The organism is Methylovulum sp. (assembly GCF_028687615.1).
Classification (GTDB): Bacteria; Pseudomonadota; Gammaproteobacteria; order Methylococcales; family Methylomonadaceae; genus Methylovulum.
This window is the reverse complement of record NZ_JAQTZU010000013.1, coordinates 1-106,057: the sequence shown is the minus strand read 5'-3', so window position 1 is coordinate 106,057 and position 106,057 is coordinate 1. Positions and strand designations below refer to the sequence as shown.

Sequence of the window (106,057 nt, the reverse complement as noted above, 5' to 3'; positions counted from 1 at the left end):
TTCACCGCGCCTTGGTTGACCATGCGGATGGCTTCGGATGTGCTTGCCGTCAAGCCCGCATCCCGCAACACATTGGCGATGCCATAAGCATTTCCGGCAATTCTTAATTCGATTTCTTCTATATCATCCGGTACCGCACCACGCTGGAACCTTGCCTCAAAGTTTTCCAACGCTTTGACGGCGGCGGCTTCATCATGGAAGCGGGCGATGATTTCCTGCGCCAACAAGACCTTATAATTGCGCGGATTGGCCCCGTCCTTGCCTTCTTGCGCCCATTGGTTGATTTCCGCCATCGGCCGGAAACTCAGCAACTCAAAATAACGCCACATCAATTCATCGGAAATGGACATGATTTTGCCGAACATCTCGTCCGCCGCATCGGCAATGCCGATATAATTGTTCAACGACTTGGACATTTTCTGCACACCGTCCAAGCCTTCCAAAATCGGCATGGTGAGGATGGTTTGCGGTTTTTGACCGTAAACCTCCTGCAAATGCCGCCCCATCAATAAATTGAATTTTTGGTCTGTCCCGCCCAATTCGACGTCGGCCTTCATAGCGACCGAATCGTAACCTTGGATCAAGGGGTACAAAAACTCATGGATGGCAATCGGCTGACCGCCTTTGAAGCGCTTGCTGAAATCATCACGCTCCAACATCCGCGCCACGGTGTGCTTGGCTGCCAGTTGGATCAATTCGGCGGGTGACATGACGTTCATCCACGTTGAATTGAACATCACTTGGGTTTTATCAGGATCAAGGATTTTAAAAATCTGTTCCTGATAGGTCTGGGCATTCGCCAACACGGCTTCGCGGGTCAAGGGCTTACGGGTGACGTTTTTACCCGTCGGATCGCCAATCATGCCCGTGAAATCGCCAATCAAGAACAAGACTTCATGGCCTAAGTCTTGAAATTGCTTGAGCTTGTTGATCAGCACCGTATGCCCTAAATGCAAATCCGGCGCCGTCGGGTCAAAGCCCGCTTTAATCCGTAACGGCCTGCCCTCTTCCAGTTTCTTGACCAGCTCCGCTTCCACCAGAACTTCGTCCGCGCCTCTTAAAATTGTCGCCAATACATCCGCTTGCAAAATATTTCTCCAAACTTGTCTTAAAAAATGTCGGCATTATAAAGTTATAAAAGCCTATCCAGCTAGAAACCTTATCAATATTGAAACTCGAAGCATACTGATTTAAAGCATTTGTCCACGAAAACCACGAAAACCACGAAAGGCACGAAAAAACAGCGAATCAGGCAATGCCGAAAATGTTTGTACCGCCAGATCATCAAGCCACGCGGCTAATCCGAAAGTTAAGCATCACTTTTTCGTGCCTTTCGTGGACATTAGCCTTTTTGCAACATTCACACGAACCATTTTGAATGACATAAGATTCCGTAAGAAATAAAGTCATGACAGTTGCTCCTTGTGACCGCCAAGGCCAAGCCTTGAAAGTCCACTAGTCAAACTAATGGCTTGCCTGTCAATGAGTTGACCGTCGAAGCGGCAAGTGCCCTGAAATTTTCCGTCCCCGTATCAGGGTGATACAATCGCCGACACTTTTTAACCCTAGATGGAAATTATCCGGGAGTGGATATGCCAGATTCAGATTCAATATTATTGAAAACTTTGCTATTAACGACCCTTATCATCTTGGCAAACGGGTGTGCGGACCAAAACATCCAGGCACTAAGGCTTGACCCGCAAACCCCGTTTTTTTCCGCCCCGATCATTAGCCCCGTCCCCAATACCGCCATAGGACAACGGTTGGCCGCCTTTCCTGACGGAACCGTATCGGTAGCTTGGTGGCGGAATTTACCCGGCGGAACCGGCAATCTACAGGTTTCAAACTGGAAAGGCGATAAATGGACAGAGCCGAATCCGGTCACCGACATGGCTAACATAGCCGATGCCCAAATCGCCCCAGTCAATGGCGATAACTTGGCGGCACTGTTTATGGTTTCCAAGCCTTATAAAACAGGCGGTGAAGTACAGGACATTTACATGTCAAAAGCCGATAGTCCCGATAATCGCTGGAGCACACCGCTTAAGGCCAATCAGGAAAAAGAAACATCGGGTAAAACCCTTCCGTCCCTTGCAGCGTTTGCGGATGGTTCGCTGCTCACGGCCTGGATAGACGTGCCGGTTATCCAGCCAATCCCGTCTGACCATCCCAAAGCAGTCACCGACACTGAAACCACTTCAACTTTATATGTTGCCAAAATTTCGCCGGATACCACCCAAATAAAGGGGATGCAAGCCGCTAGGGAATTTTGCGGATGTTGCCCGCCTGCTTTGGCGGCGGATGGATTGGACGGCCTTTTGGTATACCGTGGACTTCAGCCCGTCAACATCCGGGACCCCACAATTATGCGTATCGGTCAAGATAAGCCTGGTTTACCCCAAATTATCCATAACGACCACTGGGTATTTGACGGTTGCCCATCTAGCGGCCCCGTTATAGCTGTGCTGCAAAATTCCGTAGCTGTCGCCTGGACAACATTGCTAAACAATAAGCTGATCGTCCGCGCCGCATTTTCTGAAGACAACAGCCGTCACTTTGCCGCCCCGATTGACGTTGAGTTGGAGAATGCGACAGGCGTTAGTGGTATCGCAATGGAAAGCGCACAGTCGGCTTTATTGGTTTGGACCAGCTCCAGCACGGCGGGTGAAATGATCAAGCTGGCGAGAATTTTCGACGATGGCCGGATCGAACACCGGACGACCGTGCACACACTGCCCAATGGAAGCTATAAATGGCCCGGGCCGCGTATGGTAAAAACCAACGGTTCTGTTATCGTTGGCTGGCATGACGAACAGGGTAAAAAACTGGGTTTAGTTAAAGTTAAGGTGACGGAATGAAAATTGTGCGGCATTTATCTTACCTCTCCAGATTTTTAGCATCAGTAACACTACTGTTGATTTGCGTAATGCACCTAGCCCTAGCCTCGCCCCCCGACACCGACGTTCCCGCACCGGACTTCGAGCTGACCGACCTAGGCGGCAAAACCGTGGGTTTGAAACAGTACAAAGGCAAAGTCGTCGTGCTGAATTTTTGGGGCACCTGGTGTGCGCCTTGCCTTAAGGAAACCCCAGATTTAGTGGCAGTGCAAAAACAATTCGTAGGCCAAGGTCTAGTCGTGATCGGGGTGGCTATGGATCAGTCCAATCAAGCTGGCGTACAAGCTTTTGCCAAAAAATATCAAGTAAATTACCCCATTGTCATCACGGACAACCGTCTCAATCATAACTATGGCGTGATAGTTGCGCCCACGACTTTCATCATCGATAAAAATGGAAACATTGTTTATCGCCATCTCGGCGCACTTACCCGTCAAGAGTTGGCGCAGCAGATAACGCGCTTGTTATAATTTTTCCAGATTACGCACACTTTTCACCCAATTAACCACCCTTCAAATAACCGTCAACCCACATGGGCATGACGCGCAACGTGATTGCAAAAAGTCGGTATAGCAATAAACCATCGTATGATTTTTAACCTAATCGTATATTGAAGCACGACCTCCTTAAAAAACTACGTCATATCAAACACCTGTTGTGTGATATGACGCACTTTCTTCTGGAAGCCGCGCCACACGGGGGGTTCAAGGCTGCATAAAATTTCAAAAATACGCCATATCACCTGCTTTTTTTAAAACACGGCATTAATGACTGTCAGAATAAAAGCTAAGCGGGTTTCACCATAAAGAGCCAAAAATTATTTTTTACCATAGCTATCATTAACATAGCACCTATTTCCGGCAGAAATAGCATGGTTTTAAAAATCCCCAATAGTTCCCCCCTCCCTCAAATTTATTGGCACGAAAAACGCTATGTGCTTTGCGTCAGTCAACGCGTGTAAATGCCCGCCCTAGTGTCTGCGTCTTTCGTCGTTTGCAAACGAGTTGCCGTAACGCGCCAAACTCATTCGTAGTTTCTAACTTGCCAATGAGTTGCGTCCTACGGGCATTTAGACGAGGCCTTTTGCCCGTACCTTACTTAAAGAAGCTATATTTTTAGGGGTAAAGCCTATGCAGCCAGTTCAAGAAGTCAAGAAATTTTCCATCAACGTCCCATCACTTTATTGCGTACTGCTGGTTGCAGGCCTGCTGTCCATTGCACAAAGCACCATGGCAGGTGACGAACCCGCAAAAAATACGCGGCAAAACAGCAAGCTAAAAACCATTCAGCCCAGCATTCAAGTTGACCTGCCGAAAAATAAAGGCGGCCCGATCCGCTTGCGGGCAAAACAAGCCACATTAAGCCGGATTTTAACAACACTCAGCGCCAAAACCGGGGTGAAAATCCATTATCCCGCTTTGCCGCCGAATCCCATAACTGTCACTTGTGCGGAAACAAACGTTAAAACGGTCATCGAATGCCTGTTAGGGCAACCAGTCAATATGATGACAAAAATGCCGGAAAAACTCGCCAAAGCAGACCAGACGGCACATCTTGAGCCACAGCCCGTAGAACTATGGATATTATCCGTCCCAACGCCGATGTCCCATGCCGATTCAGCAAAAGCCGGGACCATCGCGGAGCAACCGTCAAAACCCGCACAGCAGCAATCCAAACACCAAGCTATTGCCGAACGGGACCGCGACCAGTTTGAAGAAACACTGAAACAAACTGCCGCAAAAAACCCGGAGGAACGGGCCACCGCCCTCTACAACTTGGGTTTAGCTGACAATAAGGACGACCCCGATGTCAAAGACGCATTACGGCAGGCCTTAACGGACGAAAATGCCGCTGTCCGCGAACAGGCCGCCGCCAGCATCACCCAATCCGGCGACCCTGAGCTGATCGCCGAACTCAATCAACAGCCCCAGACCGACGATAATGCGGGGCGCACAACCGACGAAAACACCTTATCCCAAGACCTTGCTTTGTTGCAAAAAGCCACTAAAGGCGGCGAAAAAATAGCGTTGGATTTTATCAAGGATAGGTTGCCCGATAGCGAAGTTGAACAATGACCGGGCATAACCCAGGGCCAATAGGATGAGGGGAGAAACCGGCAAAAATTCCATGACGGCCTGCCTGTGCAAACCCAGGCAGGCCGTCAGGAGTACCGGACAAGCGGCAAGGATTCCGCTTCGTCAACGTTTCCGGCAAGAAGCGTTGACAAAACTGGCAGGTGAAACAACGCCCTTAAACAAAGCGTTTCACCCGCTACCACGCTCATTCACTGTAGAAAAGACACAGTGACAGGCATTTATCGTTATTTTTATAAAACTAAAGCGGGCTTAACAAACCCGAGGAGATTGTAACATGCGTACTCTTTTCAAAAAAACGGCTTTAGCCACCTCACTACTGCTGGTTTCAGCAGGTTTTGCCAGTGTCGCTTCGGCGCATTGCTTTAATTCCAGTGGCAGCCAGCCATTGCTATTGGGCAGTGCCACCAATACCCACGATTTATATCGTTTGCAATGCTTTGACGATGGCAACGGCAATGCCGAACGCGTGGAAGCGGCGGTGCAAAAACAAAGTGCTAATGTCACTGGCTTGGGTGTACGGGTGCAAATCGCACGGGAAGGCTATGCGCCTTCGGCGATCAAGTCCGATACGGCTTATGCCTCAGGCGACAGCATCGACACCGCATCTTGCACGGCAGCCGCCGGATCGACCCCTACTTCGGCCTTCGCAGTATTGCGCCCACAATTGCAAACAGGCGCGCCTAACGCCGCCGCCGATGCAGGCAATGCCAATGGCGAATACAACATCCTGGTGGACAAAAGCGATCTGCATCCGGTATCACAACGCTACGGCATTATCTTCCACTGCTTGAACGCTGCTGGCGACGAGACCGGAACGGCTCAAGTATCGGTCAATGGACGCGCGCCGGAATTGTTAGGTAACGACACATTTGGGCCTTTAGACGATGGCGATATCGATCTGTCTATTGACCAATAGTTAAGTTCGCCAGTTTACGCGCCATAAAAAGCAGTGGTCTCAACAGTGCCGCTTCCAGCAATTCGTCTGCCCTGGATAGTTAGGGCAGATGTTTGTCTGCACGAAACTATCGTCCACACGCGGAAATACAGGGAAACTGAAAACAAGCTTTCTTCGTATATCAACGGCGCGTTGATTGGCTCACAATTTTTTTGTAAATCCACCGTTACGCTAACGGCAATTGGAGAAAATTAAATGAATATTATTAAATCAACCAGTCTGGCGGCTTTAGTGACCGCTTTATTATCAACAACAGCCTATGCCCATAATAACTTTGCAGGCACGCTTGGTGTATCCACTACGGCGAGGGATGTCATCCTTTTTAAATGTTCGGGTCAAGTTGGGATAACCGTAGGGTCTGTTTCTGCCCAAGACGGGCCTACTGTCAATGCTGCGGCTAAGATAAAGGTGCAAATAGCGAAAGCGACTAGCTCGTCCACATGCCCAGCTTTTGCATCTCCAGCCGCTCCCGCCGATCTGACTGCCGCTGGTTGGACGGCGGGACAGCTAACCGGAAATGACAGTGGCGCATGGAGTACCAGGACAAATATCAGCGTCAGTCAAGTCTCACCGAATAATTATTACTGCATTGCAGTAACAAAGGATGTGGCGAATAACGCTGTAGAGGACTATTCGCTGAATCAACATTGCGAAGTGTACTCAGGGGATCCGACTCACCAAGCATCAACTTTTAGTCCTGCGCCTCTAGGTTATTTACAAGATCAATAACATCTTCGTTTAGTACGCCCGCCCTGGTTTAAGTCAGGGCGGGTTTTGGGGTTGATTCTAAGTTTTGTAGGGTATGCACCGCATACCCTACAAAACTTAGAAAAAAGGTACGCGATGCATACCCTACGCAACTCGTAAAAAACAGACTATAAATATGCGAGAAAGGTATGAAAAAAATCACAAAAGAAATAACAGGCCATCAGATTAACGGCAATCAAGATAACCCCCGGTCAAGCTTATCGTTGCCGCTGCAAGTCCTTACCGCCGCCGCACTGCTGCTGCCCGGCTTGTTGATGTCAACCGCTAAAGCCGCCGAAGAAGATAGTGTCGATTTCCAATACAGCCATTACCAGGAAGGCAAGCGGGATATTTATGGCCTTGTGCCAAACATTGTTCCCGGAGTTTCCGTCAATTTCCTGGACACTAAACTGCCGCAAAACCTCAACCCCATCGAGGTGGACAGCGTCCACGGCAGCGGCCGCTTTACCCTGACCGACCGCATCAAGTTTGCTTTCAACTACACCCAGGACACTTGGTCGGGCGCCACGCCTTTAGGTACCGCTCCAGTCGTAGCAGTTGTCAATCTTGCAAGGGGCGTTAGAGATAACCTTGGTAATCTCACTACCGTCACTGGAGCATCACCCTTTGCTCAGGCAAGTAACGGGGCTGAATATTTTATTGATAGAAACCTTAATTTTTTGAACCGTTCCATTGACCTAACAACGGGCAACCAAACCTTTGGCCCTATAGACAACCGGTTGACCCATGTGATGTCCTACGCCTCCCCGGAAACCCGCAAACAAGGCGACTTCAAGCTGAGTTATCAATGGGACGAAGCAGCCTTGGACATCGGCGGCGGCATTTCCATAGAGAACGACTACGAATCTCGCTTTGGCAGCGTGGGCGGACGTTTTGACTTCAACCGAAAATTGACCACGCTCAATTGGGGAACCAGCTACACCAACAGCGACACCTTTGCCACGCTCGACCCCGATGGCTTGCCTTTCTTTGATATTTCGAAATATGACACTTCTTTGGTTTCTGGCACTATTATCACCAAGAAAAAACCCGAAGTTGCCGCCGGGTATGTCGACAGCACTTATACCGTCGATGGCACCCTGACTAATGCCATTTTGCACGGCAACCGGCAAGATTGGGGCACGCAATTGGGGCTCTCCCAGGTGCTGGACAAAAACTCGCTGCTGTCGCTGGATTTGGCCTACACCCGCAGCACCGGCTACCTGTCCAATCCCTATAAACTGGTTTATTTTCACAACGTAAGCTTCCATACCGGTGAGGATGTAGGGGTAGTCACCGGTTCAAAAGCCTTGTTGGAAGTCCGCCCCGACGAGCGCAATTTGTTCAACTGGCATCTGGGTTACAACCGCTACATTGAACCTTTTGATGCCGCCCTGCATGTCAACTACCACTTTGCCCACGACAACTGGGGCATCCAAGCGCACACCTTCGAGGGGGATTGGGTGCAACCCTTGGGCGCGGGTTGGGCGGTCACGCCACATATCCGTTATTACTCCCAATCCGCCGCCGATTTTTATACCAACACCGGTATATTTCTCATTAGTGAGAATGGGGAAATAACCCGTGAAATTCCCAAGTTTTACTCCAGCGACCAACGCCTGTCCGGTTTCGGCACCTTGAGCGGCGGTGTCACGGTTGAAAAGAAATTCGCCAAAGGCGTCAGCCTGGAAACCGGCTTTGAATATTACACCCACCAAGGCAACCTAAAAATCGGTGGCGGTGGCGAACAGGCGTTTGCTGATTACGATTACTGGGTGGCGAATGCCGCACTCAAAGTCAACTTGGGGGCGTTGAGTTTTGGTGGCGGCAGCCATGACGGGCATGGCGGACATCATCACCATCATGCCAACTCGCCCGCCGGAGTCATGTTCGACCACACCTTGCCGAAAGCGGGCGATTTCATGGCGGGTTACCGCTTTATGCGAAATGACCAGGCGGGCAAAATGTTGCAGGGCAGCCATCCGGTCAGCTTGGGAGCGGTCAACGCCAACGGCTGCGGTGACAGGGAATGCGCGGTCACGCCCAACTTCATGGCGATGAACATGCACATGCTGGACTTGATGGTTGCGCCGACTGATAGCCTGACCTTGATGCTGATGCCACAATGGATGGACATGGAAATGACCATGACCCCCAATGATAACGTTCAGCTTAGCGGCGGCGGACATGGTGGACATGGTGCGACACACGCCCACCAAACCGGCGGCATCGGCGATTTTGGCGCTTACGCCTTGTTCAAAGCCTTCGACCATCCTAACCATCATTTGACCTTAAGCCTGGGCGGCACCGCGCCCACTGGCGATGTCGGCATCACCTTACGGAAAACCGCAATAAACCCCGTTGACGACCAACTCATCCATTACGGGATGCAGCTAGGCAGCGGCACTTGGGATTTCAAACCCGCCCTGACCTACGCGGGCGGGTTGGACAACTTCCTCTGGGGCGCACAAGCCACCGCCACGCTGCGGCTGGAAGACCAAAACAAATCCGGCTACCGGCTCGGCGACATTTTCCAGAGTAGCGTCTGGGGCGGCTATAACTGGACGAACTGGCTGGCAACCACCGTGCGTGGCGTGTACACCTGGCAAGACCGGATTTACGGCGTCATTCACCCCAGCCAGACACAAGTGAGCGATCCTAACACTGGTGAACTGGTCCCCTTCGTCCCCCAACACATCGGCCCGTTCGACTTCCCCGCCAACTACGGCGGCCAGTATGTCGATCTGGGTTTGGGCGTCAACGTCACCGTCCCCAGCGGCGCCTTCCAAGGCAACGCCCTCAAGTTCGAGTGGCTGCAACCGGTGCACACCGACTACAACGGCTACCAGCTAGACCGCGACTACGCGCTTAACTTTACTTGGAGCTATGGGTTTTGACGGCATTTGTAGGTCAGGTTTTAGGCTTGAAAAGCCGCTGACAGATTGGGCAGTACATTAATGACAACAGGAGAAAAACGAATGAACATGATCCCATTCACAAAATACTTGGGCCTGGCCTTAGTGAGCTTTTATTTGGCCGCCTGCGCCCCCGTGCAACCGTGGGAGCGCGGCAACCTCGCCAAACCACAAATGGCCTTAGACCCGTATCCCTTGCAAAGTGCGTTACGGGCGCATAACTACGGCAGCCGCGAGGCGGTAGCGGGCGGCAATACCGCGCAGGGCGGTGGTTGTGGCTGTTATTAAACCATTGGAACGAAGCGCACTTGTGCCCCTGTGGGTAGTTTTCGCAGACGATGCGCTTCGTTTAGCACACCCTATGGTTCTGTGAAAGCATTAGTGATACGGAGCATTGTAGCTTGGGCCGCCTAATTCACCTACTGTTGGTAGCGATAGCGTAACCCAAGCTACAATTTCTAATATAATGATTTTTAAAATTTATTTCTTAACTTAATGGCAGTGACCCTACAACTGGAAGACCCCGCTAAACCGCGATGATGCACTTAACTTTACTTAGGAATGAGCCTAAATCAACTTCGTCACTTAAGACCTTTCAGGTTTTAAAAACCTGAAAGGTCTTAATGAATTGTTAAATGCTAAAACAGTAACAAAATGGAGTACGAATGAGACTAAAACCCTTGCCTGTGTTTATTGTGCTTGCCGTATTGACCGGATGCGCGACAACAACCCAAAATACCGAAGCCACGACCGAAACACCCGCCCCGTTAAGCCCTACAGCGCAACAAGCCAGCTACAACCTGGGCCTGATGCACATTAACACCTTATCTGACGGGCAATACCCACTGGATCAATCCGCTTACGGACAAGGCTTACGCGATGCTTTGGCGGGTAAATCTGCGCCAGAACCGACCCAAGCCGAATGGCAAGCCTTGGCGGGGTTAAGTTATGCAGAACTGAAAGCCGCCAATCTCGCCGCCGGACACGTTTTTTTAGCACAGAACAAGGCCAATAAAGGCGTAGTATTGCTGCCCGGCGGTGTTCAATACCTCGTGCTAAAAGAAGGCAAAGGCGAAAAACCCAGGCTTAAGGATACCGTCGGCATTATGTACACCATCAGCGGAATAGACGGCAAGCTTAAGGCCGACACCATGACCAAAGGAAAAGCAAAGATGTACGAAATAAAACTGGAAAAAATCCTCAGCAAAGGCTGGCAGGAAGCACTGCTGCTGATGCCGCAGGAGAGCAAATGGCGGCTGTTTATCCCTGGTGAGTTGGCCTTCGGGGAGAAAGGCTTAAGTGAAAAAGGCGTATTGCCGAATGAAACCCTGGTGATAGATACCTATCTATTGGAAATAAAATAAAGAAGACGCTGATTACGGTCAGTTAAGTAAGTAGTGGTGCAAAAGTCTTTTAACATTACAATCTGTAAAATCTGGAATCTACATCTTCCTCATAAAGCGAAGAAAGCATCGTCATTCCGGCAGGGATTGCCGGAATGACGGCTTCTTCTTAAAAATGTTAAAAGACTTATGCACACCTACTTAGGTGTTTATAACTTTTTAACATTGATAATTAACGCAAGCCGGAACGGGTTTGTTCCAACAGTAGGCGCATTACGACTGCATGGATGCCACCACAAGGGTGGTCTATGGACAGAGGTAGAGCAATGCCCCTCAAGGGGGTCTATGGACAGAGCAGCGTAGCGGTGTGCCGAAGCGACCCGTTCTGTAACGTTTTCAGTACCTATAGCGATTTTGAAACTTTAAGATGACCAAAACTTTAAGTTTCGTGCCTTTCGTGTCTTTCGTGGACATTAGCTTTTTGCAACATCCGCACGAAACTTATCCACCAACCCCGTCACCCGCGCCACTTTCTGGGCGACGGTTTGTGCCAACACATCGTCATCGACAACCAATTTCACCACCTGCTTCGCGCGTGTAATCGCCGTGTACAGTAATTCTTTGGTCAACACCGGATTCATCGCGTCCGGCAACACAATCAGCACTTCTTCAAATTCAGAACCTTGGCTTTTATGGATGGTCATCGCAAACACGGTTTCACAATGCGGGACACGGGCGGGCAGGTATTTTTTGACGCTGCCATCGGCACGTTGGAAAAACACCATCAACTTGCCCTGCTGTTCCCTATCGGGCAAACACAAACCCATGTCGCCATTATAAAGATGCAGTGCCGCATTGTTTTGCGTCACCATGATAGGGCGACCGACATACCATAAACCGGAAACGTGGATTAAACCTTGCGCCAATAATTTTTGCTCCACGCCATGATTCAGTTCGGCGACGCTGTTTTTGCCCTGACGATTGGCGCACAACACTTGGAAACGGCTGAATTCGGCAAACAGCCCGGTAAAATCCGCGCCGTTTTGCAGTAAACGTAAATACCCGCTATGCCGACGCGCCGCATAGTCGATGACATCATCATCTAAAAGGCCACAAGCCTGATCGCCTTGGCGTAACACCTGCCATACCGCGTCAATATCCTGCTGGTTGACCGCATCCGCCAGCACTTTAATCGCGCCGCCAAAACGGTGCGTGGTTTTCAGCTCCAAGGCTTGATTTGGCAACGCGGCGACCAAATCCGCCAACACCGCGCCCGATTCGACCGAGGCCAACTGGTCTTTATCGCCCAGCAAAATCAAACGGGCATTCGGTTTCAGCGCGTCAACCAACTTGCCCATCAAGGCCAAATCGACCATTGACGCTTCATCAACCACCACCACATCATAAATCAAGGGTTGCGCGGCATGATGACGGAAATACGGCGACGGCGGCTTCGCGCCCAGCAAGCGGTGCAAGGTCGTCACGGTGTCGGGGATGATTTTTTTGATGGCTTCCGCACACGGTAAATCCGCCTTGCGCTGCCCGATGGATTCTTGCAAACGCATTGCCGCCTTGCCTGTCGGTGCCGCCAGGGCGATCAATAAGGGCTGTGTGACCAACTCCTGCAACACCGCGAGGATTTTCACCACCGTCGTCGTTTTACCCGTACCTGGCCCGCCCGTGATGATACTAAACGGCTGAGTGACGGCGACTTGCGCCGCTTCGCGTTGCCAATCCCTGTCAGCCGAAAGGTTTGGAAAATACTGATTGAGCAAACCGTCAAGATCAGCCAGATTCGGCAGTGGCGCACCGCGCATCATCAGCTGTAGTTGCCCTGCCAGCCGCTGTTCATATTGCCAGTACCGCTGTAAATACAAGCGGTTTTGCTCAACCACCAAAGGCAAATTCCCTTGCAGATCCACAAGCCCCGAAGCCAATAGCAACTCGTGTTCTTCCGATTCAATGGCAATACAGTTATGGCCTTGGTTTTGCTCGAAAGACAAACGCATCAGCACTTGTTCAAATCCTTGCTTAGCTTGGCCTTCCAAACGGCTACGCTGGCTAAGGAAGCGGGCAAACGCGGTGTCTAAGCGGGTGAAACGCGATTCTTCCATTATGATTGCCCTCCAAACAACGCCGCCAAGGCCTCAACCCGTGGCAAATCCGGCTTATCGTCATAAACCCCGCTCATCGCCACCTCCGGCTGCATCCCGCGCACGAACAAATAACGCACGCCGCCAACATGTTGGTCAAAATCATAATTTGGCAAACGGGTTTGCAAATAACGGTGCAAAACGACGGTGTACAGCCAGTATTGCAAGCCGTAATTATGTTCACGCATGGCTTCGGTCAGGGTTGCGGGTTGGTAATCCGGCAGGGCGTTGGTTTTGTAATCCATGACATAAAAACGGCCTTGGTAGGCGCAGATCAAGTCGATGAATCCGGTCAAAAAACCGCACATTTGCTTGCTGCTTAACGGCTGGTAAGCGGGTGAGCCATCCAGGATACGGTTGATATGGCTGGCATCCATGTCTTGCATCGCCAAATAAAACGGCATTTCTTTTAAGGTTTGCGCTTCCGGCAGGTTCATCAGGCAGAATGCGGGATCATCGCTAGACAAAGGTGTGCTGACCACGGCTTGCAACAAGTCTTCCAATAAATCCGGTGCGGGCAGCTTTAGGCCATAACGCAGACAGGCTTTGTCGCGCTGTTCGCTGATGTCCACCCGTTTTGCCAAATCGGCGTAGCGGTTGTTTTCCAGCAAATCGTGGACGACGTTGCCGGTATGCGCCCCGCGTGGCAGTTCGGTGGCGGATCTTTCGGCTGGCCCAGCGGCGGGTTCGCGGGCTTTGTCTTGTGGCAATTCCGGCGTGTCGGTGTGGCTAAGTGCGGACAACGCCGTGTAGCTGCTCATTTGCCAACGTGTGTATAAGGAGCGTTTTAAGCTGCGTGCTTGCAGTGAAACGTTGGTTTTCATGTTGGGGTTTAGTGGAGTGATACCTTGCATGTCCGCCAAATCCAATAAGCGATAGGCAAAGCTATCGGGTGCGGTGTTTGCCAAACCGCTCAACACGGCTTGTTGCCGGGCAAAATCGGCGGCGGCAAAATCCAATAGCCACGCCATCGCCGATTCGTTAGGTTCGGCTTCGCTGCGTACATCCGCCCACGCCAGATAGCAACGGTATTTGGCACGGGTGACGGCGACATAAAACACCCGCAAATCTTCGGCAAGCTCTTCGTACAGGGCTTGCTCGCGGTGTTGCTCGAAAACTTCCGAACCCAAATCAACGCGCACACACCCATCGAGATGGCAGGTGAGTAGATTTTTCTCACTGTACAAGCGGTCACTGCGTTGCCAGAGATACGGGCAAAACACCACCGGATATTCCAAACCCTTAGCACGGTGCATGGTGACGATTTTCACCGCGTCTTCGTCACTTTCCAACCGTAACTGTTCGTTTTCATCACCGCCCGCCTTGGCAATCGCCGCGCGTAGCCAGTCCAGGGTTTTGCCGATGCCTAGATGCTCGTCCAACACGGCTTGTTGCAGCAATTCCAGCAAATGGTGCAAATTGGTCAATTGCCGTTCCGCCATCAGGGTTTTGGCGATATGTAGACGGATTTGCCCGCGCTCCAACACATTCATCAGCATCGCCATCAAACCCAAGGTTTGCCAGTCTTGGTAATATCCTGCGAAACGCGACAGCCATTGGTCTAGCTCGGCTTCATTATCGCTGAGCCGATACAAGGCTTGTCCGTCCAACCCCAACCAATCCAAGGCCAGGGCTTGTTTGAGCAAGGCCGTATCGCCAGGATTGGCGACGGCTTCGAGCAAAATATACAAATCGGCGGCTTCTTGGCTGGCGAACACCGATTCGGTGCTGTTGATGACCGATGGCACACCGACGCTGCGCAACACAGTTTGGTAATCGCGGGCTTGATGGTTGGTGCGGACGAGGATGGCAATGTCTTTGGCAACTAGCGGTGTATTGCCGGGTTGGAAGCAGATGTTTGCCGTGAGCAAATCCACCACTTCCTGCACCACAAAATACTGGATGGCTTGTGCGGCCTTGCCCGCCGTCCAATAGCCTGATTTGCTATCACTTTTGGGTGTGTGCCAGAGCATCATCGGCGCGATGGCGGCATCGTCCCGTTGCAAAGCCGTGCAATCGTCCGCCTTGCCCGCACCGACCGCGCGAAAATGCACGTCTTCCAGCAGAAACGCCTGTTCGCGTTGGAACAAGGTGTTGACGGCGGCGACCAAGCGCGGATGCGACCGCCAGTTTTTGCCCAAGGTGTACGGATATTCGGCTTGTTTTTGCGCCGCGAGATAGGAATAAATGTCCGCGCCACGGAATTTGTAGATGGCCTGTTTCGGGTCGCCAATCAGGTATAAAAACGGGCGGTTTTCCGCTCCATCTTGCGGGGGCGCGGCAAATATCGACGAGAAAATCAGCCATTGGCTGTCATCGGTGTCTTGAAATTCATCAATCAATGCAGCTTGGTATTTTTCCCGCAACGCAGCAATCAACAACGCGCCTTGTTCAGTTTGCAGGGCTTCGGCGAGGCGGTTAATCAAATCATCAAAAGACATCACGTTCATTTGCAACAGGCGTTTGTCCAATTCCACGCGCAGGATTTCCAGCAACAAACGCCGGAACAGGATAGGGATTTGCGCGTAGGCGGCGGCTAGGTCGTCGAAGATTTGGGTGTCGATGGCGAGGATTGCCAGATAATCTTGCTTACGCTCCGCGCTTTTTTGCGTTTTAGTGTCACGGAATTTGTTGCCGTGCAAAGCATCCAGCAAGCCTTGTCCGGTGAGCAGGGCAAAGGCTTGCGCGTCGGGAATGTCGAAACTATGGCCTTGCAGCCAGGCCGATAAGGTTTCGTAGTGATTAATAAAATTGTCGCTGTAACTGGCTTTAAATTTCTCCTCGGCAAAGCTTTGTCGGACGCGGCTGGCGGTTGCGTCCAAGCGGGTTTGCGCTTGCACCGCCAACTGTTTGAACGCCGCCAACACCGCATCCAAATCACTGTTATCAGGATAAATCTGGATAGACGAATTGGCACTCAATCCTGCACCGGGAAAACCGCTAAGACTAGCGAGCAAGGCATCCGGTGTTTTGAATTGCGCGGTCAGCACCGCCACGTCCCACAAAGGCCGCGCCATCTGTTGCCGCCAAAAATCATCGGCGCAGGCTTGTTTGATGCTTGCCAATTCGCCCGTCAGTTCCGCGTCAAACAACTGCCCGCTTTCCAATGCGTAATCGTGCAAGACATTTTGGCAAAAACCGTGGATGGTGAAAATCCCCGCTTGATCTATGTCCAGCAAGGCCAGTGTCAGACGTTGTTTGATGGTGTCCGGCGATTCCGGCAAACCCGCCAGCCAGTCGAGAATCGCCGGATCAACCGACGTGTCGCCGGACACTGCGCGCCTGGCTTCCGCCAAACGGCTGCGGATACGGTCTTTCAGCTCTTCGGTCGCCGCTTTGGTGAAGGTAACTACCAGCATATCTTTGATATTGATGGCATTTTCCACGACAAAGCGCAACACCAGCATGGCGATGGCGTAAGTCTTGCCCGTACCCGCACTGGCTTCGATCAGGTTTACGCCTGGCCGCAACGGGGTTTGGCTTGCATCAAAATATTCTATATCCATAATCTCTTAGAAATAACGCTTTCCATCTGACAATGTTATGTTTGCACAGTATGGATGATACATGTTCGCTTGAAAGTGTTAATACGAGGGCGGTATCACGATGAAGGATCATTTTGATCATAAGCCTTAATGCCAATTTGCGCCCAACCGTAATGCAAAGAACCATTTATTAACCATAACTTATTATTAACCATAAGTTACACCTGTTTACATAACAATCCCAACAAACGCCAAACCGATTTACGGGGGCACCTAAATAAATATTACAAATCAATTTTGTATTTATCTTCACAACCTCGCCAAGCCAGCCTATTTTCATAAATTGATAACAAAATCGACATAAAACCGACTTAATCGGCAGGTAGAGTGGTGGGCGGACTCAAGTCCACCATAAACACTTTTATTAACCATTTATTGGGGGAATATCATGCGTTATCTGAAAACGTTGTTAGCAGCGGCGGCAGTAGTTGTTGCTTTGTCACCATTAGCAGCATCTGCTGATGAAAACGTCCAATTGGGACCAAGGCCGTTCTTCTTGGTTGAAGACATGCAACCCAGCGATCTGAAAACCGCTTTGCAACAATGCTCTAGTGGCCCATTTTATAAATCAGAATTCTCAATCGGTCATCGCGGCGCGGCTTTACAATTTCCTGAAGAAACTAAACAGTCTTTAGAAGCGGCTGTAAAAATGGGCGCAGGTATTGTTGAATGTGACGTGGCCTTCACTAAAGACAAAGAATTGGTTTGCCGTCATTCACAATGTGATTTGCACACCACCACCAATATTTTGGATACACCATTAGCTGCAAAATGTACTGTCCCACCTGATTTCACCAGCGCGACACCCTTTGCTAAAGTACAATGTTGCACTAGCGACATCACTGTTGCTGAGTTCAAATCATTGAAAGGCAAAATGGATGGCGGCAACCCTAACGCAAAAACAGTTGCCGAATATCTTGATTCAACTCCTAATTTTCGTACTGATCTCTATTCAGGCAATGGCACTGTTTTAACTCATAAAGAATTTATTGAGTTGGCAAAAAAATTCGGCGTAAAAATGACGCCAGAATTGAAATTCCCAAGCGTCCCAATGCCGTTCAATGGTTTTACCCAAGAACAATACGCTTCCAAAATGATAAGAGAATATAAATTGGCTGGTGTAAAATCCAGCGATGTATTCCCACAATCGTTTAATCATGATGATATTCTTTATTGGCTTGCCAGATACCCTAATTTTGGCCAACAAGCGGTGGCGTTGGAAGACTTGAACACACCCGCCGACGTCATTGCCGCAACAGCGCGTATCCCCAAATTAGTCGCACAAGGCGTAAAAATCGTCGCGCCACCGACTTGGGCTTTGGTGACTTTGGATGCCAACAAAAAAATTATCCCTTCTGATTATGCCATGGCCCTTAAAGCGTCTGGCATGAAAATCATCACCTGGACTCTGGAACGCTCCGGCCTGTTGAAAAACGGTGGCGGCTATTATTACCAATCCATCACTGACGCTATCAAAACGGATGGCGATACGATGGTATTCTTGGATGTATTGGCTAAAGACGTTGGCGTTATCGGCGTCTTCTCTGACTGGGCGGCCACAGTCACTTACTATGCTAACTGCATGGGCTTGAAATAATCCCTCCCCGCTAAGCAGGCGGTTACGGGTGCAATGCCTGTAACCGTTTGTTCCATCCCCCACATTCCCTGTCTAACCGACTCAAAAATCCCGCAAACGGATATTTTCCCGACTAAGCATCGGGCAGGAACTTCGGCAACAAAATAATCCTATCCAAAGAATAAGGCGATCAAACCCTTTCCGAAGTTACTTGCGAGAAAATTTGTTCCTGTCCCTGGACTGCCAATAGCCCATCGCTATGTCATAAGCTTGTTGTTGGTCATCGGTAATCTCCAACAAATTTAAAGCAATTGCCGTTGTGCCAATCACCGATGCCATCGCAAATTCATCAATATAATCGCCTCGCCAGAGCTGGGAGAGCCGTTCAGGATTCAATTCGTCGGGTTTAATATGGCGGCGGGTAAATAAAGCAGGCCAATTTTCGTCGGACAATTTGCCATGATGGACGCTCTGCACTAAACATTCCATATCAGGATTACGTTCCGTTTCGCCGCCTTCGCCTTTCAAAACCGCCATGTGCGGTTGTTCCAACAACAAAGCGGCGTGTTGGTGCACAGCACGATAACTGGGATGGAAAATGCCCTGGATGCTGTACGGCGCCTTGAACGGGTTTAGCATCCTGACCAGTGTATGTACGGGCGAACGCAGGCCCAGTATGGGGCGCAGTTCGATAATTTCATTGAGCTTGGGGCAAAAGTGTTCCAGCGATAGATAACTAAAATGCTGTTGCTCCAGTTGTTGCCGAGCCTCTTCTACCGAATGGGCACAAGCCAAACCCAAATAGCCCAGCATATTTTCCGTGTACAGCCGACCTGCCGAATGCCCGCTGGCCCCGTGCATGAACACGGTGATGCCGTTTTCCGCCAACAATAAGGCCGACAACAAAAACCACGGTAAATGCCGACGCTTGCCAGCATACGATGACCAATCCAGATCAACCAAACCCTCATCATCAATTTGGAACGATTCCATAAACGATTCCATAGCGGCTTGGACAAATCCCGCCAATTCTTCCGCCGTTTCTTCCTTGACCCGCATCAACATCAAAAACGCCCCCAACTGCACTGGCAGCACTTCATCCGCCAAAATCATCTTCATGGCGCGATAAGCTTCTTCCTGTGTCAACGGGCGCGAGCCTTTTTTGCCTTTGCCGAGGATGCGGACGATTTCTGCGAAAGGATGTTCAGAATATGGGGTTTCTTCGTGATGGGTGAATGTCATAACGTTAGCAGGAAGTAATGGTCAAAGAGTAAAACCGCAAACAAGACGGTGATATAAACGATGGAAAAGCCAAAGGTTTTCATCGCGGTTTTATTGTCTTTAATCCGCATCATCAAAACCGCCAGATAAATGAAGAAAAGACCTAAAGGCACAGCCACGCCCAGATAAATCAACCCGCTCATACCCGTCAAATAAGGCAATAAAGTGGCGATCAGCAATAAGACGGTGTACAGCAAAATCTGCAAACGGGTGAATTCCACACCGTGCGTGACCGGCAACATCGGAATGTTGACCTTGGCGTATTCCTCGCGGCGGGCAATTGCCAAGGCCCAAAAATGCGGCGGCGTCCAGACGAAAATAATCAGCACCAATAGCAAAGCATAAGGATGGATGCTGTTAGTCATCGCGCACCAGCCCAGCAACGGCGGGGTCGCGCCAAACGCGCCGCCGATGACGATGTTTTGCGGCGTGGCGCGTTTCAGGTACAGCGTATAGACAATCGCATAGCCAAACAGCGATAAAAAGGTCAGGATCGCGGTCAGGACATTGACCAACAACACCAGGATAAGCATCGAGGCAACCCCCAACACCACGGCAAAGGCCATGACATTGGCCGCAGTCAAATTGCCTTTGGGTAAAGGGCGGTTTTCGGTACGGGTCATAAGCGCATCGGCCTTGCGGTCAATGAAATGGTTGATCGCTGCGGCTGACGAAGCGGCAAGCGCGATGCCTAGCGTGGCGTAAAAAACAGTCGCCAACGGTGGCATTCCCGGCACAGCAAGCAACATGCCGACCACGGCGGTGAACAGCATTTCCAAAACCACGTTGGGTTTGCACAGCGTGAGGTAATTTTTCCAGGAAATATCAGGGATTTGGCTAGACATGATTTAAGCGGTAACTGGATGATGATTTTTTTATAGAATACAGGGAAGCGGGGGTTATGGAAAGTGGCTGGTGTGCTTGGAGATAAGGCTTACTGCTTGGTTTAAGCGTTTTGTAGGACGGGTTGGCTACAGCGTGATCAACTACCTGGCTTGCCTATACAATAGATCAGATAGATTCAAATCATAATGCCATATTTTCTTTTCACCCAAAATGCTAAAAGGAAGTTTATATGAGCCAATTACTTGAAGAGGTTTACCGCTTATTGAAAACTGATCGCGGTGCAAAAAATTTGCCGGAAACTGATAAAAAACCCATCAGCACCGCCACCATTCCCAGTGCTGAAGAATCTGCGGCTATTCATCTTGGTAGAAGGAGGATCAAGAAAAGCTATAAGGTAATCTTGCTAAAAACAAAAGCACTGACCATTGTGGAAAATTCCGCTGTTGATGCAGTCTGTTGTTTTAAGTTCTGCTTAGTTTGTCCGACAAGTTGCTGTAATTGTTGGTTATCCGGTTGTTCGGTGGCAATCTCGATGACCGCCAGCAAATTTTTGATTAAACCCAATTTGCTGCGCCTGGTTTCATTTAAGGCTTCTCTGTCCAGCTCTAGTATTGTGATGGTCGTTTTACCGTAAATATGGTCTGCAATCGGATACGGGATTTCATCCCGAAAACCAATGTAATCTTGTGGATTTAACACCGATGGATTTATCAGCAAAGGTTCTTCTGCCGCCACATCGTCATGATGGCTACGCGCACGGCTGGCGGGATTTTTTAGCGGGAACAGGTTTTTCTTATATTGCTGATTGCACAAGGTGCAGCAAAACAACAGGTTGCCCCAAGTGTAGGTCAGCCAGTAATAGCCAGGTTTCGTGAGCTTGTCTGATTCTTTCTGTTGATGTCCGCCTTTGGGTCGGTAATGTTCAACATCGCCATAACTGATATGGGTGATTTTTGCCTCACAAAAACAGCATTTCCCATGTTGCATGGTGCGTAAAGCCGTTTTTACGGAGTTATGCCCATAAATGCTACTTTTAAACTCAAAATTAGGATTGCCCTGCTCGAATTGGGCGCACAAAGCCAATTGTTCGGCTTGGCCTGTGGTTTTTAAAACATCAGGTTCATCGGTGCGTTGGATAAAAATCATGCCGATGTTTTCAGTAATTCTGCGGCACGGCGGATGATGTCCATCGCGGCAATATCTTCGGGGGTTTCGGCGGTCGGTAAATCGCCTATTTCCGCTTCCAATACCTTTAATTGCGCTTGGTCTTCGTCGGTCAATTCCGGTTTGCTTAAAATCTGCCGACGTTGTGCCAGTTTGTTTTCATAAAACGGCGACCGCGCACTGCCCAAGTCGAATAAATCGCTGGTCAATAATTGGTCAATACGCCAGCCTTGCACGTCTTTTTCTTGTTGGTGGATCGTTACGCTATCGCCTTCGCGCTTTAACACCACGATATTAGCCTGTTCAGCCGCTTGCACGATGAGCGGGCTATGCGCGGTGACGATGAATTGGGTGTTGATGAAACGCTCGCTCAAATATGACATGATGGTGCGTTGCCATTTTGGGTGTAAGTGGAGGTCGATTTCGTCAATCAGCACTACGGCAGGTTCGGCGATAGGGTTGGGGCTGTTGGGGTAGGTATCAAATAGCCGGGCAGCCAAGTCAACCATCCAAGTTGTCATCGTTTGATAGCCTAGACTAAGTTGATAGAACAGTAACCAGCCATCAGCAGTTTTAAATTGAACTCTCGGTAGAGGTAAATTTGCAGTTGGTTCAGAAACTTGAATGTCTTCAACGTTAGGAAGCAACTTAATCAAAACATCCTTAATGATTTGGAAACGTTCTTTGTAGGTATCTTGAATTTCAGATGGTTTATTAGCAATATAATCTGTACTTAATAGCCACTCTTCTGCTTTAATTAATTCATCTTCACTTCTAGTCAACGTATCAGGTGTTGTCGGTTTGAATGAAAAGTTATATTTTTCCGGTTTTCTATTTGCCCAATATGAATAAAGATGAATCTGTATGTTGTTAGAAGTATACATTTGAGCGGCAACTGGAATCTTGGAGTTCATAAATTCAGCTACCTTTCTTCTCGTAGTGCTGGGACTGTAATCGCGCCATCTGTATGAATTCACTTTGAATTCCTTAGATTGGTCATCTAGTGTGCCGCCAGAAGCATAGGTATATTCAATAAAATACTGTTCAGCATTTTTTCGTGGTAGCGTCTGTGTTTCACTGCCATCAATCAGTGCAGTATGTTTTTTTAAAACCTCCAGCAGCGTGGTTTTGCCAACCCCGTTATCTCCAAGAATCACTGTCCACTGTGCTGGTCGACCATTGCCGTCCGACAAATCTAAGGTTTGTTTTTCACTAAAGCAGCGGACGTTTTCTAAAGTTAGTGATAAAAAATAGACTCCCTCACAAATTTTTTTTTCGGTAGGCATAATCATTCCGTATATCCTGTTTTAATAGGCTTGCTGAGGGTAGAGTTTAGTTGAGCATTTTTCCCTTTAGAACATTGAATTCTTCATCGGTAATGACTCCGACGTTCTTTAATTCGGCAAGTTTCTTCAGTTCATCTGGCAGACTTACTGTGTTCGTTTCGGTTCTGCGAAAGGCTTCTTCTCTCTCGGCCCGCTTTATTAAAATTTCCATGCGAGCCTGCCATTTGCGGGCGGTTTCCAAACAATACTTGTAAAATTCATTATTTTTGTCTGTTTCCCCTTCTAAAAAACGAATATCAAGAAGAGGGTTCATTTGGTCATTTACAACTATCCTAAGTGTAAGGTCATTGATCTTGTTTTGTTGTCTTTTTTTGCCAGAAAGTCCACCAATTACTGTTCCAACTCCACCTAACAACAGGCCTCCAACTATTGCGCCGCCTATCTGGCTTGATCTTTCTGTTTTTACAATAAGTTCACCATCTTCGAACAGCTCTGAGCTAAGAATTTCTTGGTAGCTAATTACGCGCTTAACAAACGAACTACCTTCTCTTTTGGCTTCGCAAAACTTACCTCTTGACTCGTCAATTGCTATAGCCCAGTCTCCTCCAGCAAACATAAATTGGTCGGTGACATTGAAATCAGGTATTTTTCTTATAAAATCTTTAGTTTCTCGAATCTTAGCGTTTAGGGTGTTCAAATATTCTTTTTGTCTTTTCTCTGAAAAAATGAAATAACTTAATCCTTTAATTAAAAAGGCCGCTACCCAGATAATTAAAGTAATCTCTATCCATAATCCGAATATATCTCCTCGTTCCCACATTTCCATTACATCTCCTCGTTGATTTAACAATGCCGAAGATAAGGCAAATTTTTAAGTTATCCAAATTAGAGCATAGACTCTAATGATGCAAATGCGCCGCCAACCACCTTGCCGCCACTTCCTCCGCAATGCCTTTCCGTTTCGCATAATCGCTCAACTGATCTTTATCGATCTTCCCGACATTAAAATACTGCGCTTCAGGATGCGAGAAATACCAGCCACTGACTGCCGAGGCCGGATACATGGCGTAGCTTTCGGTCAGTTCTATCGTGGTGTGTTCGGTGGCGTTGAGCAAGGCGAACAGCTTGGCTTTTTCGGTATGGTCAGGGCAAGCCGGATAGCCGGGGGCGGGGCGGATGCCTTGGTAGGCTTCGTTGATTAACTGGTCGTTAGCGTGATTTTCTTCTTCCGCGTAGCCCCAGTAGTCTTTTCTGACCCGCAAATGCAGGTATTCGGCGAAGGCTTCGGCTAACCGGTCTGCCAAGGCTTTGAGCATGATGGCGCTGTAATCGTCATGGTCTGCTTCAAACTGTGCCAGCTTGGTTTCGATGCCCATGCCCGTGGTGACGGCGAAACCGCCGATATAATCCGCCACGCCGCTGGTTTTGGGCGCGATGAAGTCAGACAAGCAGTAATTCGGGCGGCCTGGGGCCTTGACGTTTTGCTGGCGTAGGTGGTGCAGGGTTGCCCGTTCTTCGGTGCGGGTTTCGTCGGTGTACAACACAACATCGTCTTCGTCGCTGTGCGCGGGGAAGAAGCCGATGACCGCCCGTGCGCCTAGCCAGTTTTCAGCGATGATTTGCTTGAGCATGGTCTTCGCGTCGGCGAACAGTTTGCGGGCTTCGTTGCCGATGGTTTCATCATCCAAAATTTTCGGGTAGCTGCCCGCCATTTCCCAAGTTTGGAAAAACGGCGACCAGTCGATGAATTCCGCCAGCATCGCCAGCGACACGTCATCAATGACTTTCACACCTAAAAATTTAGGCTTTACTGGCTGATGATAGCCCCTGAATTTATTGGCGCGGGCCGCCTCAATAGTGTGTTGCTTGGTTTTTGATTCTTTGCCTTTGTGGCGTTCGCGCACTTGCGCGTATTCGGTGCGTAAACTACCGACAAACTCAGCTTTTAAATCGGTGCTTAACAAGTTGCTGGCGACACCGACCGCACGCGAGGCATCGGTGACGTAGACCGTTGTGCCCGTGTAATTCGGCTCGATTTTCACCGCCGTGTGGGCACGCGAGGTGGTCGCGCCGCCGATCATCAACGGTATCGTGAAGCCTTGCCGCTGCATTTCTTTGGCGACATGCACCATTTCATCGAGCGACGGCGTAATCAGGCCGCTGAGTCCGATAATATCGACGTTTTCCAGCCTTGCCGTTTGCAGGATTTTTTCGGTAGGCACCATCACGCCCAAGTCAATGACATCGTAGTTGTTGCATTGCAAGACCACGCCGACGATGTTTTTGCCGATGTCATGCACGTCGCCTTTCACGGTCGCCATCAGGATTTTGCCGTTGGTTTGGCGGTCTCCCGCGACTTTGTCGGCTTCCATGTACGGCATCAAATAAGCCACGGCTTTTTTCATGACGCGGGCGGATTTGACCACTTGCGGCAGGAACATTTTGCCCGCGCCGAACAAATCGCCGACCACGTTCATGCCGTCCATCAACGGGCCTTCGATGACGTGCAGCGGGCGTTCGGCTTCCAGACGCGCGGCTTCGGTGTCTTCGTCGATGAAGTCGGTGATGCCTTTCACCAGCGCGTGTTCCAGGCGTTTGCTGACAGGCCAAGTGCGCCATTCTTGCTCTTCCGGTTTGGCTTCGCTGGTGCTGCCGTCGCCACGGTATTTTTCCGCCAGTTCCAGCAATTTTTCCGTGCCGCTGCCGTCATGTCTGTTGAGAATTACGTCTTCAACGGCATCGCGCAAATCTAGCGGGATGTCTTCGTAAATCGCCACAGACCCGGCGTTGACGATGCCCATAGTCATACCCGCCTGAATCGCGTGATACAAAAACACCGCGTGGATGGCTTCACGCACCGGATTATTGCCACGGAACGAAAACGACACGTTGGACACGCCGCCGGAAATCAACGCGTGGGGCAGGGTTTGTTTGATGATGCGGGTGGCTTCGATGAAGTCCACGCCATAATTGTTGTGTTCTTCAATGCCGGTGGCGACGGCGAAAATGTTGGGGTCGAAAATAATGTCTTCGGGCGGGAAGCCGATTTGTTCGACGAGAATTTTATAAGCGCGGGTACAAATTTCGACTTTGCGGGCTTGGGTGTCCGCCTGACCGACTTCATCAAAGGCCATGACGATGACCGCCGCGCCATAGCGTTTGACCAGTTTGGCATGTTTGATAAAGGCGGCTTCGCCTTCTTTCATCGAAATGGAGTTGACGATGCCTTTGCCTTGGATGCACTTCAAACCTGCTTCGAGGATGTCCCATTTCGAGGAGTCGAGCATGATCGGCACTTTGGCGATGTCAGGTTCGGACGCGATCAGCATCAAGAAGCGCACCATCGCTTCTTTAGATTCGAGCATCCCTTCGTCCATGTTGATGTCGATGATTTGCGCGCCGTTTTCGACTTGTTGGCGGGCAACATCTAAAGCCGCTTCAAAATCACCTTCGATAATCAGACGCTTGAAGGCGGCGGAACCGGTGACATTGGTGCGTTCGCCGACATTCACAAACAGGCTGTCTGCGGCTATCGTCATGGGTTCAAGACCGGATAAACGGCATTGTTTGGGCAAATCGGGAACTACGCGGGGCGGGTATTTTTTGACGGCTTCGACTATGGCTTTGATATGTGCGGGAGATGTGCCGCAACAGCCGCCGATGATGTTCAAATAGCCACTCACCGCCCAGTCTTCGATTTCAGCAGCCATTGCTTCTGGCGATTCGTCGTATTCGCCGAACTCGTTGGGCAAACCGGCGTTGGGGTGCGCGGAAACGTGGGTGTCGGCGATGGTCGATAATTCTTCAATGTGCTGGCGCAGTTCTTTTGCGCCCAACGCGCAGTTGAAGCCAAAGGAAATCGGTTGGATATGTTTAAGCGAATGCCAGAACGCGGCGACGGTTTGGCCTGACAGGGTGCGGCCTGATGCGTCCGTAATCGTGCCGGAAATCATCACGGGCAGTTTGTAGCCCAAGGCGTCGAAAACGTTTTCTACGGCAAAGGCGGCGGCTTTGGCATTGAGCGTGTCGAAAATGGTTTCTATCAGAATGATGTCCGCACCGCCGTCAATGAGTCCTTGCGTGGCTTCGGTGTAAGTCTCGACCAGTTCGTCAAAAGAAATGTTGCGAAATCCGGGATCGTTGACATCGGGTGACATCGACGCGGTACGGCTAGTCGGGCCTAACACGCCGGCGACAAAGCGCGGTTTGTCGGGCGTTTTTTGTGTGCACTCATCCGCAGCTTGTTTTGCCAGCTTCGCGCCTTCTTTGTTCAATTCGTAAACTAAGGCTTCCATGCCATAATCGCCCATACCAATGCTGTTGGAATTAAATGTATTGGTTTCGACTATATCTGTCCCCGCTTCAAAATACGCGCAGTGTATGGCTTTGATAATGTCCGGCTGGGTCAGCGTCAACAAGTCATTGTTGCCTTTTAAATCAATCTCCCACTGGGCAAAACGGGTGCCACGATAATCTTTTTCTTCCAGCTTGTAGCCTTGGATCATCGTCCCCATCGCGCCATCAAGAAACAGGATTTTTTGCGATAATTGCTGTTTAAATAATTCTATTTTGCTCATACTGGGTAAGTTAAAGTTAGATTGGCAGACTAAATATAATCATTGCGTAAACGGAAGGCTAACACTATTATTTTCGGCTCAATTACCGGAGATTTCGATGACCCAACCAAGCATGATCCAAGTCATTAAAAGCGTTTTAGCCGCCTTTATTGGTGTACAAAGTGAAGAAAACAGGCAAAAGGATTTTACACAAGGCTCCCTGAAAAACTACCTTATTGGAGGCGTGGTTTTTACGGTGCTATTTGTTGCGATAATAATCTTTGTAGTTTCGGCAGTGTTAGCTTAGGAAATTTTAGGCAACCACTAAGCAAAACCAGAACCCCTTCCGTGATCACAGGGAGGGTTATAAATCCAATAGGCATGGCCTATTGCCATCTCTTTGCGCCATGAAAGAAAAGAGAAACGGAATCTTGATCTGTGATTCCTTAAGGCGATTTGCTTGATAATTACCATAAAAAAGCCCAAGCACAGCTTGGGCTTTTGCTGGGATTACCGCTTGTTAAGCAACGGATTATTTTTTGACACCTTGCTTCATTGATTCAGCCACACTTTTGACTGCGCCCGACACCATTTCATTAATCCCACTAAATAAATTAGGTATTGAAAAGCTTTCTTTAGTGACAAATTGCAGGCGTATAAACGCCAAAATCAAAAAGCCGACCAAAGGCGGCATCAATTCTAAAAAGTAAGACAGAAAAGCTCCGCCAGCACTTTGAAAGCCTTCTTGATTTTTTCTATCACCGACACTGACCAAATCCCGCTCATAGCCTTCTGAACTGACATCTTTGCCATTGAACAAATCGGCGAGATAAATGTTGACATCATAAAGCATGACTTGTGAAGCCAAAAACACCGCCGCACAAATGCCTATCCACATGAATAAATTATCGGTTTTTGCTTTTATTCCCGATTGATAAATCCATACCAGCGCAAAAATCATTGCTATAGCACCAATCATAGTTATACCCTTCCTGTTAAAGTTTTATATTTTTGTTAAAAAATAGAATAAAAACGGACATTTTAAAATCATCTCAGAACCTTCTTTTTTGACCACTTTGCATGATTCGTATTTTTCTTGTCCGAGTTTTGTCTGTTTTTTAATTTCACCATTTTCAACCGCGTACTTAATGGCTATTTTCATTTCTTTAGTCCGTCCAACAGAATCAGTCGCAGTGGTGTGCAAGATACCATCGGCTTTGAAATCCCATTCAACTTTTATCGCTTTTTTCTCACTGTCTAATTTCGATGATTCAGCGTATAAATTCCATTTGCCCAATATCTCCGAATTATCCTTTAATGCCACATCGGCATGAACTGAAAACGCACACATCCATATAATGGCGATAAATGGAAGCATTTTAATATTTTTTATCATTTTTCTTGTCCTCATAATATAAACTCCGCGAAACAAGAAGTTTAAACTATACCACACTTGCTATCGAGCTTTAAATTTACAATCGGTTCGAATGCGCCTTTAAATGTTGAAAATGCTTTTAATATAACCACTTATTAAGAAAGGTTATGCAAAAAAACGATGCCTTTACAAAGTCCAAAAATCCATATAACCCTATAGGTTTTATAGCCTAATTTTGATTTATCAAACAACAATTAGCTCTTGACTTTAATTGCACCTAAAGTATTATGTTGCTTCCGTTTGCTAACAAATTAGCAATTTCTAAAACATAAAAAAATTACAGGTAGGACATCCCATGGGGTTCATTTTAGATCTCACGTCAATGTTAAAAGAGCCGGCTGGCATGGTAGGCGCGGTTGTAGTTATCGCTGCTGTTTATTTTTTAATCAAATGGGTATTCGCTCCACACCCTGACGACGAACAATAAGCCGTCTAGTCCAGTCAAATGAGGCCGCTAACAGTATTTCTGTTAGCGGCCTTAGTTTTTTAGGGGCTATAGGGATTTATTGCACATCTCAACGTAAATTAATTTACAATTAATACATTTTCCAGAATGTTTTAATGTATCAGCTAATATTCTATAAAATCTCCTCCTTACTTTCCAAACAAGTCCCTGCCACCGGTATCGGTGCGTTTCGTCTGGCTTATGGCTTGGTCACCCTACAGGAAATTGTGTTCCTGTATTATTTCAACCACCTGATTTTCGACCCCGTCCCGTTCATTGATGTCGAATTTCCGACCATCACCCTGTTTTTATGCCTATGGGGCATAGCGGCCAGTTTTATCGTCCTCGGCTACCGCTATCAATCCGCACTGACCTGCAATTATATTTTCTGGCTGGTTTTCATCAATTTCACGCCCATGCAGCGCGATTTTGATGGCGGTTTTGATTTATTCATGATCGGCACAAACTTTTTCCTGTTGTTTATGCCAGGAGACCAGGCCTTTTCCCTGGACAAGCTCAGGTATAAGCTTAGCACCCCATTTATCCATTACAGCCGTTATCCGCAAGCCACCGTATCGGTGTTGGCTTACTACCTACCGGTTTTGATTTGCTTGGGATTTTTGTATTTTGATTCGGCGATACATAAAATGTTTGCCGAACATTGGCGCAATGGGCTAGGTTCTTGGCTACCATCGACCCAGCCTTATTACGTATCGGCACTGGATATGTCTTGGCTATTGAATAGGGAAATGGTGGAAAAGGCCATAGGCTACACAATCTTGGTTTTCCAATTCACCTTCATGTTCTTTTTTGCCCATCGCCGATTACGCGTCATCTATTTGTTGATTGGCATGAGTTTGCATTTGGGCATTACCTTGTCGCTGAATATTTATCCGTTTGGCATGGGAATGCTGATTTTTTATACCCTGCTCGTCCCGTTCGGTTTTTGGCGGGCGATGGGTGACCGCTTGGTGGCAAAACATCCGGCATTGACCGTGTTTTATGACAAACAATGTCCGTTATGCAACCGCACCGTGCTAATCTTGAACCATTTCGATGTTTTTAAGTGCATCGACTTTAAAAACGCCCAGGATTACGCCGCACAGTATCCGGCAATGGCGGCAACCAGCCCGCAGACCTTACTGACCGATTTATACGCGCTGGACAACGGACAGCGGGTTTATTCGGGTGTCGACACTTATATCCAAATTTTCCTGAAAATGCGCTGGTTGGCGATTGTTGGCATTATTTTACGGCTGCCAGGCATTTACGTACTGGCAAAAAATAAATACCGCGCCATTGCCGATGCGCGTAGCCGCGTCGAGTGCAACACCGATTGCTTGGTGGCGGCCCCATTGTCCAATGACACTTGGTATCAACGCTATTTTGTCGAAATGGCGGCACAAAAACCTAAATCATTGATACGGAAACTGGAAAAAATCCTCATCGTCATCGTGCTATTGCAACTGAACAGCACCATCCATTATGGGATTGTTTACCGTCTTGATATTGACACCAAGCAAAGTCTGGTCACGGACGCGCTGGCAAAAAGCAGCAACGCACTATTGGAGCTGTCACAGACTTTTTTGGGCATAGCCCCACACGCACTGTATCTGCACGACCATTTCGCCGGTTACGACCACATTCTGGCAATCACCTACACCGATGCACAAGGCAAAGAACAGTGGCTCCCCTTCGTTAATGAACAAGGCCGCTTACTCGCCCCGAACTGGGGACGGGTGCATTCGATGTGGGCGAACATCGCCGTGACCCCCAACATCAACAATGTACGCTTACAAAAATTCATCATGAAAGTGACCGCGTTTTGGGGGCATGAAATTGGCTTGAATTTGAACAACACGACCTTCCATATCCAGCTCAAAAAAATTGACGCACCTAGCTATTGGGTTTACGACCAACTGCACCGCAATTTCGCGGCACCGTGGGTGACTATCGGAACGGTGAAATGGACGAACAACGTGATTACCTACGATTTACCGAATAATATCAATTCGCTATAAGCGTATAAAAACGCCGGATGACTTTAAATATTGCATCAATGCACTAGCCATGATATAAATTGCCCGTGCTTTCATTCATTGACGCACAATAAATAAAATAAGTTAAACCCCTTTGGAGGATAATATTATGAAAAAAATTCTTGCACTTTTGGCTATGGCATTGATGGTAGTTGGCTTATCTGGCTGTATGGATGATCCAGATGGTTCAAAACAAAAAGTTTCTAGTTCAATCGAACTGTAATTAATTGTTTTAAAAAACCCAGCTTTACGGCTGGGTTTTTTTTCGCCTAAAAAATGCGGCTTTCGGTTATTCAAACCAAACGCGCCCACATATCATAATCATCCGCCTCTTCCAACTCGACCTGTACAAACTCGCCGACCTTTAAGTGCGTCGCGCCATCAATAAACACCTGCCCGTCAATTTCTGGCGCATCGGCACGACTTCTGGCGACCGCCCCTTCTTCGACCACTTCATCAACCAACACCGTTTCTATCCTGCCGACGCGCTGTTGCAGACGTTCTGCGCTAATGTCCGCCTGATGCGCCATAAACCGCGCCAGACGCTCTTGTTTAAGCTCTTCAGGCACTGTACCCGGCAATTCGTTCGCCGTAGCGCCTTTTATCGGCGAATAGGCAAAACAACCGACACGATCCAATTGCGCTTCACTTAAAAAATCCAACAATTCCTCAAATTCCGCTTCGGTTTCGCCGGGAAAACCGACAATAAACGTGCTACGCAAAGTAATGTCAGGACACACATCCCGCCATGCCTTGATGCGCTCCAGATTATTCTGGCTTGCCGCCGGACGTTTCATCAGTTTCAAAATACGGCTGTTGGCGTGTTGGAACGGAATATCCAGATACGGCAATATCTTGCCGGCCGCCATCAACGGGATCACCTCATCGACATGCGGATAAGGGTAGACATAGTGCATCCGCACCCAGATACCCAAATCACCCAAGGCTTCCGCCAGATCATAAAAGCGCGTCTGCACCTGACGGCCACGCCAATCGCGTGGTTGGTATTTCATATCCAAACCGTATGCACTGGTGTCTTGCGACACCACCAACAATTCCTTAACGCCCGCTTGCGCCAAACGTTCGGCTTCCAGCAACACCTCATCGACCGGACGGCTGACCAAGTCGCCACGCATGGACGGGATGATGCAGAATGTGCAACGGTGGTTGCAGCCTTCGGAAATTTTTAAGTAGGCGTAATGGTCGGGTGTCAGTTTAATACCTTGTGGCGGCAGCAAGCTGGTGAACGGATCATGGCGCGGTGGCAAATGTTCGTGTACGGAAGCGACCACTTCATCAATTGCGTGTGCGCCAGTCACCTTTAAAACCTGCGGATGACGGGCGCGGATTTCGTCCTCGCGCACGCCCAAGCAACCGGTGACGATGACCCTGCCGTTTTCCGCCAGGGCTTCACCTATGCTATCTAAAGATTCTTCCACCGCAGCGTCAATAAAACCGCAAGTGTTGACAATCACCAAGTCAGCATCTTGGTAAGTGGCGGAGATGGTGTAACCGTCGGTGCGCAATTGCGTCAAAATCCGCTCGCTATCGACCAAGGCTTTTGGGCAGCCTAAACTGATGAAGCCGACTGTGGGTGTATGTGCCATAAGTATATAATTTAACAAATAAAAATAGGATGGGCTGAACGAAGTGATGCCCATCGTGTGGGCCGTATTGGTGATGGGCTTTACTTCGTTCAGCCTATCCTACAATAGCGGCATAGAAAGATTAAGCCAGCAAAGCAGCCAACAAGCCTTTATGTTCAATCGCTTGCCGCTCGCGTAGCAAACGCTGGCAAACCACGATGCTGCCCAGCTCCGCCAACGCGGTGGCAAAATCATCATTGACCACCAAATAATCAAACTCGGCATAATGGCTCATTTCCGCCACAGCATCACGCATCCGGCGGGCGATGGTTTGTTCATCATCCTGACCGCGTGAGCGTAAGCGTTGCTCCAGCACGGCAATCGACGGCGGTAAAATGAAAATAGCGATGCTGTCCGGCAGCAATTGTTTGATTTGCTTTGCCCCCTGCCAGTCGATTTCCAGGATCACGTCCTGCCCTTGGTTTAGGTTATCCTGCACCGTCTGTTGCGCCGTGCCGTAAAAATTATCAAACACTTGGGCATGTTCCAAAAACGCCTGTTGTGCCAGCATCGCTTGAAACTCGGCAACCGACACGAAATAATAATCGCGCCCATGTGCTTCGCCGGGGCGCATCTGGCGCGTGGTGTGGGAGGTGGAGACGGTCAAGTTTGCCGTATCCTGCACTAATTGTTTGACCAGACTGGTTTTACCGGCACCCGACGGCGCCGAAATAATGTAAAGTGTGCCGATTTTCATGAGAACCTAATAAGCGATGGAAAATTAATGCCCAATTAATAACGCCAACGCACTATTTTATACGCAAAGCCTACGAACCACAGCATAAAGAAGGCCTTATCCTGCAAACCAAACCCTACAAACAACTATGTCAACACGCGGCCCCTGGAAAATCCTTAACGAAAAAATGATCCACGAAACCCCGTGGATACGCATAGACCACCACGACGTGCTGACCCCCGCCGGAACGCCGGGCATTTACACCACCGTGGATTTTAAAAATTGGGCGATAGGCATCGTCCCGATAGATGACGAAGGTTACACGTACATCGTCGGACAATATCGCTTCCCTTTACAAGAATACAGTTGGGAAATTCCTGAAGGCGGCGGCAGTAAAGACGCGACATTGTTGGAGTCGGCACAACGCGAATTGCTGGAAGAAACGGGCATCAGCGCGGCTAACTGGGAGATGATTTACGAATTTAACACCAGCAATTCCATCACCAATGAACGGGCGTTTGTTTTCTTGGCGACTGGTTTGACGTTCGGCGAAGCACATCCCGAAGAGAACGAAGAGCTGGAAACTAAGAAAATCCACTTTAGCGAATTGGTGGACAGGGTTTACCGCAATGAAGTTAAGGATAGTTTGACGGTTATTGGGGTGTTGATGGTGGCGAGGAAATTGGCGGCACAAGGAGGCTAGATGGGTTGTCATGTGGGTGCGAAGTCATTCGCACCCATGAATTATGGCTTTTGTTCAGGCTGCTTTCGCCCATCTGCCATAAAGTCATCGGAAAATTGGGACATGGCTGAAAACCATTGATCCCACGAGTTTTCCAAGGGTTCTAAAATGATTTTATTGCCCAGCTTAGAAATTTTAACTTCCTTGCCTTGCAACCTAAATTCTTTAGGCAATCGAACAGCTTGTGGGCGGCCATTTTGAAAAAGTTTTGCCGTTGCCATAATGCCATACTCCCTAAATGATAGATTCAAAAAGTATATATCATTAACGGATTGCCGTCGAATGCTACAAAAGCACTGAAGACCTTTGGATATAGTAAAGTGTATTTACAAGCTTGAGGGTATCAAGGGTGATGGGCGGAATTCAAACTATGTCCCGCTTTTGGGATTGGGGGAAAATTTACAGATTCCAGCATTGACGACTAGGGGTGTTGAAAGAAGTGGGCACAATGGAATCGCTTTATGCCAGTTTGGTGGCATATTTTTAATCGGAGTTCGCGCGTGAAATTTCCAGGCATGAAATATTGGCTTTTTGCCCTAACGCTATCGGCTTTATTCCATATCCTTATCTTTTATCTCATCAGCGTTGATTTAAAATTTTCACCCGGCAAACGCTATGGCCGTATTCCAACTCAAGCAATCACGCTATTTTTAGTCAAACGTCCTATGGCGCGAAAACCGTTGCCGGACAAAGAACCCGCCAGAGCCTTGAATCCTGTTCAGGGAAGCTCGAAAGTTAAAAGTATTTCGGGATTAGCCCATAAACAAACATCAGCGGCTTCTGATAAACTTTCCAAAAACCATCATATCCATGCGGCAAAAGTCCCGCAAAAAACAACGGATAACATGGTGGTCAAGCCTGTTTACCGCGATTGGCGGGCAATGACCGAGGAATATGTCCAACAGAAATTTGCCGCAGATGTTTCGCGGAAACAACAACAAGAAGCCTTATGGCTGAAAACCCCCTCCATCATGCACGGTGATCCACCCGATCATTTCGATAAACAAAATAAAGCCGCGATGCTGATTGAAACAGGTCATCAGGAAAAAAAACGCTTAAATTTCAATCATCAGAAATCTTCAGGTATCAGGATACCCTTGGGCAAATCATGTTCCCTCGGCGATGTCGGGCATGATCAGGAAAAAGGGCTTTTAGAATGCCGTTGGCGTTGGTAAAAGTGTTGAAATGGCTAGCAAATTAAATATTAATTTTTTTGTTTCCGCGCCCTGTAGCTTAAGTTCTTTAGGTCGCCGGACCGCTTGTGGGCGGCCATTTTGAAAAAGTTTTGCCGCAAAAGAGTCCCTAAAAGTATATGCCGTTTGAAGGTCGGCATCGCATGTTTAAATGGCATCCTAAGGCCATTACAAGTCAGTGGAGATAGGCCGGGCAACATATTTACGTTGCCCGGCATTCCAGTATCCGATGCTATTGGGCAATAGGGAAACCGATAATCAATTCTCCCGTTGCTTGGACATCAAATTGTCGGGGCGTTGTTTATGCCCGACTTATCCAGCCTACACCACCAAAAAATCCCGCATCATGCCCATATCCTCATGCTCAAGATTATGGCAGTGATACATAAACAAACCTTTAAAATCCTGGAACGGTTTAATGAGGCGTACGCTTTCGCCGGGCATGACCAATACCGTGTCTTTTAAACCACTGTCGATAAAACCGTCGCTTACGGTGGCGTAATCGTGTTCCATGCCATTGGCGATACTGCGGCTGACAATTTGAAATGATTGTCCGTGCATGTGGATAGGATGCGCCATCGACATCATCATGCCACCACCCATACCCATACCGCCGCCCATGCCGCCACCCATACCACCGTGACGCATGCCACCCATACCCATACCCATACCCATACCCATACCCATACCCATACCCATACCCATACCCATACCCATGCCCATGCCCATGCCCATGCCCATGCCCATGCCCATGCCGCCTTGCTGTCCGGCGGCTTGTCCGTCACCTGCCGCAGGCTGACCATGCCCTCCACCGTGGGCATGGAAAATTTCCATTAACTGGATGGAGTTGACCGGAATCCGTTCAAAATCCTGCACATCGTTATAAGCATAAGGACGTCCGTTCAGCAGCATCGCCATGTGCGCTTCGGAAATGCCTATTGGCACCGGCTTGTTGGGATTGGCGGTGTCGGCTATTTGGTAACGGCGGAAACTGGACAAGGTGTTGGGCAGTTTTGGGCTGTCGCTGACTTTGCGGGTCACTTTCACGGTAAAAACAGGATAATCACTACCGACCGGCAAACTGCCCCGGTGCATCATCATGCCCATACTCGGCAACACGCCGCTAAACGGCAAGCTACGCATGACCAATTGCGAACCTTCGGCACGACCGCTGAAATCCGCCCACACATCCAGACGCTCACCCGGCGCAAGCATCATGTACGGTTTGGTTTCCGGTTTTTCCAGCAAGCCGCCATCCACGCCGATGACGGTGATGTGGGTGCCGTCATCCCACGCGAGTTTGTAAATGCGGGCAGTGGAACCATTAAGGATACGCAAACGGTAAGCACGACTTTCCACATCGATTTGAAATTCCGCACGACCATTGACCAAGATACGGTCGCCATAAAATCCCATCATGCGTTCGTGCATGTGGCGCACATAAACAAGCTGGTTTTGGTCATCGAACAAACGGTCTTGGATGACAATGGGGATTTCATAAGCACCGGAAGGCAGGCCCAAGGCGGCTTCTTCCTCGTCATGCACAAACAACGCGCCCGCCAAGCCGTGATACACCTGTTTGGCAGTGATTTCGTGCGGATGCGGATGGTAAATGTTCATGCTGGCGCGGTTCAGCACTTCAAACTCATAAACCAGTTTTTCGCCAGGATCAATCGCATACAGCGGATGCCCGTCCATTTCCGCCGGAACATGCAGGCCGTGCCAGTGCGTCACGGTCGTTTCGGACAGGCCGTTATGCAAATGGATGCGGACTTTTTGGCCTTTTTGCAAATGGATGAGGGGCCCTAAATACGACCCCGGAATTTCTGTCACCGCGTCTTTAGGGCCATTCAGCACACGGGCACTGTATTGCAACACCCGTGTCTGCTGGCCGACAAAAATCGGCACGGAAGCGGGTTTGCAGAACAGTTCAATCTCCACGTCCGCTTTAAAATTTGGATTAGCTTGGCGCGGTGGCAGCTTCGGCATGGCCTGCATACCTTCCATCGCATTTAACAGGCCGGGCATGCCGGCAAAAGCCAATAGACCTAAACCGGATTGGCTCAGGAAACGGCGGCGGGAATAGTTATTATTGTTTGGTGAAAACATAAAATCCTCCTCAGCGACAATGTCTTAGTAGGCATCAGGCGCAAATGTCCCAATGTTAGCAGGGATTTTATATTAGCAAATTTTAATGTTCAAGCTATTGACTTGATACTTTTGGGTACTCGTCAATACCATGTAAATTTGACTTGAAAAACAAGCAGGTTCAGTTGACACTTGGCATTTTAACGTTGAGACGGGGCGGCAAGCCCCGTCTGGCATGGAGACCTAAAACCAAGCCCTACTACTCTGTTTCAGACGAAGCTTCGGCAACAGCCTCTTCAACAGCACCTGATGAAGCCGTTTCTTCAACTGGTGCAGCTTCAGTTTCTACAACTTCGGGCTTAACCATCGGTTCTATAAAAGCGATAAACCAATCCAGTTCTTTTACATTATCTAAATCAGGATCATGCAATATATCGCTGAGTTCGGGCAAGCTACCACGGCTCCTGGAGTTTTCCAAGGCTTTCAGACACGCATCAAAATCAGTGCGCAAAGCGGCAATGCAAGCCAAATTATACGAAGCCGTACCAGCCTGAATCCTATTGGCAGTTTCAAAATGCTGCTTCGCCAATTCGTATAAGGCATCTATAGGTTCAACACCTTGCAACCTCGCCAAATCCATATACGCCACACCGCCGTTAATCGCCGCACCTAAATAATCCGGGTTTATCAACAGACAAAACGCAAATTTATTAATCGCGTCTTGATAAATACTTGCCGCCAGTCCGCCTTCTTTGGTTTTTGCCTGATGCAGTAAGGCAAAACCCCAGTTATACAAAGCATCGGCGCGGATAGGATCATCCAGTAATACTTCAGCATAACCGGCATACGCGCTTTTGAACAACTGGTCGGCAGTGCTGCCTTCACTTTTACGCGCTTGCTGGGTTTGTTTGATGGTTGCGGACAATTTTGATTTTTTTGTGAACGATGATAGCAACGACATGATTTCTCCTCCTGATAAATGGTTTATTGGCTAGACCGTTATAGAATAACAGTTCATCAATTATCGACAAGCGACTATTGTAAACCGGATATGACGCAAACTATCGACACGACGCTAAAAGAAAAAATCAACCTGGAAACCTCCCAAATCGCCTGGAGCGAATTGCAACGCTTTTTTGCCCAAGGCCTTGCCATTAATGTCGCACCGGAATTGGATTTAGTTGAAACCGCCTACCAATTTTCTATCGACAACAAAGTGCTGGTTGCGCAATGGTTGGCTAGCAATCAAATTGGTTTAGTAACTGATCAACAGGCGTTGGCATGGCTGGAAACCGAGGCTTCAGTTTGGGCGGTGGTGGTTAAGCCTTGGCTGTTGGTGCAAGGGTAAAGAGATAACGGGCTTTATAGCTTTTCAAGGGATACCATTAATTGATTGCTCCAACGTCTTGTTCAGGCAATGGCACTAAATTGGACTGCTGATTGAAATTTAACATCTGTTCCGCCAGTTGCCTGCCCGCTTCGGTTAAAGGATGAATCACGAAACTCGCACCTAAACCGTACAATTTTGGTTCTTCATCATCGTGAAAACATACCGTGCCTACGTGTCCTTGAAATTGCCGTGTTTTCAACTGCATGATCGACGAAGCCCGTACTTCGAATTCAGGCATGGCGAGCACTATGCCTTTGATTTTCGCCAATGGCAGTTTTTCCCACAACGCTTTATCTTCGGCATCGCCGTAAACCACGCGCCGCCCGTCCGCCAGGAGTGCTTCCAACACTGTCGGGTCGGCATCCAAACCTAAAACCCGCTTGTCTTGTTCACAGAAGGCCTGATAAGCGGACATGCCAGTACGTCCCATGCCGATAACCAGCCATTCGGCAATCCCTATGCTGTTCGGCAATCTGTCAGGATGATTCACCTGGCGTTCAAAACGGATTAAAAATGGCTCCAATAAGGAAAACAATCGATGTGAAAAACGGTTCAAAGGCGCGGCAACCGCCAAGGACATCGCAACAGCCAAACCAATAATCGCCTCCCAAACCGGCGGTAGCAAATGTGCATCAATCACGGCATTCGACGTGATCAACGCGAATTCGCTATACGTCATCAACGCCAAAGACGAGATGAACGCATTGCGGGCGCGTAGACCGACTACCAAAAATAGCGAAAAAAACAGCCAACCCTGTAACGGCAATATCGCCAATAATAGTAATGCCTGTAGTAATTCGTCATAGCCCGGCAAATCCGTGAGTCCGATTTGCAGGAAAAAAGCCACCAAAAAAGTTTCTTTCAAGCCCCACAATTTATCCGCTAATTCGTCGATTTTAGCGTGCCCTGCCAATGTCACGCCCATCAATAAGGCACCGATTTCATTGGAAATTCCTACTTCTTCCGCCAACATACCGCCTGCCAAAGCCAACGAAACACCTAACAGCAGCTTTAATTCATCGGCGTGACTGGCATTCAGCAAACGATACGCGAGAGGCCGTAACAGGGGCAACAATAACAAGCCCAATGCCCACAGTGTCGGTTGTTTGCCGCTGGTAAACGCCAACAGCCCGATAGCCACTATATCTTGCAAGATTAAAATACTGAGGACATCCCGTCCATGCATCGTGGAAAGTTCACCATTATCTTCCAATACCTTAATCGCCAACACGGTGCTGGAAAATGCAAGACTGATGCCCAGCACCAACCCGCCGGAAATGTATCCACCCAAAGCAAAGAAAATAGCCACCGAAATGCCGGTGACAATCAGTAAATGCATACCGCCAACACTCAACACTTCACGCCTTAACAAGGAGCGTAGTTTTAGTTTCAAACCGACCGTAAACAATAATAATTGGATACCAATATCGGCGAGATGCGCGAGCGTATTATCAGGATGGACACCAAGGGCATGTAAGATATATCCGGCTATCAGATAGCCGACCAATGGCGGAAAATACAAGCTGCTGGTGATCAACCCTGCCATATAGGCAGTACCTACCAAAACCAATTCCATAGTGGACTCTTGAACAGAGGAAAAACGATGCTTGATTATAATGCACTGGGCTACTAAGCACAGGGCATCAAATTACAAACGACGTGCTTAAATGCCTGAAGCACATCATTATTGAGGGATGTCTGGTTTAACGAAGCTCGTTTAGGGTGTTTACTTGAAGGGAGTGATTTTTACGAATAATGACCTAACCGCTAGGCCATTATTTATTAATGGTAGTGGTTACAGAACAACTGTCTGGTCGGTGTCCGTCATTCCGGCATGGATTGCCGGAATCCAGCCGACCAGACATTTTCCATTCAGCCACCACCTTATTATTTTTATAAGTACCCTGACATCAAAATTCTAAGCCCTTTCCGTCCTGCGTCCAGTTTTCGCCGTACCGCGCGGCGTTTTAGGACGCGTGTCACGACCTACCGGAGCTTTTGGCGTGTGCCGGAAATCTTTTTTACCAGATTTATTTGCTGCTGCTTTTTTGGGTGCGTCTTGCACTCGCAAAGACACAGGTTCATAGCCGGTATCAGCCACACGGGTAATTTCCCGTTTCAGCAATTTCTCAATATCCGCAAGCTGTTGCGCTTCTTCCGGGCTAACCAAAGAAATGGCCTCGCCTGTAGCTCCGGCACGTCCGGTACGACCTATGCGATGCACATAATCTTCGGGCACTTGCGGCAAATCATAATTGAAGACATGCGGCAGATTGTCGATGTCCAGACCACGGGCGGCAATGTCGGTGGCGACCAGGACGGTGACCTTGCCCTCTTTGAACGCATCCAGGGCCTTAACCCGCGCCCCTTGCGACTTGTCACCATGCAAGGCGGCGGAACGGATGCCGTCTTGGATGAGTTGTTTTTCCAAACGGTCTGCGCCATGTTTGGTGCGTACGAACACCAACACTTGCTTCCAGTTGTTGCTGCCGATCAGATAAGACAGCAGTTCGCGTTTGCGCTCACGCGGGATACCGTAGACCAATTCGGTAACGGTATCGGCGGTGGCATTTTGGCGGGCGACTTCAATCTCGACTGGCTTGTTGAGTAATTGCGCGGCAAGGGTTTTGATCGCATTGGAGACCGTTGCCGAAAATAACAGACTCTGCCGTTGCTTGGGCAAAAATCCCAAAATTTGTTTGATGCTCGGCAAAAAGCCCATATCCAACATGCGGTCAGCCTCGTCCAGCACCAAGATTTCGACATGGGACAGATTGACGTTTCTTTGTTGGACATGGTCGATCAAACGGCCTGGCGTGGCGATAACAATATCGCAGCCGTGTTTCAAATTGCGGGTCTGCATATTGATGCTGGCACCGCCAATAACCACTTCAGTACGGAACGGCAGATGCTTGCCATAAACGGAAACGTTTTCATGCACTTGCAGGGCCAATTCGCGGGTTGGAGCCAAAATCAAGGCCCGCACACGGCGTGGTTTTTGATGGACGTTGTCGCTGTCTGCCAACAACTGCAATAAGGGCAAGGTGAAACTGGCGGTTTTGCCAGTGCCCGTTTGTGCGCCAGCTAAAACATCTTTGCCTTGCAAAATAATGGGGATGGCCTGTTTTTGGATCGGAGTGGGTTCGGTGTAACCTTGTTCGGTTACGGCTTTAAGCAATTCTTCGATTAAGCCGAGTTGGGCAAAAGACATTAAAAACCTCAAGTAAGAGTATTAGGTAAAATTAGATAAAGTGCAGCGGATAAATCAGACGGTAATGGGCAATAAATTGCGGGTAAAGCCATTGATTTACTTAGTGGTTTGTAAAATGCCAGCGTCGTGAACGTAACCACGCGCCGATAACTGGAGCCAATAGCAGAATGATCATGCCTATCAGCATGAAACCGCCTTTGGCCGGATTGTATTCGGAATTAATGCGTTCCCAACTGAAGCTACGCGCCAAACCCAAGCCAACTTCAAACAAGAACATTAACACCATCCATAGCACTCCAACCTGCAACTGATGCTGGCGGGTTGTGGCATTAAGCCACGGAGCCGTTAGGCTAGCGAGGGTAAGTATCAAAAAACTGCCGGTAAAAAAACTCAGTTGACGCGCCAGGGACTCGCCGATAAGCGGCGCAATGACAAATTCGCGGAGGCTGCCGTGTATGGATTCCACCAAAATCATCAGCAGCCAGACTATGAAGGCTTTACGCCAAATTACAAAACGTTTCAATTGTACGCTATGTTAGCCGCCAGTCATATTCATATAACGCAATATGACCGGTTGTTCGTGGATATTAAATTCGTGTTTTTCGGGTTTGATCAACATGGCATCAATAATTGCCTGTTTTAACACCGCCATATCACCAGGGTGACTACGCAACACTTGCTTTAAATCCACCGAATGCTCATTGCCCAGACACAGCAGCAAACGGCCATCCACGGTCAACCGCACACGGTTGCAAGTGCTGCAAAAATTCGCACTATGCGGTGAAATAAAACCGACGCGGGTTTGGGTGCCAACGACATTAAAATATTTGGATGGCCCGCCAGTGCTGGCATCACTTGCCACCAGTGCGAACTGTTTTCGCAAATCAGCTTTTATCGAGTCACTGGCATAATACGCATCGGCACGGTTGTGCTTCTCAACCACACCTAAAGGCATTTCCTCGATAAAACTGATGTCCACACCATTTTCGACGGCGAAAGCGACCAAATCACACACTTCTTGATGATTGCGGTCTTTGAGTATCACGGCATTGATTTTGACGCGCTCAAATCCAGCCGATACCGCCGCTTTTATGCCTTTGATGACTTGCGGCAAATCACCGGTGCGGGTGATGGCTTTAAATTTCGCGGCATCCAGGGTATCAAGGCTGATATTGACGCGCTTGACCCAAGCGGCTTTCAAAGCCTCCGCCATACTGTCAAGCTGCGAGCCGTTGGTGGTCAAAACCAGCTCGTCAAGCCCTTCCAGGCGACCTAGGTTTTGCAATAACTCCAACGCGCCTTTGCGTACCAAGGGTTCGCCGCCGGTAATCCTGATTTTCTTTACCCCCAGCTCGGTAAACGCCTGTGCCAACGTGTAAATTTCTTCCAGCGTCAAAATCTGTGCACGGGGCAGAAACACCATGTCCTCCGCCATGCAGTACACACAACGGAAATCACAGCGGTCAGTGATGGAAATACGCAGGTAATCCACTATCCTACCGAAACGGTCAAATAATGGTGCGGCAGGTGGCGAAGCAGTCATAACGAAATTATAAAAAAGTGACCGATAATATTACCACAATATGACTAGCCAAAGGCAGTTGTGTTCATTAAGAGTTACGGCAATAGCCTATTGGGATATTTCATGGAACTCCGTATTTTAAGTATTTTCTGTATAATACCCAATTTAAACAGGAGGATTATATGCTAGAAGTTCCAGCAACCGAATTTGTCAAAAATTTTGGACAATATAAAGAACGGGCGCAACGGGAAGTCATTGCCGTCACCAGCCACGGACGAACCAGCGGATATTTTATTTCTGAACAAGAATATAAATTGCTCAATGCCCAAGCAAGGCGGGCCTACCATGTCAGCGAACTGCCGGAAACAACAGTTGCTGCTCTTACCAATGCCCAAATGGCCCCGCAGCATGAACACCTGAACTCCCTGATGGATTGAGAAATATGCCGTTACCAGAACCGGAATGCGGACTTGTCATTTCTTATGCGTATTTGTGGAGGAACGAATATGCCGCCGGAAAAATTGAAGGCCAAAAAAACCGGCCCTGTGCCATTATCCTCGCCATCAAAAATACCAATGACAAGCAAACCGTTACCGTCGCCCCCATTACCCATACGCCACCACGCGATCCGGCAGTCGCTATTGAAATTCCGCCAAGAGTCAAACAACATTTAGCACTGGACGGAGAACAATCATGGCTGATCCTTGACGACTTCAATGAATTCCTATGGCCTGGCTATGATCTACGCCCCATATCCGGCACAATGGGCAAATACGACTATGGATTATTGCCACCAGCCTTATTCAATCAAATCACCGACAAAATTCTTGAACTTCGTCAAAAAGGCATCAGGCCGACTCCCCGCGATTAAGCCCACACCCTAGCGGTGACTATGGGAAACATTTTCACAAATAAAAAAGGAGCAGTCAGCCCCCTTTTTATTTAGGCTGGAGCGGGTTTATCACCCGTTCCAAACGTTTCAATGGGTATCCAGCACCGCAAAATGTTCAGTGCGTGTTTTAAAAGTACGGCGGTGATGAAAACTGAGGTTTTTAGATCGGTAGTCCTGCAATCGGAATGATAATAGATTTGTCAATAAAATATTGCGATAACTGTACACCTTGAAGTACGGGCATTCGACCCAATAAATCGGTAGGCTTGACTTTTTACAAATCATTCCGATTGCAGGACTCCCCCCCCTTCCATCGTACAAGGGAGTCGGGGTTAAAAATAGCCACGACTGCTGAAATATCAACATGGCATCAGCAGTTAGTGTTGCCTGAGAAACACCAATTAAACAGTTTTAGTCAAAAATTATATAAAAACCAAATGGATATAGATTGGCATGATGGGTGCTTAATGAGCTTAAGCGGGTGTCTGAACGGGTAATCTGCATAATTCGTTAATCTTTAAATTAAGGTATTTATATGAAACAACTAAACACATTGGCTCTGGCGGTTTCCTTGCTGGTTGGTTCGCAAGCGGCCCACGCACTGACACCTTGGACAACAGGTTTTGCCACGCCTGACGTTGCGGTCTATACCTCGGGGGGCGCGGCCCAGGATAAAGCCTACGGGCAAGTGGTCACCACGACGTTGGCGGCACCGGGTACGGTTGATATTTTCAGTGATGTCGATCCGGCAACGGGTTCAGTCGGGGCGCGTTGGACCGCTTATTATTTTACCGGCAACGCCAATTTGGGCGCGGGCCTGGCGGGCAAAAAAATCTTGTTGGAAAAACGTTCTTACGGCGCGGCAGGCTACGGTGTCGTGCCCTTGTTGGCCGCTTCTGGTGCCGGTCTTCCCATTGAGCATTTAAAGATTCAAGGGCTACAAGCAGCCGATTGGGATGTCGATGGTACTGTTGGTGGCAAAAAATGGAAAAAAACCATAGACACGGGCAATGCCAGTAAATATTTGTTTAAAAAAGTTTCTGATGGTGGCTTTTTGGGCGTCGATCCAGAAATTTTGCTAAAGCCTGGTACTGAAAACTATCCTGGTCAAGTCAATGAAGTGTCCACTGGTTTGCCCGAAGCGGGTTGGCCTTTGACCTTGTCCGCCTTGCCTAAAACCGGAAACCTTTTTACGGTGGTTCCAACCGGGGGCTTGGTTTATGGCGTTGCCGTGACCTTGGATTTATACAAGGTGTTACAAGCAGCCCAAAAACGGGCGGGTATTTTGCCTAGCACCGTTGTGGTTGGCAGTTACAGCGAAGCCAGTTTGCCTAAGTTAAACCGCAATGTCATTGCCTCCTTGCTGGCGGGTAAAGTCGGTGCTTGGAATCAAATCAAGATAGTCGATAAAACTGACGGCAATAAGGTAAAAACCTTGCTGGACACGACTATTCTTGCCAGTGCTGGAGTCACCGCACCGTACAAAGAAGCGACGACGGGTAAAAATTTAACTCCAGTTGCGGTGGCGAAGCGAAATAAAGGTGCGGCGATAGGGGCGGTTGCCTATGCCAAATTCCTCAATTACCCCGGCACCAAAAATTCATTTGCGCCGGGGGCAACCACGCCTGATAACGCGGTGGATGAAGATGCCACCTTGCCTATCGTCAAAGCACCGGGCGGTGCCGCCGATACAGGCAACCTTTTGAAAGACTGGCAAAACGGCACCAATGCGACTGGATACAATAACGTGCTGGATGTCACTAAACCTGCTAAACGTTGGGGTATAGCCGTCAACAGTGCCGACCGTAATAGTTCGGTGTTGGCGAATGGTACCGGTGGCGACCCTTGGCGATATATCAAAATTGATGGCTATGCGCCGACCTTGGAAAATGTGGCGGCAGGTGTTTATCCGCACTGGGCCGAAGGGGCGGTGCTTTACCGCACTAGCAAAGGGGTCGATCCTTTGTGGGCGGTCAAGACCAAGCTTCTGAAGGCTTTCGCCAATGATTTGGGCAGTCCGACGGTGGCGAATGCCGTCAATACCACGCAGGCCTGGGGTAAGACGGGTATTTTCGCAACCACGGCCGATCCACGCGGTTTTACCGCCAGCATTCCGTTTAATTACGCCAACCCGGTCGTACCGCTGACACATTTTAATGGTGGTAGCACCCATGCTGACATCGTTCCGGTTGCGGATAGAAATGCAAAAGGCGGCCTATCTCTGCAACTGAAATAAGTATTTGAGGTGGTGATGGTAATTTAACTGGAGCGCGGACATCCTGTCCGCCAAGCGGTCAAGATGACCGCGCTCCCGGTTAATAATTAACCACCAGCTTTTAATTCAACCACTACTAATTCAACCACCACCATTTTTTCAATCAGGTTGCAATTTGTTGGATTAAGGGATTTTCTGGATAAGTTGCTGGATAAGTTGGATGGTTGCCCGCCGCTTTCTTGCTTTAAGGCTGCTTAAAAATCAACACCTAAGCAACAGCAACTGTTGGTGTTGCAACAGCGGATAAGCGGTTTTATTTCAACAATCACTTACTTTTCAAAAACTTGTAACATGGCATGTCGGTTGCAAGTTCTTATGGTACTGACATCAATATTTCTCGCTTGGGAGCAAAACCTATGGTTACTTCAGAAGTTACCGGCAACAACCAAATCAAAGGTAGGATTCGGAATATCCACAACCGGGATGTCCTTTCAGAAGTTGAGCTGGACACGGCGGCGGGGATTATTACCTCGGTCATCACAACCAGCTCACTTAAATCGCTAGGTTTGGTGGTGGGGCAGGAAGCCGTGGCGGTGGTAAAAACGACGCAGTTTGCGTTGGCAAAAGTTTGATTTTTCTAAAGGCAAAAGACCAAGATGAACATGATGTCGAGTATTGCCAATAAATCGCATGTCAAGTTATGCGGTGGTGAGTTCATTCTTGAGCTTGAACCCTATGACAGGTCGATTATTGATAAAGGTGAAATTCGTGTCACTTGCCATGATGGCAGTGAATTTTCTATCAATTGCAAAACCCAGCCAGAGAATGACGGGCGCTTGAGCTTGAAATTTTCGGTGCAAAGCCTCCGTATTCCCGCATTGACCAAGGTGTTGTTAATTTGGGCTGGAAACTCATTGGATATTAGCGGCTTGTTCCTGCGTTACCAGCTTGATAGCGACAAACTCAATGACAATGTTTATCTGACCAAAAACTTGTTTAACGCCCAAGCCCGCAATTATTCCCTGGATGATTTGTTTGTCGTGACTTATGCGTATTTGAATGCCTTGCCGCTTGATAACCAGAATTTCGGTGGCTTGATTACGATACTTTCCTATCGTATCGCCGACAAACTGGAAGAGCGTGGCGATATACTCGAAGCAGTCCATGCCACTTACCGGCATTATCGGGATAAAGTGCAAAGCCATAATGCCGTGGCTTTCCGTTGGTTGGTTTCAAGCTCCAGTGTCCTGGCTACGGCTTTGCTGGCAACAGGATCGGTGACACAGGCGGCGGATGTCGTTGACGGGGCGCTTAAAGCGATAGTCCACCCCAGTTTTAATCCCCTGGTCCATCAAAATTACGCCATGTTGTTGTTTCAGGGCGGCTTGATCAAGGCGTGGTACGGGCATTTTGACGAAGCCGCCAGTTTGTTTATTGGCGCGGTCAATGCCGGCCGTTACGGCATGATCGATTTGCTGCATCCGCAAAATAATTGGGTGATAGGCCAGATGAGCGATTGCCATAAGTTTTTGCTAATCATTGAAGCCGCCTATTGCGCGTCCCTGGCGTGTACTAAAAATAAATTGCCGCCAGAATCGCGTTTTGCACCCGTCAACCCAGCACCCAAATTGCAGATTAATTTCAAGGCCATTTTTGAGCGGTTTGAATGCTGTAAAAAATCACCCCCGCCTTTTTTTGAGCAAGTTTTGCAAAAAATGCAGGCCCACCAAAACCAGCCGAAAACTTAACACCTTATTTAATCCGTTATGAAAACGCTATCCAACCAAATTCGGCTGCTCGATTGCACCTTGCGTGACGGGGGCTACTACACCCAATGGGAATTCGATGCGGATTTTGTCCATGAATACCTTGATTTGGTTGCCCGTAGCCCGATACACGACATCGAAATCGGTTACCGTAGCCCTGAGAAAGACAGTTATTTCGGACGGTTTTTTTATCTTTCCAGGCAGGAGTTGCTCGAAGCCAAGCAGCGTTTGCGTCCGAACCAACGTTTGGCGGTGATGTTTAACCTCAAAGACGTGAGTGAAGACAGCATCGATTTTTTCCTCAGTGATATTGAAGGCATTGTGGATTTGATCCGCTTTGCCGTGGCACCCAGCGAGATTTTACGGGCTTTGCGACTGCATCAAAAAGTCATCGGACACGGTTTTGCCTGTGGTTTGAATGTCATGCACTTGAGCAAATGGAGCGGGAAAGTGGACGAAATACTCGCGCCGTTTTCTGAAATCAAGCATCTCGATTGCTTGGCGTTGGTGGATAGTTATGGCGGCTGTTTTCCCGATGAGGTGGGGGCGGCGATCAGCCGGACTTGTGCGATTTTTTCTGGTAAGGTCGGTTTTCACGGCCACGACAATGCGGGTTTGGCCTTTGCCAATGCCTTAAGCGCGTTGCAATCGGGGGCGACGTCTATTGACGCGACGTTCATGGGCATGGGGCGAGGGGCGGGCAACTTGAAAACCGAATTGATGCTGACCTATATCGGCATCGCGACGGGTACGGAAATCCCCTATTTTGAACTGAGCAAATTCATGGACAGGATGGCAAGACTCCATGCCTTGTACCAATGGGGGACATCGCTGCCGTATATGTATTCCAGCCTGTCCGGTCAAGAGCAAGGCAAAGTGATGGACTGGTTGATCAAGGATCGTTTTGACCCGGCGGTGGTGATGGGCGCCTTGCAAAACAAACTAGTGGTGCATGGTGGTTCCGACAACAAATCGTTCGCAAAATTCGCTGATTTTTCAGGCACTTCAGGTCGTAGCCGTTTTATCCTGATCGGCGGTGGCGACAGTGCGAAACGGGCGGCATCGGTGATGGAGCATTTCGATCTTGACGATACCGTGATTTTGCACACCAGCCTCAAATCGACAGGGCATTTCACCGATTTAAGCGGACATTGCATTGCCTTGTCGGGGCATGAAATTCAAAAGGTTTCTAAGCCGCGTCTGGAGACCTTGGCCCAGGGCATCGCTTGCTGGATAGTGTCTCCACCACTGAGATTTGCGGGCAGTGTGCCTACGGTTGGCACGGTTTGCCAAGTCAATCCGGCATCCTTGTTTGCCATTACGGAAATCGCCGGAGTGTCAGTCCCTAGCCCTCTGCAACTGGGTTTGACCGCCGCCGTCGAATGCGGTGCCGATGAAGTGATGCTGGTTGGCTTTGATGGTTATATCGGCGAAGGCGAATCGTCCCATGCCAAAAATGATGAAAATGCCACCACCATTGCCGAATATCTTGCCGTCGCCAACGTTCCCAGGCTAGTCAGCCTGGCGCCGACTTTATACCGGATTCCAGTGCGTTCCTTGTATGCGATGGTGCAAGCGTGCTGACGGGACGTGAGTAATGCCAGTTTGATAATTTGCCAATCCGACCAAACCGATGATCAACATTAACCATGAGGTGCAAGCCATGAAGTCCAGAAAAGTAACGGCGATTATCCCTTGCCGCAAGGGCAGCCAGCGCGTAGCCAACAAAAACACCCGTCCCTTCGCCGGTTTTGCCCACGGATTGTTGGAACTCAAACTGAAACAACTGGATGAGGTGGCGGGGATAGATGAGATCTTGGTCACCACCAACGATCCTATCGTCATCAGGATTGTCAGGCAAATCCGCACGACCTTGACCAAACCCGTGAAACTTGACTTAAGGCCGGATCAATATGCCGCCGATGATTCCCTGCAAGGTTTGATCGGTTATTTGGGCAATACGGTTGACACCGATGTGATCGCCTGGACGCACGTCACCTCGCCGTTGTTTGACACCTCGCTTTATGAAGCGGCATTGTCTGCCTACGCGCAAGCTTTGCAAAACCAAAGCGCAGACAGCCTGATGGCGGTTGATGTGTCGCAAACTTTCGCCATGCGTTCCGGCGCGTGGATCAGCCATGACAGCACCGTCAAACGCTGGCCCCGCACCCAAGATCTGGAGAAAATCTTTCTCGTCAACAGCGCGTTGTTTGTGATAGACAAATTTTTGATGGCACAGCTTCAAGATCGTGTCGGCCATCAACCCGTCTTGTTTGAAACGCCATCCCCTTATGGTTTCGATATTGATTGGGAAGAGGACTTTGTCCTGGGTGAGAAGCTGTATGCCGCATTGGATAATCGTGAGCTGGGAAGTATCCCCAAAATTATCCCCGGCCACCCAATCCACAATGGCTTTAATGGCGTTTATGCCACCGCCTAAAAAAATCGCCATCGTCGGTTCATCGCATGTTACATGGTGGGAACTTGCCATAGAAAGAAGGCAAATACCCAAACCTAGCCACGATGTGATTTTCATCGGTCGTGGGGCGATGCCAATTTGGGGGGATTTTATCCGCTCAGAAATAGCCCGCATCGAAGACCAGGTCGATCAGATGGTTTTGCTCGTGGGTGACTTGCGGTTTGGCAACAAAATTTTGAAGAGCGAAAAATTCCTACGCACCGGCGATAGCTCAGGGAATTATCTTTATATTGAGAAAGAGCTGATTTCTGACGAAAACGACAAAAGGATGTTGAAACTCAACGTCAACTTTTTCAATGACTTGTCCACAAGGCTGGGTTCAAAATTGCGTATCCTGCTTTGGTCATCGACGTACCGCGAGTTCCTTAACAAGCAAAATGACCGTTATGGAGGCAAAAGCAATTACCGGCATCCGGTTTGGAACCTGGCTGATTTGGCCGGGCAATTTAAGAATGCCTTGATTGATACCTCACCGCTGACAGGCTTTCCCCTCGATAGTTTTTTTCTTGATAGTAACGGCCACCCAACTTTCAAGGGACATGCCCTAATCGGCCGTTTGTTGGCTGGACAGGACGCTTTAGCCGCTTACGAATCCGTGTGTTCTACTTTTGAAACCTGGAGCCATCTTATGTTTCCACTCAATGCTGACCGTTACCGGATCAATATCACTGGCAATTCCATTGCTTTCAGGGCACTGGACAAAGCGGTGCGGACCAACTGTTTCTTGATGCCCGCCAGTTGGGAAATTAATGGTTTAAAGGCGAGCCGGGATGCGCCTGGACGCTATGACCGTGTGGTTTACTTGTCCGGGCTATCTTTTCAGGACGAAAGTCCGGCGCAAATCAAGGCCAAAATTGCCGAAGAAAAAGCCGTAATACAACAATTGGCTCTTGGCGGCCCGGTCACTGTTATGTTCTGGGACCAATGGGCGCGTGAAACCGTTTCCAAGCGGCCCGAATACCTTAACCAGTTTATGCCTAAACATGCCGAAGCGTATGTCGAGGGCATCGAACAACAGTTTGCCGATTTTGATGTCAGGCGTTTAAGTGCGATTCCATTTCAAGAGTCCATCGAGTTGATTGAATGTGGCGGTTCTTTCCATCCTTGCGGCAAAGGTTATGCGGCATTGTTCCATCTGATGATTTCACCGACTTTATTGCCAACAGCTTTTTCACGCTTTGAACAAATGCTGGGTTATTGCCTGAATCCAAGCCAGGCCGATGTTGGTGCGAATTTTTCCAAACTAGACAGTGACGCCGCCGATACACGGCTGGCGCGTTTGCAAGGAGAGCTGGACGGCATCGGGCTGGCTGGCGATGTTTGCGGTTGGGCAATAGATGTTGAGGCATCGGAGTACCGGGTTCCTGTGTATATTTTTTCAGGGACTGAGCTGGTGGCTTCGGTGATGGCCGACAAATTTCGGGCCGATCTTCAGTACGGGGATGGTGGCGACGGCGGTTTCTACGGGTTTTCATCAGGCCCGTTAGCCTTGTCCTTGCTCAAAAATTTGCATGTGGGTATGCCGCTTCGAGCAAGTTTTGATGCGGAAGGGCAGTTTGAATTAGCCAATAGTCCAATCACTTTGAGCCAAGAAGCCTATACAAAATTAGTGCTTGCCGCAATAAAACCTTGGGAAACTGATTATCATGGCCCCCGGTTTCCGCCAGCCAGTTGCGCTTACCGTCTCCCTCTTGATGGCAGCCATTTGTATCTTGCAAAACGGGTGGCTTTGGAAAATGATCCGGCCATTTTTCCGCGTACCGAGGTGGTGCTGGACAGGGCGGTTGTTGAAGGTGTCAGAAGACCTTCGGCGTACTTTAAGGCGGTCATTAGGGTCCGTACCGTGGGTGGGGTTTACCGAAAAGATGGTGGCCTGGAAGCGTCCGCCATGTGCAACCGGGTCGATGGCGGGCAAATCGCCGATCCATTCCTGACCACAAAGCCCACGCGCCATATCGACACCGTATGCCTGTATGGCGGCACCATCGTTGATCAATACGGACATTTTATTATCGAAAGCTTATCTAGGTTTCAAGGCTTTCAGCGGTATTCACATTTGCCTATCGTCTATACCTATTATGCGGATGCCACCCGCGCTGATGAGCTTCCAGCTTACATGCAGGCAATTTTTGAACTGACTGGCATACCGCTAGAGCGGATTATCTTGGTTCAGGAAACGACGTCGTTTAAGAAACTGGTGATTCCGAAGATAGGTATGCGTTACTACGATTATCTCGATGCCGACCATCAGCAGGCTATGGCGGCGAAGGTAAAAGCGGCTATGGGCAAGGAGTATCCTGATGAAAAACAAGGGAACGTGTACATTTCCAGGTCAGGGCTAAGCACCGAATATACCGGGAACATTATCTGCGGCGAAGCGGAATTTGAAAATTATCTTAAATCCGAAGGCTTCACTGTGGTGTCCCCGGAAACCCTCACGGTTAAAGAACAGGTCAAGCTATTTTGCTCCGCCCAAAATGTAGTCGGCTTTATCGGTAGCGGTTTTCATACCTTGCTGTTATGCGCGGATGTGCCGGAAAAAATCTTTTACCTCAACCGGAATAAGGCGGGGGTGAATCCACAGTATCCGCTGATCGACCAAGTGTTGGGTATTCAAGGCCATTATATCGACAGCGTTATCAGGAGTTCGGCAAGAATAACGCAAGTGGATTTTGAAGCAGTTTCCCGAACTTTGATGGCATCGGGATTGGTAAAGCAGCTTTTTAATGCCAAACAACATGATTTGGAAACGGAGTTTGCTTTAGTGTCCGACTGGCTGAATATAAAGCATAAAGGTAAAAATTTAAGTTGGGATGATAAGGAGCATCTGGAAGTTATTGTCGATCAATGCCTGAACAAAGTGGTTGCAAAGGAAGCACAGACGTTTCTAAATACGCATTCAAACCGTTTTCAAATATCCAGAATCGGGGCGTTGGCATAGATTGCAACAATATGCAGATGTCAGCAACTTGTGTACTGTTTTGATTAACTATTAATAATCAAATAATTATGAAAATGTGTGGCATCCAAGCTTTGAACTTAAATAGTATATTACGATGGCAATGTTGATTCGTTTGGGATTGGAGTTATGCAATGCCCAATAACCCCCTTTCGGAACGCCTTATATTCGGGCCATCCCATAGCGTCAGGCTTAAGCATGCTTTGGCAACCCGGCAACTTCCTGAATTGTCCGTTCCCAGCCGTATCATCGGCGTAGGCGGTATGCCGATTTGGAATCCGCGTATCAGTAAGGAAATTGCCATATCCACTTCAAACCATGAGGTTTTAAACCATGAGGTTTTTTTTATCGTCGGCGATTTCCGCTTCGGTAATGCGGTACTGAAAGACCCCGTATTTAAAGCCAGTGGCCGACCAGAAAAAGTGTATCTCTCCATTGATAAAGAACTGATCAATGAAGAAAATGACCGTATGATGCTTGATCTATGCCAGTCAGCAATTGAGTCGCTAACTCAGCAGCTTAATGGAAAATTGCGCTTGTTGTTTTGGGATCTTTCGATACGGGAATACCAAAACCGGGCGACCGGACGTTATCAAGATTTGGGCACATACCGCCATCCGGTTTGGAATTTGCACGATGTTCTTGGGCAATTCGCGGGCGTTGCCATTGATACCCAGGATATTCTTAAAGTGGGTGAGCGGCTTTATATTGATTCCAGCGCCCATCCCAGCCTGGTTGGCTGGCTTTATATCCTCAAGCTGTTACGAAGGGATGAACGGGTCGATTTGATCAAAACCATACAAACGTTTGACCATTTGCTAAAGCGTCTATTGGATAAGGTTTTTGCCAAAGAAACCGTTTTAATTACCGGCGATTCGAAGTTCGCCAGGGCCTTGCATTTTTTTGTTCAAAAAGGCCATTTTCAATTGCCCGCTGCTTGGGCTATCAGTCCCTTATCAAGGGCTATAGATGGTGCGGCATTCGACCATTGCCTTTTTTTCCCTGCTTTATGCACTTATGGATTGGGCGAAGCGGAAATTTCTGAGGGGGTTGAAAACGTGATCAATATCCGTCAGAAACTAAGCGTCAAACACAAACGGCTGTCTATCCTGTACTACGATAACTGGGCTTATGAATCCATCTCTAAAAGAAAGGATTTTCTGGACAAGTACCATTCAAAATATACCCGCGGCCTCAGCGTCAATTTAGAACTGGTCACCTGTCCAAGAAACCAGGCTTATAAAATGAGCGACAGTGTTGACTTTGAAGGCATGATAGAGCTGAATAATTTCTTGCTACCGACCCCGCTTGGGATTTTTGAGATCTTTTGCAGAAGTGTCGCGGATTTAAGCCATGAGCAGGTCATGGCGTTGTACAGCGATTTCGTCAGCGGGTGTTATTCTTAGTTTAGTATCTACGCCCAATTCTATTGTCGTCAATGATGTCTAAATAACGCCCAGAATGCTCAATGCCAACACCATCTGGCATAAAAAGCCAATAAAAAAGGCGATGGTACGCAGCAACGGAACCCCAAAGGTATAAAGCAGCAAGTGGCAAAGGCGGGTAAAGAAATACACGATACAGGCTGTTGCGGTCAGTGCCGTGGAGCTTCCTGTCATTTGCAAAGCCAGCACTAAAGGGGCGAAGATGACCAAGTTCTCTACGGCATTGTCATGCGCCCGCATCAAGCGTTCCGCCCATTTCGCTTCCGGTCTCAAATCGGGTTGCGGGTTCATCAAGGCCGGCCAAGGGCTGTGTTCAACCAGCCGGTTGATAATGTAAGGCAGCCAAATCAGTGCCGTCATGATGGTCGTCAACGTCAGCCAGTACAATTCGGTCGATAATGCGGTGGTCATTGGATACTCCTCAAAATATATCGTTAAAGTAAACATCCTGGCGGCGGTATTGGGCGCGTCAGGAAATGAGCCTTTACTTTAACGTCTACAAGCTATTTTGAACAGTACGCACAAATATTGTATATAGTGTCTTATTTGATACTGTTGGAATGTTCGGTATGCGTAAACAACGTCACCCAGCCTATACCAATTGCCCGGTTGAAGCGGCATTGGATCTTATCGGCGGCAAATGGAAAGCGATTATCCTCTTTCGGGTTTTGGAAGAAACCCGCCGTTTCAACGAATTGCGCCGGCTATTGCCGGGATTGACCCAGCGTATGTTGACCAACCAATTGCGGGAATTGGAGCGGGATGGCCTGATCGAGCGCAAAGTCTACGCCCAAGTCCCTCCCAAAGTGGAATATTCCATGACAGAATTCGGCAAAACCCTGGAACCGGTTTTGTTGGCATTAAAACAATGGTCGGAAAGCCAAATGTTGCCGCGAATGCAGCTTCTTGAAACGGAAATCGTGCAGGAATAGGTGGGGTTTTAAAGTTCCCGTGGCGTTATCGTTATCAAGTAACACATTAATAATCAATTGCTTGCCGGCATGGTCTTTGATGCGTTTTTCGTGCCTTTCGCTTCGCGCTCTACGGGTCGTCGTCAAGTCAGTCCTTAGATTTTGACAAGCCCAGCAACACCAACGCCGCCAAACCCGCCCCCGCCGTATCCGCCAACCAATCCAACACAGATGAAGTGCGTCCAGGCACAAACGCTTGATGCCATTCATCGCTCGCGCCATATAAACTGCTGAAAACAATCAGCGTCGCCGCTAGTATAATAGGCGGTTTGGCGAAGTGGCGGAAATTGCACCAGGCCGACACCGCCAGCAGAAAATACGCTCCCGCGTGAAATAGTTTGTCTTGGCCCACAAACCACATCGGCGCGGGTAAAGACGGCTGGTTGGACAACCAATACAGCAAGCCGCAGTACGCGGGCAAGCCTAACAACTCTAAGATTCTAATCATATAACAATTAATAAGCATGGATAACCTGTTTGACTATGCCGAGGCGTGTTTGCATAACACGGACATTGGCGAAAAATTGGCGTTGACGCATGAAGCCAAAGCGCGTTTCAGCCGTGGTGAATTGAGCTTGGCGTCGGTGCTTCCGGTGGCGGACATCAGCAACGTGAAATTTCCAGGCAAGCCCGTGTTGTTGCCGCCGCGTTTAGTCCCTAACCGGAAATTGACCCAACAAGGCGGTGTCGGCGCGTTTTTCCACGCCATTGCCCATATCGAATTTATGGCGATTTATCTGGCTTGGGACATTCTGTACCGATTTCGCGGCCTACCGGATGGATTTTATCAAGATTGGCTGTTGATTGCCGATGAAGAGGCGCAACATTTTGAATTGATCTGCCGGCACTTGCAAACCCAGGGCTTGGTTTATGGCGAATTAACCGCGCATGGTGGCTTATGGGAGCATGCGCGGGAAACTTCCGGCGATTTGCTGGCACGTCTGGCCTTGGTGCCGCGCTGCATGGAAGCGCGGGGCCTGGATGTAACCCCAGGGATTATCAGTAAATTTAAACAATTGGATGATGCCGCCAGTGTTGCGTTGTTAGAGCGGATATTGGCGGATGAGGTGGGCCATGTCGAGCGCGGTTCGTACTGGTTTAAATGGTGCTGCCGGCAGCAAGGCTTGGAGCCGGAAAGCCATTACCAACAATTACTTGAACAATATTATCAAGGTGGTAGGCCAAAAGGCCCATTTAACCGAGAAATGCGTATAATTGCAGGCTTTTCAGATACTGAATTGGACTGGTTGGAAAATTCGTCGCCATGAATACAAAAAATAGATTTGCATACCCGCTGTTGGCATTGGGATTTAGGGCTTTTTTCTTGCTGGCGGGGCTTTCCGCACTGATGTTGATCCTGCTCTGGAACGCCATTTTTAAAGGCGATTGGGTGCACGCCAATTATTTCGCAGCGAACGGCTGGCATGCCCATGAAATGTTGTTGGGTTATTCGGTCGCCGTGGTTGCCGGGTTTTTGCTGACCGCCGTCAAAAACTGGACGGGGCAGCCGACAGTATCGGGCGACCAGTTGCTGGGCTTGTGTTTGCTGTGGTTGTACGGGCGTATCCTGCCCTTTTATGCGGGATTATTGCCGGATACCTTGATAGCCGTGGTTGATTTTGCGTTTTTGCCGTTGCTGGCCTATCACGTCAGCAAACCCGTCTTGCGTACTCGACAGTACCGCAATCTGGTTTTTATCGGGATTTTGTTGTTGCTGGCTTTGGGCAACGGCTTGATACATGCACAAACCCTAGGTTTGCTGGAAACCTCCGCAAATTTAGGCACTGAGCTGGTTCTGGCGACGTTGATTGTGTTGATTCTGGTGATCGCCGGACGCATTTATCCCTTTTTCACCGAACGCGCCATTTCCGGCACTTTGATCATCAAAAACCCGTTGCTCGAAGCGGGTTCGATTGCCAGCGCGGTGTTGGTGTTCGCACTACAAATGGCGGGTATTTCTGGAGGCTGGTTGGCATCAGCCGCCGTTATTGCCGCGTCGGCAAATCTGGCCCGGATCGTTGGCTGGTACGTGCCAAGAATACGCTATGTCCCCTTATTGTGGGTGCTGTACATCGGTTATGTCTGGATCATCGCCGGATTTATTCTGACCGCACTGGCTGCATACGCGCTGATCCCGGCCTCGCTGGCCTTGCATGCCTTTACCGTCGGCGGCATTGCCGTGGTCACCTTAGGGATGATGGCACGGGTGGCTTTAGGCCATACCGGACGGGCGTTGCGGGTGTCCAACGCCATCGCCTTGGCGTTTGTCCTGATCAATATCGCCGCCCTGCTACGGGTGATCCTGCCCATCGCCCTGCCCAATGGCTATGACTTGTTTGTTTATGCCTCAAGCCTGTGCTGGCTGGCGGCGTTTGCCTTGTTTGTCTTTATTTACCTGCCAATCCTGACCCAAGCCCGCATTGACGGTCAAGAAGGCTAAGCCGCAATGTTTTCACACGTCTCCCCCAAATCGGAATTTTCGGCACGGCAAAACCTGCGCTGGCTGTTTATTTTGAGAAATTTGATGATAGCCAGCGAATCGGTGCTGATTGTCCTCTCGACTTATGGCCTGAACATCCATTTGCCGCAAAAGCAACTTTGGCTGGTGGTGCTGATGATAGCCGGGTTGAATTTTTATACCTCGTTGCGTTTGCAGGCCGAAGACCCCGTGAACGAACTGGAGATTTTCATCCAACTGATATTGGATGTGGTCGCGATAACGGCTTTGCTGTACCTGACCGGCGGGGCGTCGAACCCGATTATCTGGGTGTTTTTATTGCCGGTGATTATTACCGCGATCATGCTGCCCCAGGCTTACGCTTGGTATATGGTGATCATCACCACGTCCATGTACACGGTGTTAATGGCTTTTAACATTCCCCTGCCCGCCATAGAACCCCATTCGCCCAACCCGCATCTGCTGCATTCCGGCATGAATTATGAGATGTTGCAACAAGCCCATGCCTTAAGCGACAAACATTATTTTAACCTGCATATTTTCGGCATGTGGTTCGGTTTTGTTTTTAGCGCAGGGCTAGTGGCTTTTTTTGTCGTGGAATTGGCAATCGCGCTAAGAAACCAAGAACGCAATCTGGCGGAAGCGAGGGAAAATGCCTTGCGTGATGAACGCGTGGTCGCGCTGGGCACTTTGGCGGCCAGTGCAGCGCACGATATGGGCACACCGTTGGGAACTATCGCCATTGTCGCGCACGAGTTGGAACAGGAATACCCTATCCACCGTTTTCCCGACCTGCATGAAAAAACCCTGATCATGAAGCAACAAATCGACCGCTGTAAATCGGCCTTGTCGGTGATGTCGGCATCGGCGGGCGAATTACGCGCCGAATCGGGGCGGGCGATCTTATTTATCGAGTATATCGACGAAGTCATCAAACAATGGCGCACCCATAAGGCCAGTGCCAAATTGAATTTTATCATCGACCCTGATGTGGACACCGATGCCCGGATTATTGCCGAACGTACACTCACGCATTCCATCATTAATATTTTGAACAACGCCGCCGAAGCCTCCCCGGCCGAAAAAGGCATAGAATTTCACGCCAACTGGAATTTGCAACAGGCGGTCATCAAAGTCCGCGATTTTGGCTCTGGCCTACCCGCAGAAGTCCTCGAATTTACCGGCCAACATCCCGTCATTAGCAAAAAACGCGGCTTGGGGGTTGGCCTATTCCTGACTTATTCCACAATCCAACGCCTAGGCGGTAAAATCAATTTGTACAACCTCGACTCAGGCGGCGCCTGTGTGGAAATAACCATACCCCTATTAAATACAGAGCAAAACGATGACAGCACAGGAATTGGACAAGCCCCGTTTATTGCTGGTGGATGATGACGAAACTTTTTGTAAGGTGTTGAAAGGCGCGTTGGAAAAACGCAATTTTGAAGTCGTGGTCGCCAATAATGTCACCGACGGCATTGCCTTGGCGGAACAAAATCTGCCCGAATTTGCCGTTATTGATTTGCGCATCGGTTATGAATCTGGACTGGAATTGGTCAAAAAACTGATTTCCTTGGACGACAACACCCAAATCGTCATGTTGACCGGGTTTGCCAGCATCGCCACTGCGGTTGAAGCGATTAAACTGGGCGCCATCCATTATTTGACCAAACCCGCCAACGCCGATGAAATCGTCGCCGCACTTAACAAAAACGAAGGGGATGCGTCCGTCTCCATCAGCGAAAGCCCGTTGTCCGTCAAACGCCTGGAATGGGAACACCTGCAAAAAGTGCTGATGCAATACGACGGCAACATATCCGCTGCGGCACGGGCTTTGAATATGCACCGCCGGACCTTGCAAAGAAAGCTGGACAAACGCCCGGTCAGGGAATAAATCCGTGAACAATGACCTTCCCGCGACGGGCTACATTTGCCCGATTTGCGCCACCGCGCTCACCTTTTCACCCACTGGAAAATCCTACCAATGCGCCAATCGGCACAGTTTTGATTTGGCACGCGAAGGCTATGTCAACTTACTGCCCGTGCAACACAAACATTCCACTGAGCCGGGTGACAACAAAGCCATGCTCACGGCGCGGCGGGCATTTTTGGAAGCGGGCTATTACCAACCCTTGGCACAAGCCATTGCCTTGCTGATTTGCGCTTATTCAGCACCCCAAATTTTACGTTTGCTGGATGTCGGTTGTGGTGAAGGCTATTACCTGCGCCAACTCAGCCAGCATTGCCCGCCGGAACAAACAATTGAGCGGCACGGCGTGGACATTGCCAAAGCCGCCATTGCCGCCGCCGCCAAAAAAGACGCGGCGGCCCGCTACTGCGTCGCCAGTGCACAGCGCCTACCATACACCGACCAGTATTTTGATGTCTTGATGCGGGTGTTCGCGCCATCCAACGCCGCCGAATTGCAACGGGTGTTAAAACCGGCCGGCCACTTTTTGCTGGTCACGCCCGGCCCGCGCCATTTGAGCCAGTTAAAAGACTTCATTTACGCCGAAGTCAAAGAACATGCCGAAGCGGCGGAGTTACCGGATGGCTTTGAACTTTTAACCAGCCAGCGCATTAGCCGCTGGATTACACCCAACCGTGACGAACGGGCCGCATTACTGCAAATGACACCGTTTGCTTGGCGGGCAAATCCAGAGTCCCAGCAAGCCCTTGCCGAACCGGAAACACTGGCTATAGAAACCGATTTTATTTTGACCTTGGCGCGGAAACAGTGCTGACGGGCTTCCTTACGCCAGCCCCTCCTGCAGACAATATTCCCCATACGGATAAAATACTAACGCTACATTGCGTCCCTAATCACTTCTGAACACCACGCCATGCTAAGAATCACCGAACTCAAACTGCCGTTAAACCACAGCGGCGCCGAACTGACCGCCGCCATTTTAGAGCGTCTGGCGATCAGCCCTGCACAACTCAACAGCCATAGCGTGTTCCGGCAAGCTTTTGATGCGCGTAAAAGAAGCGATATTTTGCTGGTGTATACGCTGGATGTGGACGTTGCCGACGAAGCCGACGTGTTGGCGCGGTTTCAGGATGATCCGCATATCCTGCCCACGCCGGACACCACGTATCGCTTCGTCACCCAGGCGCCGCAAAATTTGCAGGAACGCCCTATCGTCATCGGCATGGGGCCTTGTGGTTTGTTTGTCGGTTTGATCCTCGCGCAAATGGGTTTTAAGCCCTTGATTTTAGAACGCGGCAAGGAAGTACGCGAACGCACCAAAGATACGTTTGGCCTGTGGCGCAAGCGCGTGTTCAATCCAGAATCGAATGTGCAGTTTGGTGAAGGCGGCGCGGGGACGTTTTCCGATGGCAAGTTGTACACGCAAATCAAAGACCCGAACCATTACGGACGCAAAGTCCTCACCGAATTTGTCAAAGCCGGTGCGCCGCCGGAAATCCTGCATGTCAGCAAACCGCATATCGGCACCTATCGGCTAGTGCCGATGGTCGAACATATACGCGCCAGCATTGAAGCCTTGGGCGGCGAAATCCGGTTCCAAAGCCGCGTGGAAGATGTGGAGATTGTCGATGGGCAGGTGCAGGGCGTAACGCTTGCCGGTGGTGAAACATTTACCAGCCGCCATATCGTGTTTGCCGTCGGGCACAGTGCCCGCGACACTTTCAAGATGCTGTACGAACGGGGTGTGTACATGGAAGCCAAGCCGTTTTCAGTCGGTTTTCGCATTGAACATCCGCAATCGTTGATCGATGCGTGCCGCTTTGGCAGCTTCGCCGGACACCCGTTGCTGGGCGCGGCGGATTACAAATTGGTGCATCATTGCCAGAACGGGCGGTCGGTGTACAGCTTTTGCATGTGTCCGGGCGGTACCGTGGTGGCGGCGACTTCCGAAGCGGGGCATGTCGTCACCAATGGCATGAGCCAATATTCGCGCAACGAACGCAACGCCAACAGCGGCATCGTCGTCGGCATCACGCCGGCCGATTATCCCGGCCATCCGTTGGCGGGCATTGATTTTCAAAGCCAATGGGAACAACGGGCGTTTGTGCTGGGCGGTGCAGGCTACGACGCACCCGGCCAGTTGGTCGGCGATTTTCTCGCGGGGCAAGCGTCCACAACATTCGGCAGCGTGTTGCCTTCGTACACGCCAGGCGTACAGTTGGGCGATTTGTCCACCGCCTTGCCGGACTACGCCATCACCGCGATACGTGAAGCCTTGCCCGCATTTGACAAAAAAATCAAAGGTTTTGCGATGCACGATGCGGTGTTGACGGGCGTGGAGACACGCACGTCGTCACCGATACGAATCAAACGCAACGAACAGTATCAAAGCATCAATACCCAAGGTTTGTATCCGGCGGGTGAAGGCGCTGGGTATGCGGGGGGGATTTTATCGGCGGCAGTGGATGGCATCAAAGTTGCCGAAGCGGTGGCGTTGGCAATGATCAACAACGGCTAGAAAAGGCGATGGGACGGATAAGCTTCTGAAGGGAAATTATCCGTCTGGCTTTGATAAAATATGGACAAAATTCTAAAGAGCTAAAGAATATTTTTAGCTCCGCATGTTAAAACAGCGGGGGGAAGTGGATAGGCTGCCGGTTTTATTTAGCACGCTTAGTGGAATTGTAATTATAAGAACTCACCACCCCATGTTTGTCGAATTTAATGACCAAATCTTCGGCCTGGTTTTCGCCAAACGCGCTAACGTAATAATTTCCATACGTCCAGGTTTTTAAACCGTTTTCAATGCCCGTCCGCCAGGGCGAACCAAAGGTGGTGAAAACATCGTTTTGTGTGGTTTCTCCAATATGGATAGACTGCACTTGACCGGCCGGAAACTCATGTCCGACACTGGCGCAGCCAGAACACAACAAAAATATTGACATGGACACGCCGCTTATTGAACGCAACGCTGCGGTTGAAAGTTTTGCAAAGCCACTGGATTGTGTCATTGGATTATTCACCTTAAAAATAAATAACTTATGGGATTGTAATAGTGTTGCCTTAGCAAATATTCCTTCCACAAGGAACTTAGCCACGAATAGTATTTTGTTTTGTCATATTGTCATCTGATTTAGACAAAACGATTCAAAATCTTTAGCCCGCATCGGCTGATGCCAGAAAAATCCCTGTCCATTCCCACAGCCCAATTGTATCAGTTGTTCGGCTTGCTCAAGGGTTTCGACACCTTCTGCCAAAGTCTGCAATTCCAATGTCTTGCCCGATTGGACAATGGCTTGGACTACCGCGTTGTCTTCACTTTTACCGCAACTCAGCTTCTGGATAAAGGATTGGCCTATTTTTAATTTGTTGATGGCAAATTGCTTGAGATAACCTAAGGAGGAATAACCGGCGCCAAAATCGTCTATGGCGAAGCTGACGCCAAGAGTTTTGAGTTCATTGATAACGTTGATCACGGCATGGGTGTCTATCATCAGCACAGATTCGGTCAACTCTAGTTCTAAATATTGCGGCTCCAGGCCAGATATTGCCAAAGCGGATTTTACTGAATCCACTAAATTGCCACGCTTGATCTGCCCAATACTTCCGATGCCAACATCCTGGTCATGGCATCGTCATCAATTATCAGAATTTTCGGCTTTGCAGTCATGCAGGATTGTCCAAAAGTTTCAGGTGTTAAACTCTGGCACAAACTTTGTAAAATCTGCTGGGGACAAAGGTTTGCTGAATAAGAATCCCTGGGCTATTTCACAACCTTGCTGCAACAAAAAGACCACCTGGTCTTCATGGTCGACGCCTTCCGCCACCACATCCAAGCCCAGTGATTTAGCCAGCCCTAATATAGCCGTGGTGATCGCCCTGTCGTCTTCATTATGGTGAATATCACGGATAAAAGAACGGTCAATTTTAAGTTCGGTAATCGGCAGCTTTTTTAGATAGGCCAGAGAAGAATATCCTGTCCCGAAATCATCAATGCTGATTTGTACGCCCATTGCCCGCAATTTTTTCAGCGTCCCCAGGACATCGCTGATGCCGTCGAGCAAAATGCTTTCGGTCAGTTCCAGTTTTAAGTATTTCGGCGCCAATTCCAAATGCGAGAGCAGGCTTTGGACTTCATCGGCAAAACTGTCTTTACGGAACTGGGTGGCGGAAACATTGATTGACATGACTTGCAAGGGCAAACCCTGTTTTAGCCACTGGCACATTTGTGTGCACGAGGATTCCAATACCCATTGGCTGATATAGTTGATTAATCCTGATTCTTCGGCAATCGGTATAAATTGTGATGGCGGCACCAGGCCTAATTCGGGATGTTGCCAGCGTATCAGCGCCTCACAACCAATCACGCTATTTTCACGCATGTTGATAATTGCATGATAATAAAGCATCAATTCGTCACGTTCGATGGCGCGGCGAAGATTGTTTTCCATGGATAGTTTATGGAAAGCGGCGACGTTGAGCGATTTTCTAAAAAACTGGTAGCCGTTCTGCCCTTGTTCGCGGGCATGGCTCATTGCAACTTTGCCGTTTTTGATGAAATTATCTTCATCAATACCGTCCCCGGGATAAACGGCGATACCAATGCTCATGCTGAGATAGATTTCATGCTCTTCAACATGGAACGGTTCTTCAATAATTTGAAAAATGCTTTTGGTGATTTTGATGCTGTCGCTAGTGTCTTTTATATTGCTGATTAATATGGCAAATTCATTGCTTGCCACTTTTGCCATAAGCATCTGGTTAATATCGTACTCGTGGTTGATATCGTAATGGGTGTTGACTGGGATTACCGCGCAATTCTGGATCCTGGCAATGAGCCGGTCAGAAAATGTCTTCAATACCTGGTCGCCGGCACTCGGACCCAAGGTTTCTATGACCCGTTTAAACTGGTCAATACTGATAAACAATGCCGACATTTCAACATTATTCAGGTTGCAGTAGGTCATCGCTTGACCGAGTATCATCTTGAAGAGTTTACGGTTGGGCAAATGCGTCAATGGATCATAATAGGACAGAAAACGTATCTGTTCTTCAATCCGTCGACGTTCGGTAATATCTTGGACAGTGCCCTGGATATGGGTCACCTCATTGTCAATAATGATGGGTTCGCCGTGGATCAACACGACACCGTCGGAGCCATCAAGGTGTTGTAGTTGGCCTTCCAAATGAAAGCTTTGCTTGTTTCTAACGCAACGCTCGATAGCCTGCTGCAATTTGTCCGAATCGGCATTGGCCAACCTCGTATATAAATCCTGGTAGTGCCCGGTAAAGGTATCCGGCGTAACGTTCAATACATTGAAAACTTCTTCGGACCATTGCATCCTGTCGTTTTCGACGTTCCATTCCCAACTGCCAAGATGGGCGATTTTCTGGGCGGTGCGTAAATCGGCCTCACTTTTTGCCAATTGGCCTAAAGCTGAACTGGCACGCAGAAAATAACGCAACTGGTGCGGTAAAGTCGGCCAGCAAATCGGTTTGACAATAAAATCGGTGGCGCCTAGTTGAAAGGAGCGGTTGATCGAATCCGTATCATCCGCGCCGGTCAGCATCACAATTGGCAACAATTCCATGCCGGGCATTTTACGCATCGCTTGCAGGCACTCAAAACCATCCATTTCCGGCATCATGACATCCAACAACACCAGCTCCGGTCGTCTGCTTTTCACCATGTCAATGCCTTCACGTCCATTAGACGCGCTTAACACATCAAATCCCTCGCGATCCAAGACATCGTGCAGCATCAAACCTATCATGTGGTCATCATCAATCGTCAAAATAAGGCGGCGCGAAGCTTGCTGCTCGGTCATGATAAATCCTGTTGTAATAATATCGGTAATACTTGCTGGAACTCGTTTTCAATGTTTTCCACAAGTTGTTTATCAAATGTCAGCGAACCATCCCGCGCCGCATGTTCTAGATTTCGCGCCAATTCAGATAGATAGGGTATGCCGACATTGGCGGCGGCCGATTTTAAACTATGTGCGGCAAAGCGTACCGCTTCAGAATTTTGCCCGTTCATCGCCTCATGCAGTTTTTCAATAAGCTGGATGGAGCTATGCTGGAACAAATCCACCAAGTTAGTGACCAAGGCGTCGCCGCCCATTTTACGCAGGGTGTTTAACGCTTCAGGATCGAACCTGTCCGTGTCAGTAAAATTCTGGCCTGAGGATAATTTGTCCGGTTCTGGTTGCATGGCGGTAGTTTGGGTTTTTAGCAAAGTGATTACTTTATCACGCAAGACATCAATTGAAATGGGTTTAGCCAAATAATCGCCCATACCCGCCGCCAAGCATTTTTCCCGGTCACCTTCCATCGCATTGGCAGTCAAGGCAACTATAGGTATTTCGCGGCTACCCGTAGCTTTTTCCAGGGCGCGGATTTCTCGGGTCGCCATGTAACCGTCCATTTCTGGCATCATGCAGTCCATAAGGATTAAGTCTATGTCCCCGCGTTTATAAAAATCAAGCGCTTCATAACCGTTAGCGGCCACTATTACATCACAGCCTATCACTTTAAGTATGGCCTTGACTATTTCCTGGTTGATCGGATTGTCTTCAGCCAGCAAGATTTTTGCGTCTTGTAAACAGATGCCCGCCTTGCCGCCCGGCTTGTCTGCAATCAACGTCAACAACGCATCTTGCAAGCTACGTTTACGCAAGGGTTTGTGCAAATATAAATCGCAGCCACTGTCGCGGAAACTAGCCAGCTCGTCTTCGTAGGCACTGGAGGTGATAATGACGATACGCATTTTGTCAAAACGTTGGTCATTGCGGATCTGGCGGCTAAGTTCGACGCCGTTCATGCCCTGCATTTTCATATCCACCAAGGCGAAATCATAATGCTGGCCTGTTTGTACAGACTGCTCAAGAATTTCCAGGGCACGCGCAGCATTTTCGGCAATACGGGAATTCATGCCCAGGTTCAGCAGGTAATTGGTAAGGATTTTAGCATTAGTCGGATTATCTTCAACAATTAGGGCCCGCTTGCCAAGCAAATCGGTTTTTTGCAAGGTTGGGCTGGGTACTGGAGCCAAGGCTTTGCGAAATGGCAAGTGGACAATAAAGGCCGTAAAGACTCCAGGTTGGGACTCCACGCTGATAGTCCCCCCCATCAATTCGCTGAGTTCCTTGCTAATCGCCAGACCTAAACCGGAGCCGCCATATTTGCGCGTTGTCGAGCCATCGGCTTGGCTGAACGATTTAAACAACTTGTCCATCGTTTCGGGATTAATGCCTATGCCGGTATCGCTAACGCGGAAACTCAGGCAGGTTTCGTCTGGGTAGTGGCAAATCTTACAGATTTTGCTACCCGTGCCACACTCATTGGTGTCCGCCTTGCTGACATGCAGCTTGACTGAACCGGCATCCGTGAATTTAATGGCATTCGACAGCAAGTTGGTAAGCACTTGGCGTAGCCGATAAGGATCCCCACGGACGGCATGAGGGACGTTTGCGTCCATGCTACAACTTAAGCCAATATTTTTGCTGTGCGCCCGGTCAAAGAAAAGCACGGTTAAATGGTCAAGCAATTCTGACAAATTAAAATCGATTTCCTCCAGTTCCAGCTTGCCCGCTTCAATTTTAGAAAAATCCAAAATATCATTAATCAGCGTCAACAGGGCTTCGGCAGAGCTAAATACCGTTTCCGTGTATTGCCTTTGTGTCGGGGTCAATTCAGTGCTCAATAACAGTTCGGTCATGCCGAGCACACCATTCATCGGGGTACGGATTTCATGGCTCATGGTCGCCAAAAATTGCGACTTGGCAAGATTGGCGGCATGGGCTTCTTCTACCGAATGGCGCAAATCGGCGGTCCTGATCTGGACTTCTTCTTCAAGCCGTCCCCGCTGTTTCTCTAATTCCTTATCGCGTTCATGAACCTGCCCGATCATTTGGTTAAAGCTTTTTACCAACCGGCCAATTTCGTCGTTGCCTTCGCCTGCCGCCCTCACGGTGTAATCCTTTTCCCGTGACACCTGCTGGGCCAATAGCGACAAGTTGATCAACGGTGCGGAAATTAAAGCCGCCAAGCGTCGCCCATAAAAGGAACTTAGCAGGAACGCCATCAGGGTGACCAATGAAATTTGCCCTAAATTATTGCCTAGCCCCCACCACATAGGCCGCAAGTCTATCACCAAAAATAAATAGCCCGCCGGTTCGCCATTCTGATAAACCGTTTGGATTGCCGTATGCGCCATGATTTCGAAACGGTTCAACTGTAATTGGCTTTGGGCTTCAGATAAAGAATCAGGGATGGTCGCAAAATGATTTTTGGTGACAAAGTCGGCAAACCCCTCACCGATATAGTCGGCAAAGCGGACGCCTTCGCTGGTATATAACTGTCCGGCGATGATATTGGGCTTGCTACGCAACGCCGCCAAAATGTCTGTTGCCGACCGGCTATCGTTGAACAACAAGGCGGCCCCCGCATTAAAACTGATCATGTTGCCGGAGGATTTGGTGTCGGCGACGATTTGACCGCGTTCTTTCCAGAATTCAGTGACGCTACTGATCAATAAGGTAAACACCAAGGCCAAACCAACCGTCATCGCCTGCAATCGACGCAATTTGCTGGTGATAGGGAGGTTTGCGAATTTATCTTGTTTCATAATTTGTTTATCACTGTCAACACATCATTTTGCAAGATTGACGTTTTTCGCCAATTTAAGCAATTTGGCACTGATATGTACAGCATTTGCTTTAGCTGTATCAAGATTAATCTCAAAACTCAAGCGGTTATCGTCTTGAACAAAACCTATCATGCCACCGTGGTTGATAAATCCCGGTTGGTCACTCACCGTTACTATCGGAAAACCTTTTAATTTGTTAATGATTTCTTCAAAATATCCGGTATGGTCCGACGTGCTGATAAAAACCATGTGGCATTTTTTTAGTTCTTCACCGACAACCCCCCGGCGGACAACCATGGGTTTGTTAAAGAGTGTTTTGTTGTCCAGCACCACCAAGCTATCACCTAAATGGTCATTTTCTGTCGTACACAAATTAAAGGTGCGTAGGCTGGTGGTTTCCGGCCATTCAATAAATTTGAAAAAGTTGAACAAAAAAGCTGTTTTCACCGCCGCTTCGCCGCCGGATTCTGCACAGGCTGGCGCGCTAACAAGCACCGCCATTAGCAATGCTAGTGTAAATCGAGCGGACAAGGCGGTGGCTTTTAGCATGGGGTCAAAAATTCCAGCTCAGGGTGGCATAGACTTCACGCTGCGCTGCGGTAGGTATCGAAAACAAATAGGAGCCAAACTCGACATGTTGTGTTTCCAAGAGGTTGCGCCCCACTAAAGCCAGCTCCAAGCCGTGCCTAAACCTCCTCGCCAAACGCGCATCCAGTTCGTGAAACGCCTGGACGGGCGGGTTTTCCTTAAACCCGTCCACATAACGCCACCACAAATCCACGTTGATTTGTGGCGTTAGCTGGTGCATCGACCACAACATGGCTTGATGTGCAGGGAAACCTCCATCAAACAGCTTGCCTGTGCCTGCCGGTGCCAGCTTGGACAGCCTGAAACGCTGTTCTGTTTGGGAATAAGTGGCCCGCAGTTTCCATGTGTCCGTGACCCGCCAATCCACACTGGCTTCGCCGCCATAAACATCCGCAGAACCGTAATTTGTAAAAGCGTAAGTTTGGAGCAGATAACCGGAAACAATCCGTGAAGCATCCAATGCGCTTGGAGTGCCGCTAAGGATATTATGATAATCGTAATAGTAAAGGGCGACATCGGCGGATAATCGTGGGCCGAGTTGAGCGCGCCAACCCCAGTCGTAGGCCAACATTTTTTCCGACTGCATAGCCTTATTGCCGACAAATGAAATTAAGGTGACGGGATTGGCTGGCCCTGCAACCCCTCCGCCGGCTGGCGGTATGACCTGTTTATTGTAATTTAAATCTTGTTCCGCCCAATTGGGTGTCCGTACCGAACGGGATACGGATGCCCAGAAAGCATGCTGTTTAACGGGTGTCCAAGATAATCGTGCGGTGGGCTGCCATTCAAATTGCGTGACGGGATTATGTTCAAATTTGCTGCCTAAGGTGAGTTTCCAACGCGCCGGCACTAAAGTGATTTCGTCCTGCGCAAACAGGCTGTATATTTGGTCTTGGCGTTGGTTCGGCAGCCAACTGAGATCAAGGCTGTTCTGGGTGTCGTTATAATTCAACCGTGCCCCAGCTCCCCATACCAGATTATGCTCTTCATCCAGATGGACATTATGCTGGAAATCAAAATCCAGCGTATCTATCTGGTAACTCGAGTCAATCGCCGTAAATTTACGCTCGTTCCTGTTCCAGTACATGCGTAGTACGGTGCTGGAATCATTACTGTACCCATGCTCCCAGCGTCCCATCAAATAATGCCCGGAAGGTTCCGAATCGGTAGGCAACCAACGCGAGTAAGGTGGGGATAACACGGGGGCCAATTTTGCAGATACAGTGGGGAATTGCTGTCCTGCCCCGCCGCTGGAACCTGAAAAAGCATCCCCTTGTAAAGTCAGCTTGTCCGTGCCGCTAAAATCCTTATCGACACGGAAACCGATTTTGCTTAAACGGCTGTCATCACCTGCCTGGGTGTCCGTGCCTGGCAAATGGGTTTGATCGTACTCACTATGGCGGCCATAGACTTTGAGATAAGCCTGGTTACCTAGCCCAACACCGTAACGCAATCCCCCGCTTTTACGCATACTGCCACCCGCCCCAGAGATTAAAGCCCCCTGGGTGTTTTTAACTTTTTTGGTGATGATGTTGATCACGCCATTAACGGCATTGGCCCCCCATAAACTGGCCCCCGGGCCACGGATGACTTCGATGCGCTCAATATCTTCCATCATGACATCTTCCTGATCCCACCAAACGCCGGAAAACATCGGCGTATACAAAATGCGCCCGTCCATCAGCACCAAGAGTTTATTGGCATATTGGCTATTAAAACCACGGGTTGACACCGCCCATTTATTGCCGTCAATACGGGCGACGTGCATGCCTGGAACCACGCGCAAAGCTTCAGGGATAGTCGTCGCGCCGGAACGGTGGATATCATCAGATGTCAGGACGTAAATCGCGGCGGGGACATCTTTTAAACCCGTCGGGGTTTTGGTCACCGAAGTGACATCCAGCTCCAACAGTGCTTCCACGCTTAAATCTGTCAAATCCGGTAATTTTGCAGGTTCAGGTTCCTGGTTGGCGGCTAATGACAGATGCGTTAGTGAAATCACCGTCAACGTAAGGCATAATTTGAAAAGGCAAGCGGCTTTCGATAAAGGCATCATCACTCCCCAAAATTAAAAGGTAAAGACCAGTTTTAGACGAAATTCCCGTCCATTCATTTTGAGAGTGTTATGGATACCGTAGCCGCCTAGCGTTTCATAGCGGCTATCGAGCAGGTCATAAACGCCCAAGGAAACATCCAAACCTTTACGCAGCCGGTCAGAAGCCAGGTTTAGGTTGATCAAGCATAACCATCGGCAAAACCGCCTTGCACCGCTTTGCGGTCGCCGATATAGATGCTTTCCACACCCAGTTTTGCGAAATTATTGAACAAGGGTTCGGCATGATGCAGTTTGAGCATATTTTGCGGCGAACCCAAGCTCCACACGCCATGATGGGGTTCGTCAGCCAACAAACTGTAGGTATAAGAGGCTTTTAACAAGCGTCCATTATTCCAGCGTTGTTCCGCTTCCCATTCCGCGCCATAAATATGGAATTTACCTTCATTGGCAAGCAAACCACCAGGCCCATTGGCAACCAAAACCTTGGCGACATTATTATGGAACAGGGAGCCAAGCAACTTCAGTCCATCGGCTGAATGCCATTCAACAATACCTTCATAACTTTTAATGCGCTCTTCTTGAATATCCGTATTGATACCGTGGTAATACTTGTTGTATTCAAGCTCCGATGCGTTAGGGGCGAGGAAAGTCGAACTGTACAGCAGTTTAAACGTGGTGCTTTCAAGCGGGTTCCAAATCAAGCCCAGAAAGCATAGTTACGGTCATTGGTCGTGAACAGCCCACATAAACCATTAAGGGCGTCGGCCAGGGTACGCCTGCCAAAACTGCGGATATCGCTGGCCGTCAGCACCGACACGGAAGACGGGGCCTGGCTGGATTTTTGCCCTATCCTCGACGCGCTAATAATCTCGACATTAAGCAGTTCTTCGATGGAAAGTCCGGTTAAATCTTCGGATTTTACCTGATAGGCACTGGCTGGGTTGCTCAGGGCCGCCAATAAGGCAGTGATGGCTAGGTTACGCATTATGCTGATTTTTGAAGTTACAGCCAGTGATGCTGATAGCAGGAAAATGCACAGTTTGTTTGCTGGTAAAAGGATCTATTCTAACGAGCAAAGCATTTGTTTATCCAGCTTTTTTATATTTTCAGGCCACAATTTTAACAAAAATGAAGCTATTTTGTATTTTGTGGCAAACAAAATGCTTTAACTGCCAGTTAGCTGTCGCCTTGGTTTTTCACTAGCACCCATTTTTACTGTGGCGCTAATGTTTAGCAAAACTGGCCTAGCCTATCCCTACACAAATCTTCCAGATTTTCATGCCCCCCCGACATTAACCCCCGACATTTTAAAAATATCGCTTAAGATAACCAACTGCACAATCGCGTTGAACAACGGCCTCCCAAAAAGGTCTCCCAAGCAGCGGTTTTTTAACTATCGAGAGGAATTATGAAGCATCGCATACTATGCACCCTGTTATTTTGTTTCCCGGTCTTGACCAGCCATGCGTCCCCCCACGTTGCAGAACGCATCCTTGGCAATGGCCTGAAAGTGCTCGTGAAGGAAGACCACCGTTCCCCCGTGGTGGTTTCCCAGGTTTGGTATAAAGTCGGTTCCAGTTACGAGCCTGGCGGTATAACCGGCATTTCCCACATGCTGGAACACATGATGTTCAAGGGTACGGATAAGCATCCCGTCGGCGAGTTTTCGCGCATCATCGCCGAGAACGGCGGCGATGAAAATGCGTTTACCGGACGGGATTACACGGCCTATTTCCAGACGATGGCGGCCTCCAAGCTGGCGGTGAGTTTTGAACTGGAAGCCGACCGGATGCGGCATTTGCATTTGCTGGCGGATGAGCTGAAAAAGGAACTGGAAGTGGTCACGGAAGAACGGCGGATGCGCACCGAGGACAACCCGCAAGCGAAAATGTCAGAACAATTTTCGGCGCTGGCGTTTACCAGCAGTCCCTACAAAAACCCCATCATCGGCTGGCCGGTCGATATTGCCAATTACCAAGTCGACGATTTGCAAGCCTGGTACCAACGCTGGTACGCGCCGAACAACGCGACGCTGGTCGTGGTCGGCGATGTGCAAACCCCAGACGTGTTTGCCTTGGCGGAGCAATATTTTGGCGGCTTGCAGGCCAGTGAGCTGAAGCCATTAAAGCCCCAAACCGAATCGCCGCAATTGGGTGTGCGTAAAATGACCGTGAAAGTCCCCGCCAAATTGCCGTCGGTAGTGTTGGGCTACAAAGTGCCGTCGCTAAAAACTGCCGAACACGAATGGGAGGCCTACGCACTGGAAGTATTGGCAGGCGTGTTGGACGGCGGCTCCAGCGCGAGGCTGAGCAAGGAATTGATACGCGGTAAACAGCTTGCCGTGTCAGCGGGAGCGGGTTACAACTTCAGTTCGCGCCTCTCGGATTTGTTTGAATTGGAAGCCACGCCCGCCGAAGGTAAAACGGTGTGGGAATTGGAATTGGAACTAAAAAAACAAGTCGCCCAACTGCAACAGCAACTCATCAATAAAGACGAGTTGCAGCGCATTAAAGCCCAAGTGTTGGCGAATGCGGTGTTTGAGCGCGATTCCAATTTTTACCAGGCCATGCAATTGGGAATGCTGGAAACTATTGGCTTAGGCTGGCAAAAAGCCGATGAATACGTCGCTAAAATCAACCAGGTGACTGCCGGACAAGTGCGTGAGGTGGCACGAAAATACCTGCTTGAAGATCATCTTAATATCGCTTATCTTGAGCCACAACCGATAAACACAGCAACTGCCCGGAAGAAGGCGGTAAAATAAGCGGCTGAGATTTTGCCAAATAGACCTGTCAGGTTTCTTGAACCTGGCAGGTCTAGCCGCACGACGGTACGGCAAATTAAAGTCCATCCCAAAAATAATAACAACGCTATGGCAAAACTACGCACCCATTACGACAATTTAAAAGTCGCCCGCAACGCCCCTGATATTGTGATCAAGGCGGCGCACAAAGCCCTGATACAACAACACCATCCCGACAAAGCCAAAGACAAGGACAGTGCCGAACGCATCACCCGTATTTTGAATGATGCCAAGGAAGTCCTGCTCGACCCTGTCAAACGCAAACAACATGACCAATGGATTAAGGAACAGGAGCACAGGCATAAACACCACGGCCACCATGCCGCAAACGAGCCTGAATCCGCCAGGCAACACCCTCCCCCGCCAGGGCCGCCTGTCAGCGAGGAGTTGATCGGGCACTATCGCGCCTTCAGCAATGGCCTTGCCCAAGATACCCAATCACGGCTGATGTGGTGCCGTTTTGCGATGGGGCAACGTTGGCATGGCGGGCAAGTGGAAGGCGAAGCGGCCTTGTATGCGTGGCAAGCCGCACAAGAAGCCGTGGCTTTGTTCAACAAACAAGGCGGCTATGCGGGACACGCCGATTGGCGGCTGCCGTCGGTCAATGAACTGAAAACCTTGATAAACCCACAAGAAGGCCATAGAAGCTATATCAACGCGCAAGTCTTCCCGAACAACCCGCGTTGGCTATGGACGGCTTCGCCCTACGCCGGTTACGGTGGCGGCGCGTGGCTGGTGAACTTTATCGAAGGTTTGGCAATCAATGACAACCCGAACCTGCCGTGTGCAGTACGCTTGGTTCGGGATTAAGCAATACTATCCAATTTTAAACCTGTGTAGATGGGCTGACGCTTTGCCGTATATTTTGATAGGCTTCCTTTCGTTCAACCCATCCTACAAATATATCCACTGTTTCTTAACTGCATTACCTTTAAGGAAACCTCAACTTATGCGCGTTTTATTCTTCAGTTTCATGCTGTTAATGCTTAGCCAAACCGCCAGCGCGACCGCGAAAATCGAGCATTGGCAAACGCCGCAAGGCAGCCGCGTGTATTATGTCCGCACCGAAGGCTTGCCGATGGTCGATGTGCAAGTGCTGTTTGACGCAGGCAGTGCACGGGATGGTGACAAATTTGGCCTTGCCGCGCTGACCGCCGGTTTGCTCGACACGGGCGCAGGTGATTGGAATGCCGACCAAATCGCCGAACGCTTTGAAAGTGTCGGCGCCAACTTTGGCGCGGCCAGCGGCATAGACTACGCCACGGTGTCGCTACGGACATTGACCGACAAGCCCTTGTTCGACAAAGCCCTGGCGACCATGCAAATGATCCTTGGCAAACCCCGTTTCGCCAACGCCGATTTTGAGCGTGAAAAAAGCCGTACCCTCGCAGGCCTTAAGCAGCAGGAAGAATCCCCTGGCGATCTGGCTAACATCGCTTTTTACCAAGCCCTGTACGGCAAGCACCCCTACGCCCATCCCGATTCCGGCACGTTGCAAACCGTGGCGGCCCTCACGCGTGACGATGTGCAAGGCTTTTACCAACAATACTATGTCGCAGCCAATGCCGTCATCGTCATTGTCGGTGATTTATCGAAAGCACAGGCCGAACAAACCGCCGAAAATCTGGTTAAAGGCCTGCCCGTAGGAGAAAAACCGGCCGCGTTGCCGGATGTGCCCATGCCCGTTGAAGGCGGGGCGCAACATATCGAATTTCCTTCGACACAAACCCATGTGCTCGTGGGCTTGCCCGGGACTTACCGAAAAGATCCCGATTATTTCAGCCTTTATGTCGGCAACCATATTTTGGGCGGCGGCAGCTTGGTGTCGAAACTGTTTGACGAAGTGCGCGAAAAACGCGGTTTGGCTTATAGTGCCGCTAGCGCGTTCATACCGATGTTAAAACCCGGGCCATTTTTGATCAACCTGCAAACCCGTAACGACCAAACACCGGAAGCGTTGAAAGTCTTGAACAAGACCCTCGCCAATTTTATTTCCCAAGGGCCTAGCGAAACCGAATTAACAGCCGCCAAGCAAAACATCACCGGCGGTTTCGCGATGCGCTTTGACACCAACAAAGAACTGGCGGGCTATGTCGGCATGATCGGTTTTTACGATATGCCGCTGGATTATTTGGACAGCTTCCAGCAAAACATCGAAAAAGTCACCGGTGCGTCCATCACCGACGCCTTTAAACGCCGCGTCAGCTTGCCGTTGCTACAAACCGTGACCGTAGGAAAAAGTGCAAAATAAGCTCAGGATCATCGGCGGCGAGTGGCGTAGCCGCCAAGTGCTGTTTGAAGACGCACTAGGCTTAAGACCAACCCCCGCGCGGGTGAGGGAAACCCTGTTCAATTGGCTACATTACGACATCATTGGTAGCCGCTGCCTGGATTTGTTCGCAGGTAGCGGTGCGCTGGGCTTTGAAGCGGCATCAAGAGGCGCGAAGGCGGTGGTGCAAGTCGAGCAAAACCCCCTCGTTTGCCGTTGCCTGAAGGCCAATGCCGACAAGCTCGCCGCCAGCCAAATCAAAATCGTCCAGACCGATGCGTTCCGTTATCTGTCGGGTAATGCCGAGGCGTTTGACATTGTCTTTATCGACCCCCCGTTCGCACTGGATTTAGCGGTGCAAAGCTGCCATTGGCTGGAAGATAAAGGCTGGTTAAGCCCACAGGCGAAAATCTATGTGGAATCGGCAAGCAACTTAACGCTGGAAGGGATGCCTGGGAATTGGCGGTTATTGAAGGATAAAGTGGCCGGAGAAGTGGCTTATCAGTTGTTTGTGCGGGAAAACGCAGGTATCGGCTGCCGCTAAATCGCTGCAACGAATTCGGCTACCGTCAAACCTGCCGCGCGAATGAGGCTGCGTAGCGTACCTCTTGCCACTTCTTTATGGTCAGGGACCGACAAGGTGGCTATTTCACCTTCTTTAACCATGATGATATGGCTGCCCGCTTTGCCTCGCAACCACCCATCCCAACGAGCCAAACACGCGGAGAACATCGCGTCCTTTAAGAATAGGAAGCGAAGGTGGCATTATGCCGCCACCTCAATTTGCCGGGTTTCAATGGTCAAAGGCAAACCGCGCTCTGAACGGACTAACAGGCACTGGTAAATCGCATCCTGGATATTTTCCAGCGCCTCATCCTTGGTATCGCCTTGGCTTGCACAACCGGGGATGGATGGGCATTCGACAACCCAAATACCGTCCCCGTCACGGTCAATGGTCACATTGAATTTCATATCATTACTCCAAACGTCAAGTAAACTTTTCAGCAACTTAGGATTGTATCGGGACGGATTTGAGAAAATTCATTGGGGATGGCTAGAGACGTAAAAGCTTCACGTCTCTACGGAAGGCTTAGTGGGTGGTGAAACCGTGTTTCTGCATACGGTACAGCAATGTGTCGCGGCTTAAGCCGAGCAGTTTAGCGGATTGGCTGCGGTTGCCTTTGGTGCGGTTCAATGCCTGGTTGATTAAATCCGCTTCCAAGGTATCCAATTGCAAACCCGTTTCCGGCAGGATAAATCCGGTGGCTTTGCCGGCATTGGTATTGCCGTTGCTATTGATGCGGAACTCACTGGGCAGGTTTTCCATTTCAATCACCCGGCCTGACAGCAAAATGCTCAAGCGTTCGCACAAGTTGCGCAATTCGCGGATATTGCCGGGCCATTTATAAGCTTTTAATACTTTTAGTGCTGATTTGCTAAATTGCGGCGCGGCAATGGCGTGGGTTTCTGAAAACAACTTGAGGAAGTGTTTGATCAAATGCTCGATGTCTTCGCTACGTTTGGCTAACGGCGGCAATTCTATAGGCACGACATTCAAGCGGAAATATAAATCCTGCCTGAATTCGCCCACTAAAATCTGTGCGTTCAAATCGGCGTTGGTGGCGGCAATTATACGGACATCCACTTTACAGGACGTGGTTTCGCCCACCGGCAGGCATTCGCCGGAATCCAGGAAGCGTAACAACTTACCTTGAACCAGCAGTGGCAGGGAGTTTATTTCATCAAGAAACAGCGTTCCGCCATCGGCGGCTTGGAATAAGCCCAAGGTATTGGCATTGGCTCCGGTAAACGCGCCTTTTTTATGCCCGAACAATTCGGATTCAATCAAACCCTCTGGTAAGGCGGCACAGTTTACGGTAATGAATTTTTTGTTGGCACGCGGGCTGGCTTTTTGGATGGCCGTCGCCAGGACTTCTTTACCCGTACCGGTTTCCCCCTTAATCAGGATAGTGACATCGGTGGACGCCGCTATTTTGGCACTACGAATTAAGGAATCCAATTCAGGGGACTGGCCGATAATGGCGCTGAAATGATCCATAGATACCTCTTAATGGTTGGCTGAATGGTTGATGATTGCCATGGGGTTTAACCACGGTAAAGCCGCTAACAAGGCTAAAATGATCATAAACAAACCAATCGCTTGTTTAAACCGTTGCATTCGGGATAGCCGCGTTAATATCCCTGTCATTATACCCACGCCCATCACGGCGGGTAAAGTACCTAGACCAAAAGCCAGCATGGTCAACGCGCTTTTGCTGACATCGCCTGCCGTCGCCGCCAGTGCCAATGCGGCATACACCAAACCGCAAGGCAGCCAGCCCCAAACCATGCCGAACAAATAGGCTTGGGTGCGGGTTTTCACAGGGATCAGCTTGCGCCCGTAAGGCTCGATTTTTTTCCAGAAGTGCATGCCGGCTTTTTCGATATAGGCAAAGCGTGGGAACCAGCCTGCAATATACAAACCCGCGCCGGCCATGATCAAAGCCGAGAGGATCTGCAATAGCCGATGACCGTGAAGTTCGCCCATTTGCATCGTGGCAAGGGACTGGATCACCCCCGCTAATGCGCCGGCGATGGTGTAGCTGGTGATGCGCCCAAAATTGTAATTGAACACAAAAGGCAGCAACAGGGCTTTTTTATGGCGTATTTCCGGGCTGAGGCTTAAGGTCAGCGTGCCGATGATCGAACCGCACATGCCTATGCAGTGCAAGCTGCTGACCAGCCCCATGACAAATGCAACCAAGTAAGACGTAGTAAAGTCGGGGTCAAATGGCATAAGCCAACCCTTCCACTACAGAGTTAATATTCGACATAGTTATTATTGTTTTTAATTGCTTGCAGAAGCCTGGGCAAATACGCCCAAAATTTGTGCCTGGATTTTTTCCGCCATCGCCCTACGGTCATTGGCATCACGGATCGGCCTGCCAACGACGATATAATCAGCCCCATTCTCAAAAGCCATCTCCACGCTGACCACGCGTTTTTGGTCGTCCTCTTCGCGGTTGTCCACGGGGCGGATGCCTGGGGTGATGACCAACAAGCGGTGGTCTAAATGCTCCCGCAACATGGCGGCTTCCAAACCTGAAGACACAATACCATCACAGCCGATTTGCAAAGCGCGTTTGGCGCGGGATAACACCAAATCGCGGACATCACATTTGAAACCCAGATCATCCAAATCACCACGGTCCAAACTGGTAAGCGCCGTCACTGCCAGCACTTTAAGGTCGCCTTTGTTGGCGGCGGCGGATTGCATGATGGCATCATTACCGTGGATAGTCGCCAAATCAACGCCTTTGCTGCTCAACGCCCTAATTGCCCGACCTACCGTTTCCGGCACGTCGAAAAATTTCAAATCGACAAAGACTTTTTTGCCGCGCTGTTTCAGCCACTCAATAAACCCGAAACAATCGCCGGACATGAACAATTCCATGCCGACTTTATAAAAAATCACGGAGCCGCCCAGTTCTTCGACCAGGGCTTGGGCTTCAGGAATACTGGGCACATCCAAGGCCATAATCAGGCGTTCACGGACAGGGATGGCTTTACTGGACAAAAAGGTGTGCGGCATAGTGGAAATAAAAGACTGTGGAAAGTTATTCGGTGGTCAAGCCTTGTTGTTGCCAAGCCTGGATACCGCCTTCTAAATTATAAACCTCGGTAAATCCGGCTGACTTCAAGATTGATTGTGCTTGCGCTGAACGTTTGCCGCTACGGCATTGGGTGATGATGGGGCTATGCTGATAAGCCTTTAGCTCGACCAGCCGTTTGTCCAACTGGCCCAGCGGGATGTGCAATGCACTAGGGACATGCTGCTCCTGCCATTCACTGTCTTCACGCACATCAACAATAATGGCTTTTTTCATTGCCTGCATAGCGGCGGCATCCTTGGGCGTCACCACTGGCTGGCTAGAATCCGCCTGCACAATCGCGCAGGTCAAACCCAACAGCAAAGCGATTAAAAGCCTAGTCCTACAATACTTTATAATGATACGCACGGGACACCCCCTATTAATTGCAGTTAAAGCAGCTATATTACCGGAACTTGTAGCCACGGTGAATGTTAAAATACACCGAACCAACAATAATATAGTTTAATGAACTCGACACTGATTCAAATGACCTTGCTGATGGCTTGCGGTGTCGTCTGGCGGCTTTGTCGACCGGCGGGGCTTACCGCCGACCAGACCCGCGCGGTGCTAAGCGGCGTAGTCTACTACCTGCTCATGCCTGCGATGATCCTGGAGGTGTTGTGGAAAACCGACTTAGGCATCCAGTCCCTGCAATATACCCTGCTTGGCTGGGGTAGCCTGAGCTTCGCCATCCTCTGCGCCTGGTTAATTGGCAGAATTTTTAAGCTAGACAAAAAACATTTAGGGACACTCATACTTGCCAGTGCTTTCCCGAATGTGACTTTCCTGGGGCTGCCGATACTTGAGCAAACCTTTGGCAGTTGGATACGGCCTGTCGTCATTGAAATAGACGTGTTTTCCGCCACCCCTTATTTGTTTACCGTCGGCTTGTTAATTGCCCGCCATTACGGTCAAGAGGACAAACCCAAACCGCTTTGGACGGCCTTTAACGAGCCGCCCTTTTGGACGGCGGCCATAGCCATAACACTCAACATGAACGGTGTTGCCGCCCCCGAATGGCTAATGGCGGTTTTGCAAAAACTGGCGGTCGCCGCCGCGCCATTGATGATTATATCGCTGGGCATGTCTCTTAACTGGCAAGCGGTAAGCTGGCGCAACATGCCTTACATGTTTCCGCTACTATCGATAAAAATGCTCGCGATGCCCTTGTGTGCCTGGTTCTTGGCCCGCCATCTCGGACTGGACGCGCCGCATCAAGCCGTCGCCGTCATGGATTTGGCAATGCCCAGCATGTTGTTCGGCATCGTCTTTTGCGACCGCTTCCGGCTGGACAGCGCACTGTATGCTATGGCGGTGACGGTGACCACCCTGTCCAGCTTGCTGACCCTGCCGTTTTGGCATGGCTTGCTGGTCAAGCAATAAACATTTATCCATCATTAACCACGAGGAGCAAAACAATGGCAACTTTTACAGTGACAGGCGATGTAGACCCATTTTTACACGTCGGCCTAAAGCGGGGCGAAAAAATCTATTGCGAATCCAATGCGATGGTCATGATGGAAGGGACACTCGACCTGAAAGGCAAAATGACCGGCGGCCTGGGTAGTGCCTTGATGCGCCGTTTTGCCAATGGCGAATCCTTTTTTCAGGAGCATATCGAAGCGATACGCGGCGATGGCGATTGCCTGTTGTCGCCGACCTTGCCAGGAGCCATCGAAGTGCTGGATGTCGGCCATGCCAGCTATAAACTGACCGATGGCGCGTTTGTCGCCGCCGAAAGCGGGGTCAGCCTCAATGTCCGTACGCAAAATATCGGTTCGGCCTTGTTTGGCGGTACGGGCGGATTTTTTATCATGGAAGCGACAGGCAAGGGCAAGCTCGCGGTATCAGGATTCGGCTCCAGTTTTGCGATTGATGTTGAGCCGGGCAAAGAGATCATCATAGACAACGCCCACGTCGTTGCCTGGGACAGCCGCTTGCACCATGAAATTTCCGTCGCCACCAGCAACAGCGGCGGCTTTTTCGGGCAAATTGTCAACAGCGTCACCAGCGGCGAAGGCATGGTGCTAAAATTTTCAGGTCAGGGCAAAGTCATTATCTGCTCGCGCAACCGGGAAAATTTTGTGTCATGGCTAAGCAAACTGATACCTGGCAATAGTTGATATAACCCGATGGCGACGGTTTGTTTCAACCAATCCCGGCCTGCCCATTTTGACAAACACAATTGGCACAATAAACCGCTTTGATTCCATTAATGTTTTTTATTTTTTCTTAATGGCACAAAATTAGCTTAATACCCGTAGATGTCATTTTGATATCAACGGGTAAAACCCTAACCTTAAGAGAAACACTATGAAAAAACATTTTCACAAATTGGCCGGCTATACCGCATTAATCTTGATTTCAGCATCACCACTACCTTTTGATGATGCTTACGCAGAAACCAGTGAAAAGAAAACTATCTCAGCCGAATCGCTTATCGACAAAGCCACCGCTACAAATAAACGAAAAATAAAAGCAGATCAACCGCTTGAATAACACCCGCCGGATGCTTGATAGACATGGAATTTCACTTTGGGTACAATCACGCCAAAAGTATTTTTGACCCGAAACCTAATGGACTGCCCCCCCCTTGTATCCAAACTTACTTTGCCACCATCACCATAAAGCCCACTTATTAAATGCGGAATTACTGTTTTTTCGTAATTAAGAAATGGGGCTTTGTTTTGATCGGCTTAACGGCCTGCTCCCTACCAATTCCCGGCAAGGCGCAACAAAATTTATTTAATGTCCCTTCTTCAGAAATCACCCAAGAAAACACGGTTTTTTTTCAGCAACAATTTAATTTTGCCAAATCCGATACCAGCAACACCACCATTGATTATGGCCTGGGCAATAATTTGGAAGTTGGCATCAATTTGTTTAATGTCAATTTATATACGCCTTCAGATACGGTTGCCAATCCCAATTTTCTGCTAAATTTCCAAAAAGCCTTCAATATAACGGCGGCGTACAAAATTAGCTTTGGAACACAAACCGGATTTACGCCACCTGTCCATAACAATTCCCTACAAATACCTAGTTTTTCTTATTTTAGTAACGCCGTAGATTGGGCTAGGCTAGGCAAATATTATCTGGGTGCTTATTACGCAAATTCCGCTTATGCTGGCTCAAATGACGCCATCGGCCTGATGGCGGGCGTGGAATTGCCGATGCTCGAAAACAAAGTCCATCTTATGGGCGATTTGTTAAGCGGCAATAACGACATTGGCGTTGCCGTCATTGGCTTGGTGTTTTATTTATCCGATAACTGGCAACTTTCTATTGGCGCACAATTGCCCCCACCCAATAGCCATAATGATTTCGGAACTGTTTTTGAAATCACCAAACTCTAAGAATGTTTAAATTCTTACAGGCTATGCTTCATTGACAATCCCATGCGGCACATGCGCCGTGGCGACATGTCCGGCGGCGGATTCGCAATGGGCTTTTTGGTCATCGAAGAAAATATCGGCATCGAAAGCCCGCAAAAACTCGCCTTTAGGCAGGCCGCCCAGAAACAAGGCTTCATCTATGCGTATGTCCCAAGCGCGTAGCGTCCTGACGACGCGCTCATGGGCGGGCGCGGAACGGGCGGTGACCAACGCGGTCCTGATCGGCGCGTCAGCGGCGGCAAATTGGTTTTGGATATGTTGCAACGCGCTTAAAAAATCTTTGAACGGGCCGCCAGGCAGCGGCGTTTTCGCCTGTTGGCGTTCGTTGTCGGCAAACGCCGCCAAGCCCTGCTGCTGGTAAATGCGCTCTGAATCATCAGAAAACAACACCGAATCGCCATCAAAGGCAATACGTAATTGTTCGGTTGGATGCTTTAATGATGAACCACTTAAAATAGTCGCCGCCGCAAAACCCGCCGCCAAGGTTTTCCTGACATCCAGGGCATTGGCGGACAGGAACAAATGCGCCCCGAAAGGGGCGATATACGAAAAGGGCGACGCACCGCTGGTAAACGCGGCGCGGGTGATTTTCAGCCCGTAATGGGCGATGGAGTTGAAAATCCGCAAGCCGGTGTCGGCACTGTTTTGCGACAGCAAAATCACTTCCACCAAGGGTTCATCGGGATTTTGTCGATTAATCGCCAAGAATTTTTTTACCAGCGTGAAACCGTAACCTGGCTCCAGAACCACGTCTTCGTGGTCAATTTGGTAACGGCAAAACGCTTCTTTTCCCTCGTTTTCAAAAACCGCATGGGATTCATCAAGATTGAATAAGGCCCTGGACGAAACCGCCACCACCAATTTTTGCTGCTTTGCGCCCTCGCGCGCTGGCTTGGTCATTATTCGACGGGCGGCTCTTCGCGGGCCATTTGACTGTCCTCTTTGATGATGTCCACCATTTCATTGAGCTTGAGCAAATCCTCCCGCATATCCATCAGCAGGAAATAAAACACAAGGGTTGCCAACGAAGCGGCGATGCTTAAAACCAAGGTGATGAGATTTATCCGCGCCACTTCGGCTTTATGTCCGCACAGATGTGAAGAAAGGCTGTTTTCAGGGCTATTTTGCGCCGACAGCTTGTCGCTTGGCCCTGGCCCAAAGTCATTTTTGGCATCGTGGCTAAGATCATCTTCACCTAAAACAACTGCTTGCTCCCGTCCAAACTCCACATCCGCAGGTACGGTTTCGACAGTATGCGCGGGTATATCGGCAAAAACCGGTTCAATGGGCCGGGCAAACTGCCCGGCTTGTTCCGCGTCCATTTGCCCCGGCGTAAAATCATCATCGACCCTCACCAAGGTTTCATCAATGGAATCGACGGCAACGGGGGCGGTTGCCTCCGCTGCTTTATGATGGGATTCATCGGGCAATGGGGAGGAAGCTATCGTGGTTTTTACGTCCAGGCCATCAGGCCCAAAATCCTCCCCAAAATCATCAAGGTCTAGCGGGTCAACTGCGCGAGGGGTATCGCCAAAATTAGCTTGCCCTAAGTTGGCTTCATGCTCGTCAACATCGGCGACATAGAGTGGCTGCATTTGAAAATGTGGATCTTGCTCAATCGGCCCGACTAGAAAAGCCCTTGCCATGTCCGGCTCAAAATCATCCACGGCACTCATTGGCTCCATACCGGAACTAGCCAAAGCAGTTCCAGCAGCCGGATTATCAAAGCCACTAATGGCTAATAAGCGGTCAATCGCATCTTCTTCATTGGTTTGGATAGTTGACGGGACAGCCGTAAATACCGGATCATCATCCCGGATGGCGCGTAAATCTGCCAACCCCGCATCATCCGGCAAGTGAGGCGTTGCATCTAGGTTCGTGCCGGGCCGTCGTTTATTGAGGGTTTTTTTATGCGTTGTTCTTTTCATGGATGGATTGGCAAGGAAGAAATAAGCGTGTATTGATTGTGCATGGTTGCTGAATTGTCCGATTGAATTGTACGATATGTAGGCAATTTTAACGGTGTCTCAAGCATTGTAGGTAAAGTTTCGCTCATTTAATGATAAACTTCCAAAAAAATATGTAGAAACGCACATGCAACTCGCCATTACTGCTTTAGGCTCCAACAAAATTAACTTCATAGCGGAAATATTGCCCGCTATCCGCGATTGCAAATGTAATATCGTGGAAATCCGCGCCTCGCGGCTGGCCCAAGCAACCGCCACTTACCTATTGGTGCAAGGCAATTGGAACCAGATCGCCAGACTGGAAAGCACCCTGGAAGTGATCCAACGGCGCATCGAAATAAAAATCCACATGTTGCGCCCCGAAAGTAAAGAAAAAAGCAAGGATTGCATGCCTTATCTATTGGAAACGCTGTCACTGAACCACGAAAGCATTATTGAGTCGGTCAGTTCGTTCCTTATCGACCGTGATATTGACATCGAAGACATAACCGGTAGTTGCTATCCGGCCCCGTACATCCAAAACCCTGTATTTTCGAGCAAATTTATTATCCTCATCCCCCCGCAACTGCATTTGTTATCGCTGCGCGAAGAATTTATGGAATTTTGCGACCAGCTTAACATCGATGCGATCCTTGAACCCATTAAACGTTAGGTAGCTTATGACTTCACCCGGCATTGGCACAGTCGTGCCAGATTTGGAGCTTGCGTCCACGGGCGCAAAAACCAGTAAATTCAGCGATTATCGCGGTCAATTTGTCGTGCTGTATTTCTATCCAAAAGACAACACGCCCGGCTGCACGACCGAAGGCCAAGCCTTCCGTGATGCGATAGACCAGTTCGCTGCGCTGAACACCGTGATCTTGGGCGTGTCGCGGGATTCGGTGAAAATGCACGAAGGCTTCAAATGCAAACAGGAATTTCCGTTTGATTTGTTGTCAGATTCCGAAGAACAACTCTGCAAGCTGTTTGATGTCATCAAACAAAAAAACATGTACGGGAAGCAAGTGCGTGGCATTGAGCGCAGCACGTTTTTGCTTGATCCAGAAGGCATCCTCGTCCACGAATGGCGCAAGGTCAAAGTCAAGACGCATTGTGAGGAGGTTTTGACCGTGTTGCGGACGTTAAATGAGTAACGAAAAATGAGTAACGAAATTCCAGTAGTTACCGATATTGTCGATTGTGAAAAAGTCATTGGAAAAACTCTTTCCAATAAAGAAGCATGCGACCTTGTCAGTAATAATGCGTGGTGGAGCACATCTAGAAATTGGTGGTATCAGGGTCTAGTCATAACGCTGTGCGAGATTTATCAAGGATTCGATGAATTACGTTATCTCGGAGAAACTATTGCTATTGTTTCTCCTGAGGTTATCGACGAAAAAATCAGTGCTATCACTAAACTCATTGCAACTATCAGACATGATACTGAACCCTTCCTAAAAGCAACTGCTTGGTATGGGGCAACTGCACAAGAAGTCCGCAACAATATCGAGGAGGCAGAAGTTTTACGCACATTAGATGATGATTGCATGCATGCATTTGCCAATTTCTTTTCCTTTCTGCTTTCTCAAAAAGCGGCGCTTGAAGAAGCAAAATTGTCTGGTAAATGTCTTTTGTATATTCAGTTGTTGCCCTAATAAATCCCGCCCAAGGATTTTGTAATTTCAATTGAGTGGTTTTGCCATCAATTACAAAAAAGCTTCGTGCCTTTTTCGGACAAGCCCCGAACCATCTCCTCTTCCCACCCACCCTCAATGAGACCAGCATGAACATTCATACCACACCGGATAAAAAACTGTTTGTTTTGGACACCAATGTAATGATGCACGACCCTGCGGCGATATTCCGTTTTCAGGAGCATGATATTTTTATCCCGATGGTGGTTTTGGAAGAGTTGGACCACGGCAAAAAAGGCCTGACCGATGTGGCCCGCAACGTCCGCCAAGTCAGCCGTTTCCTTGATGAACTGATCCGCGATGCCAACCAGCAGACGCTGAATGATGGCTTGCCGTTATCCCGTATCGAACACGCGCCCAATAGCGAGAACCTGACCAGTTCAGGGCGATTGTATTTCCAGACCAGCACCATGACCGCGATGCTGCCGGACAGTATGCCGGGCAATATCGCCGACAATTCTATCCTCAGCGTCGTGCTGGCGTTGACCAAAAAATTCCCGCATATCAAAGTCATCTTGGTCTCGAAAGACATCAATATGCGCATCAAGGCGGCGACGCTGGAGTTGGTCGCCGAGGATTACCACAATGACCAGACGCTCGATGATATTGACCTGCTGTACAGCGGGGCGACGGCCTTGGACGAGGATTTTTGGGACAACCACGGCTCAAAAATGGAAGTGTGGCAAGAAAAAGACCGCACCTTTTACCGTCTTGAAGACCCCTTGGTTGCCGAATGGTATCCCAACCAATACCTGTACATCGACAATGACAGCAATTTTGAGGCGATAGTCCGCGATTGCGAGGGCGAAGTCGCTATTCTGGAATTGGCCCGCGATTACCGCTCCAAACACAACAGCGTCTGGGGGATATGTGCGAAAAACCGCGAACAGAACTTTGCCTTGAACGCGCTGCTTGATCCTGAAATTGATTTCGTCACCTTATTGGGCACGGCAGGCACAGGCAAGACGTTGATCGCCTTGGCGGCGGGCCTGACGATGACGCTGGAAAAGAAAATGTTCAATGAAATCGTCATGACCCGCGAGACCGTGCCGATAGGCGAAGACATCGGCTTTTTGCCCGGCACCGAAGAAGAAAAAATGGCCCCGTGGATGGGCGCGTTGATGGACAACTTGGAATTACTTGGCAGCCGTTCAGGCCAAAACGAGTGGGAACAAGGCGCCACCAAAAACATCCTGATGAACCGCGTCAAAATCCGCTCGCTGAATTTCATGCGCGGACGCACCTTTTTGAACCGTTTCTTGATTATCGACGAGGCGCAAAACCTCACGTCCAAGCAAATGAAAACCCTGATCACCCGCGCCGGGCCAGGGACAAAAATCATCTGCATCGGTAACTTATCGCAAATCGACACGCCGTACCTGACTGCGACAACCTCAGGTTTGACCTATGTAGTTGACCGTTTCAAGCATTGGCCTTACGGGGCGCACATCACCTTACGGCGCGGCGAACGCTCGCGTTTGGCGGATTATGCGTCGGATATTTTGTAAACTCGCGTGGATCTTGCAATTGGCATTTCAATTGCTAACTGATGTTACGCAGACAAACGAAGAATCAATAACTTACAAAGCAAAAAATAACTGTAAGTTATTGATAGTTCGTAGTCGGTGCGTAACATCAGTTGCTAAATGACTTAAGCCTGACGTTACGTAAAATTATTGTCCACGAAAGACACGAAGAAACACGAAAATTGATTGGTAATGTGCTTTGATATGAATCATTTCAAAAGCAACCCCATAAGGAGTCAAATAAATAGGTTTTTTTGACTCCTATTTTCGTCGGTGCCGAACAGGACTTTCACAGTCCCCGTACCATAAACATTTCAATTTACCCGCAGATACCCAAAACATTACGGAACGGATAACTCCGCCCTAAAATATCGGCTTTATTACCGAGACAATTTTCGTGTCTTTCGTGTTTTTCGTGGACAAAAACCACATATTACCAAGCGCGTATCGCCCCCATCTGAGACCACGCCATGAACAGCAGTAAAATTCTAAAGCCCACCACCTATCTCACTGAAGTCAAAGCCTTATCTGATCGCATCGTCAAGGCGCAACAACCCATCCGTATTTTGGACGCCATCAAATGGGATGACAGCATCAAACAGGCGTTCATGCAGAGTGCTTGCAAAGCCCTGCCCGCCGTCGATGCCGGGTATTACCGCCAACGCCCTTTAGGTTTTGACCCTGGCGATAAAAAAGACGAATTCCACCAAATCGAGCGCGATCTGGTGCGCAAATTGGGTCAGTTGAACCCGCTCAGCGTCATCATGCGCCGCATCTGCCGCGAATATCAGGATGTCGTGTACATGCTGGAAGGGCGTGGCACCTCGACATTCTCCAATATTTCCCAAGAGCTGTACGGCTCCTCGCAAGACGTGTTCCATGTCGGTGACCCGACCATCGCCGATCTGGGCAGCATGATGGAATCGACCTTGCAGCAATTGCTGGATCTGGATTTCTTGGGCGAGGAACCCAAAACCATCAACGCCAAGGACGCGGTTGACATTCTTAACGCTAAAATCCAAGAGGTATTTCCAGGCGAAGGCTTACGCGCGATGCTCAGTGACGGCATAGTCTCCGATGCGGCGGCGGGTACCGATTACATCAAAATCCGCGCCGATGCCGTGTTCAATATGCGGGATTTGCGCATTCTGGAAGTGCATGAGGCTTGGGTGCATCTGGGGACTACCTTGAACGGTTTGGAGCAGCCGTATTGCACTTTTCTAGGTAAAGGGCCGCCTTCGGCGACGGTCACCCAAGAAGGTTTGGCGGTGTTGATGGAAATTTTGACCTTCAGCTCGACACCGGAGCGGCTGATGCGTTTGATCAACCGCGTCCGTGCCACCACGCTCGTTGAAGAAGGCGCGGATTTTTTGGATATTTTCGAGTTTTTCCGCGCCAAAGGCCTGGATGATGAAGACAGCTACACCTTCACCAGCCGCGTGTTCCGTGGCAGCAGTTCCACCGGGATGCCGTTCACCAAGGATTTGACGTACATCAAAGGCTTCGTGCTGACCTACAACTTTATGCGCCTAGCCGTCTACAAAGGCAAGCCAGACCGCATCCCGCTGTTGTTTTGCGGCAAAACCATGATTGAAGATATGAAAGTCATGGCGGATTTGGTCGAGGAAGGCACGGTGTCACCGCCGCGTTTCCTGCCGCCACAATTTAAAGATTTGAATGGCTTGTCCGCCTGGATGAGTTTCAGCCGCTTTATGACCTCGCTGAATTTCCGGCAGTTGGAACAGGATTATGCGAATATCTTGTAAACGGTTTTAGAAACATATATGTCAGCTCCCATAAAAGCAAACGCTGATACGGCTTTCTTCACCCACGATAAATTGCTGAAATACATTTTTGAGCAAGAAGGATTGGGTAAATAGCCATTTGCATCCTACGATAATAAAAATCCCCTTCGTTTCGTGCCTTTCGTGGACAAATCAAATTCCCGCAAGCTACGCAAACCCTATCAAGTTCGGCTAAAATGGGGGTTTTTGCACGGGAGTCTAGCGATGTCCAAAAATATCAGCATACACCGCTACAGCGGCGTAGCCTTAATCCCTTTCATCCCCGAACTGGCGCGGCTCCGTATTGATGTGTTCCGCTATTTTCCGTATCTGTATGACGGGACTTTGGATTACGAAAAAAAATACCTGCAAACCTATATCGACAACCCCGCCAGCGTGATCGTACTGGCTTTGGATGGTGATAAAGTGGTCGGTGCCTCCACCGCCTTGCCGATGAAATACGAAACCGAGGAAATGCAGCGGCCTTTTATAACCAATGCTTATCATCTGGACGATGTGTTTTATTGCAGCGAATCGGTGCTGGACAAAAATTATCGCGGCTTAGGCATAGGTGTGCGTTTTTTTGAAGAACGCGAAGCCCATGCCGCCGATTTGGGCGGCTTCAAACACATCACTTTTTGCTGCGTCGAACGCCCAGTTGACCATCCGCGCCGCCCCGCCGATTATGTGCCGTTGGATGCGTTTTGGAACAAACGCGGTTATTTCAAGCATCCTGAACTGCGCACCGAATACGTCTGGAAAGATTTGGACGATACCGAAGAAACCGCCAAACCTATGACTTTTTGGTTAAAACATGAACGTTAAAATCGCCACCGCCCAATACGACATCAGCTTCCTCGATAACTGGCAAGCCTATATCGACAAATCCACTCGCTGGGTGCAAGACGCTGCGGCACAAGGCGCGAAAATCCTGCTTTTCCCTGAATACAACAGCATGGAACTGGCCTCGTTGTTCGGCAAAGACGTGTATTCGTCCTTGAGCAAACAGCTCGAAGCCATGCAGACGCTACATGAAGATTTTGTCGCGTTGTTCAAAGGTTTGGCGCAACAGTTCCAATGCCTGATTCAAGCGGGCACGTTTCCGGTGCTTGTGGGACCGGGCGGATACCACAACCGCGCCTATCTGTTTTTCGCCGATGGCGGCGTCGATTATCAGGAAAAACTGATGATGACGCGCTTTGAAAACGAGCAATGGCATATTACCAGCGGCAAGGAATTGAAAGTTTTCGATACCGGATATGGCAAAATCGCCATCAACATTTGTTACGACAGTGAATTTCCGTTGTTGGCAAGGCAGCAAGTCGAAGCGGGCGCGAATCTGATTTTAGTGCCTAGTTGCACCGACACCTTGGCAGGTTATCACCGCGTGAAAATCGCTTGCCAGGCGCGGGCCTTGGAAAACCAATGTTATGTCGTGCAAGCGTGCTTGGTCGGTGAAGCCCCGTGGTCGGAAGCGGTGGATGTGAATATTGGCGCATCCGCTGTTTACACACCCGTCGATAGGGGATTTCCTGATAATGGTGTTTTGGCCTGCGGGGAATTAAACGCCGTGCAATGGGTGTTTGCCGACGTGTCCTTGGAGGGCATTGCCACGGTTAGGGCGGAAGGACAGGTGTTCAATTACCGCGATTGGCCTTTGCAATGCAAGCCTGTGCTTGCCTTGTGATGGTGCGGTGCTTGAATTGGGTATTGAAATGACACCACGTCCAGCCGATGCCGTGGCTATCCACGAAGCCGCGCAATTATTAAAACAAGGCCGCTTGGTCGCGTTTCCGACCGAGACCGTCTACGGTTTAGGCGCAGATGCCAGCAATGCCGAAGCGGTGAGGGGTATTTTTGCCGCGAAAGGCCGACCTGCCGATCATCCGCTAATCGTGCATTTAGCCGATAAGTCGATGCTGCCGGATTGGGCGGCGGAGGTTCCTGCGTCGGCATGGCAATTGGCGGAGCGGTTTTGGCCCGGGCCGTTGGCGGTCATTTTACGCAAAAAAGTCTCCGTACCCCTGGCGGTGACCGGTGGGCAGGACACGGTGGCTTTGCGGGTACCGAACCATCCGGTGGCCTTGCAATTGTTGCAGGCCTTTGGTGGCGGGATTGCCGCGCCGTCGGCAAACCGGTATTGCCGTATCAGCCCCACGCAAGCGGCGCATGTAGCTGAGGAATTGGGCGATGCGGTGGCGATGATTTTGGATGGCGGCCCCTGCCAGGTGGGCGTGGAATCGACGATTATTGATTTAAGTGGCGGGCAACCGCGTTTACTGCGGCCCGGACAGCTTAGCGTGGCGGCGATTGAAGCCGTGTTGCAGCAAACATTGTTGTTGCCGGAGGCGGTATCGGAAATCCGCGCCCCTGGCATGATGGCGGTGCATTACGCCCCGGTGACGATGGCTTTGCTATGTCCAGCACAGGATTTGGCGAAGCTGGCGCAAACTTTTTTGGACGGTCATCAGCGTGTGGGGGTCTTGGCTTATCAGCAGGATTTGCCCGCGCATCCTTTGCTGGTCGTTGAGCACATGCCTGATTCGGTAGCGGCGTATGCACAAGCCTTGTACGCGTCGTTGCGGAAGTTGGATGGCTTGCAATTGGACAGGATTTTGGTGGAACAGCCTCCGCAAACCGAAGCATGGCGTGCCGTCAATGACCGTTTGGGTAAAGCGGCGGTGGCGGTTTAGTCGATTGGAGGCGATGGCGGCAGATTGAAACTTGGGCCAGTTTGAACCTCAGCGTTGCGACCAAAAATCGCGTAAATACCCCCGCACCACACTCAATTTCGCCTGCACTTGTTTTTTTGTGCGCTGGGCTAATTGGTATGCCGCCGTTTCGGTGATTTTGGCATGTGCCCAAATCAACCATCCGGTAATGGTTCCGTAAGTCCAGGCAATCACGGTAAAGGTCAGCAACTGGTTTTTGGTCAGCGCGAATACCCGTGAGATTAATAAAGTGCCTAGGAGTTTGGCAACCACTTCCAAGGCAATCCCTTGTAAAATCAAACCATTGGCTAACATCCAAAGGGCGGCTAAATTCATTGGCGTGACAATCAATAGCGGGATCATCATGGCAGCCAAGGCCAGTCCCGGCGAAGTTTGACCCAGCCATCGTTCGAATTTGGACAATCTTAACCAAACAATCAGCCGATGACCGAAAGCCGACAGCAACTCCCAAAGCCATTCTTCGATGATTAAAATGATGGCGAGTAGGGAAAGTAAAAGCTTCTTCATAAATGTCTCTGTAGGGGATTTCAAATCGTAAGGATTCGGTAAAAAATAACGTTCCGATTTGCATATAATACAGGAACTAAGTAGCGGCGATTAAAATTGCCCCTACAAATAATGTACCCGAAAAGAGTCCAAAAACCTGTTTTTGGACTCTTTTTTTATTTCTGAAGGCCATTGCCAGATGCCGTAGGCCTTTCTGGATTTTAAAACCTGGAGGAAGGCTTTTATTTCCTGTGCGTTTCAAATCTGCTGGTCATTAACGGGCTTGATTGTAAATAAGCTTTGTTCCGATACGCCTATCGTGTTTATCATAGCGTTATGCGTGATGGTTTAGTTGAGGCGGTGATTGGCATGATGGATGGTTTGGGCTTATGAGTGTGTGGTTGCTGGTCGTCAATGTCGGTAGCACATCGGTTAAAACCCACTTGTTTGATGGCGATTTACGGGATATAGCGGTATTGACAGCGGATTATGGCCGTGTCGATGGTGTGGTCATTGGCGGTCAGGATTTGCAAGGTCAAATGGTGGAGGAGCATTGTGGGCCGGTCGGCGATGTTTCGGCTGTGTTGGCTTTGGTGTTGGACCGTTGGCGACAGTGGCTGGATGCCGAAGCTTGGGTGCTGGCAGCTATCGGGCACCGTATCGTGCATGGCGCGGATTGGTTTGCTACACTAACGCCCATCAACCCAGATGTATTGCAACGTCTTGCCGGACTGGACCGCTACGCGCCGCTGCATAATCCACTCAATCGCTTGGGTGTGCAAATGGCCTGTCGGCATTTTCCTGAGGTTGCCCAATTTGCCCTGTTTGATACCGCTTTTCACCGCAACATCCCAGAATATGCCGGGCGTTACGCGATCCCGGCGTCATTGTCTTCAAGCGTGGCATTTTACCGCTACGGTTTTCATGGCATTTCTTGCCAGCACAGTTTGACTGAGGCGGCCCGATATTTAGCGTGTGAACCTGCAAAACTGAACCTGATTGTCCTGCACTTAGGTGGGGGAGCCAGTGCCACCGCGATTCGTGCGGGTGTGGGCGTGGATACGTCGATGGGGTTTTCACCCACCGAAGGCCTGATGATGGCTAGCCGTAGTGGCGATATCGATCCGATGGTGCTGTTGACCTTGCAGCGGCAAGGCATGTCTGTGGATGAGTTGGACGCGGTGCTGAACCATCGTAGCGGTTTGAAAGCCATTTGCGATGATACCGATATGCGCCGTATTTTGCTCAAAGCCGGGCAAGGTGACAGCGACGCCCTGTTGGCTATCGACATGTTCTGTTACCGGATCAAAAAAACCATCGGGGCTTATTGCGCGGTTTTGGGCGAAGTTTCCGCCCTTGTTTTTACTGGTGGTATCGGCGAACATGCCGCCGAAATTCGCCAGCGTATTGTCACGGGTCTGGAACCATTAGGCTTTTCAATAGACCTAGTTGCCAATGCCCGGCATGAACCCGATATAAGTGGTGCCGATAGCCGTTCGCGTATTCTTATTATCCCGGCGGAAGAAGAGCGGGTTTGTGCCAGGCAGATATTATCTTTCCTGGACCGGCGGCCTAGCCAAATTAGTCCAGATTAAATCTGTTTAAACCACCCCTGTCCTAATAACCAACAAGAGGAAGCCTATGGAAACTAATCATCATGATTCGCGCTTATCTGCGGAGATGCTCGAACAAATAAATGCGTATTGGCGGGCGGCAAATTATTTGTCTGTCGGGCAGATTTATCTGCTGGACAATCCGTTGCTGAAAGAGCCGTTGACCTTGGAACATATCAAGCCACGTTTGCTGGGGCATTGGGGTACGACGCCAGGATTGAATTTTATTTATGTGCATCTGAACCGTTTGATTAAAGCCCATGACTTGAACATGATTTATATTTGCGGGCCCGGACATGGTGGCCCGGCGATGGTTGCCAATTGCTGGCTGGAAGGCACTTACAGCGATTATTATCCGAGCATCCCGCAGGACAAGGAGGGCATGAAAGCCTTGTTCAAACAATTTTCTTTTCCAGGCGGTATTCCCAGCCATGTTGCCCCGGAAACCCCGGGTTCGATCCACGAAGGCGGTGAATTGGGTTATGCCTTGTCCCACGCTTATGGCGCGGTATTTGACAATCCTGATTTGATTGCCTGTTGTGTGGTCGGTGACGGCGAAGCGGAAACCGGGCCGATGGCGGCGGCGTGGCATTCCAATAAGTTCCTGAATCCGCAACGCGATGGCGTGGTGTTGCCCATCCTGCACCTGAACGGCTATAAAATCGCCAATCCGACCTTGCTCAGCCGTATCGACGAAGATGAGTTGATCCAATTGTTTGCGGGCTATGGCTACCGTGCTTATCTGGTCGAAGGCCATGACCCTGAAATTGTCCATACCCGCATGGCGAGTGTGCTGGATCAATGCCTTGAAGAAATCGCCGCGATCCAGAAGCAAGCCCGATTGGGTGATTTGCCTATCACACGTCCGATTTGGCCTATGGTCATTTTACGGACGCCTAAAGGCTGGACAGGGCCTTCCAGCGTCGATGGCAAAAAAACTGAAGGTTTCTGGCGGTCACATCAAGTACCGTTGGCGAATCTGGCGGAAAATCCCGAGCATGTCGAGATGCTCGAACGCTGGCTGAAAAGTTACCGTCCCGAAGAGCTTTTTGATGACCAAGGCCGGCCTATGCCAGCGTTGCTGGAACTTGCGCCTACCGGATCAAAACGGATCAGCGATAATCCCCATGCCAACGGCGGTTTGCTGTTGCGTGATTTGCGCCTGCCGGATTTTCGCAATTATGCGGTCGATGTGCCGTCACCAGGTGCGGTGAATGCCGAAGCGACGCGCGTGATGGGGCGGTTTTTGCGTGATGTGATGCGGGGCAATATGGAGCAAGCCAATTTCCGCATTTTTGGCCCGGATGAAACGGCATCAAACCGCTGGGATGATATTTTCGACGTGACTTCGCGGGTGTGGATGGAAAAAATCTTGCCGGAAGACACCCATCTGTCCCAAAACGGACGGGTCATGGAAATCCTTAGCGAACATACTTGCCAAGGCTGGCTGGAAGGCTATTTGCTGACCGGGCGGCACGGCTTTTTTTCGTGCTATGAGGCGTTCATCCATATCGTCGATTCGATGTTCAACCAACATGCAAAATGGTTGAAAACCTGCAACCGCATCCCGTGGCGGCGGCCTGTCGCGTCCTTGAATTATCTGTTGACTTCGCATGTCTGGCGGCAAGACCATAACGGTTTTTCGCACCAGGACCCCGGCTTTATCGACCATGTTGTCAATAAAAAAGCCGAAGTCATCCGCGTGTATTTACCACCCGATGCCAATACCTTGTTGTCGGTGACCGACCATGTCTTGCGTAGCCGCAATTACGTCAATGTCATCGTCGCGGGCAAACAGCCGGCACCGCAATGGTTGACGATGGATGAGGCGGTCAAGCATTGCACGGCAGGGCTTGGTGTCTGGGAATGGGCGAGCAATGATTATGGCTCTGAACCTGATGTGGTGATGGCCTGTGCCGGTGATGTGCCGACTTTGGAAACCCTGGCCGCCGTCGACCTGTTACGCACGAAAGTGCCTGAGCTGAAAATCCGCGTGGTCAACGTCGTCAATTTGATGCGTCTGCAACCGACTAACGAACATCCTAATGGCTTGTCAGACAAGGACTTTGATGAAATTTTCACCAAAGACAAACCGGTGGTTTTTGCTTATCACGGCTATCCTTGGCTGATCCATCGCCTGACCTACCGCCGCACCAACCACGCCAATCTGCATGTCCGTGGTTATAAGGAGGAAGGCACGACCTCCACGCCGTTCGATATGGTGGTCATGAATGACATTGACCGTTTCCATCTGGCCGCCGATGTGATTGACCGCGTACCTAGCCTGGGCAACCAGGCGGTTTATCTCAAACAATATATCCGTGATAAATTGATTGACCATAAACATTATATTTACAAATACGGCGAAGATATGCCGGAAATCCTGAACTGGCAGTGGCCTGCTGGTGAAGTGGAGGATGCCAGGGAGCCAATATAAAAACAAAACCATTAAGCCATCATTAACAATCAGTCTCTTATGATTTGCCCACGTTGTTTGTCATCACGGTGTGGTGACCGGCAATTGGGCACTCCGTCACTTAAGATTTAGGAAGGTTGTTATGAAAAAATTATGGTTTTTTATTATGTTGGGCAGCACTGCGTTATTTTCCATGTCCGCTGGTGCATCAGGTGGTTATGGCGGACGCGGTGAATGGGGGGAGCATCACGGACATCATGGACACCATTACGGGCGTCCGTATTACCGTGAAGAAATCAGATATTATGCGCCACCACGGCCTTATTACCGCGAGGTCATAAAATATTATCCGCCTCGCCCCCGCCCGTATTACCGTGATGAAATCCGTTACTATCCACAACCACTGCCACCCGTTAGGCCACAACCGTATCCTTATTTCCCTAGCCGGGATTCACGTTCAACCTCAGGTTTAGCGGGCAGTGCGGTAGGTGGGGCGGTTGGCTATCAGTTTGGCAACGGTGATCCTCTGGCTGCCGGAATCGGCGCGGCGGCAGGCTCGTTTATCGGCAACGGCATGGATGGCAGGTAATCCTGGCGTCTTGGGCTTTAATTTATGACGCTGTTTTTGTTGTTGAAAATAGTTCAATCGCTATCTGATGCTTGAAACGGTGTTTGCTTGCTGTCATTATCAGCGGTGCCGGAAATTAAAAATATTAATAAAAGCATTGAATTTTTCGGCTAAATTCCATATTCTTTACGGGTTTAACTTTTAGTCGGGCTGCAACTTAACTTTCCAAGCAATGCAGTTCTTTTTTAACACAAGAGAGGTCATTATGAAAAAAACATTAATCACAGCTGCTGGTATTGCTTTAATCGCTTTAAGTGGGCAAGCAATGGCGGATGAGCAATTGGAAATTGGTAAAAAAATCTATGAACGTGCGTTTGGCCGCGGTTGCGGCACTTGCCATGACATCGCTTCAAACCCACAATTGACCGCTTTGATCAAAGCCGGCCAATTGGACAGGGCAAAATTTGAATCTGTATTGAAAGAAGGCAAAGGCGGTATGCCAAAAGCCATCGCAGAAATCATGAAACAGCCAGCCGTCACTAAAGCTGGCTACGGCGAAGACCAGGCCGTTGACGCGTTGTACAAATATTTGGAATCAAAATAAGTCTGGAATCAAAATAAGCCCGGAATCCAAATAGGTCTGGAATTTAAACCGTTCCTCTGAAACGAAAAAACCGCCCCAAGTGCAAACTGGGGCGGCTTTTTTATGCCTGGATTTTAGACCTTTCAGGTTTTAATACCCTCTGGGGCAAGAAACCTGAAAGGTCCGGCAAGGTTTAATGGCGGCCAAAATAACGGATGATGTTTTCTTTCAGCGGCAATTTTTTGATGTTTCTGACCCAGATACCCGCCACGGCGGCAACCATCAAGCTGCAAGAAGCCAGCGTCCAGTAAACCAAGCGTTTTAATTGTGACATTTCCTGCATTAATTGCACATTTGAGACGCTTGCCACCGATGCTGGCTTGGCCGGTTCCGAATACGTCCGTAAGATTTTTACCTCATTTTTGAGGTCTTCAATCGTGCCTAAAGAAGCATTCAATGTACCAGTAAGCAGGCTTTCTTCCAGCGACCGCAGCTTGCTTTCAATCGAACCGCTGACCAATCCCACCACCTGCCCTTTCAGGGTGTTGACTTCCGCCGATAATTGCGGGTTTGAATCCGCTGCCACGTCCGCCGCCGTCACTTTTTGGTAGTTGGCTAAAAAATCATTGTCTGGAAGCAATAAAAATCCACCAATAAAAATAACGGTCATGAGAAAAAACACACCTTTCAATAACCATCGGTTGGTTTTCATCAACTGTTGGTGTGAAGGTACACTTTGCAAAACAACAATTTCTGACTGTGTGGTATTTTTCTGGCTCATTTTTTTACTTCCTCACGAAGCGGATAGCATCCGCTTGGGACAAATGATTTATTATTATGGCTCTGATTTTTGATACGGTCTGGCCGGCGGGCAATTATACAAGCTTAACCGTATTTGTTCTGGGTTTTATTTCAAGCGTTTGGCGGCGGCGATACGCATCCGCAACGCGTTTAACTTGATAAAACCTTCGGCATCTTTTTGGTTATAGGCACCGCCGTCTTCTTCAAACGTCGCGATACTTTCATCAAACAAGCTGTCAGTTGTTGACGCACGGCCTACGACAATGACGTTGCCTTTATACAATTTCAGGCGGACTTTGCCGTTGACCGAGACTTGTGATGCGTCAATCATGGTTTGCAGCATTTCACGCTCAGGACTCCACCAGTAGCCGTTGTAAATCAGCGACGCATAACGTGGCATCAATTCGTCTTTCAAATGCGCCACTTCGCGGTCTAAAGTCAAGGATTCTATCGCCCGGTGCGCTTTCAGCATCACCGTACCGGCTGGCGTTTCGTAACAGCCGCGTGATTTCATGCCGACATAGCGGTTTTCGACAATGTCCAAACGCCCGATACCGTTTGCACCGGCAATTTTGTTCAATTTTGCCAAGACTTCGGCGGGGGAATGCGGTACATCATCAATCGCGGCAATATCGCCTTGTTGGTAAGTCAGCTCAATGTAAGTCGCCTGATCGGGTGCGGCTTCCGGCGACACGGTCCAGCGCCACATGTCTTCTTCCGGCTCCGCCCAAGGGTCTTCCAAAACGCGGCCTTCATAAGAAATGTGCAACAAATTGGCATCCATAGAATAAGGTGAAGATTTGCCTTTTTTCATTTCGACAGGGATACCGTGTTTCTCGGCATAATCCAGCAAGGTCTGGCGCGAGGTCAAATCCCATTCGCGCCACGGGGCAATCACATGGATGTCAGGACGCAAGGCATAAGCACCCAGTTCAAAACGCACTTGGTCGTTGCCTTTACCGGTTGCGCCGTGGGAAATGGCATTCGCCCCCGTTTCGTTGGCTATCTCAATCAAGCGTTTGGCGATCAATGGACGCGCAATGGATGTGCCTAACAAATATTCGCCTTCATAAATGGTGTTGGCGCGGAACATAGGGAACACGAAATCACGCGCAAACTCTTCGCGCAAATCGTCGATGTATATTTCTTTGATGCCCATCGCTTGGGCTTTGGCGCGGGCGGGTTCAACTTCCTCACCTTGACCCAAATCGGCGGTGAAGGTGACTACTTCGCAGTCATAGGTATCTTGCAACCATTTTAGGATCACGGAAGTGTCCAAACCTCCAGAATACGCTAAAACAACTTTATTTATATCCGACATAATTCTCTACTGACCTTGTGTTGAAAAATGCCGCCAATTATACCGGAAAAAGGGAATTGGGGCAGGAAGGAGTTGGGGCGATAAGCAGATGCACAACGTTTGTTGTTCTGTAACGCCATCCTCCTTCTGGAAAGCAGGATGGTTTGGCGACGGGAAACCCGTCATTACTGAAAGCAAATGATACAGTTCATCCTGAGCGGGACAGGGTTTTGTAACTTCGTCCTGAGCATTTTGCGGTATTGGATACGCCCATTGAAACGGTAGGAACGGGTAACAAACCCGTTCCAGCCCAGGCCGCAAATAAGCAGCAAAATACCATATATATATTATGGAAATCAAAAGAGAATTTACTTGTTTGGGTGTACAATTCGATTGCTGGCTCACGGGAGTTTTGCCAAAAGACATCCCAAAATTCTACCGAAAATACGGCACTATTGAGGAGAACAACGATGAAAAATAACGCTTTCCCTTTCCAACCCCGCGCCCTCGTATTGGCATTGGCACTCGCCACCACCTGCACAGCAAACGCGGCAAACATTATCATCAACACTGACTGCACTTTAATAGCCGCTATCAACAATGCCAACAGCGACACCGACACCGACGGTGTAGGTTTTGGTTGTAGGGCGGGTAACGGCGCGGACACCCTGATATTTAATGCCGGCACGACCTATACGCTGACCAAAGCGGCCCTACCATGGATAAGCAGCAAGATTACGATTAACGGCAACGGCTCTACTATTATGCGTTCACATGTCCGCGGTACGCCATTATTCCGTTTGCTTTCTATTGCCCCCCCTGGTGATTTGACGGTCAACAATCTTACCCTGACTGGAGGGTATACGAGTGAAGGCGGCGGTGGCATCGCCAATTCCGGCAGCTTGATACTGAGGAATAGTTCCGTTTCGGGTAATACCGTTTCTGATTATAACCACTCCTCCCCTAGCAATGGGGGCGGCATTTGGAATAATGGCAGCATCTCGCTAGAAAACAGCACTATATCCGGTAACTTTATTGCCAGTGATTGGAGTCCCCCTTGGGGATCTGGTGGCGGCATTTTCAACCAAGGGCGCATGGTGCTTAATAAAAGCACTATTTCTAGCAATGCCTCCCGCAAGGACGGTGGTATAACAAATAGCGGGGAGATGGAAGTCAACAAAAGCACTGTTTCTGATAATACGGCTTTTTTCCAGGGTAGCGCAGGTATCTCAAATAGCGGCAATCTGACACTAACTAACAGTAGCATTTCAAACAATAGCGGTTATGCATATTATTCCGGCCTTTACTACTTTGTTAATAGTGGGATTAACAATAGCGGAAACATGACACTGAGCAACAGTTTTGTCTCAAATAATGAAGGTAGTGAAAACATTGCCAATAGTGGCAAAATCACATTAAACAACTGCACCGTTAAATCCAATTTTCATGTTGATAACAGTGTGGTCATTAATAGCGGTAGTATGGCATTGATCGATAGCCATATTTCACGCAATATTTTTTACAATTTTCACAACTCAAAACCTATTGCGGGCCTTGAAAATGATGGTGATTTGGCAATTCAAGGTAGTGCCATTTTGCATAATGAGGCTAATGGTCTCAGGAATAACAGTAATGGAATTGCCACATTGGCTAATAGTATCATTTCTAATAATGATGGAGGTATAGTAAACGATGGCATCATAAAACTGGTTAATAACTTGATTCTAAACAATAAGTCTGGGTCTGGTGGTGGAATTTTTAACCAGGGAAGAATGACGCTTAGAAACACTACGCTGATGGGCAATAACGGCATCGATTTTTCAGGCGGAGGCATTGCTAACAAGGGTGTTTTGTCAATAAGCCACAGCACAATTTCAGGTAATACGGCGGTTGATGGCGGTGGCATTAAAAATTATCTAGGTGCCGAGCTGACGGTCAGCAATAGCTTGATCGCCAATAGCCAAACGGGTGGGGATTGCAAGAATGAAGGCATCCTGAATCTGGTCGGCAACAATCTGATAGAAGACGGCAGTTGTGGGGCGACATTAAGCGGCGATCCGAAACTTGCCCCGTTGCTCAATAATGGTGGACTCACATCGACATTTGCCTTGTTGGCCGGGAGTCCAGCCATCAACACCGCCGACAAAAGTCTATGCGCCACCACCGATCAACGTAAAGTCAAGCGTCCACAATTATCAAGCCCGGATGAATGTGATCTCGGTGCATTTGAGCAATTTGAGCCGGTATTAATGCCCGGCGATATGAGTGTTCTCTGGAATTTTTTCAACCAAGAAAGTCTCAATGGCGGAATCAAAGGTACTGGTAAGGAGGCATCTGTGAGCAATCTAAACGCGCTGAGGAACCAACTCACCACTGCCGTCAGCTATAAATTGGAGGATAAAACCTCTGCCGCTTGTGTCCAACTTGCCCAAACACTCAAATACATAGACCCAGACAACACGCCAGATGCCAACGATTATGTGACGGGTGTCTCGGCGGGTGAATTAGCCAATCAAATTGTTGACTTGCGTACTGTTTGGCAGTGCAAATAATGTTGTGGCGAGGTGGGGTCTGGCAAGATTTTCTGCCCGACATGTTGATGTTGGGCATCCAAGCCAGGGTGCGTTGTGCGTAACTTGTTTGAGCACGACTGGGTTTGGCAACCCCGTCCTGAACATTTTGCCGTGCTGGGTACCCATTGAAACGTTTGGAACGGGTAATAAATAACTGGGAAATAACTGGGGTCAGAGGGAAATAACTGAATAACTGGGGTCAGAGTAAACTTATATATCACTGATCCGTTCTTTCCTTCCGCCAACCGACAAGCCTACCCATTTTTTTGGCGGCCATCCGCCGACCCCTCAAATTTTCTATTTCCGCTTTAAATCGCTCGCTGCCAAGTGCCATGCCTTTGTTTACTAATGATTTTAGATTGGACACGCGCGGGCCAGTCTCGCCATTTGTTTTTCCCGAAGTCGATAGATATAAACATCAACGGTATAGCAGAGGTTTAAGTTTACTCTGACCCCAGTTATTCACAAATTAAATTAACAAGTTAGTAAATAAACTTTAATGTGTAGTTCTTTTAAAAGTAGTAATGCCGTCATTTTGTCTATAATGTTAGCGCGTTCAGACGAACGCAACTCATTCTATTCTATTCTATTTTTCATATCGAAAAGGCAACTTTAATGAACAATACATACCGATTTCCAAAAATAAAGTCCTTGTTAGCTTCTACACTTTTGCTGTGTTGCGCTGCGGCAAGTGAAGCAGGTACATAGACACCTTTAACAAATCTCGCCCCAGATTACAGTGGCACCATGTTGCAATTGACTGACGGAACAGTGATGGTGCAAGGGGATAGGCCTGGGAACAATTGGATGCGATTAACTCCAAACAGGACTGGTAGTTATATCAATGGAACATGGTCTAATTTAGCTTCAATGAGCACACCTAGATTATATTTTGCTTCTCATGTGTTACGTGATGGTAATGTCTGGCTTTTAGGCGGTGAATATTCTGGACTAAATCTCGACGATAACTGGACCAATACCGGAGAAAAATATAATGCCAAAACGAATACATGGGCAGCGATAAAATCTCATCCAGAAGCTTTCTTTGGTGATGTCCCTACCATGTTGCTTGACGGCGACAAAATTCTTGTAGGGTCTTTAGAAACCAGAAATACCTATCTGTACAACATAAATACCAATACCTGGGGCGGGGCAATCAGCAAAGTGCCTGCTTATGATGACCGCAGTGACGAAGAAAGTTGGGTTAAATTATCCGGCGGTAAAATATTAACTTACGATATTTTTAAAAGCATTTCGACAGGTGGTGGATATGCAGAACTCTTTAATCCTCGACTAAAAACATGGTCTTCAATTTCACCCAGTGATGGCAACGCTTCCGGTATCTTACCTTTATTGAGCAGTAACGCTGTAGATGCTGAAATTGGGGCGGCCGTGCGTTTATGTGATGGGCGGATTTTTGTCATAGGTGGCGGCGCTGGCTCACCTTTGGTTGCCCATACGGCATTTTATACACCATCGACCAATACATGGTCTGCGGGACCAGACATTCCAAGCCATTATTTGGCAGATGATGCGCCAGCAACGGTTATGCCGAATTGCCATGTGATGTTGGCGGCGGAAGCGGGACACTTTACTCCGCCTACCAAGCTATTTGATTTAGATCCGACGACGAATATAGCTAATCCAGTATAAATTGATGCGATAATAGGCTATTGTAAAAACGATCATCTTGAATGAAAAACGAATGGCCTATCCAGCGGTATTCAGAAAGAAACTACTTTCAGTCATGAAAGAACAA

At 49.2% G+C, this 106,057-nt stretch carries 96 protein-coding genes; 54 read left to right on the top strand and 42 right to left on the bottom strand.

Annotation, left to right across the window (positions count from 1 at the left end; genetic code table 11):
* A partial coding sequence (gene tyrS / locus PHH59_RS09935) for a tyrosine--tRNA ligase (RefSeq protein ID WP_300015015.1) occupies positions 1–1,088 on the bottom strand: 1,088 nt, incomplete at its 3' end.
* A 504-nt stretch (positions 1,089–1,592) separates the two neighbouring features.
* Between tyrS and PHH59_RS09930 the strand changes: the two genes are divergently transcribed.
* From PHH59_RS09930 to PHH59_RS09890, 9 genes are all read left to right on the top strand, one after another.
* On the top strand, positions 1,593–2,858 hold the full coding sequence (locus tag PHH59_RS09930; RefSeq protein ID WP_300015012.1) for a hypothetical protein: 1,266 nt from the start codon (positions 1,593–1,595) through the stop codon (positions 2,856–2,858).
* 68 nt (positions 2,859–2,926) lie between these two features.
* Entirely contained in the window at positions 2,927–3,367 is a 441-nt protein-coding gene (locus PHH59_RS09925) for a TlpA disulfide reductase family protein (RefSeq protein WP_300015009.1), read from the top strand.
* A gap of 660 nt (positions 3,368–4,027) precedes the next feature.
* Positions 4,028–4,972 (top strand): HEAT repeat domain-containing protein, encoded by a 945-nt coding sequence (locus PHH59_RS09920; protein WP_300015006.1) that lies wholly within the window; start codon positions 4,028–4,030, stop codon positions 4,970–4,972.
* 25 nt (positions 4,973–4,997) lie between these two features.
* Positions 4,998–5,204, top strand: a complete 207-nt coding sequence (locus PHH59_RS09915) for a hypothetical protein (RefSeq protein ID WP_300015004.1) — start codon at positions 4,998–5,000, stop codon at positions 5,202–5,204.
* A 63-nt stretch (positions 5,205–5,267) separates the two neighbouring features.
* Positions 5,268–5,909: a hypothetical protein gene (locus tag PHH59_RS09910; RefSeq protein WP_300015002.1), complete on the top strand. Its 642-nt coding sequence runs from the start codon at positions 5,268–5,270 to the stop codon at positions 5,907–5,909.
* Positions 5,910–6,143: 234 nt separating this feature from the next.
* Positions 6,144–6,677, top strand: a complete 534-nt coding sequence (locus PHH59_RS09905; RefSeq protein ID WP_300015000.1) for a hypothetical protein — start codon at positions 6,144–6,146, stop codon at positions 6,675–6,677.
* Positions 6,678–6,844: 167 nt separating this feature from the next.
* Positions 6,845–9,592: a DUF3570 domain-containing protein gene (locus PHH59_RS09900; RefSeq protein ID WP_300014998.1), complete on the top strand. Its 2,748-nt coding sequence runs from the start codon at positions 6,845–6,847 to the stop codon at positions 9,590–9,592.
* Positions 9,593–9,673: 81 nt separating this feature from the next.
* Entirely contained in the window at positions 9,674–9,898 is a 225-nt protein-coding gene (locus PHH59_RS09895) for a DUF4266 domain-containing protein (RefSeq protein WP_300014996.1), read from the top strand.
* A gap of 377 nt (positions 9,899–10,275) precedes the next feature.
* Complete coding sequence (locus PHH59_RS09890; protein WP_300014994.1) at positions 10,276–10,974, top strand: FKBP-type peptidyl-prolyl cis-trans isomerase N-terminal domain-containing protein; 699 nt, start codon at positions 10,276–10,278, stop codon at positions 10,972–10,974.
* Positions 10,975–11,426: 452 nt separating this feature from the next.
* Here PHH59_RS09890 and recD read toward each other — a convergent pair whose 3' ends face one another.
* A complete protein-coding gene (gene recD, locus PHH59_RS09885) occupies positions 11,427–13,067 on the bottom strand; it encodes an exodeoxyribonuclease V subunit alpha (protein ID WP_300014992.1) in 1,641 nt (546 codons plus the stop codon).
* On the bottom strand, positions 13,067–16,612 hold the full coding sequence (recB, locus tag PHH59_RS09880) for an exodeoxyribonuclease V subunit beta (RefSeq protein WP_300014990.1): 3,546 nt from the start codon (positions 16,610–16,612) through the stop codon (positions 13,067–13,069). Before recB ends, recD begins: the two co-directional genes overlap by 1 nt.
* A gap of 427 nt (positions 16,613–17,039) precedes the next feature.
* On the opposite strand from recB, the gene PHH59_RS09875 reads away from it, so the two are divergent.
* A complete protein-coding gene (locus PHH59_RS09875; RefSeq protein WP_300014988.1) occupies positions 17,040–18,248 on the top strand; it encodes a glycerophosphodiester phosphodiesterase family protein in 1,209 nt (402 codons plus the stop codon).
* A gap of 186 nt (positions 18,249–18,434) precedes the next feature.
* Here the strand turns inward: PHH59_RS09875 and PHH59_RS09870 are convergent, their stop codons facing one another.
* The 6 genes from PHH59_RS09870 to metH form a co-directional block, all read right to left on the bottom strand.
* Entirely contained in the window at positions 18,435–19,469 is a 1,035-nt protein-coding gene (locus PHH59_RS09870) for a glycosyl transferase family protein (protein ID WP_300014985.1), read from the bottom strand.
* On the bottom strand, positions 19,466–20,353 hold the full coding sequence (cyoE, locus tag PHH59_RS09865) for a heme o synthase (protein WP_300014982.1): 888 nt from the start codon (positions 20,351–20,353) through the stop codon (positions 19,466–19,468). Before cyoE ends, PHH59_RS09870 begins: the two co-directional genes overlap by 4 nt.
* Positions 20,354–20,741: 388 nt before the next feature.
* A complete protein-coding gene (locus PHH59_RS09860; protein WP_300014979.1) occupies positions 20,742–21,500 on the bottom strand; it encodes a hypothetical protein in 759 nt (252 codons plus the stop codon).
* Positions 21,497–22,804, bottom strand: coding sequence for an ATP-binding protein (locus PHH59_RS09855; RefSeq protein WP_300014977.1), 1,308 nt, complete (start codon positions 22,802–22,804; stop codon positions 21,497–21,499). Before PHH59_RS09855 ends, PHH59_RS09860 begins: the two co-directional genes overlap by 4 nt.
* A gap of 46 nt (positions 22,805–22,850) precedes the next feature.
* Positions 22,851–23,630: a hypothetical protein gene (locus PHH59_RS09850; RefSeq protein WP_300014974.1), complete on the bottom strand. Its 780-nt coding sequence runs from the start codon at positions 23,628–23,630 to the stop codon at positions 22,851–22,853.
* A gap of 73 nt (positions 23,631–23,703) precedes the next feature.
* Entirely contained in the window at positions 23,704–27,381 is a 3,678-nt protein-coding gene (gene metH / locus PHH59_RS09845) for a methionine synthase (protein WP_300014972.1), read from the bottom strand.
* Positions 27,382–27,478: 97 nt separating this feature from the next.
* Here metH and PHH59_RS09840 point away from each other — a divergent pair, with 97 nt between their 5' ends.
* Positions 27,479–27,667, top strand: coding sequence for a DUF2970 domain-containing protein (locus tag PHH59_RS09840; RefSeq protein WP_300014969.1), 189 nt, complete (start codon positions 27,479–27,481; stop codon positions 27,665–27,667).
* Between the two features lie 225 nt (positions 27,668–27,892).
* Here the strand turns inward: PHH59_RS09840 and PHH59_RS09835 are convergent, their stop codons facing one another.
* On the bottom strand, positions 27,893–28,339 hold the full coding sequence (locus PHH59_RS09835) for a hypothetical protein (RefSeq protein WP_300014966.1): 447 nt from the start codon (positions 28,337–28,339) through the stop codon (positions 27,893–27,895).
* A 24-nt stretch (positions 28,340–28,363) separates the two neighbouring features.
* Positions 28,364–28,756 carry a hypothetical protein gene (locus PHH59_RS09830; protein ID WP_300014963.1) on the bottom strand — a complete coding sequence of 131 codons (393 nt, stop codon included), beginning with the start codon at positions 28,754–28,756 and terminating at the stop codon, positions 28,364–28,366.
* Positions 28,757–29,356: 600 nt separating this feature from the next.
* On the opposite strand from PHH59_RS09830, the gene PHH59_RS09825 reads away from it, so the two are divergent.
* The gene (locus tag PHH59_RS09825) at positions 29,357–31,261 is read left to right on the top strand and encodes a DCC1-like thiol-disulfide oxidoreductase family protein (protein WP_300014960.1); all 1,905 of its coding nucleotides are present in this window, start codon (positions 29,357–29,359) and stop codon (positions 31,259–31,261) included.
* Positions 31,262–31,572: 311 nt separating this feature from the next.
* On the opposite strand, the gene rimO is transcribed toward PHH59_RS09825, so the two are convergent.
* On the bottom strand, positions 31,573–32,886 hold the full coding sequence (gene rimO, locus PHH59_RS09820) for a 30S ribosomal protein S12 methylthiotransferase RimO (RefSeq protein WP_300014957.1): 1,314 nt from the start codon (positions 32,884–32,886) through the stop codon (positions 31,573–31,575).
* Between the two features lie 121 nt (positions 32,887–33,007).
* Positions 33,008–33,622 carry a guanylate kinase gene (gene gmk / locus PHH59_RS09815; protein WP_300014954.1) on the bottom strand — a complete coding sequence of 205 codons (615 nt, stop codon included), beginning with the start codon at positions 33,620–33,622 and terminating at the stop codon, positions 33,008–33,010.
* 127 nt (positions 33,623–33,749) lie between these two features.
* On the opposite strand from gmk, the gene PHH59_RS09810 reads away from it, so the two are divergent.
* Positions 33,750–34,304: an NUDIX hydrolase gene (locus PHH59_RS09810; protein WP_300014951.1), complete on the top strand. Its 555-nt coding sequence runs from the start codon at positions 33,750–33,752 to the stop codon at positions 34,302–34,304.
* A 41-nt stretch (positions 34,305–34,345) separates the two neighbouring features.
* Here the strand turns inward: PHH59_RS09810 and vapB are convergent, their stop codons facing one another.
* The gene (gene vapB / locus PHH59_RS09805; protein ID WP_300014948.1) at positions 34,346–34,564 is read right to left on the bottom strand and encodes an antitoxin; all 219 of its coding nucleotides are present in this window, start codon (positions 34,562–34,564) and stop codon (positions 34,346–34,348) included.
* A gap of 279 nt (positions 34,565–34,843) precedes the next feature.
* Between vapB and PHH59_RS09800 the strand changes: the two genes are divergently transcribed.
* Positions 34,844–35,518 carry a hypothetical protein gene (locus PHH59_RS09800; RefSeq protein ID WP_300014945.1) on the top strand — a complete coding sequence of 225 codons (675 nt, stop codon included), beginning with the start codon at positions 34,844–34,846 and terminating at the stop codon, positions 35,516–35,518.
* A 339-nt stretch (positions 35,519–35,857) separates the two neighbouring features.
* On the opposite strand, the gene PHH59_RS09795 is transcribed toward PHH59_RS09800, so the two are convergent.
* Both PHH59_RS09795 and PHH59_RS09790 read right to left on the bottom strand, forming a co-directional pair.
* Positions 35,858–37,645, bottom strand: coding sequence for a multicopper oxidase domain-containing protein (locus PHH59_RS09795; RefSeq protein ID WP_300014943.1), 1,788 nt, complete (start codon positions 37,643–37,645; stop codon positions 35,858–35,860).
* 238 nt (positions 37,646–37,883) lie between these two features.
* On the bottom strand, positions 37,884–38,585 hold the full coding sequence (locus PHH59_RS09790; RefSeq protein WP_300014940.1) for a hypothetical protein: 702 nt from the start codon (positions 38,583–38,585) through the stop codon (positions 37,884–37,886).
* Positions 38,586–38,675: 90 nt separating this feature from the next.
* Here PHH59_RS09790 and PHH59_RS09785 point away from each other — a divergent pair, with 90 nt between their 5' ends.
* The gene (locus tag PHH59_RS09785) at positions 38,676–38,972 is read left to right on the top strand and encodes a DUF2288 domain-containing protein (protein ID WP_300014937.1); all 297 of its coding nucleotides are present in this window, start codon (positions 38,676–38,678) and stop codon (positions 38,970–38,972) included.
* 37 nt (positions 38,973–39,009) lie between these two features.
* Here PHH59_RS09785 and PHH59_RS09780 read toward each other — a convergent pair whose 3' ends face one another.
* The 4 genes from PHH59_RS09780 to moaA form a co-directional block, all read right to left on the bottom strand.
* Positions 39,010–40,590: a cation:proton antiporter family protein gene (locus PHH59_RS09780; RefSeq protein WP_300014934.1), complete on the bottom strand. Its 1,581-nt coding sequence runs from the start codon at positions 40,588–40,590 to the stop codon at positions 39,010–39,012.
* A 342-nt stretch (positions 40,591–40,932) separates the two neighbouring features.
* The gene (locus tag PHH59_RS09775) at positions 40,933–42,225 is read right to left on the bottom strand and encodes a DEAD/DEAH box helicase (protein WP_300014931.1); all 1,293 of its coding nucleotides are present in this window, start codon (positions 42,223–42,225) and stop codon (positions 40,933–40,935) included.
* Between the two features lie 100 nt (positions 42,226–42,325).
* On the bottom strand, positions 42,326–42,748 hold the full coding sequence (locus PHH59_RS09770; RefSeq protein ID WP_300014928.1) for a hypothetical protein: 423 nt from the start codon (positions 42,746–42,748) through the stop codon (positions 42,326–42,328).
* A gap of 12 nt (positions 42,749–42,760) precedes the next feature.
* Positions 42,761–43,768 (bottom strand): GTP 3',8-cyclase MoaA, encoded by a 1,008-nt coding sequence (moaA, locus tag PHH59_RS09765; RefSeq protein WP_300014925.1) that lies wholly within the window; start codon positions 43,766–43,768, stop codon positions 42,761–42,763.
* Positions 43,769–43,929: 161 nt separating this feature from the next.
* On the opposite strand from moaA, the gene PHH59_RS09760 reads away from it, so the two are divergent.
* From PHH59_RS09760 to PHH59_RS09720, 9 genes are all read left to right on the top strand, one after another.
* Complete coding sequence (locus PHH59_RS09760) at positions 43,930–44,184, top strand: type II toxin-antitoxin system Phd/YefM family antitoxin (RefSeq protein ID WP_300014922.1); 255 nt, start codon at positions 43,930–43,932, stop codon at positions 44,182–44,184.
* 5 nt (positions 44,185–44,189) lie between these two features.
* Positions 44,190–44,618: a type II toxin-antitoxin system PemK/MazF family toxin gene (locus tag PHH59_RS09755; protein ID WP_300014919.1), complete on the top strand. Its 429-nt coding sequence runs from the start codon at positions 44,190–44,192 to the stop codon at positions 44,616–44,618.
* 556 nt (positions 44,619–45,174) lie between these two features.
* A complete protein-coding gene (locus PHH59_RS09750; RefSeq protein ID WP_300014916.1) occupies positions 45,175–46,875 on the top strand; it encodes a hypothetical protein in 1,701 nt (566 codons plus the stop codon).
* 395 nt (positions 46,876–47,270) lie between these two features.
* Complete coding sequence (locus tag PHH59_RS09745) at positions 47,271–47,486, top strand: TOBE domain-containing protein (RefSeq protein WP_300014914.1); 216 nt, start codon at positions 47,271–47,273, stop codon at positions 47,484–47,486.
* 30 nt (positions 47,487–47,516) lie between these two features.
* A complete protein-coding gene (locus PHH59_RS09740) occupies positions 47,517–48,602 on the top strand; it encodes a hypothetical protein (protein WP_300014911.1) in 1,086 nt (361 codons plus the stop codon).
* A gap of 18 nt (positions 48,603–48,620) precedes the next feature.
* Positions 48,621–50,204 (top strand): hypothetical protein, encoded by a 1,584-nt coding sequence (locus PHH59_RS09735; protein ID WP_300014908.1) that lies wholly within the window; start codon positions 48,621–48,623, stop codon positions 50,202–50,204.
* Between the two features lie 79 nt (positions 50,205–50,283).
* Positions 50,284–51,060, top strand: a complete 777-nt coding sequence (locus tag PHH59_RS09730) for a hypothetical protein (RefSeq protein ID WP_300014905.1) — start codon at positions 50,284–50,286, stop codon at positions 51,058–51,060.
* Positions 51,047–54,040 (top strand): glycosyltransferase 61 family protein, encoded by a 2,994-nt coding sequence (locus PHH59_RS09725; RefSeq protein WP_300014902.1) that lies wholly within the window; start codon positions 51,047–51,049, stop codon positions 54,038–54,040. Before PHH59_RS09730 ends, PHH59_RS09725 begins: the two co-directional genes overlap by 14 nt.
* Positions 54,041–54,192: 152 nt before the next feature.
* Positions 54,193–55,464 carry a hypothetical protein gene (locus tag PHH59_RS09720; RefSeq protein WP_300014899.1) on the top strand — a complete coding sequence of 424 codons (1,272 nt, stop codon included), beginning with the start codon at positions 54,193–54,195 and terminating at the stop codon, positions 55,462–55,464.
* 39 nt (positions 55,465–55,503) lie between these two features.
* On the opposite strand, the gene PHH59_RS09715 is transcribed toward PHH59_RS09720, so the two are convergent.
* Entirely contained in the window at positions 55,504–55,914 is a 411-nt protein-coding gene (locus tag PHH59_RS09715; protein ID WP_300014896.1) for an MAPEG family protein, read from the bottom strand.
* Between the two features lie 158 nt (positions 55,915–56,072).
* Here PHH59_RS09715 and PHH59_RS09710 point away from each other — a divergent pair, with 158 nt between their 5' ends.
* The gene (locus PHH59_RS09710) at positions 56,073–56,435 is read left to right on the top strand and encodes a helix-turn-helix domain-containing protein (protein WP_300014893.1); all 363 of its coding nucleotides are present in this window, start codon (positions 56,073–56,075) and stop codon (positions 56,433–56,435) included.
* 127 nt (positions 56,436–56,562) lie between these two features.
* Here PHH59_RS09710 and PHH59_RS09705 read toward each other — a convergent pair whose 3' ends face one another.
* Positions 56,563–56,922, bottom strand: coding sequence for a VanZ family protein (locus PHH59_RS09705; protein WP_300014890.1), 360 nt, complete (start codon positions 56,920–56,922; stop codon positions 56,563–56,565).
* A gap of 16 nt (positions 56,923–56,938) precedes the next feature.
* On the opposite strand from PHH59_RS09705, the gene PHH59_RS09700 reads away from it, so the two are divergent.
* From PHH59_RS09700 to PHH59_RS09675, 6 genes are all read left to right on the top strand, one after another.
* The gene (locus PHH59_RS09700; RefSeq protein ID WP_300014887.1) at positions 56,939–57,742 is read left to right on the top strand and encodes a ferritin-like domain-containing protein; all 804 of its coding nucleotides are present in this window, start codon (positions 56,939–56,941) and stop codon (positions 57,740–57,742) included.
* Positions 57,739–58,914: an NnrS family protein gene (locus PHH59_RS09695; RefSeq protein ID WP_300014884.1), complete on the top strand. Its 1,176-nt coding sequence runs from the start codon at positions 57,739–57,741 to the stop codon at positions 58,912–58,914. The genes PHH59_RS09700 and PHH59_RS09695 overlap by 4 nt, the downstream gene beginning before the upstream one ends.
* Positions 58,915–58,920: 6 nt before the next feature.
* Entirely contained in the window at positions 58,921–60,324 is a 1,404-nt protein-coding gene (locus PHH59_RS09690) for an ATP-binding protein (RefSeq protein ID WP_300014881.1), read from the top strand.
* Entirely contained in the window at positions 60,278–60,826 is a 549-nt protein-coding gene (locus PHH59_RS09685; protein ID WP_300014878.1) for a response regulator transcription factor, read from the top strand. Before PHH59_RS09690 ends, PHH59_RS09685 begins: the two co-directional genes overlap by 47 nt.
* Positions 60,827–60,830: 4 nt before the next feature.
* Positions 60,831–61,676, top strand: coding sequence for a 23S rRNA (guanine(745)-N(1))-methyltransferase (rlmA, locus tag PHH59_RS09680; RefSeq protein WP_300014875.1), 846 nt, complete (start codon positions 60,831–60,833; stop codon positions 61,674–61,676).
* Positions 61,677–61,775: 99 nt separating this feature from the next.
* Entirely contained in the window at positions 61,776–63,380 is a 1,605-nt protein-coding gene (locus PHH59_RS09675) for an NAD(P)/FAD-dependent oxidoreductase (protein WP_300014872.1), read from the top strand.
* Positions 63,381–63,522: 142 nt separating this feature from the next.
* On the opposite strand, the gene bamE is transcribed toward PHH59_RS09675, so the two are convergent.
* The 9 genes from bamE to PHH59_RS09630 all read right to left on the bottom strand — a co-directional run bounded on the left by bamE (position 63,523) and on the right by PHH59_RS09630 (position 73,141).
* The gene (bamE, locus tag PHH59_RS09670) at positions 63,523–63,873 is read right to left on the bottom strand and encodes an outer membrane protein assembly factor BamE (protein ID WP_300014869.1); all 351 of its coding nucleotides are present in this window, start codon (positions 63,871–63,873) and stop codon (positions 63,523–63,525) included.
* Between the two features lie 105 nt (positions 63,874–63,978).
* Positions 63,979–64,455, bottom strand: a complete 477-nt coding sequence (locus tag PHH59_RS09665) for an EAL domain-containing protein (RefSeq protein ID WP_300015018.1) — start codon at positions 64,453–64,455, stop codon at positions 63,979–63,981.
* Between the two features lie 96 nt (positions 64,456–64,551).
* Positions 64,552–66,690, bottom strand: a complete 2,139-nt coding sequence (locus PHH59_RS09660) for an EAL domain-containing protein (RefSeq protein ID WP_300014866.1) — start codon at positions 66,688–66,690, stop codon at positions 64,552–64,554.
* The gene (locus PHH59_RS09655) at positions 66,687–69,491 is read right to left on the bottom strand and encodes a response regulator (protein WP_300014864.1); all 2,805 of its coding nucleotides are present in this window, start codon (positions 69,489–69,491) and stop codon (positions 66,687–66,689) included. Before PHH59_RS09655 ends, PHH59_RS09660 begins: the two co-directional genes overlap by 4 nt.
* Before the next feature lie 24 nt (positions 69,492–69,515).
* Positions 69,516–70,061 carry a YfiR family protein gene (locus tag PHH59_RS09650; RefSeq protein WP_300014861.1) on the bottom strand — a complete coding sequence of 182 codons (546 nt, stop codon included), beginning with the start codon at positions 70,059–70,061 and terminating at the stop codon, positions 69,516–69,518.
* A 4-nt stretch (positions 70,062–70,065) separates the two neighbouring features.
* Positions 70,066–72,153 (bottom strand): TonB-dependent receptor, encoded by a 2,088-nt coding sequence (locus PHH59_RS09645; protein WP_300014858.1) that lies wholly within the window; start codon positions 72,151–72,153, stop codon positions 70,066–70,068.
* A gap of 15 nt (positions 72,154–72,168) precedes the next feature.
* Positions 72,169–72,339 (bottom strand): hypothetical protein, encoded by a 171-nt coding sequence (locus tag PHH59_RS09640; protein ID WP_300014855.1) that lies wholly within the window; start codon positions 72,337–72,339, stop codon positions 72,169–72,171.
* Positions 72,336–72,857, bottom strand: a complete 522-nt coding sequence (locus PHH59_RS09635; RefSeq protein ID WP_300014852.1) for a TonB-dependent receptor — start codon at positions 72,855–72,857, stop codon at positions 72,336–72,338. Before PHH59_RS09635 ends, PHH59_RS09640 begins: the two co-directional genes overlap by 4 nt.
* Positions 72,854–73,141 carry a hypothetical protein gene (locus PHH59_RS09630; protein WP_300014849.1) on the bottom strand — a complete coding sequence of 96 codons (288 nt, stop codon included), beginning with the start codon at positions 73,139–73,141 and terminating at the stop codon, positions 72,854–72,856. The genes PHH59_RS09635 and PHH59_RS09630 overlap by 4 nt, the downstream gene beginning before the upstream one ends.
* A 1-nt stretch (position 73,142) precedes the next feature.
* Here PHH59_RS09630 and PHH59_RS09625 point away from each other — a divergent pair, with 1 nt between their 5' ends.
* The 5 genes from PHH59_RS09625 (at position 73,143) to rsmD (ending at position 77,772) form a co-directional block, all read left to right on the top strand.
* Positions 73,143–73,325 (top strand): hypothetical protein, encoded by a 183-nt coding sequence (locus tag PHH59_RS09625; RefSeq protein ID WP_300014846.1) that lies wholly within the window; start codon positions 73,143–73,145, stop codon positions 73,323–73,325.
* Between the two features lie 239 nt (positions 73,326–73,564).
* The gene (locus tag PHH59_RS09620) at positions 73,565–74,920 is read left to right on the top strand and encodes a pitrilysin family protein (RefSeq protein WP_300014843.1); all 1,356 of its coding nucleotides are present in this window, start codon (positions 73,565–73,567) and stop codon (positions 74,918–74,920) included.
* A gap of 12 nt (positions 74,921–74,932) precedes the next feature.
* Positions 74,933–75,769 carry a DUF1566 domain-containing protein gene (locus tag PHH59_RS09615; RefSeq protein WP_300014840.1) on the top strand — a complete coding sequence of 279 codons (837 nt, stop codon included), beginning with the start codon at positions 74,933–74,935 and terminating at the stop codon, positions 75,767–75,769.
* Positions 75,770–75,908: 139 nt separating this feature from the next.
* The gene (locus tag PHH59_RS09610) at positions 75,909–77,210 is read left to right on the top strand and encodes a pitrilysin family protein (protein WP_300014837.1); all 1,302 of its coding nucleotides are present in this window, start codon (positions 75,909–75,911) and stop codon (positions 77,208–77,210) included.
* A complete protein-coding gene (gene rsmD / locus PHH59_RS09605; RefSeq protein ID WP_300014834.1) occupies positions 77,200–77,772 on the top strand; it encodes a 16S rRNA (guanine(966)-N(2))-methyltransferase RsmD in 573 nt (190 codons plus the stop codon). Before PHH59_RS09610 ends, rsmD begins: the two co-directional genes overlap by 11 nt.
* Here the strand turns inward: rsmD and PHH59_RS09600 are convergent.
* The 6 genes from PHH59_RS09600 to PHH59_RS09575 all read right to left on the bottom strand — a co-directional run bounded on the left by PHH59_RS09600 (position 77,769) and on the right by PHH59_RS09575 (position 81,247).
* Positions 77,769–77,960, bottom strand: coding sequence for a type II toxin-antitoxin system HicA family toxin (locus PHH59_RS09600; protein WP_300014832.1), 192 nt, complete (start codon positions 77,958–77,960; stop codon positions 77,769–77,771). The genes rsmD and PHH59_RS09600 overlap by 4 nt on opposite strands.
* Positions 77,961–77,993: 33 nt before the next feature.
* On the bottom strand, positions 77,994–78,200 hold the full coding sequence (locus PHH59_RS09595) for a type II toxin-antitoxin system HicB family antitoxin (protein WP_300014829.1): 207 nt from the start codon (positions 78,198–78,200) through the stop codon (positions 77,994–77,996).
* A gap of 118 nt (positions 78,201–78,318) precedes the next feature.
* Positions 78,319–79,287: a sigma-54 dependent transcriptional regulator gene (locus PHH59_RS09590; protein WP_300014826.1), complete on the bottom strand. Its 969-nt coding sequence runs from the start codon at positions 79,285–79,287 to the stop codon at positions 78,319–78,321.
* Positions 79,288–79,296: 9 nt separating this feature from the next.
* Positions 79,297–80,025, bottom strand: coding sequence for a sulfite exporter TauE/SafE family protein (locus tag PHH59_RS09585; RefSeq protein ID WP_300014823.1), 729 nt, complete (start codon positions 80,023–80,025; stop codon positions 79,297–79,299).
* Positions 80,026–80,076: 51 nt separating this feature from the next.
* Positions 80,077–80,820 (bottom strand): orotidine-5'-phosphate decarboxylase, encoded by a 744-nt coding sequence (pyrF, locus tag PHH59_RS09580; RefSeq protein ID WP_300014820.1) that lies wholly within the window; start codon positions 80,818–80,820, stop codon positions 80,077–80,079.
* A 25-nt stretch (positions 80,821–80,845) separates the two neighbouring features.
* On the bottom strand, positions 80,846–81,247 hold the full coding sequence (locus PHH59_RS09575) for a rhodanese-like domain-containing protein (RefSeq protein ID WP_300014817.1): 402 nt from the start codon (positions 81,245–81,247) through the stop codon (positions 80,846–80,848).
* A gap of 99 nt (positions 81,248–81,346) precedes the next feature.
* Between PHH59_RS09575 and PHH59_RS09570 the strand changes: the two genes are divergently transcribed.
* The 4 genes from PHH59_RS09570 to PHH59_RS09555 all read left to right on the top strand — a co-directional run bounded on the left by PHH59_RS09570 (position 81,347) and on the right by PHH59_RS09555 (position 84,237).
* Positions 81,347–82,264, top strand: coding sequence for an AEC family transporter (locus PHH59_RS09570; protein WP_300014814.1), 918 nt, complete (start codon positions 81,347–81,349; stop codon positions 82,262–82,264).
* 35 nt (positions 82,265–82,299) lie between these two features.
* A complete protein-coding gene (locus PHH59_RS09565) occupies positions 82,300–83,004 on the top strand; it encodes a TIGR00266 family protein (protein ID WP_300014811.1) in 705 nt (234 codons plus the stop codon).
* Positions 83,005–83,194: 190 nt separating this feature from the next.
* On the top strand, positions 83,195–83,380 hold the full coding sequence (locus PHH59_RS09560; protein ID WP_300014808.1) for a hypothetical protein: 186 nt from the start codon (positions 83,195–83,197) through the stop codon (positions 83,378–83,380).
* Between the two features lie 188 nt (positions 83,381–83,568).
* Positions 83,569–84,237 (top strand): hypothetical protein, encoded by a 669-nt coding sequence (locus PHH59_RS09555; RefSeq protein ID WP_300014805.1) that lies wholly within the window; start codon positions 83,569–83,571, stop codon positions 84,235–84,237.
* Between the two features lie 21 nt (positions 84,238–84,258).
* Here PHH59_RS09555 and PHH59_RS09550 read toward each other — a convergent pair whose 3' ends face one another.
* Together PHH59_RS09550 and PHH59_RS09545 are read right to left on the bottom strand one after the other, a co-directional pair.
* Entirely contained in the window at positions 84,259–85,176 is a 918-nt protein-coding gene (locus PHH59_RS09550) for a 5'-nucleotidase (protein WP_300014802.1), read from the bottom strand.
* Complete coding sequence (locus PHH59_RS09545) at positions 85,176–86,204, bottom strand: hypothetical protein (RefSeq protein ID WP_300014799.1); 1,029 nt, start codon at positions 86,202–86,204, stop codon at positions 85,176–85,178. Before PHH59_RS09545 ends, PHH59_RS09550 begins: the two co-directional genes overlap by 1 nt.
* Positions 86,205–86,370: 166 nt before the next feature.
* Between PHH59_RS09545 and PHH59_RS09540 the strand changes: the two genes are divergently transcribed.
* From PHH59_RS09540 to PHH59_RS09505, 8 genes are all read left to right on the top strand, one after another.
* Positions 86,371–86,895 carry an ACT domain-containing protein gene (locus PHH59_RS09540; RefSeq protein ID WP_300014796.1) on the top strand — a complete coding sequence of 175 codons (525 nt, stop codon included), beginning with the start codon at positions 86,371–86,373 and terminating at the stop codon, positions 86,893–86,895.
* A gap of 7 nt (positions 86,896–86,902) precedes the next feature.
* On the top strand, positions 86,903–87,376 hold the full coding sequence (locus tag PHH59_RS09535; protein WP_300014793.1) for a peroxiredoxin: 474 nt from the start codon (positions 86,903–86,905) through the stop codon (positions 87,374–87,376).
* Positions 87,377–87,382: 6 nt separating this feature from the next.
* Positions 87,383–87,877 (top strand): hypothetical protein, encoded by a 495-nt coding sequence (locus tag PHH59_RS09530; RefSeq protein WP_300014790.1) that lies wholly within the window; start codon positions 87,383–87,385, stop codon positions 87,875–87,877.
* Between the two features lie 128 nt (positions 87,878–88,005).
* The gene (locus tag PHH59_RS09525) at positions 88,006–89,424 is read left to right on the top strand and encodes a PhoH family protein (RefSeq protein ID WP_300014787.1); all 1,419 of its coding nucleotides are present in this window, start codon (positions 88,006–88,008) and stop codon (positions 89,422–89,424) included.
* 488 nt (positions 89,425–89,912) lie between these two features.
* Positions 89,913–91,208 (top strand): flavohemoglobin expression-modulating QEGLA motif protein, encoded by a 1,296-nt coding sequence (locus tag PHH59_RS09520; protein ID WP_300014783.1) that lies wholly within the window; start codon positions 89,913–89,915, stop codon positions 91,206–91,208.
* Positions 91,209–91,451: 243 nt separating this feature from the next.
* The gene (locus PHH59_RS09515; protein WP_300014780.1) at positions 91,452–92,051 is read left to right on the top strand and encodes a GNAT family N-acetyltransferase; all 600 of its coding nucleotides are present in this window, start codon (positions 91,452–91,454) and stop codon (positions 92,049–92,051) included.
* The gene (locus PHH59_RS09510) at positions 92,041–92,913 is read left to right on the top strand and encodes a carbon-nitrogen hydrolase family protein (protein WP_300014777.1); all 873 of its coding nucleotides are present in this window, start codon (positions 92,041–92,043) and stop codon (positions 92,911–92,913) included. Before PHH59_RS09515 ends, PHH59_RS09510 begins: the two co-directional genes overlap by 11 nt.
* A 28-nt stretch (positions 92,914–92,941) precedes the next feature.
* Positions 92,942–93,919: an L-threonylcarbamoyladenylate synthase gene (locus tag PHH59_RS09505; protein ID WP_300014774.1), complete on the top strand. Its 978-nt coding sequence runs from the start codon at positions 92,942–92,944 to the stop codon at positions 93,917–93,919.
* A 48-nt stretch (positions 93,920–93,967) separates the two neighbouring features.
* On the opposite strand, the gene PHH59_RS09500 is transcribed toward PHH59_RS09505, so the two are convergent.
* Positions 93,968–94,465, bottom strand: coding sequence for a hypothetical protein (locus PHH59_RS09500; protein WP_300014771.1), 498 nt, complete (start codon positions 94,463–94,465; stop codon positions 93,968–93,970).
* A 368-nt stretch (positions 94,466–94,833) separates the two neighbouring features.
* Here PHH59_RS09500 and PHH59_RS09495 point away from each other — a divergent pair, with 368 nt between their 5' ends.
* The 4 genes from PHH59_RS09495 (at position 94,834) to PHH59_RS09480 (ending at position 99,645) form a co-directional block, all read left to right on the top strand.
* Complete coding sequence (locus PHH59_RS09495) at positions 94,834–96,039, top strand: acetate/propionate family kinase (RefSeq protein ID WP_300014768.1); 1,206 nt, start codon at positions 94,834–94,836, stop codon at positions 96,037–96,039.
* 46 nt (positions 96,040–96,085) lie between these two features.
* Positions 96,086–98,494, top strand: coding sequence for a phosphoketolase (locus tag PHH59_RS09490; protein WP_300014766.1), 2,409 nt, complete (start codon positions 96,086–96,088; stop codon positions 98,492–98,494).
* A 121-nt stretch (positions 98,495–98,615) separates the two neighbouring features.
* Positions 98,616–99,062, top strand: coding sequence for a glycine zipper 2TM domain-containing protein (locus PHH59_RS09485; RefSeq protein WP_300014763.1), 447 nt, complete (start codon positions 98,616–98,618; stop codon positions 99,060–99,062).
* Positions 99,063–99,306: 244 nt separating this feature from the next.
* On the top strand, positions 99,307–99,645 hold the full coding sequence (locus PHH59_RS09480; protein ID WP_300014760.1) for a c-type cytochrome: 339 nt from the start codon (positions 99,307–99,309) through the stop codon (positions 99,643–99,645).
* A gap of 172 nt (positions 99,646–99,817) precedes the next feature.
* Here the strand turns inward: PHH59_RS09480 and PHH59_RS09475 are convergent, their stop codons facing one another.
* Together PHH59_RS09475 and PHH59_RS09470 are read right to left on the bottom strand one after the other, a co-directional pair.
* Complete coding sequence (locus tag PHH59_RS09475) at positions 99,818–100,405, bottom strand: hypothetical protein (protein WP_300014758.1); 588 nt, start codon at positions 100,403–100,405, stop codon at positions 99,818–99,820.
* A gap of 126 nt (positions 100,406–100,531) precedes the next feature.
* Positions 100,532–101,746, bottom strand: coding sequence for an argininosuccinate synthase (locus tag PHH59_RS09470; protein ID WP_300014755.1), 1,215 nt, complete (start codon positions 101,744–101,746; stop codon positions 100,532–100,534).
* Between the two features lie 239 nt (positions 101,747–101,985).
* Between PHH59_RS09470 and PHH59_RS09465 the strand changes: the two genes are divergently transcribed.
* Both PHH59_RS09465 and PHH59_RS09460 read left to right on the top strand, forming a co-directional pair.
* The gene (locus PHH59_RS09465; RefSeq protein ID WP_300014752.1) at positions 101,986–104,277 is read left to right on the top strand and encodes a choice-of-anchor Q domain-containing protein; all 2,292 of its coding nucleotides are present in this window, start codon (positions 101,986–101,988) and stop codon (positions 104,275–104,277) included.
* A 768-nt stretch (positions 104,278–105,045) separates the two neighbouring features.
* Positions 105,046–105,951, top strand: coding sequence for a kelch repeat-containing protein (locus PHH59_RS09460; RefSeq protein ID WP_300014749.1), 906 nt, complete (start codon positions 105,046–105,048; stop codon positions 105,949–105,951).
* Positions 105,952–106,057 lie beyond the last annotated feature (106 nt).

What these genes read in the sequence shown, in the direction of transcription:
- PHH59_RS09930 (WP_300015012.1), top strand. Translation starts at nt 1,593, where the DNA reads ATGCCAGATTCAGATTCAATATTATTGAAAACTTTGCTATTAACGACC.
- PHH59_RS09925 (WP_300015009.1), top strand. Translation starts at nt 2,927, where the DNA reads ATGCACCTAGCCCTAGCCTCGCCCCCCGACACCGACGTTCCCGCACCG.
- PHH59_RS09920 (WP_300015006.1), top strand. Translation starts at nt 4,028, where the DNA reads ATGCAGCCAGTTCAAGAAGTCAAGAAATTTTCCATCAACGTCCCATCA.
- PHH59_RS09915 (WP_300015004.1), top strand. Translation starts at nt 4,998, where the DNA reads ATGAGGGGAGAAACCGGCAAAAATTCCATGACGGCCTGCCTGTGCAAA.
- PHH59_RS09910 (WP_300015002.1), top strand. Translation starts at nt 5,268, where the DNA reads ATGCGTACTCTTTTCAAAAAAACGGCTTTAGCCACCTCACTACTGCTG.
- PHH59_RS09905 (WP_300015000.1), top strand. Translation starts at nt 6,144, where the DNA reads ATGAATATTATTAAATCAACCAGTCTGGCGGCTTTAGTGACCGCTTTA.
- PHH59_RS09900 (WP_300014998.1), top strand. Translation starts at nt 6,845, where the DNA reads ATGAAAAAAATCACAAAAGAAATAACAGGCCATCAGATTAACGGCAAT.
- PHH59_RS09895 (WP_300014996.1), top strand. Translation starts at nt 9,674, where the DNA reads ATGAACATGATCCCATTCACAAAATACTTGGGCCTGGCCTTAGTGAGC.
- PHH59_RS09890 (WP_300014994.1), top strand. Translation starts at nt 10,276, where the DNA reads ATGAGACTAAAACCCTTGCCTGTGTTTATTGTGCTTGCCGTATTGACC.
- recD (WP_300014992.1), bottom strand. Translation starts at nt 13,067, where the DNA reads ATGGAAGAATCGCGTTTCACCCGCTTAGACACCGCGTTTGCCCGCTTC.
- recB (WP_300014990.1), bottom strand. Translation starts at nt 16,612, where the DNA reads ATGGATATAGAATATTTTGATGCAAGCCAAACCCCGTTGCGGCCAGGC.
- PHH59_RS09875 (WP_300014988.1), top strand. Translation starts at nt 17,040, where the DNA reads ATGCGTTATCTGAAAACGTTGTTAGCAGCGGCGGCAGTAGTTGTTGCT.
- PHH59_RS09870 (WP_300014985.1), bottom strand. Translation starts at nt 19,469, where the DNA reads ATGACATTCACCCATCACGAAGAAACCCCATATTCTGAACATCCTTTC.
- cyoE (WP_300014982.1), bottom strand. Translation starts at nt 20,353, where the DNA reads ATGTCTAGCCAAATCCCTGATATTTCCTGGAAAAATTACCTCACGCTG.
- PHH59_RS09860 (WP_300014979.1), bottom strand. Translation starts at nt 21,500, where the DNA reads ATGATTTTTATCCAACGCACCGATGAACCTGATGTTTTAAAAACCACA.
- PHH59_RS09855 (WP_300014977.1), bottom strand. Translation starts at nt 22,804, where the DNA reads ATGCCTACCGAAAAAAAAATTTGTGAGGGAGTCTATTTTTTATCACTA.
- PHH59_RS09850 (WP_300014974.1), bottom strand. Translation starts at nt 23,630, where the DNA reads ATGGAAATGTGGGAACGAGGAGATATATTCGGATTATGGATAGAGATT.
- metH (WP_300014972.1), bottom strand. Translation starts at nt 27,381, where the DNA reads ATGAGCAAAATAGAATTATTTAAACAGCAATTATCGCAAAAAATCCTG.
- PHH59_RS09840 (WP_300014969.1), top strand. Translation starts at nt 27,479, where the DNA reads ATGACCCAACCAAGCATGATCCAAGTCATTAAAAGCGTTTTAGCCGCC.
- PHH59_RS09835 (WP_300014966.1), bottom strand. Translation starts at nt 28,339, where the DNA reads ATGATTGGTGCTATAGCAATGATTTTTGCGCTGGTATGGATTTATCAA.
- PHH59_RS09830 (WP_300014963.1), bottom strand. Translation starts at nt 28,756, where the DNA reads ATGATAAAAAATATTAAAATGCTTCCATTTATCGCCATTATATGGATG.
- PHH59_RS09825 (WP_300014960.1), top strand. Translation starts at nt 29,357, where the DNA reads ATGTATCAGCTAATATTCTATAAAATCTCCTCCTTACTTTCCAAACAA.
- rimO (WP_300014957.1), bottom strand. Translation starts at nt 32,886, where the DNA reads ATGGCACATACACCCACAGTCGGCTTCATCAGTTTAGGCTGCCCAAAA.
- gmk (WP_300014954.1), bottom strand. Translation starts at nt 33,622, where the DNA reads ATGAAAATCGGCACACTTTACATTATTTCGGCGCCGTCGGGTGCCGGT.
- PHH59_RS09810 (WP_300014951.1), top strand. Translation starts at nt 33,750, where the DNA reads ATGTCAACACGCGGCCCCTGGAAAATCCTTAACGAAAAAATGATCCAC.
- vapB (WP_300014948.1), bottom strand. Translation starts at nt 34,564, where the DNA reads ATGGCAACGGCAAAACTTTTTCAAAATGGCCGCCCACAAGCTGTTCGA.
- PHH59_RS09795 (WP_300014943.1), bottom strand. Translation starts at nt 37,645, where the DNA reads ATGTTTTCACCAAACAATAATAACTATTCCCGCCGCCGTTTCCTGAGC.
- PHH59_RS09790 (WP_300014940.1), bottom strand. Translation starts at nt 38,585, where the DNA reads ATGTCGTTGCTATCATCGTTCACAAAAAAATCAAAATTGTCCGCAACC.
- PHH59_RS09785 (WP_300014937.1), top strand. Translation starts at nt 38,676, where the DNA reads ATGACGCAAACTATCGACACGACGCTAAAAGAAAAAATCAACCTGGAA.
- PHH59_RS09780 (WP_300014934.1), bottom strand. Translation starts at nt 40,590, where the DNA reads ATGGAATTGGTTTTGGTAGGTACTGCCTATATGGCAGGGTTGATCACC.
- PHH59_RS09775 (WP_300014931.1), bottom strand. Translation starts at nt 42,225, where the DNA reads ATGTCTTTTGCCCAACTCGGCTTAATCGAAGAATTGCTTAAAGCCGTA.
- moaA (WP_300014925.1), bottom strand. Translation starts at nt 43,768, where the DNA reads ATGACTGCTTCGCCACCTGCCGCACCATTATTTGACCGTTTCGGTAGG.
- PHH59_RS09760 (WP_300014922.1), top strand. Translation starts at nt 43,930, where the DNA reads ATGCTAGAAGTTCCAGCAACCGAATTTGTCAAAAATTTTGGACAATAT.
- PHH59_RS09755 (WP_300014919.1), top strand. Translation starts at nt 44,190, where the DNA reads ATGCCGTTACCAGAACCGGAATGCGGACTTGTCATTTCTTATGCGTAT.
- PHH59_RS09750 (WP_300014916.1), top strand. Translation starts at nt 45,175, where the DNA reads ATGAAACAACTAAACACATTGGCTCTGGCGGTTTCCTTGCTGGTTGGT.
- PHH59_RS09745 (WP_300014914.1), top strand. Translation starts at nt 47,271, where the DNA reads ATGGTTACTTCAGAAGTTACCGGCAACAACCAAATCAAAGGTAGGATT.
- PHH59_RS09740 (WP_300014911.1), top strand. Translation starts at nt 47,517, where the DNA reads ATGATGTCGAGTATTGCCAATAAATCGCATGTCAAGTTATGCGGTGGT.
- PHH59_RS09735 (WP_300014908.1), top strand. Translation starts at nt 48,621, where the DNA reads ATGAAAACGCTATCCAACCAAATTCGGCTGCTCGATTGCACCTTGCGT.
- PHH59_RS09730 (WP_300014905.1), top strand. Translation starts at nt 50,284, where the DNA reads ATGAAGTCCAGAAAAGTAACGGCGATTATCCCTTGCCGCAAGGGCAGC.
- PHH59_RS09725 (WP_300014902.1), top strand. Translation starts at nt 51,047, where the DNA reads ATGCCACCGCCTAAAAAAATCGCCATCGTCGGTTCATCGCATGTTACA.
- PHH59_RS09720 (WP_300014899.1), top strand. Translation starts at nt 54,193, where the DNA reads ATGCCCAATAACCCCCTTTCGGAACGCCTTATATTCGGGCCATCCCAT.
- PHH59_RS09715 (WP_300014896.1), bottom strand. Translation starts at nt 55,914, where the DNA reads ATGACCACCGCATTATCGACCGAATTGTACTGGCTGACGTTGACGACC.
- PHH59_RS09710 (WP_300014893.1), top strand. Translation starts at nt 56,073, where the DNA reads ATGCGTAAACAACGTCACCCAGCCTATACCAATTGCCCGGTTGAAGCG.
- PHH59_RS09705 (WP_300014890.1), bottom strand. Translation starts at nt 56,922, where the DNA reads ATGATTAGAATCTTAGAGTTGTTAGGCTTGCCCGCGTACTGCGGCTTG.
- PHH59_RS09700 (WP_300014887.1), top strand. Translation starts at nt 56,939, where the DNA reads ATGGATAACCTGTTTGACTATGCCGAGGCGTGTTTGCATAACACGGAC.
- PHH59_RS09695 (WP_300014884.1), top strand. Translation starts at nt 57,739, where the DNA reads ATGAATACAAAAAATAGATTTGCATACCCGCTGTTGGCATTGGGATTT.
- PHH59_RS09690 (WP_300014881.1), top strand. Translation starts at nt 58,921, where the DNA reads ATGTTTTCACACGTCTCCCCCAAATCGGAATTTTCGGCACGGCAAAAC.
- PHH59_RS09685 (WP_300014878.1), top strand. Translation starts at nt 60,278, where the DNA reads ATGACAGCACAGGAATTGGACAAGCCCCGTTTATTGCTGGTGGATGAT.
- PHH59_RS09675 (WP_300014872.1), top strand. Translation starts at nt 61,776, where the DNA reads ATGCTAAGAATCACCGAACTCAAACTGCCGTTAAACCACAGCGGCGCC.
- bamE (WP_300014869.1), bottom strand. Translation starts at nt 63,873, where the DNA reads ATGACACAATCCAGTGGCTTTGCAAAACTTTCAACCGCAGCGTTGCGT.
- PHH59_RS09660 (WP_300014866.1), bottom strand. Translation starts at nt 66,690, where the DNA reads ATGACCGAGCAGCAAGCTTCGCGCCGCCTTATTTTGACGATTGATGAT.
- PHH59_RS09655 (WP_300014864.1), bottom strand. Translation starts at nt 69,491, where the DNA reads ATGAAACAAGATAAATTCGCAAACCTCCCTATCACCAGCAAATTGCGT.
- PHH59_RS09650 (WP_300014861.1), bottom strand. Translation starts at nt 70,061, where the DNA reads ATGCTAAAAGCCACCGCCTTGTCCGCTCGATTTACACTAGCATTGCTA.
- PHH59_RS09645 (WP_300014858.1), bottom strand. Translation starts at nt 72,153, where the DNA reads ATGCCTTTATCGAAAGCCGCTTGCCTTTTCAAATTATGCCTTACGTTG.
- PHH59_RS09630 (WP_300014849.1), bottom strand. Translation starts at nt 73,141, where the DNA reads ATGCGTAACCTAGCCATCACTGCCTTATTGGCGGCCCTGAGCAACCCA.
- PHH59_RS09625 (WP_300014846.1), top strand. Translation starts at nt 73,143, where the DNA reads ATGCTGATTTTTGAAGTTACAGCCAGTGATGCTGATAGCAGGAAAATG.
- PHH59_RS09620 (WP_300014843.1), top strand. Translation starts at nt 73,565, where the DNA reads ATGAAGCATCGCATACTATGCACCCTGTTATTTTGTTTCCCGGTCTTG.
- PHH59_RS09610 (WP_300014837.1), top strand. Translation starts at nt 75,909, where the DNA reads ATGCGCGTTTTATTCTTCAGTTTCATGCTGTTAATGCTTAGCCAAACC.
- PHH59_RS09600 (WP_300014832.1), bottom strand. Translation starts at nt 77,960, where the DNA reads ATGTTCTCCGCGTGTTTGGCTCGTTGGGATGGGTGGTTGCGAGGCAAA.
- PHH59_RS09595 (WP_300014829.1), bottom strand. Translation starts at nt 78,200, where the DNA reads ATGAAATTCAATGTGACCATTGACCGTGACGGGGACGGTATTTGGGTT.
- PHH59_RS09590 (WP_300014826.1), bottom strand. Translation starts at nt 79,287, where the DNA reads ATGGATCATTTCAGCGCCATTATCGGCCAGTCCCCTGAATTGGATTCC.
- PHH59_RS09585 (WP_300014823.1), bottom strand. Translation starts at nt 80,025, where the DNA reads ATGCCATTTGACCCCGACTTTACTACGTCTTACTTGGTTGCATTTGTC.
- pyrF (WP_300014820.1), bottom strand. Translation starts at nt 80,820, where the DNA reads ATGCCGCACACCTTTTTGTCCAGTAAAGCCATCCCTGTCCGTGAACGC.
- PHH59_RS09570 (WP_300014814.1), top strand. Translation starts at nt 81,347, where the DNA reads ATGAACTCGACACTGATTCAAATGACCTTGCTGATGGCTTGCGGTGTC.
- PHH59_RS09565 (WP_300014811.1), top strand. Translation starts at nt 82,300, where the DNA reads ATGGCAACTTTTACAGTGACAGGCGATGTAGACCCATTTTTACACGTC.
- PHH59_RS09560 (WP_300014808.1), top strand. Translation starts at nt 83,195, where the DNA reads ATGAAAAAACATTTTCACAAATTGGCCGGCTATACCGCATTAATCTTG.
- PHH59_RS09550 (WP_300014802.1), bottom strand. Translation starts at nt 85,176, where the DNA reads ATGACCAAGCCAGCGCGCGAGGGCGCAAAGCAGCAAAAATTGGTGGTG.
- PHH59_RS09545 (WP_300014799.1), bottom strand. Translation starts at nt 86,204, where the DNA reads ATGAAAAGAACAACGCATAAAAAAACCCTCAATAAACGACGGCCCGGC.
- PHH59_RS09540 (WP_300014796.1), top strand. Translation starts at nt 86,371, where the DNA reads ATGCAACTCGCCATTACTGCTTTAGGCTCCAACAAAATTAACTTCATA.
- PHH59_RS09535 (WP_300014793.1), top strand. Translation starts at nt 86,903, where the DNA reads ATGACTTCACCCGGCATTGGCACAGTCGTGCCAGATTTGGAGCTTGCG.
- PHH59_RS09530 (WP_300014790.1), top strand. Translation starts at nt 87,383, where the DNA reads ATGAGTAACGAAATTCCAGTAGTTACCGATATTGTCGATTGTGAAAAA.
- PHH59_RS09525 (WP_300014787.1), top strand. Translation starts at nt 88,006, where the DNA reads ATGAACATTCATACCACACCGGATAAAAAACTGTTTGTTTTGGACACC.
- PHH59_RS09520 (WP_300014783.1), top strand. Translation starts at nt 89,913, where the DNA reads ATGAACAGCAGTAAAATTCTAAAGCCCACCACCTATCTCACTGAAGTC.
- PHH59_RS09515 (WP_300014780.1), top strand. Translation starts at nt 91,452, where the DNA reads ATGTCCAAAAATATCAGCATACACCGCTACAGCGGCGTAGCCTTAATC.
- PHH59_RS09510 (WP_300014777.1), top strand. Translation starts at nt 92,041, where the DNA reads ATGAACGTTAAAATCGCCACCGCCCAATACGACATCAGCTTCCTCGAT.
- PHH59_RS09505 (WP_300014774.1), top strand. Translation starts at nt 92,942, where the DNA reads ATGACACCACGTCCAGCCGATGCCGTGGCTATCCACGAAGCCGCGCAA.
- PHH59_RS09500 (WP_300014771.1), bottom strand. Translation starts at nt 94,465, where the DNA reads ATGAAGAAGCTTTTACTTTCCCTACTCGCCATCATTTTAATCATCGAA.
- PHH59_RS09495 (WP_300014768.1), top strand. Translation starts at nt 94,834, where the DNA reads ATGAGTGTGTGGTTGCTGGTCGTCAATGTCGGTAGCACATCGGTTAAA.
- PHH59_RS09490 (WP_300014766.1), top strand. Translation starts at nt 96,086, where the DNA reads ATGGAAACTAATCATCATGATTCGCGCTTATCTGCGGAGATGCTCGAA.
- PHH59_RS09485 (WP_300014763.1), top strand. Translation starts at nt 98,616, where the DNA reads ATGAAAAAATTATGGTTTTTTATTATGTTGGGCAGCACTGCGTTATTT.
- PHH59_RS09480 (WP_300014760.1), top strand. Translation starts at nt 99,307, where the DNA reads ATGAAAAAAACATTAATCACAGCTGCTGGTATTGCTTTAATCGCTTTA.
- PHH59_RS09475 (WP_300014758.1), bottom strand. Translation starts at nt 100,405, where the DNA reads ATGAGCCAGAAAAATACCACACAGTCAGAAATTGTTGTTTTGCAAAGT.
- PHH59_RS09470 (WP_300014755.1), bottom strand. Translation starts at nt 101,746, where the DNA reads ATGTCGGATATAAATAAAGTTGTTTTAGCGTATTCTGGAGGTTTGGAC.
- PHH59_RS09460 (WP_300014749.1), top strand. Translation starts at nt 105,046, where the DNA reads ATGTTGCAATTGACTGACGGAACAGTGATGGTGCAAGGGGATAGGCCT.